General features: G+C 60.3%; 78 protein-coding genes and 6 pseudogenes. 38 read left to right on the top strand and 46 right to left on the bottom strand.

Annotated elements, in window-relative coordinates; translation table 11 throughout:
* Window positions 1-80: 80 nt before the first annotated feature.
* Window positions 81-741 (top strand): annotated as a pseudogene (locus NKI21_RS26715) (IS1380 family transposase); the annotation flags it as partial.
* Between the two features lie 1,375 nt (window positions 742-2,116).
* Here the strand turns inward: NKI21_RS26715 and NKI21_RS26710 are convergent.
* The gene (locus NKI21_RS26710; protein ID WP_502896778.1) at window positions 2,117-2,587 is read right to left on the bottom strand and encodes an IS110 family transposase; all 471 of its coding nucleotides are present in this window, start codon (window positions 2,585-2,587) and stop codon (window positions 2,117-2,119) included.
* Between the two features lie 254 nt (window positions 2,588-2,841).
* Between NKI21_RS26710 and NKI21_RS26705 the strand changes: the two genes are divergently transcribed.
* The gene (locus tag NKI21_RS26705; RefSeq protein ID WP_352868242.1) at window positions 2,842-3,057 is read left to right on the top strand and encodes a hypothetical protein; all 216 of its coding nucleotides are present in this window, start codon (window positions 2,842-2,844) and stop codon (window positions 3,055-3,057) included.
* A gap of 664 nt (window positions 3,058-3,721) precedes the next feature.
* On the opposite strand, the pseudogene NKI21_RS26700 reads toward NKI21_RS26705, so the two are convergent.
* From NKI21_RS26700 to NKI21_RS26570, 27 genes and pseudogenes are all read right to left on the bottom strand, one after another.
* Window positions 3,722-4,028, bottom strand: a pseudogene (locus NKI21_RS26700) (OmpW/AlkL family protein); the annotation flags it as partial.
* A gap of 127 nt (window positions 4,029-4,155) precedes the next feature.
* Entirely contained in the window at window positions 4,156-4,452 is a 297-nt protein-coding gene (locus NKI21_RS26695) for an IS1096 element passenger TnpR family protein (RefSeq protein WP_352868239.1), read from the bottom strand.
* 481 nt (window positions 4,453-4,933) lie between these two features.
* Complete coding sequence (locus NKI21_RS26690) at window positions 4,934-5,242, bottom strand: exopolysaccharide production repressor protein (RefSeq protein ID WP_352868257.1); 309 nt, start codon at window positions 5,240-5,242, stop codon at window positions 4,934-4,936.
* A gap of 41 nt (window positions 5,243-5,283) precedes the next feature.
* Window positions 5,284-5,601 carry a ferredoxin III, nif-specific gene (gene fdxB, locus NKI21_RS26685; RefSeq protein WP_023736356.1) on the bottom strand — a complete coding sequence of 106 codons (318 nt, stop codon included), beginning with the start codon at window positions 5,599-5,601 and terminating at the stop codon, window positions 5,284-5,286.
* Complete coding sequence (locus NKI21_RS26680) at window positions 5,598-5,801, bottom strand: CCE_0567 family metalloprotein (protein WP_023736355.1); 204 nt, start codon at window positions 5,799-5,801, stop codon at window positions 5,598-5,600. Before NKI21_RS26680 ends, fdxB begins: the two co-directional genes overlap by 4 nt.
* A gap of 25 nt (window positions 5,802-5,826) precedes the next feature.
* On the bottom strand, window positions 5,827-6,294 hold the full coding sequence (locus NKI21_RS26675) for a NifX-associated nitrogen fixation protein (RefSeq protein ID WP_352868234.1): 468 nt from the start codon (window positions 6,292-6,294) through the stop codon (window positions 5,827-5,829).
* Between the two features lie 330 nt (window positions 6,295-6,624).
* The gene (locus NKI21_RS26670; RefSeq protein ID WP_352868232.1) at window positions 6,625-7,794 is read right to left on the bottom strand and encodes a TlpA disulfide reductase family protein; all 1,170 of its coding nucleotides are present in this window, start codon (window positions 7,792-7,794) and stop codon (window positions 6,625-6,627) included.
* 1,318 nt (window positions 7,795-9,112) lie between these two features.
* Window positions 9,113-9,994 (bottom strand): universal stress protein, encoded by an 882-nt coding sequence (locus NKI21_RS26665; RefSeq protein WP_352868230.1) that lies wholly within the window; start codon window positions 9,992-9,994, stop codon window positions 9,113-9,115.
* 100 nt (window positions 9,995-10,094) lie between these two features.
* Entirely contained in the window at window positions 10,095-10,880 is a 786-nt protein-coding gene (locus tag NKI21_RS26660; RefSeq protein WP_352868228.1) for a response regulator transcription factor, read from the bottom strand.
* Between the two features lie 27 nt (window positions 10,881-10,907).
* The gene (locus NKI21_RS26655; RefSeq protein ID WP_352868226.1) at window positions 10,908-11,387 is read right to left on the bottom strand and encodes a NifX-associated nitrogen fixation protein; all 480 of its coding nucleotides are present in this window, start codon (window positions 11,385-11,387) and stop codon (window positions 10,908-10,910) included.
* A gap of 17 nt (window positions 11,388-11,404) precedes the next feature.
* Window positions 11,405-11,902 (bottom strand): nitrogen fixation protein NifX, encoded by a 498-nt coding sequence (gene nifX / locus NKI21_RS26650; protein WP_352555892.1) that lies wholly within the window; start codon window positions 11,900-11,902, stop codon window positions 11,405-11,407.
* Complete coding sequence (gene nifN / locus NKI21_RS26645; protein ID WP_352868223.1) at window positions 11,868-13,250, bottom strand: nitrogenase iron-molybdenum cofactor biosynthesis protein NifN; 1,383 nt, start codon at window positions 13,248-13,250, stop codon at window positions 11,868-11,870. The genes nifX and nifN overlap by 35 nt, the downstream gene beginning before the upstream one ends.
* 9 nt (window positions 13,251-13,259) lie before the next feature.
* On the bottom strand, window positions 13,260-14,750 hold the full coding sequence (gene nifE, locus NKI21_RS26640) for a nitrogenase iron-molybdenum cofactor biosynthesis protein NifE (RefSeq protein WP_352868220.1): 1,491 nt from the start codon (window positions 14,748-14,750) through the stop codon (window positions 13,260-13,262).
* A gap of 56 nt (window positions 14,751-14,806) precedes the next feature.
* A complete protein-coding gene (gene nifK, locus NKI21_RS26635; RefSeq protein WP_352868217.1) occupies window positions 14,807-16,348 on the bottom strand; it encodes a nitrogenase molybdenum-iron protein subunit beta in 1,542 nt (513 codons plus the stop codon).
* Window positions 16,349-16,473: 125 nt separating this feature from the next.
* Window positions 16,474-17,976, bottom strand: a complete 1,503-nt coding sequence (gene nifD / locus NKI21_RS26630) for a nitrogenase molybdenum-iron protein alpha chain (protein WP_352868214.1) — start codon at window positions 17,974-17,976, stop codon at window positions 16,474-16,476.
* A 98-nt stretch (window positions 17,977-18,074) separates the two neighbouring features.
* The gene (gene nifH / locus NKI21_RS26625) at window positions 18,075-18,968 is read right to left on the bottom strand and encodes a nitrogenase iron protein (protein WP_023706403.1); all 894 of its coding nucleotides are present in this window, start codon (window positions 18,966-18,968) and stop codon (window positions 18,075-18,077) included.
* A 474-nt stretch (window positions 18,969-19,442) separates the two neighbouring features.
* Window positions 19,443-20,699, bottom strand: coding sequence for a type II toxin-antitoxin system HipA family toxin (locus NKI21_RS26620; protein WP_352868211.1), 1,257 nt, complete (start codon window positions 20,697-20,699; stop codon window positions 19,443-19,445).
* Complete coding sequence (locus NKI21_RS26615; protein ID WP_352868208.1) at window positions 20,674-21,000, bottom strand: helix-turn-helix domain-containing protein; 327 nt, start codon at window positions 20,998-21,000, stop codon at window positions 20,674-20,676. The genes NKI21_RS26620 and NKI21_RS26615 overlap by 26 nt, the downstream gene beginning before the upstream one ends.
* Before the next feature lie 535 nt (window positions 21,001-21,535).
* Window positions 21,536-22,639, bottom strand: a complete 1,104-nt coding sequence (gene fni / locus NKI21_RS26610) for a type 2 isopentenyl-diphosphate Delta-isomerase (protein WP_502896780.1) — start codon at window positions 22,637-22,639, stop codon at window positions 21,536-21,538.
* 28 nt (window positions 22,640-22,667) lie between these two features.
* Window positions 22,668-23,570, bottom strand: a complete 903-nt coding sequence (locus NKI21_RS26605) for a terpene synthase family protein (protein ID WP_352868205.1) — start codon at window positions 23,568-23,570, stop codon at window positions 22,668-22,670.
* Window positions 23,567-25,084, bottom strand: coding sequence for a hypothetical protein (locus NKI21_RS26600; protein WP_502896779.1), 1,518 nt, complete (start codon window positions 25,082-25,084; stop codon window positions 23,567-23,569). Before NKI21_RS26600 ends, NKI21_RS26605 begins: the two co-directional genes overlap by 4 nt.
* 176 nt (window positions 25,085-25,260) lie before the next feature.
* A complete protein-coding gene (locus NKI21_RS26595) occupies window positions 25,261-26,250 on the bottom strand; it encodes a polyprenyl synthetase family protein (protein ID WP_352868201.1) in 990 nt (329 codons plus the stop codon).
* A gap of 147 nt (window positions 26,251-26,397) precedes the next feature.
* Window positions 26,398-27,741, bottom strand: a complete 1,344-nt coding sequence (locus tag NKI21_RS26590) for a cytochrome P450 (protein ID WP_352835075.1) — start codon at window positions 27,739-27,741, stop codon at window positions 26,398-26,400.
* Entirely contained in the window at window positions 27,741-28,583 is an 843-nt protein-coding gene (locus NKI21_RS26585; RefSeq protein ID WP_352868251.1) for an SDR family oxidoreductase, read from the bottom strand. Before NKI21_RS26585 ends, NKI21_RS26590 begins: the two co-directional genes overlap by 1 nt.
* A 168-nt stretch (window positions 28,584-28,751) precedes the next feature.
* Window positions 28,752-28,877 (bottom strand): annotated as a pseudogene (locus NKI21_RS26580) (ferredoxin); the annotation flags it as partial.
* Between the two features lies 1 nt (window position 28,878).
* On the bottom strand, window positions 28,879-30,168 hold the full coding sequence (locus NKI21_RS26575; RefSeq protein ID WP_352868199.1) for a cytochrome P450: 1,290 nt from the start codon (window positions 30,166-30,168) through the stop codon (window positions 28,879-28,881).
* A gap of 91 nt (window positions 30,169-30,259) precedes the next feature.
* On the bottom strand, window positions 30,260-31,462 hold the full coding sequence (locus tag NKI21_RS26570; protein WP_352868196.1) for a cytochrome P450: 1,203 nt from the start codon (window positions 31,460-31,462) through the stop codon (window positions 30,260-30,262).
* Window positions 31,463-33,101: 1,639 nt separating this feature from the next.
* Here NKI21_RS26570 and NKI21_RS26565 point away from each other — a divergent pair.
* The 3 genes from NKI21_RS26565 (at window position 33,102) to NKI21_RS26555 (ending at window position 36,415) form a co-directional block, all read left to right on the top strand.
* A complete protein-coding gene (locus tag NKI21_RS26565; protein ID WP_352868193.1) occupies window positions 33,102-33,635 on the top strand; it encodes a peroxiredoxin in 534 nt (177 codons plus the stop codon).
* Between the two features lie 68 nt (window positions 33,636-33,703).
* A complete protein-coding gene (rpoN, locus tag NKI21_RS26560) occupies window positions 33,704-35,140 on the top strand; it encodes an RNA polymerase factor sigma-54 (RefSeq protein ID WP_352868190.1) in 1,437 nt (478 codons plus the stop codon).
* Window positions 35,141-35,197: 57 nt separating this feature from the next.
* Window positions 35,198-36,415, top strand: a complete 1,218-nt coding sequence (locus NKI21_RS26555; RefSeq protein ID WP_352868187.1) for an MFS transporter — start codon at window positions 35,198-35,200, stop codon at window positions 36,413-36,415.
* 342 nt (window positions 36,416-36,757) lie between these two features.
* Here the strand turns inward: NKI21_RS26555 and NKI21_RS26550 are convergent, their stop codons facing one another.
* The 3 genes from NKI21_RS26550 to NKI21_RS26540 form a co-directional block, all read right to left on the bottom strand.
* On the bottom strand, window positions 36,758-37,792 hold the full coding sequence (locus NKI21_RS26550) for a recombinase family protein (RefSeq protein ID WP_352868184.1): 1,035 nt from the start codon (window positions 37,790-37,792) through the stop codon (window positions 36,758-36,760).
* Window positions 37,793-37,830: 38 nt separating this feature from the next.
* Window positions 37,831-38,076 (bottom strand): hypothetical protein, encoded by a 246-nt coding sequence (locus tag NKI21_RS26545; RefSeq protein WP_352868181.1) that lies wholly within the window; start codon window positions 38,074-38,076, stop codon window positions 37,831-37,833.
* A gap of 73 nt (window positions 38,077-38,149) precedes the next feature.
* Window positions 38,150-38,725, bottom strand: coding sequence for a hypothetical protein (locus NKI21_RS26540; protein WP_352868178.1), 576 nt, complete (start codon window positions 38,723-38,725; stop codon window positions 38,150-38,152).
* A 116-nt stretch (window positions 38,726-38,841) separates the two neighbouring features.
* Between NKI21_RS26540 and NKI21_RS26535 the strand changes: the two genes are divergently transcribed.
* A complete protein-coding gene (locus NKI21_RS26535) occupies window positions 38,842-39,087 on the top strand; it encodes a helix-turn-helix domain-containing protein (protein ID WP_352868175.1) in 246 nt (81 codons plus the stop codon).
* Between the two features lie 224 nt (window positions 39,088-39,311).
* On the opposite strand, the gene NKI21_RS26530 is transcribed toward NKI21_RS26535, so the two are convergent.
* Window positions 39,312-41,183, bottom strand: a complete 1,872-nt coding sequence (locus tag NKI21_RS26530; protein ID WP_352868172.1) for a UvrD-helicase domain-containing protein — start codon at window positions 41,181-41,183, stop codon at window positions 39,312-39,314.
* 483 nt (window positions 41,184-41,666) lie between these two features.
* On the opposite strand from NKI21_RS26530, the gene NKI21_RS26525 reads away from it, so the two are divergent.
* The 3 genes from NKI21_RS26525 to NKI21_RS26515 are packed head-to-tail and all read left to right on the top strand — an operon-like array spanning window position 41,667 to window position 52,557.
* On the top strand, window positions 41,667-45,635 hold the full coding sequence (locus tag NKI21_RS26525) for a protein kinase domain-containing protein (RefSeq protein ID WP_352868169.1): 3,969 nt from the start codon (window positions 41,667-41,669) through the stop codon (window positions 45,633-45,635).
* Window positions 45,635-47,458, top strand: a complete 1,824-nt coding sequence (locus NKI21_RS26520; protein WP_352868166.1) for a methylation-associated defense system protein MAD7 family protein — start codon at window positions 45,635-45,637, stop codon at window positions 47,456-47,458. The genes NKI21_RS26525 and NKI21_RS26520 overlap by 1 nt, the downstream gene beginning before the upstream one ends.
* Window positions 47,455-52,557 carry an ATP-binding protein gene (locus NKI21_RS26515; RefSeq protein ID WP_352868164.1) on the top strand — a complete coding sequence of 1,701 codons (5,103 nt, stop codon included), beginning with the start codon at window positions 47,455-47,457 and terminating at the stop codon, window positions 52,555-52,557. Before NKI21_RS26520 ends, NKI21_RS26515 begins: the two co-directional genes overlap by 4 nt.
* A gap of 312 nt (window positions 52,558-52,869) precedes the next feature.
* Here the strand turns inward: NKI21_RS26515 and NKI21_RS26510 are convergent, their stop codons facing one another.
* Both NKI21_RS26510 and traA read right to left on the bottom strand, forming a co-directional pair.
* Complete coding sequence (locus NKI21_RS26510; protein ID WP_352868161.1) at window positions 52,870-53,085, bottom strand: helix-turn-helix transcriptional regulator; 216 nt, start codon at window positions 53,083-53,085, stop codon at window positions 52,870-52,872.
* A 130-nt stretch (window positions 53,086-53,215) separates the two neighbouring features.
* Window positions 53,216-56,261, bottom strand: a pseudogene (gene traA, locus NKI21_RS26505) (Ti-type conjugative transfer relaxase TraA).
* A gap of 298 nt (window positions 56,262-56,559) precedes the next feature.
* Here traA and NKI21_RS26500 point away from each other — a divergent pair.
* The 5 genes from NKI21_RS26500 (at window position 56,560) to NKI21_RS26480 (ending at window position 61,504) form a co-directional block, all read left to right on the top strand.
* Entirely contained in the window at window positions 56,560-56,976 is a 417-nt protein-coding gene (locus NKI21_RS26500) for a TIR domain-containing protein (protein WP_352868158.1), read from the top strand.
* Window position 56,977: 1 nt separating this feature from the next.
* Window positions 56,978-57,544 (top strand): hypothetical protein, encoded by a 567-nt coding sequence (locus NKI21_RS26495; RefSeq protein WP_352868155.1) that lies wholly within the window; start codon window positions 56,978-56,980, stop codon window positions 57,542-57,544.
* Window positions 57,545-58,056: 512 nt separating this feature from the next.
* A complete protein-coding gene (locus NKI21_RS26490) occupies window positions 58,057-58,704 on the top strand; it encodes a hypothetical protein (RefSeq protein ID WP_352868153.1) in 648 nt (215 codons plus the stop codon).
* Window positions 58,705-58,954: 250 nt separating this feature from the next.
* On the top strand, window positions 58,955-59,890 hold the full coding sequence (locus NKI21_RS26485; RefSeq protein WP_352868150.1) for a lipase family protein: 936 nt from the start codon (window positions 58,955-58,957) through the stop codon (window positions 59,888-59,890).
* A 75-nt stretch (window positions 59,891-59,965) separates the two neighbouring features.
* Window positions 59,966-61,504 (top strand): serine protease, encoded by a 1,539-nt coding sequence (locus NKI21_RS26480; protein WP_352868147.1) that lies wholly within the window; start codon window positions 59,966-59,968, stop codon window positions 61,502-61,504.
* 131 nt (window positions 61,505-61,635) lie between these two features.
* Here the strand turns inward: NKI21_RS26480 and NKI21_RS26475 are convergent, their stop codons facing one another.
* Window positions 61,636-62,880 carry a TRAFs-binding domain-containing protein gene (locus tag NKI21_RS26475; protein WP_352868143.1) on the bottom strand — a complete coding sequence of 415 codons (1,245 nt, stop codon included), beginning with the start codon at window positions 62,878-62,880 and terminating at the stop codon, window positions 61,636-61,638.
* Window positions 62,881-63,020: 140 nt separating this feature from the next.
* On the opposite strand from NKI21_RS26475, the gene NKI21_RS26470 reads away from it, so the two are divergent.
* The 6 genes and pseudogenes from NKI21_RS26470 (at window position 63,021) to NKI21_RS26445 (ending at window position 68,908) form a co-directional block, all read left to right on the top strand.
* Window positions 63,021-64,163: a carbohydrate kinase family protein gene (locus NKI21_RS26470; RefSeq protein WP_352868140.1), complete on the top strand. Its 1,143-nt coding sequence runs from the start codon at window positions 63,021-63,023 to the stop codon at window positions 64,161-64,163.
* A gap of 85 nt (window positions 64,164-64,248) precedes the next feature.
* Complete coding sequence (locus tag NKI21_RS26465; protein ID WP_352868137.1) at window positions 64,249-65,646, top strand: TIR domain-containing protein; 1,398 nt, start codon at window positions 64,249-64,251, stop codon at window positions 65,644-65,646.
* Entirely contained in the window at window positions 65,643-66,332 is a 690-nt protein-coding gene (locus tag NKI21_RS26460) for an 8-oxoguanine DNA glycosylase (protein ID WP_352868134.1), read from the top strand. Before NKI21_RS26465 ends, NKI21_RS26460 begins: the two co-directional genes overlap by 4 nt.
* On the top strand, window positions 66,329-66,922 hold the full coding sequence (locus NKI21_RS26455; RefSeq protein WP_352868132.1) for a 7-cyano-7-deazaguanine synthase: 594 nt from the start codon (window positions 66,329-66,331) through the stop codon (window positions 66,920-66,922). The genes NKI21_RS26460 and NKI21_RS26455 overlap by 4 nt, the downstream gene beginning before the upstream one ends.
* Window positions 66,922-67,389: a TIR domain-containing protein gene (locus tag NKI21_RS26450; RefSeq protein ID WP_352868129.1), complete on the top strand. Its 468-nt coding sequence runs from the start codon at window positions 66,922-66,924 to the stop codon at window positions 67,387-67,389. The genes NKI21_RS26455 and NKI21_RS26450 overlap by 1 nt, the downstream gene beginning before the upstream one ends.
* Window positions 67,390-67,712: 323 nt before the next feature.
* Window positions 67,713-68,908 (top strand): annotated as a pseudogene (locus NKI21_RS26445) (IS256 family transposase).
* A gap of 284 nt (window positions 68,909-69,192) precedes the next feature.
* On the opposite strand, the gene NKI21_RS26440 reads toward NKI21_RS26445, so the two are convergent.
* The 6 genes from NKI21_RS26440 to NKI21_RS26415 all read right to left on the bottom strand — a co-directional run bounded on the left by NKI21_RS26440 (window position 69,193) and on the right by NKI21_RS26415 (window position 74,581).
* Entirely contained in the window at window positions 69,193-69,576 is a 384-nt protein-coding gene (locus NKI21_RS26440; RefSeq protein ID WP_352868126.1) for a hypothetical protein, read from the bottom strand.
* Window positions 69,577-69,642: 66 nt separating this feature from the next.
* Window positions 69,643-70,980 carry a hypothetical protein gene (locus NKI21_RS26435; RefSeq protein WP_352868124.1) on the bottom strand — a complete coding sequence of 446 codons (1,338 nt, stop codon included), beginning with the start codon at window positions 70,978-70,980 and terminating at the stop codon, window positions 69,643-69,645.
* Window positions 70,981-71,033: 53 nt separating this feature from the next.
* Window positions 71,034-72,716 carry a M4 family metallopeptidase gene (locus NKI21_RS26430; protein WP_352868121.1) on the bottom strand — a complete coding sequence of 561 codons (1,683 nt, stop codon included), beginning with the start codon at window positions 72,714-72,716 and terminating at the stop codon, window positions 71,034-71,036.
* A 63-nt stretch (window positions 72,717-72,779) separates the two neighbouring features.
* Window positions 72,780-73,082 (bottom strand): hypothetical protein, encoded by a 303-nt coding sequence (locus NKI21_RS26425; RefSeq protein WP_352868118.1) that lies wholly within the window; start codon window positions 73,080-73,082, stop codon window positions 72,780-72,782.
* 24 nt (window positions 73,083-73,106) lie between these two features.
* Window positions 73,107-73,775, bottom strand: a complete 669-nt coding sequence (locus NKI21_RS26420; protein ID WP_352868114.1) for an acyl-homoserine-lactone synthase — start codon at window positions 73,773-73,775, stop codon at window positions 73,107-73,109.
* An 83-nt stretch (window positions 73,776-73,858) separates the two neighbouring features.
* Window positions 73,859-74,581, bottom strand: a complete 723-nt coding sequence (locus tag NKI21_RS26415) for a LuxR family transcriptional regulator (RefSeq protein ID WP_352868112.1) — start codon at window positions 74,579-74,581, stop codon at window positions 73,859-73,861.
* Window positions 74,582-75,918: 1,337 nt separating this feature from the next.
* Here NKI21_RS26415 and NKI21_RS26410 point away from each other — a divergent pair.
* A complete protein-coding gene (locus tag NKI21_RS26410) occupies window positions 75,919-76,500 on the top strand; it encodes a hypothetical protein (protein ID WP_352868110.1) in 582 nt (193 codons plus the stop codon).
* Here the strand turns inward: NKI21_RS26410 and NKI21_RS26405 are convergent.
* From NKI21_RS26405 to NKI21_RS26390, 4 genes are all read right to left on the bottom strand, one after another.
* Window positions 76,452-77,051 (bottom strand): hypothetical protein, encoded by a 600-nt coding sequence (locus tag NKI21_RS26405; protein WP_352868108.1) that lies wholly within the window; start codon window positions 77,049-77,051, stop codon window positions 76,452-76,454. The genes NKI21_RS26410 and NKI21_RS26405 overlap by 49 nt on opposite strands.
* A gap of 117 nt (window positions 77,052-77,168) precedes the next feature.
* Window positions 77,169-77,789, bottom strand: a complete 621-nt coding sequence (locus NKI21_RS26400; RefSeq protein WP_352868248.1) for a nitrogen fixation protein NifQ — start codon at window positions 77,787-77,789, stop codon at window positions 77,169-77,171.
* A 358-nt stretch (window positions 77,790-78,147) separates the two neighbouring features.
* Complete coding sequence (locus NKI21_RS26395) at window positions 78,148-78,339, bottom strand: ferredoxin (protein ID WP_502896777.1); 192 nt, start codon at window positions 78,337-78,339, stop codon at window positions 78,148-78,150.
* 39 nt (window positions 78,340-78,378) lie between these two features.
* On the bottom strand, window positions 78,379-79,596 hold the full coding sequence (locus NKI21_RS26390; RefSeq protein ID WP_352868105.1) for a cytochrome P450: 1,218 nt from the start codon (window positions 79,594-79,596) through the stop codon (window positions 78,379-78,381).
* A gap of 460 nt (window positions 79,597-80,056) precedes the next feature.
* Here NKI21_RS26390 and NKI21_RS26385 point away from each other — a divergent pair.
* Window positions 80,057-80,397 (top strand): annotated as a pseudogene (locus NKI21_RS26385) (hypothetical protein).
* Window positions 80,398-80,476: 79 nt separating this feature from the next.
* Here NKI21_RS26385 and NKI21_RS26380 read toward each other — a convergent pair.
* Window positions 80,477-81,544: a hemin-degrading factor gene (locus tag NKI21_RS26380; protein WP_352868101.1), complete on the bottom strand. Its 1,068-nt coding sequence runs from the start codon at window positions 81,542-81,544 to the stop codon at window positions 80,477-80,479.
* A 681-nt stretch (window positions 81,545-82,225) separates the two neighbouring features.
* Here NKI21_RS26380 and NKI21_RS26375 point away from each other — a divergent pair.
* From NKI21_RS26375 to NKI21_RS26300, 16 genes are all read left to right on the top strand, one after another.
* The gene (locus NKI21_RS26375) at window positions 82,226-82,546 is read left to right on the top strand and encodes a HesB/IscA family protein (RefSeq protein ID WP_023766895.1); all 321 of its coding nucleotides are present in this window, start codon (window positions 82,226-82,228) and stop codon (window positions 82,544-82,546) included.
* A gap of 434 nt (window positions 82,547-82,980) precedes the next feature.
* Entirely contained in the window at window positions 82,981-84,147 is a 1,167-nt protein-coding gene (gene nifS, locus NKI21_RS26370; RefSeq protein WP_352868098.1) for a cysteine desulfurase NifS, read from the top strand.
* A gap of 25 nt (window positions 84,148-84,172) precedes the next feature.
* The gene (gene nifV, locus NKI21_RS26365) at window positions 84,173-85,381 is read left to right on the top strand and encodes a homocitrate synthase (protein WP_352868095.1); all 1,209 of its coding nucleotides are present in this window, start codon (window positions 84,173-84,175) and stop codon (window positions 85,379-85,381) included.
* Entirely contained in the window at window positions 85,378-85,758 is a 381-nt protein-coding gene (gene nifW / locus NKI21_RS26360; RefSeq protein WP_352752777.1) for a nitrogenase stabilizing/protective protein NifW, read from the top strand. Before nifV ends, nifW begins: the two co-directional genes overlap by 4 nt.
* A gap of 187 nt (window positions 85,759-85,945) precedes the next feature.
* Window positions 85,946-86,797, top strand: a complete 852-nt coding sequence (locus NKI21_RS26355; protein WP_023795975.1) for an electron transfer flavoprotein subunit beta/FixA family protein — start codon at window positions 85,946-85,948, stop codon at window positions 86,795-86,797.
* A gap of 17 nt (window positions 86,798-86,814) precedes the next feature.
* Window positions 86,815-87,924, top strand: coding sequence for an electron transfer flavoprotein subunit alpha/FixB family protein (locus NKI21_RS26350; RefSeq protein WP_023760372.1), 1,110 nt, complete (start codon window positions 86,815-86,817; stop codon window positions 87,922-87,924).
* A gap of 9 nt (window positions 87,925-87,933) precedes the next feature.
* The gene (locus NKI21_RS26345; RefSeq protein ID WP_352798753.1) at window positions 87,934-89,241 is read left to right on the top strand and encodes an FAD-binding protein; all 1,308 of its coding nucleotides are present in this window, start codon (window positions 87,934-87,936) and stop codon (window positions 89,239-89,241) included.
* Window positions 89,242-89,252: 11 nt separating this feature from the next.
* On the top strand, window positions 89,253-89,552 hold the full coding sequence (locus tag NKI21_RS26340; protein WP_023678245.1) for a ferredoxin family protein: 300 nt from the start codon (window positions 89,253-89,255) through the stop codon (window positions 89,550-89,552).
* 179 nt (window positions 89,553-89,731) lie between these two features.
* Entirely contained in the window at window positions 89,732-91,495 is a 1,764-nt protein-coding gene (nifA, locus tag NKI21_RS26335; protein ID WP_502896776.1) for a nif-specific transcriptional activator NifA, read from the top strand.
* A gap of 239 nt (window positions 91,496-91,734) precedes the next feature.
* The gene (nifB, locus tag NKI21_RS26330; protein ID WP_352868092.1) at window positions 91,735-93,210 is read left to right on the top strand and encodes a nitrogenase cofactor biosynthesis protein NifB; all 1,476 of its coding nucleotides are present in this window, start codon (window positions 91,735-91,737) and stop codon (window positions 93,208-93,210) included.
* Between the two features lie 31 nt (window positions 93,211-93,241).
* A complete protein-coding gene (locus tag NKI21_RS26325; RefSeq protein ID WP_023672218.1) occupies window positions 93,242-93,436 on the top strand; it encodes a 4Fe-4S dicluster domain-containing protein in 195 nt (64 codons plus the stop codon).
* Between the two features lie 88 nt (window positions 93,437-93,524).
* Window positions 93,525-93,845 (top strand): nitrogen fixation protein NifZ, encoded by a 321-nt coding sequence (locus tag NKI21_RS26320; RefSeq protein WP_352868090.1) that lies wholly within the window; start codon window positions 93,525-93,527, stop codon window positions 93,843-93,845.
* Window positions 93,842-94,054: a putative nitrogen fixation protein NifT gene (nifT, locus tag NKI21_RS26315; protein ID WP_023678250.1), complete on the top strand. Its 213-nt coding sequence runs from the start codon at window positions 93,842-93,844 to the stop codon at window positions 94,052-94,054. The genes NKI21_RS26320 and nifT overlap by 4 nt, the downstream gene beginning before the upstream one ends.
* Window positions 94,055-94,087: 33 nt before the next feature.
* Window positions 94,088-94,993: an SIR2 family NAD-dependent protein deacylase gene (locus NKI21_RS26310; protein WP_352868088.1), complete on the top strand. Its 906-nt coding sequence runs from the start codon at window positions 94,088-94,090 to the stop codon at window positions 94,991-94,993.
* A 72-nt stretch (window positions 94,994-95,065) separates the two neighbouring features.
* Complete coding sequence (locus NKI21_RS26305; protein WP_352868086.1) at window positions 95,066-96,910, top strand: ABC transporter ATP-binding protein; 1,845 nt, start codon at window positions 95,066-95,068, stop codon at window positions 96,908-96,910.
* Between the two features lie 22 nt (window positions 96,911-96,932).
* Entirely contained in the window at window positions 96,933-98,825 is a 1,893-nt protein-coding gene (locus NKI21_RS26300; protein ID WP_352868084.1) for an ABC transporter ATP-binding protein, read from the top strand.
* Window positions 98,826-99,444: the final 619 nt, after the last annotated feature.

Here is a 99,444-nt window from a genome sequence, read left to right as displayed (position 1 = left end):
AGCTGTTCACCCTCGCAAAGCCCGCCTGAGCCGGCTATCGTGCAACAAGTGCCCGTAGCAATGACCTATCTGGACGGGCTCCTAGGGTCCACATTATCCTGCGCGCTGATTCCGGCTTTGCGCGCGAGGAACTGATGGCCTGGTGCGAGATCAACCGCGTCGACTACGTCTTCGGGCTCGCCCGCAACGAACGGCTGGAAACCAAGATCGCCCCGGCCATCGAGGAAACCTGTCTGGTTTCCAAGAAAAGCGGCAAGGCTGCCCGGGTCTTCCGCGACGACAAAAGACAGCTGGTCACGCCGCTGGCGGGTCGTGGCCAAGGCCGAATGGACGACGCAGGGCGCCAATCCGCGCTTCATCGTGACGTCACTCAAGCCGGAGCGCTGGGCGGCACGGGCGCTTTACGAGGAGCTCTACTGCGCCCGCGGCGACATGGAGAACCGCATCAAGGAATGCCAGCTCGACCTCTACGCCGATCGTACCAGTGCCAACACCATGCGCGCCAATCAGCTGCGGCTGTGGTTCGCCTCGTTTGCGTATGTCCTGATCTGCGCCTTGCGTCGCCTCGGTCTTGCCCATACCCGGCTCGCCAACGCCAGCTGCGGCACGATCAGATTGAAACTGCTGAAGATCGGCGCACAGGTGCGCGTCTCGGTTCGTCGCATCAAGGTGGCGATGGCCTCAGCGTGTCCCTATGCCGAGGAGTTCGCCCTGGCTCACGCCCGAATAGGTGCCGCGGCTCTGCGACGCCGCCGGACCTCAACCCTTCTCACAACAACAGAGGATACATTGCTGAAGAACCCGACCGTCGCAACACCGCGGCGCTGATCGCGCCCGTCTTCGACCTCCACAGCCAGGCCAGTGGCCGCGCCGCGTCACAACGGAGCCTGGCGCTAAATTCGGTGAGAGAAGCGGGCTAGGCCAAAACCCGCACGGGCTCCCGAAACTAATTGAGAGACCCCCCTACGAAACGTGCGGTTAAAAGTGTATTTCGTATGTTGCACTCGTATAACGTTGGCGAAGCGTAATTTTGCGTTTCAATAACTCTTAAAGCAGCAACGATGTGGTAGAACTTTACCGTTGCCGGCCTGCAGAGGATGGCGCGCAGTGCCGCAACCTTACGCCCAGCTGCTTGTGCGCCGGTGACAACGTCCGGTGCGAATGGCTGCGGAGCAGAGACTATGGAACGCTCGCCGACAAATGCTGTCGCTCAACTTCGAGGACTGGCAACCAAAGTATCTGATCGGTATTCTTTGGGGCCCTCGATGAATCTCCCCGAGCGGGTCGGAGAGGCGGTTCCGGTAGAATTCAACCATTTTCTCGACCAGACCGATGGCGTTACTCGATCTGAGCAGTTATTCGTCTATTATCTGCTTTGCCCTAATTTTGATTGTCCCTGGTCGCTTATGGCTCCCCTGAACCAGGAATTTTGAAGCCGGTAAGACGCGATCCAGGATCATCAAGTGGAGTCGAAAGCGCGCAGGCGCCTTTCGATGGAGCGAGGTATACGACGACGCAAGCACGACTGACAACGAACAACGCGTTTTCGATGAGGCTGCGACGTGGCTTTCGTGGCGGGCCGCCCGTTACGAAGATTGTTGACTCTTGACTGTCCGCGGAAGCTGGTCGGTCGCTGCAGCATTCAACTTCTGGTCAACCAGAGAACAACAGCCGGCCGAGCAATCCGACACAGCACTCGACCGCCTTTCATTCCCTGATTGTGGGGTGGCTCTGTGAACGAAACCGGCCGTCCATCAAGGCGATGTCGCCAGTCCTTGAGCCGGAAGTCGCGACCAGGAAAGTTCGGAAATAGGCTGCCCAATAGTAAGCGCCCGGTAACGCCTGAAACACCAACATTTGAGCGTTCCGGCGATTTCGGTTCCGAGCAGTATCGGTCAGCACCTGAGGCCCCACCAAACGACCGGATTTCCGCGTGGTGGGTCTGACTGCGCAACGCCGTTCGGACGCCCGCCTGACGATCGAACCGACTCCCGGCGTCGACATCAGCCGTCTGGCCTTGGCATCAAGGCGCACCAGCGCGCGACCTTTTTCTCGAGAGCCTGGAACTCGCGCAGTAGCACGGTGTGCACAGAAAGCAGCACCGTGGCCACCGTCTTCAGATTCGGATGGCCAGCCCCCAGTTCACGGATGCGGCAAGCAAGTCGCGCGGCGTTGTCTTGCCGACCTTCAGCCCAAAGCCGCGCAAAATGCCACGCAGGCTGTTCTCGACATCCCGCAGCTTCGATTGAACGAGCTTGCGCGCCGTCAGCACCGCTCGCACCTCCTGCGCGGCAATCGACTTGCAATGCACCGGCAGGAACCAGCCAAGCCGCATCAGTTGCGCGATCCCGCGCGCGTCGTTGCGATCCGACTTCACCGGCATCGCCTTAAAGGCATCCCGCACATGCCGCGTCTCCAGAAGCTCGACCGCCAGTCCTGCTTCTCGCATCGCCGCAAAGAGCCACTGTGACAGCGGCCCGGCTTCCAGCTCGATCCGCACCAGGCCAAAGCCAAGCAAACCAAACCAAGCAATCAACGCCTCCGGCTCGCTCGCCACGGAGCGATGGTCTTCGCGGATGGAAAGCACGACCTCGTTGAAACAGCCGATCATCGGCCCGGGAAAGGAGGATCACTCTCCGGCATAGTTTTCGACGGCCATACGCCTCCGCTGACCGCGCCGAGTGCCATGCCTACGAGGCGGAGTAAGCCCGCCACGTCACGATATTGCCCGGTGGAGGATCGCGCGCCTGAACCCGATACTCGCCCAAGCTCCGCCACTCCGATCGGATTAGCCGGACAAGGTCCTCATGCAGGATGGCGGCGTGTGCTCGTCGGCGAAAGATGATCGAGCAGCTTGCTCTGGGCCTCGGAGATCGGCTGGCCGGCGCTTGGGGGTTCGATGATGCGTGGTCATCTCCGATAATGCGGGCACACCGTCATCAGCGTTACCGCATTCTCCTCCTCGACGTTGCTGCCGCGATGGCCTCCGGCGTCGTCGGCAAAGAAGAGTTCGAGCCGATAGTGCTCTACCCAGGTGCTCCCTTCCCGGGCGGCTAAGCCGCTCATGTCCAGCCAGCCAGAGATCCGCGCATGATCTGCGAACGCCGCCTGCCGCACAGGCAAGCCGATGCAGTTTCTGATCTATGAATGGCTCGGCCCGAAACCGACAGAGTCGCACAGCAAAAGCGGCTCATGGCGAATCTGTTCACGAAGCCTGGCTCGGTCGCGCCGGAGCGAAGGTCCCTCCATTTATCGACGAAGACATTCCTCACAAGCGACGGGGTCGAACTCAGGGGCAGCCTTATGTGGCCGCCTCGACCCCATGCCGGCTCGATCTGCCTCAACAGTGAGGCCATGACCGAGGGACGGGCATTTCGCCTGGTTCGTCGACACGCGTTTCCAGCGGAAGAAGTGTGACGGCCATGTCAACCGATGAGGGCGTGAGGTGGGCACGAAGAAGCAGCGACCCCGGTGTCGCCGATCGCCAGGCTCGCTGCCAGCCCCCGCTTCAGCGATCTCAACTCGTTCACACGACCATTGGCGAGGGAGAAGGCCGGCCAAGGCGTCGAATAGTCGGTGCCGGGACCAGCACCTGCAGATCAGGTAGCGGCACATATCGGACGGCTTCGGCTGAGCAATCAGCTTCAACGGGATCAGGTCTGTCCTTGAATCTTTCAAAGGGCGTTTCGTCCGCTTTCGAAATCGGTTAGGTGCACACCCTGACATAGGGTCGGAAGGCCCCGAAGCGGGTAATATGATACTGCAGCGTGATCATGGGCGGCAGCACCCAATACCCTGCCGACGTTCCCCAATGTTCCGATCGCTCCGGTGCCGTTGACGTTGACATGGGTAGTGTCGAGTATGAGTTCGGCGGCGATGTTTTCAGTAAAGAAAAAGGAGATTTCGAATTCCGGGGTCACGGTGTCTGAATAGGAGAGATTGAAACCGGCAATCCCGCCGAAGTAACCTGAATCGTTGGTTTTCACTCCCAGCGCGCGCAGGCGGATCTGCCACGGGCTCGGCGCCTCCACCGTCCTTTGGTCCTGTGCGATGTAAGGTGCACAGGGTCTGCCGCCAAAGCCTGCTGAGTGGCCCCCATAAGGACGACGAGGTAATTACCCCCCCTTGCCCCCTCGATGCGGCACGGTGGGGTCGTCACTCGTCGTCGATGTCCGGGTACTGCGGGGGAGCCTTGCCGATCTTGTTGATGATCCTCGGGTAATTGGCATCGGGCTGCGCCTGCCCAATAACTTCAACGCGGAAGCGCCACTCGTCACCGTAGTCGTACAAGAAGGTTATTGCCGAGTCCACCTTCTGGAAGGCTGGGGCGACGCGCGTGCCCTTCACGCTGCGAGAGCCGCTCCCCTCTATGTCGGCGAAGAGTTCGAACCGCTGGGGCGAGTCCAACAGCTTTCCCGTCAGTTTTGAATAGAAGCCGTAGGCGTGGTCCATGTCAAAGCCAAGCCGCTACGATGGCTTCGGCCAAATCCGCCAGCGTGCTCGAACTCGACACCTCGATTTCCCGATAAAGCCGTGCCCGAAGAGAGGCTCGGAAGATCAAGGTCGCAGGCTTCTGTCATGGCGGATTTCAGGCGCTGACTTTGAAGCCAGCTGCGTTGTCGCACGTTGGGTGACGAGGCTGATCGGGCAGTTCCTGAAAGACAGCGACGCGCTTGCGTAGCTTGCAGCAGGACCCCATCATTATTTCCAGCGCCTCGCGTTGTCATCGAGACGAAGCAACCCGCAGGCCGGCGTGCTGCGACGGCTATTATGTCTGCGCAACCCAAACAGCTGCATCTCGCGCCATTAGACGTCCCGGGATGCGGTCACCTCCGCCCAAGTCAAGCACACCTGTTGTTGAACGATCAGCCCAATGTCCTTGGTTCATCGAAAGTGGCGGGAATCCGAGCTCTGATCTTGTCACGGCCGCGCATCAAGGGAGCAGCAGCGATATGGTTAGCATTTGACTTTGGAGCAAATCTGCAGATTCACTCATCACCTCATCATGGTCTGGCGGCTGGGATCCAACTTCCTTGCAACTGCCGAAATCCTCAGCCCTTTGGCCAGCTCGGCTAACCAAGCCAGACCGCCAGATCAGAAAGAGCACGCTTGCGAAATACGCCAGCTGAAGGAGCAGCGAACACGCCAGCGACGTGAGGACTACTGTGCCGATGGAATGAGAATCGAAGTAGACGGTCAGAGCGGTGCTGCACAGCACCAGCCCCAGGACGCGGCAAAACATTCTAAAGGGCAACGGCGTTCTCCTGGTTTTGTCTCCTCAGATCATGCTCCGACCTGGTCGGCCGCAACATGGGTCTGGCAGTTCTTCGGGCAGACGCGGGCGCAGGCTCCGCAGCCAATGCAGCGGCCGGGATGGTCGACGACCATGATCATGCGATTGAGCTCGCCATCGAAATCGTCGTCTTCGCCGTCGCAGGCGCCGAGGATTTCACCCGCGTCATCGACGCCGTAAAGATGCATGACCTCGCGCGAGCAGACTTTGAAACAGCGGCCGCAGCCGATGCAGGTCGTGCCGTCTATAGCGGTGAGATATTCCGGCATCCATCCGGAGCCGTCGCGGGTGGTGAATGTGCTCCTCATCGTAACTTCTTCATGGCAGCGAGCTCTCTCCTGGCACCATCCAACTCGGCAAAAACGGCCGACGCTCCCTCGGCAACTTCCTCTATCTCGGTCCATTTTCCCGGGAGATCCTCTGCAAGGTCGCGCAATTTCATCTTGGCAATTGCCGCGCGCAGCTGAAGCTTTCGGACTTTCGTTCCCATCTCATCCAGCTTTGACATAGATCCTTCCTCGAAATCGGTGTCTTCACGCCCGTGCCACGTCGCGATAGGCTTCAGTGGCTGCAGTCGCATCGTCGACCAGTTTCGTACCGGCCTCCGCGAGTTGCCGGAACTTATCGAAGCCGAACCGATGGACGTCTGGACAGAACGAGAGCTGCCCGACCGTGAAAAGCAATCGTCCGAAGCCCCCATGGGTTTTCATCTCCATCATTGGCGATGTCATCAGGCCGGAGCGCTCCTCGATCGCAAGCCCGACGGCCGTGTAGAACATATCGAGCCTCCACAGCACGTCCGGATCGGGATCGCCGATGATGGGCATCGCATGGCGCTGTTTTCTGGTGATGATGAAGTCGCCCAGCAGTTCGGCGTCCGATTTGCCTTCCCATGAGCAGAAGGCTTGAGCACGGATCAGCCGCACCAGGCATTTGACGAACGGGGTGGCAAGAGCCGCCTCGTCCTCGTTGACAGCCGGGCTGACCGCGGCATCAGACATTTCGCCTTCTCCTCATTTCAGTCCTCTTCCTCGAAGCACGATGTCTGTTTTCTGGGACGCCTACTTCGGGCACACTTGCGCAGCCGACGCATGGCTCGGCCCCGCTGATTCCACGCAATTGATGTCCCTCGGGCCGACCTTGAACCCGTCCTCGACTGCGAAGTCTTCCACGCGAATTCGCGTCGAACATCGCTTCCGCCGCAATGCGGGAGGCCATGAAGATTCGAGCCTCGATCCTGCTGCAAACGATCGACCAATTGCTGCATGGACCTCCTTGCTGCGGTCACGCCAGGGAAATGGACGAAGTGGCCAGTAAGCCCTTTCGACCAATTACCCTTTTTTATCTTTCTTCCTCGGCCGACCGCGCTTTGGCACCTTCGGGAAACTGTTTTGCGCAGCGGCAAAGAGAGCGCAGCAACAAGCCTTCGCACCCCTGTACTTGGCGAGGGCCTGCAGCAAATCCGGCAGATGCTGCTCTTTCAATTCGGCCGGGATAGGCTCCGGACCGTCCAGCGACGTCAGTGCCAGTTCGACCAACTCGATCGCGCGATCATTGTTGCCGTTCTCGTGATAGTACCGGGCGACCGCGGGATAAGATCGGAACTTGGGACTGTCGCCTTGCGGGGGATTCAGCGCCAGGATGTGTTCGGACAGCTCCTTGCCCATCGCGAAGCGCTCAGCAGGGGGAAGGCGCGAATGGTCATTGGCCGGATGGAAAAGCTGGTCTAGCGCCGAAACCATCCAATCCTCGGAATTTTTGTCGATCGCGTCGCGAACCAATTGGCGCATCACGGGCAAGCCGGTCCACATGTCTTGTATTTTGTGAAGCAACAGATGTGCATGGGCCAGGCGGAAATTGAGGTCGTCCGGCATCAAGGCAATGCCCTCTTCGATAGCCCAGAGCGCCGTCTTCCAATCTTCCAACTTCACCGCCGCCCAGAACCTGTCATCGATCGGCTTCTTCAACGCTTGTCCGCGCGCCAGGGGTTCGCTTGTTGCGATCCGCTCCTGATCGGCCGCTTTCGCTTTGTTGCTGGTACGCCAGCTGCCGTTGAGCACTTTCGGCAAAACCTCATCGAGTTGGCTCGGATGACCGATAAAGGCGATGCAGCCGTCTCGGTCGACCACGAACGAGGTCGGAACCCCGACGCAAAAGCTGGGTTCCCTCCAAAGCTTCTTCATTTCGCCTGTGAAGTCGAACGCAATCCGATGATTCAGATCCGGGCACTTTTCGGCCAACCACGCATCCAACTTGGTCCGGGCCTCGACGGCCGTTCGAGCTTCTTCATCAGCCGCGATCCCGAGGACCTCAAGTCCGCTGTCCCTGTATTTCTCCTGGAGCCGCATCAGATCGAGCATCTCCGCCATGCATAGTTCGCACCAAGTTGCCCAAAATTCGACGATATAGACTTTGCCGGGCTGGAAGTCCGCAAGGGGCTCGCCACGCAGCCAGTCCTCCATTTTGATCGAAGGAGCCGGTGACCCCATCTGCAGTACCATGTTGTCTCCAAAGCTGTTGCCAAAAATTGCGTGACCTTATGCGCAAGCTTGTTCCCCCTTTTAGACGGGCCACGAGGGTTCAAGAATGGAGAGCATCGCTCGTCTTGCGCATCTGCGTGCAGTCAGCCTTCACTCAGTGTTGCTGACTCTCAATTCGCAAAGGCCGTACCAACGCGCTCAGCGCACACTAAATGCTTGATTATACTTAAAAAACTTTCGGGATGCCCAAGATAGCCGGTTGTATTGGACGCGACACGTTTTCTGCCGCTGTCAGGTCTTGGACACGCATCACCCGCTTCGCGTCGGCAGAAAAGCGTGGCGCGGACGACTCAATATGCATTCGGGCCGAGGGACGAGGCCGATGGGTGTCCTCAGGCTCGTCATGATCCTCCGCTTCACGCCACCGGCTTGAGCGTCTTGCCGTTCCGGTCCGGAGGCGGTAGCGATCTCGCCATTTGCGATTGCAGGGGCCGCTCCATCCGAGCATCGGTTCTGCCCTACCTCTTCCGCTTTGCGCTTGAATTCCTGGCTCGCAACGCCAGAGTTTCACGACGAAGCCGGTCATGTCCGGCTGCGTGTCGCGAATAACGCCAGATCGAGGAGGTGATCGGCCCGAAGAGAGCCGGGATCTGCCGGCATGTGCCGGGCCGGTGAACTCTCCCGGATCCTACTTTTGTTGTTCTGTGTCCCTGTGCGCAAGCCCTACAGGGGCCACCTGGTGCGAATGTGAGCGTTGTCGGAATTGGCCGGCCTCAGGGCCGCGTGGTCGCCAGCGGTGGGCCGGGCAGACTGAAAACGTCGAAGATGCGGCCGCCCTCGCCGCTAACCCGGCTACCATCCCAGGCGATGACACGTGATTGATGCCATTTCGCGCCGAGGGCCGGCAAGAGCCCGACCGTCGGACTCGAAGATCGGTGCCTTGGCCGCTGCACGGTCGTTGCCGTGTTCAGTTCCCGGACAGTGGTGAAGGAAATCGCGATGACGCCAATACGATGAGGCTACGGTCCGAACGCGGCCTGCCGCGCTGAAACGACTCCCTTTCTCGACCTGACGCCGGCTCGAGTATCGGTGTTTTGAGCGCATTGAGGGCGCCTGGGCTTCTGCCCGGCCGTTTGTCTGCGCGTTACGGGTTGTCTCGGCGAGCAGACACCGAGCGCGTTAGAGGCGTCCGGGGAATGTTCTTCGCGACGGCGCTTGCAAGTTGCTCATGAGCTTCGCGAAACCTGCTCGTTTGCGGCGACCTTCCTCCGACTTGGTATCAGGGTAGGTGGCCAGCGGAGTAGAGCTTTGAACAGCATCGGTGCTACTTCAGAACCCGTCAGCGGGCCAAAAACAGCGGCAAAGGCGTGCCAACTATCCATCTTATCACGCTACCGGAGAGCCGCTCGCGCAACCAGCGGCTGCCATAAGCGCCCATGACGATCACGTCGGCAGACGTGTCGATTGCGTGCTGCGCTAGCACCTTGGCCACCGGTTTGCCGCGGCTCGCCAGCCGGTCGACCCAAACCCGAGCACCGTGCCGAGTGAGATAGGCAGCGATGTCGGCTCCCGGCTCGGCGCCGTTTCCGGTGCAGGTCGCCTCCGGATCGACGACTGCGACACGAACTTCCTCAGCACCGGCTAGCAGATGCAGCGCTTCTCGAATCGAACGGGACGCCTCGACTCGCGAATCCCAGCCGACCAGCACGCGCCGTGGAGACAGAGTCGCCTCAGCGCCCTCCGGTACGACAAGCACCGGCTTTCCCGTGTCGAACAAGCTGCCGTTGATAACAAGGGGTCCGAGACTAGTCTCATTGAGAAGTGCGGGGCCGACGATTGTCAGGTCGGTGCAGAGCGCCCGCTGTCGCACCGCGTCACCCACGCCAGCCTTGTCGCAGTGTTCGGTGTCGACATCATAGCAGCGCCACGTGGCTCTCAGCACTTTGTGAATTTCCCTGCATGTCTTTTCCAGGTTGGCCATCTCCTGTGAAAATTGTTCCTGTGCGGCAATGTGGTGTGCGCGATGTCTAGACCACTCGGGGATGCCACCGCCCAACGGCGGAGGGGACCCAATAAGCGGAGGCGACATCAGGAGCGGCGGAGGCGATATAATCAGTACGGAAAGATACGCGCCGACCTCGGCGCACAAGCGAGCAGCTATTGCGACGTCCTGATCGGAATGGTCAGCTCCCGTCACACTGAGTATTTTCTTGAAGGCCATCTGACTGCTTCCCCCTGAGATGTCGGGCCCGTAGCGCGTTTCGAACCGCAAGACTTGCCTTCCAACGAAGACGGAGAGTGGCACACCATCCGTTCGCGATTCAGTCGTCCAGCTTCTCGAGCGAGTAGCCGGCAGACCTGACAGTACGAATGACGCTACCTGGCGAGGCAGCCTTCAGCGCCTTTCTGATCCGGCTGATATGGACGTCGACAGTGCGTTCACCGACATGGATATTGTCCGGCCAGGCCGCGTCGATCAGCTCGTCTCGGCTGAAGACCTTGCCGGGAGCCTCAAGAAATTGCCGCAGCAGGTTGAATTCGAGAGGTCCGAGGTGGATGTCGTGGCCATTGCCGCGAACTCGGTGGGCATCGAGCTTCATCTCAAGGCTGCCGCAGCAGAGCCAGCTGCCATTTTCGATCCCGTTTGAACCCGGCTTCGGTAGCGCCAGCTTCGTGCGTAGATAGTCGAGCAGCATCGCCGGCGTGAAGGGCCGCACAAAGCTCTCGTCAATACCTGCCTTCAAGAGATCGAGCTGCTGGTTTTCGGCGCCGGGCGCGATCAGCGCAATAACCAGCAGGCCTCTGTTCCGGAACTCCGCCTTGAGCTGGGCACAGATGGTAGACCCTGTCGAGCTTGCCGGCTGGCAGTCCAGCACCACGGCCTGCGGCTCCCGTTCACTGGCTAATGCCAGCGCTTCCTCCACGCTTCTGGCCAGTTCAATCCTGAAGCCATCCACCCCCAGAATGTGGCTGTAATACAGATACAACTCCGCATCTTGCGAACAGATCAGTACCCCTGGCTTCATCAGCGCTACCCCAAGAACCATATCGGCCTGGGCCACCTCAATTGAGAGGGCTGGCCACCGCATGTCCTCAAGACCTGACATGATCCCCTCGATCGAAAGTCGGTTGCATCACGCCCGCGCCACCTCGGGATGAGCCTCAATGGCTGCGGTGGCATCGCCGGCCAGTTTGGTACCGGCCGCGGCGAGCTTCCAGAACGTCTCGAAACCGAACCGGTGGACGTCGCGCAGGGTCTTTGACAGAACGACCAACCGCCCGGCTGTGAAGAGCACGCGCCCGAAGCCCTCATGGCTCATCTCCATCATCGGCGATGCCATCAGGCCCGTGCGCTCCTCAATCGCAAGCCCGACGGCGGTGTAGAACTTATCGAGCCTCCACAGCACGTCCGGATCGGGATCGCCGATGATTGGAATTGCACGGCGCTGTTCGCTGGTGATGATGAAGTCGCCCAGCAGCTCGGGGTCCGATTTGCCTTCCCATGACCCGTGGGAATCATTGGCACGGATCAACCGCACGAGGCATTTGACGAACGGGGTGGCAAGGGCCGCCTCGTCCTCGGTGGCGGCAGGGCTAACAGCGGCTTCAAACATTTCGGCTACTCCTCAATTCAGCCCTCGTCCTCGAAGGAGGGTTTCTGTTCAGCGACACCTGCCTGCGCCAGCACCTTGCGCAGCCAAGGGGGAGGACACGTCCTGAGCATCATCTGCGTGCGCAACAGCACCTCTTGGATGGTCTGGGGCTGCGGGACTTTGATCGGATGGATCTTTGCGGAAACAAGTTTGGCTGCCGAAGGTCCGCCGATCGCCAGACAAAACAGGAGATGACAGCCCTTCAGCGCCTCCACCTTCGGGGTGATGCGGTCATCGCCCTCAGTTCGGTGCTTCCCGCTCTCGTCGGAAACGTCGTCAAAGGCCACGGCTTCCACGAGATTCCACTCCTCGCGCATCACGTCGTAGACAGCAAAGCGCCTGGCCGAGCCGAAATGGGCGTTGATGTTCTTCATGTCCTGCGTGGCCATTGCCACGCGCAATGCGCCGGCTTGGCGTTCCGGCGTCGGTGCGTGAACCTCGTCAGTGACGAGCGAGAGGCGACGGACGGAGCTCATCTGGCATTTCTCGCTTACGGAGTGGATCAAGCGCTTCAGGCGTTGGCGCGTGCCGGTTGGCTTCAAAAATGCCGGCAACCTCGAAGATCAGGTCGCGGGTCCCCTGGTAGAGGATTGTGAGCTTGTGCTGGCTGCCGAGCCGGTCGAAGATCGGGAAGCCGACCCGCATGAGCGGAATGCCGAGGCGCTGCGCCGCCTGGCGGCCGTGGGAATGAGTAACGAAAAGATCAGCGCCGGCGCCAAGAGCTTCCAAATCGCCGAGATCGCCAATTTGAACTGACTGCGCCGGTACTTCCTCCAGAATTTTCGACATAGCGGCCGTTGTGACCGCCGCCGCGATTTCGGAGCCCATTCCGATGAAGAAGCTCGCGAGTTGGTAGAGTTGGTCTGGTTCAGCAGCGATCGCAATTTTCTTGCCTCCAAAGTGGAAATGTCCGTCGAGTAACGCGTCCTGCAACTGCGCCCGGCGACGGCGCACGCCAGCCGGCGCCGCCGCGCCCGAAACCGCGGATAACAGCGAGACGAACCGGTCGGCGTCCTTCAATCCAGTCAGCGACCGGAACAGCACGTAAGGCACGCCGGTCAACCTCTGCAGCAGCTCGGCCGGGCGGCGCATATGCTCCCCGATCGCGACGCATTGCACAGCCATGCCAAGCTCGCGGATATCCTCGACGCTGGTGCCGCCATAGGTGGTCGTGACCCACCCGTCGGGCACCGTACCGTCGAGCGAGCCGGAGACGTCCGGCAGAATCACCGGCTTCAGTCCAAAGCTTTCAACCATCTCACGCAAATGCTCGATATCAGCCACAGTGAGGTTCCAGCCAGGCAGGATCACGATCTTCTTCGACTGCCGCGCCTGCTCGCCGGGCCGCGTAATCCTTTCGATCATCGCGGTGACAGCCTTGGCCCAGCCCTCTTCGATCGCGCCATCGAAATCCGGTGTGTTGGCTAGCACCACCTCCGTACCCGCGAGTTCTTCCCTGCGCTTCAGCCTGATATTGGCGATATCGCCTGCGCAGTCTTCGCCCCGGGTTTCCACCAGCGCCGTCGTGCAGACCCCGATCAGTGTGGGCTTTGTGCGGGCCTTCAGGTTGAGGATCGCCTCTTCCAGATGGTCTGCCCCGCCGAGGATCGTCGCCACCTCGTCCATCGCCGTTGTCTGCAGGGGGATGGCTTCCTTGAAATGCCGCACGAAGAGCACGAGCGCGAAACTGGTGCAGCCCTGGCTGCCGTGGAACAACGGCATCGCGCCGTCGACGCCAAGAAAGGCCAAGGCGGCACCCAAGGGCTGCGATGACTTCAGCGGATTGACCGCCGCCGCTTTGGTCTGGGGAAGGATGCGGACCATCGGCTCTCCTCAACACTCGCCGAAATCACCGGCCGTCGTGCCGGCGAATTCCTGGACAGCATGCAAGGTCGCGGTCTCGCTTTTCGTGCGCGGCCGTTCCTCCCTCACCGCAGGCTGGCAATCCCATGGTGCCGGCTCGCGCACCTGCCCCCAGATCGGGTTGTGAATGGCGATGTCGATCTGGCGTACGAGTTCCACCATGCCGTCATAGCCGGCGTAAGGGTGTTGGCGCTCCTGGTTGATATCGAGCCAGGGTGTCTTGGCCTTCAGGGCGATGAACTGCGTGCGCCCGCCCGACAGCATGATATCGGCCTTGTGTTCCGAGAGCATGGCGTAAAGCTCGCGGGGAGCCATCTGCTCGAACATGTGGTTGTCATCCTTGAGGATCTGCTTGATGCGCTCCTTGTCTTCGACGGTCGACTTCTTGACAGAGGTGCCGACGATCTCGATGCCGATCTCCATCAGCGCATGGACGACCGACCAGGACTTCACACCGCCGGTGTTGAGCAGCACGCGCTTGCCTTCGAGCCTCGGCCGGTAGGCGGCGAGCTTCTTCCAGGCGATCGCCTCCTCCTCTGCAATCAACGCCTCGGTGCGGCCGAGGATCTCCGGATCGGCACCCTTCTTCACGAGCAACTGAGAGATCTGTCGGAGCGCTTCCGAGGTGTCGGTGATGCCGTAGAAGGAGCCCTCGAAAAACGGGATGTCCCAGCGCTGCTCCATCTTGCGGGCCAGATTGATGAGCGCGGTCGAGCACACCATCATAGCCGCCCGGGCGCGGTGCGCGCAGGCAATGTCGAAGTAACGCGCGTCGCCCGGAATGCAGGCGCGCACCCGGATGCCGAGCCGATCCAGCAGCGGCTTCACCAGCCAGAATTCGCCCGAGAGGTTGAATTCGCCAAGAATGTTGATGTCGTAAGGGCCGGCATCGTCGGGCTCGACCGTGCCGATGACATGATCGAGCAACGCCTCGCCGGCAAGCTTGTTGCCAAGATTCTTGGAGCCGACGAAGCCCGGCGCATTGACCGGTACAACGGCCAAGCCGAACTTTTCCGCCGCGCGCTTGCAGACAGCCTCGATGTCGTCGCCGATCAGCGCCGTCACGCAGGTCGAATAGACGAAGATCGCCGGCGGCCCATACGCTTCCTTGATCTCGCGGATCGCTTTGAAGAGCTTCCGCTCGCCCTGCCCCATCACCACGTCGAGTTCGGTGAGGTCGGTCGTGAAGCTTGTGCGCCACAGCGTTGGCCCGGACGAAGCCGCACCGCGGTTGTCCCAGGTATTGCCCTCGCAGGCGAGCGGCGCATGGATCAAATGCGCAACGTCGGTGATCGGCTGCAGCACGATCTTGGCGCCATCAAAGGCACAGCCGCCGGCCGCCGCCCCGGGGGTCAGTGGCTTCGAACAGCCGTTTTTGCGCGCCGTGGCATTCTTGCCGCGGTTCTTCTCGCAGGCAGGCTCATTGAAGACATCCTGGATTTTGGCTCTGAGCAAGGACATTGCGTCGGTCTCCAAAGTCCCTCGGGAAGACGACCGGCCAAAGCCGACCGTCACGCTTAGCGGGTGAGGTCATACGAATAGTCCGTCACGCCCGTCTCGCTTGTCTCGCGATCGAGCTTGTCGAAGATCTTGTCGAGGATCGTCGTCAGGACGCGCAACCCGCCTTGGTAGCCCATAAGCGCAAACCGATGGTGATGGTGGCGGTCGAAGATCGGAAACGTCAGCCGGATCAGCGGCGTGCCCGTGTCGCGCTCCAGATACTTGCCATAGGAGTTGCCGATCAGCAGGTCCACCGGCTCGGTGAAGAGCAGCGAGCGCATCGCCCAGAGGTCCTTGCCCGCCCAGACTTGAGCACCGTTGCCGAAGGGCGATGATGCAAGCAGTTCCTTCAACTCCGCTTCCCATGCGGAGGTGCCGTTGGTGGCGAGGCAATGGGTGGGCTCGCCGCCCGTTTCCATGATGAAGCGGGCCATGGCATAGACAAAGTCCGGATCGCCGTAGATGGCGTATTTCTTACCGTGCAGCCAGGATTGGCTGTCCGCCATGGCGTCAACAAGTCGGCCGCGCTCGAGGCGGATTGCCTCGGGGATTTGCTTGCCGGAAATCGCGGAGACCTCCATCAGGAAGTCGTCGGTCGCCTGGACTCCGAGCGGGTAATGAAACGAGGCAGTCGCCTGCCCTACCCCCTCGCAATACTCCAGTGTTTTTCGGGTGTTGTAATGCTGTAGCGAAAGTGTCGCCTCGGCGTTGAGTGCTTTCTTCACGTCTTCGATCTTCGTGCCGCCGTCGTACATGCGGTATTCGCCGTCCGACGGCGTGTCGAACTGGTCAGAGGCGTCTTGGATGAAGGTATAGGAGACGCCCAGCAGATCGAGCAGGCGCTTTAGTTCCCGGTTGTTGCCAACACAGAACCCGTCGAAACCCGGAATGATGTTGATGGTCCCCTCGGCTTCCGTTCGCTCCTCGCCTTTCCAGAAATGCTCCAAAATCCCCTTGAGCGTGACGTCGTAGCCATCGACATGACTGCCGACGAAGGCCGGCGTATGGGCGAAGGGGACGTCGAAGTCGCGCGGGACCGAGCCTTCGTCCTTGGCGTTCTCGATGAAGCTGTGCAGATCGTCGCCAATGACCTCCGCCATACAAGTGGTCGAGACGGCGATCATCTTCGGGTCGTAGAGTTGGTACGTGTTGGCGAGCCCGTCGACCAGGTTCTTCAGGCCGCCGAACACTGCCGCGTCCTCGGTCATCGAGGAGGAAACCGCCGAAGCAGGCTCCTTGAAATGGCGCGACAGGTGCGAGCGGTAATAGGCGACGCAGCCCTGGCTGCCGTGGACGAAGGACATGGTTCGCTCGAAGCCTGCGGCCGCGAACACCGCGCCGAGCGGCTGGCAGGCCTTGGCGGGGTTCACGACAAGCGCTTCGCGAGCAAGGTTCTTTTCGCGGTATTCCCACGTCTTGGTGAATTCGCCTTGGTCGGTAACGATCTGGTCCGGGTGAGGACATTCGAAATTCAGCCTCTTCTCGGCGAGCATCTGCCTGTATTCCGGCTCGCGGAACAGGGGCGCGTGGTCGAGAACTTTTTCAGCCGACTGCGGCATGGGTGGTTACCTCTTTCCATCTGGCCCGCCATAGGGCGGCACAGGGACGTCGAAACGTTTTCAGGTCTCCCGCGGACAAAGGCCACAGGCGTTCACGGCCTGCCGGCTTCCGGGAGGCCAGGTTTTCATTCAGCTGCGATCGCCGCCGACGGCTCGGCTTTTTTCTTCCAGGGGGCGTCGTAGAGGTTCCAGACCGGGTTGTTGATGGCCAGATCCATATCGCGGGCGAAGATGGCGAAGCCGTCGTAGCCGTGATACGGGCCGGAATAATCCCAGGAATGCATTTGACGGAACGGTATGCCCATCTTCTGGACCGGGTACTTTTCTTTGATGCCGGAGCCCACGAGATCAGGACGGATCCCTTCGATGAACTTCTCCAGCTCGTAACCAGTCACGTCGTCATAGATCAGGGTGCCCTTCTTCACGTAGTGGCCGGTGCGCTGATAGTCGTCGTTATGGCCAAATTCGTAGCCAGTGCCGACGATCACCATGCCCAGGTCCTCATATGCCGTGACGACGTGACGGGGGCGCAGCCCGCCGACATAGAGCATCACCGTCCTGCCTTCGAGGCGCGGCCGGTACTTGGCGATTACGGCATCGACCAACGGCCGGTATTTGGCGATGACCGCCTCGGCCTTGGCCTCGATTTCCGGCCCGAAGTGCTTGGCTATCTTGCGCAGAGAGGCTTCAGTCTGGGAGGGGCCGAAGAAATTGTACTCCATCCAGGCGATGCCATACTTTTCCTCCATGTGCCGGCAGATGTAGTTCATCGACCTGTAGCAATGGATGAGATTTAGCTTCGCCTTTGGCGCCCGCTCTATTTCGGCCAGCGTAGCGTCGCCCGACCAGTTGCCGACCACGCGCAGGCCCATCTCCTCAAGCAGGATGCGCGAAGCCCAAGCGTCGCCGCCGATATTGTAGTCGCCGACCACATTGACATCGTACGGGCCGGACTCGAACTCCACTTCCTTCTTCTCGAACACCCAGTCGCGGATCGCGTCGTTGGCGATGTGGTGGCCGAGGGATTGCGAGACGCCGCGGAAGCCCTCGCAGCGCACCGGCACGATTGTCTTCTCGTGCTCCTTGGCCTTGTTGCGGGACACAGCTTCGGTGTCGTCGCCAATCAGGCCGATCGGGCATTCGGATTGCACAGTCATGCCCTTGTTCAGCGGAAACAGTTCCTCGATCTCGTCGATGATCCGTTCCAGCTTCTTGTCGCCGCCGAAAACAATGTCCTTCTCCTGGAAATCGGAGGTGAACTGCATGGTGACGAACGTGTCGATGCCGGTCGTGCCGACGTAGTAGTTGCGGCGTTGAGACCAGGAATATTGCCCGCAGCCGACCGGGCCGTGCGAGATATGGACCATATCCTTGACTGGACCCCACACCACGCCTTTCGAGCCGGCATAGGCGCAGCCGCGAATTGTCATCACGCCGGGGATGGACTTGATGTTCGATTTTACCTCGCATTCGGAAAGGACCTCGCTTTCCGCGCCAGCCTCGTCGCCGCTCTTTGCGACGCTGAGGTGCTTTTTGCGGCGCTTCGCCGACTTGTCAGGATATTGCGACAGCACTTCCTCGATAAGCCTCGCATGGAGGCCACCGTCATTCTCGTATTCCAGGCTCATGGGACCCCTTTCAAGGTTCAGGGTGACGCCTCACCGACGAGGCGCCGTTCTTTGAAAGACGCACCAGGTCAGGCGGCGCCTCATGTCGGCAGCGGTCGCTACTGTGCGGCCGCCTTAGCCGCTTCCTTGACCTGAAGCTCGGCAAGCATCTGCTCGTCCGTCTTCATGATGCCGAAGTCGAGCAGCATGTCCTCGAGCTCCTCCATGGTGATCGGGGTCGGGATGGTGCCCTGGCCCGAATTCCCATGGATCTTCTCGGCCAGCGCCCTGTATTCCCCCGCCTGCTTGGAATCCGGCGCATATTGGATCACAGACATCTTCCTGAGCTCGGCGTGCTGGACGATGTTGTCGCGCGGCACGAAGTGGATAAGCTTGGAATTGAGCCTGGAAGCCAGCGCTTCGGCGAGGTCGAGCTCGCGGTCGGTTTGGCGCTCGTTGCAAATCAGGCCGCCGAGCCGCACGCCGCCCGAATGGGCGTATTTCAGGATGCCCTTGGCGATGTTGTTGGCGGCATAGAGCGCCATCATCTCGCCGGACATGACGATATAGATTTCCTGGGCCTTGTTCTCGCGGATCGGCATCGCGAAACCGCCACACACCACATCCCCGAGCACGTCGTAGGAGACATAGTCGACATCGTCGTAGGCGCCGTTCTCCTCGAGGAAGTTGATCGAGGTGATCACGCCGCGGCCGGCGCAGCCGACACCTGGCTCGGGTCCGCCCGACTCCACGCATTTGATGCCTTTGTAGCCGACCTTGAGCACGTCCGCGAGTTCCAGGTCTTCCACCGAACCTTCCTCTGCCGCGAGATGCAGGACCGTATCCTGCGCCTTCGCGTTCAGGATCAGGCGGGTGGAGTCGGCTTTGGGGTCGCAGCCGACGATGAGGATTCTCTGCCCGAGGTCGACCAGGGCTGCGAGCGTATTTTGGGAGGTGGTGGACTTGCCGATGCCGCCCTTGCCGTAAAAGGCGATCTGACGCAAACCTGACATGTAGCTTTCCTTCCTTCGTTCCCATTCATCGCGGCTGCCGCGACTTGAATGCCGGTCGGGCAGCTCTAGCCGCCTCGCACCTAAGGATCTCAAGACTCATGCCAATTTGGCTGATCCAACCGAAGAATAATTTCATACTGGTTTTTCAGGGGTTTAGCTTGAGTTCCAAGAAAGGATCGTCGGAACAGCCCGTGTAGCGGACGCGACATTGGCGACACAAAGCGTCGGATCGCGATCCTCAGTCACCGCATTTGGTTGAACCGCATCGTTGAATTGAGGTGGACGAACAGCATCTCGACCCTCTGCGGGATGCTGCGAACTCTTCTGTGCCCGCGAGCTAACGTGCTTGCTCAACGCGTGTGCAAGTGGACACTCCGCCCACTTTGCGCGCGATCCTAGCATACCACCGATCCACGGCCACTCATCCGGGGCCACGGGCGAATAGTTCCGCTATATCAACCCGAGGGACTCGGTTCACTTCTCGGCGCAGGAGTTCAGTATCGGCGTCATCGCCTTCACATGTCCGTCGATCCGCTCGAGCACTTTCGCTGCGACAAGGTCGCGCTCAGGCAGATGCCACCAGTGTTCGTTGACGAGTTTGACCGTCTCGACCACTGCCCTCAGGACTGCTGGCTCCGGAAGCCGTGCACGGTTCGCAAATGCTTTCCATCGCGGTGCTGCCAGCGCCTTGAACGAGCGCTCTCCTCCAAGCGACAGCGCCATGGCGTCGGCGGGAATATATGGCACGGTGGATAGGAGGTCGTAGATTGGTGCAAGCGCCGGCTTGTCGCCCTTACCTGGATAGATCAAAGACCAGTTCTTCAGGTGCATGTCGCCATTGCCGGTGATGACGGTCAGTGCCAGGCGGCGGACGAACTCGAGAGCCGCCGTAGGCGAGACGGCCACGCCAAGAGCCAAGGCTATGTCGTGATAAGCAGCCCCCTCATATTTGCGCGAAGGGTAGACACCGAAGACCTGAGCGAAATCCTCGATGTGTATCCTCTCGCCACCGGCGCCGCGATCGAAGCGTTTGACGAGAAGGACCTTGCCGTCAGACAGCGTGTTGAATTCTTCGGGAACGCCCTCAAAATCGGACTTCTCGACCAGTTCGCATTCAGGAACGTCCATGCCGATTGCTGCTGCCAGCGCCAGGTTAGCGAATTCGTTCTCGGAAACGCCCGGAAAGGCCGTCGAAGGGAACTTGGCAATGTACCGGCCCTGCTCGTCGTCCATCGGCAAGGTAAGGCCGCCGCCTTTTCCAATGTTCTTCATGACCGACAGCTTCATCTGCACGCCGGCAAGCGAGAACCGTGCCTTGGGCTGATCCTTTGAAGCATCCTGCGAAACCGCTATCGCGCCGTCACTGGGCAACGCCCGTACGGCTCCCGGCAGATCGGCGCCTAGTGCCGCTAAAAGATCGAAGTCATTGCCTGGCCGCACATTGCCTTCGTGGTGCCTTTCCATCGCCTCCCGCAATTTCTCCTCCGGCAGGAGGTTCGCGAAGAAAGCGGGCAAGGCGCTTGCCACAGGCTTCGGATCTTTCCGCAATCCTCCCGTCGCTGCCCGAAACGACAGGCTGAGAACCGGAAAGCCGCCCGTCGCGCGGTAGGCCTCATCGAAGTTGAATGCATTGAAATCGCCCGGCGTCCTGACGATCGTGCCGATCTTCACTGCGTTCAAGAGCACGTCCAGCGACGGGATCGTCTTAGGTGCGCGAAATACTGGGGCCATGATCGTCATCGTCAGGTTGAGAAACAAAGGCGGGTCGATCGTCATCATCATGCGGACGCAATAGAGCCTGGACAGCTGGCACCATGACTTGCGGAACCAGCATCATTTCCAGGCCGAGCGCGCGAGCGATATTCATGAGCGTTGTTGCACGCGCGGCTGCGGCTCCCGTTTCGATGTCGCGATATCGGGGACGGGATATACCCGCCAAATCAGCGACCTGCTCCTGCGTCATCGCAGCGGCCAGCCTCGCCTGCCTGAAATGCCCACCGATTTCGCGCAGAACTTCCGATTGAGAATCCATATGATATGTAAACGATCCATTCCAATGCTAGATGATATGGCAGAGTATCTTATCTAGCGATAGAGTCAACGTGTTAGGATCTGTTCGCGTATCATGCATCGGATAAATGATATGTAAAAAGATCAATCATCCTGCCTTTTGGCGCCCCCGACGGTGGACGCCGTCCGAAGCTGACGCCCGATCAGCGCTCCGAAATCACCGGAATGTTAAATCAAGGGGGTCCGGCGGCTGAAATCGCTCGTCTCTTCTCGTTCATACGGCCGGCCGCGCTGACTGGGGTCAATGTGATCGCCACTCCTTGATCGCAATGGCCTTGTACCATCTGCTCCTGCCGGTCTCCCGCCGCACCTGGTGTTCCGACCCTCAAGCATCGACTTAGCCGTCGAATACCGCTTTACTCTCGGCTGTCCGTTAGGGGCATGGCGGGGTGCCTCCCCGATCACGAAGCAGCCCCCGAACACAGCGCGAAAATCCCCCGCTTCCGAGACTTTCTGAAGACTAGGCTCCCGCCGCCACGGGCGCGCGACGGCGGCAATCAACCGGCGGGCAGATGTGCCGAGGGCAACAAGCGCGCCTGACGCAACGCCGCCAGATCAGCCGAGCCGGTGCAGAAGCAGGCGACGGCCAACTGGCGGATAACGATCTCGAAATGCGCGACAACGGCCTCGCTGGATTGCGTAGCCGCGCGCAGCACGCCGGCTGCCTGCCCGGCGATGTCCGCGCCCAGGCGGATGGCCTTGGCCACGTCGACGCCGTCGCTGATCCCGCCCGACGCGATCAGCTTCACCGCTGGCATCGCCCGACGTACCGCCTGCACGCTGGCCGGGGTCGCAATCCCCCAATCCGCGAATGCCATTGCCACTGCGCGGTCGGCGGCATCGGGGGCGCGCTCGCCCTCCACCGCGGCCCAGCTGGTGCCGCCGGCGCCGGCGACATCGATCACCGCCACGCCCGCCTCGACGAGCGCACGGGCCACCGAGGCGGACAGGCCCGACCCCACTTCCTTGGCCACGATCGGCACGCCGACGCTGCGCGCGGCGCGAGCGATCTGCGCCAGGACGCCGCGCCAGTCACGGTCGCCCTCCGGCTGTACCGCTTCCTGCAGCGGATTGAGATGGACGATGAGTCCATCGGCCTCCAGTGCATCCACCGCCCGGCGCGCGAGGTCCAGGCCGTCGGGCTGGCGCAGTTGCGCGGCGCCGATATTGGCCAGCAAGGGAACGTCTGGGGCCAGGCGGCGCAGCGCGCGCGTCAGCCCCTGGGAGTTGCCCGATTGCAGGCTCACGCGCTGCGAACCGACGCACATGGCGATCCCCAAGGCTTGCGCTGCCTCGCTCAGATGGCGGTTAATGGCCTCGGCGCGTGGCATGCCGCCGGTCATGGAGCTGATCAGCAGAGGCGCGCGCATGGTCTTGCCCAGCAGTGAGGCGCTGAGGTCGATCTGCGTCAGATCCAACTCGGGCAATGCGCAGTGTTCGAAACGGATGTACTCCCAGCCGGCGGCCTTGGCCCGTGCCGTTCGCCGATTCAGCACGATGTCCAGGTGGTCGTCCTTGCGCCGGCTCAACTTGGTGTCGCTGATGCTCGCTCCATCCGCGTCATCGGGCGACGGCGTTGCGTCGGGTCGGACCGACGGCAGCGCGCGCACGCCATCGTTTCCCCCGCGTTCAGGCCGGCGCACGCTGGCCTCCGCCTGCAGCGTCGCTGCGGTAGCGGCTGGTCGAGGTCTCGTAGTACTGCGCGCGGACTGCCGCCATGGCCTCGATCAACGGTCCCCACGGCGCGGGAAAACGTTCTTCCGCCATCACCCGGTGCAGCATGCGTGTGTGGCCGGCCAACTCGTCCTTGAGGAACTCCACGACAGGCATGGCGGGATAGCGCTGCAGCAGCAGGATCGCCGCGTTGTCGGCCTCGCCGGCCGATCTATCCTTTTCGCGTCCATGCAGGTCGTTCTGCAAGCGCCCTATCGCGGAGATGAGCCGCAGAACCTGGCGAAACGCCGGACGCGCGCGCAAGGTCGCCATGTCCAGCCCCCACAGCAAGGACAGGCAACAGAACACGTTCGTGTAGGCGATCGAATCGATGCCGTTGTGCAAGTACTCGGCGTACGACCAGCGCTGCGCCCCTGCCGCCTGCGCGTGTCCGGCGCGCAGCGCCGCGCAGTAGCACCGGGTATCGTGGAGAAGCTGAGCATAGTCGCGACGATCGTAGGCGAGCGCGGCGAGCGAAGCGCGCAGCACAGCACAGCCCTCGAATCCGGGGAGCACACACCGCACGCCTTGCGCCAGCGCCTGCTCCACGGCGGCGAGTTGCTCCGGCGCGATCAGGTCAAGGTCGTTGCAATCGTCGAGCCAGAAGAGCAGCGCCAGTTCGCGATAGAACGCCACGATCAGCGTTTCGTCCAGCGGATCGCGGCCGGTGCGGGCGCTGGTGTCGCGCAGGCTCGGCTGGATGCGCTGCAGGATGTACTGGCCGCCCTTGACCGCTTCTATGGCATGCTCGTCGGCGAACCCGGTCAGGGAACGCCCCCACTCCAGCACCTGCTGCAGCGCGCGATCGGTCTGGATCATGGCCCCGCTCCTGCTCCCTCGGCCGAGACGTGCCGCCCCCAACGAAGCGCCAGCCACAACCCGGCGAGTTCGGCCACGCGCACCACCCGAGTGGGGCAATACAGTTCCTTGCCGATCCACAGCGGTGTCTGGGGCAGTGCGTGCGCTGCGTGGCGGGCGAGCATCCACTTGAGCGCACGCGCCACCGCCTGCGCAATGCTCCGGCGCCCTGCCGGCTCTTCGCTCCCGTCCATCACGTGGAACGCGAACAGCGCATACGCGGTTTCCTCGAATGTGGACGCGCGACCAGCGCCCCAGCCGCCGTCGTCGCGCTGCGTCCGCAGCAGCCCGGCCAGCGCGCGCTCGTCGCGCCAGTGGGGGTTGCCTTGCGCGAGCGCAGCGACCGCATGCGCGGTTGGATACAGCCACGAAACGTGCCATTTTTCGTTGTCCCATACACCGTGGGCGTTGCGATTGGCCTGGACGTAGGCGCTGGTGCCGGCCGCGGGTTTTCCCAAGATTCGCAACGCATGCAGGGCATGGATGTTGGTCGACACCGAGGCATTGCGCTCGCCCGGGAAGGTGACGAACAGCTCGCCGGTGTCGAACTGGCGCAACGCGTCGGCCGCCGGGTCGCGGCCTGCAAGGCGAAGGACGCACAACGCAACGGCGGTGTCGTCCGCATCGGCCGCGAAGTGCAAGGCAGGGCCCAGACCGCGGACTCCGAGGCGGGCGTCGAGTTGCGCGATGATCACTTGCACCGGCTCGGCGAGCGCGGGATGCGCGAACAGACCGGCCAGATGCAGGGTGTACAGCGACCAGCATGGCTCGAACACATTGATCGGCCAGACGTTGGGAACGACACCTTCAATGCCGGTGCGCGTTGCCCGCGATGCAGCCTGCAGATACCCGTCGGTGCGCCCGACGTGCGGCGTTCTTCCCTGTGTCACGGCGTGCGCACGCCACGCGGCGGTGGCCGCTGGACTGATGCCAATGCTGCCGTCGTCGTCCGGGCATGCGGTGGCCGGCGACGTCCCCCAGGCTTCCCAGGAGTGCAGCAATGGATGGCCGCTCGGCAACGTCGCAACTGCCCCCAGCTTGGCCAGGCGTGCTTGCCGCAACGGCAACAGCGCCGGGTGGCGCGGAAACGCCACGCCACCCAGCAAGGATGCGGCCTCGTCGCACAACTGCTGCAGGATCAGCTCCGCGCCGATGGGCGCGTCTTCCGGCACCGCATGCGCGTAGGGATCGGGCTGGCGCTCGAGGAACCGGGTTGCAGCGTGGACTGCGTCGGCAGCGCCAGGAAGAGGATCGGCACGCTGCAATGCCAGCAACGCCGCCCAGGTAGGCGCATGGCGAAACAGCGGGAAGTCCGCACTTCCCCATCCGCCATCGGCCTGTTGCTGCGCGACGAGCCACGCGTATGCGTCCTGCCGACCGGTGACGTTGCCGTGGAACTGCAGAGCTCGCGCCGTATCGTAGACGGACGGACCGACACTGCCGCCGTCGCTCATATCGCTCAGCAGGTGGCGCATTTCGGAAAGGATCTGTTCGGACAAGTTCACGCGGGATGTTCCTTCTGCAGAAGGCTAACGAGAACAGAAACGGGCAGACGCCGCGCACGTCGCCGCCGACACGGACACTGTGCAGCATGCAGCGCCCGCCGGCCGATCGCAGCAGCACAGGGGCGAGTCCTTACGGATGCGCACGCTCATGCGTATGGCGCGGACAGATAGAGGTTGGCCCGCTGCAGCATCTGCGCCAACCCTTCCGCACGCGGCCCCAGAGGGGCGATGGCCTCCCCGGCGTCGTGCAACAAGTACAGGGCGAACTGGCGCGCAGCCTGCAGCCCCATGATCGACGCGCAGGTCGGCTTCTGCGCCGCCGCGTCCTTGCCGGGGGTCTTGCCAAGAGTCGCGGTATCCGCCGTCGCGTCGAGAATGTCGTCGGCCACCTGCAAAGCCAGGCCGAAACAGGCGGTGTAGCGATCGAGCGCATTATACAGCGCAGCGTGCGCGGCATCCTCCGCGATGGAGTATAGCGCGCCCATGCGAACCGACGCGCGCACTAGCGCTCCGGTTTTCATCCCATGCATCGCCAGGATCCTGTCCAGCCCGGCAGGCTTTCCGACCAACGACAGATCGATGGCCTGCCCGCCTGCGGCACCCTCGGCGGACACCGCCTGCGCCAGTTCGCGCACGAGCGCGATACGGTTGTCGCCCGGCGCATCCAGGCTCGCCAGGGTGAGGAAGGCGTGGGCCTGCAGCGCATCGCCGACCAGGATCGCAGTGGCTTCGCCAAACTTTACGTGCACGGTCGGAAGGCCGCGGCGAAGCACGTCGTCGTCCATCGCGGGCAGGTCGTCGTGGACCAGGGTACAGGCGTGCATCATCTCGATGGCGGCGCAGACGTCGTCGAGCATGTGCGCCGGCGTGCCCGCCAGTGCGCCGGCAGCCAGACAGAGCAAGGCGCGGGTGCGCTTCCCGCCATGCAAGGTGGCGTAGCGCATGGCCGCCATCAGCTCTGTCTTACCGTCGTCTTCGGCGCAGAGCAGACGCCCCAGAGCCTGTTCGACCCGCTTTGCGCCGTCCTGCATCCAGATCTCCGGGAGCAGCCCGCCAGAGGCGCCGCGCGCCTGCGCGCCCAATCCGCCGAATGCGGAAACGCCAATTCGGTCGCGTGGAGTGGAACCGGTCTGCATGTTGTTGATGTCCTTGTAGCTGAGACGGCCACGGCGAGCGCAAGTCGTCACGGTGTTGCCGGCGTCACACGAGTGCGTGCGCTGAGTGCAGCAATGCCGCGCCCCGCCGGCGCCGCTGCCTTGCCACACAGGGCATGCGATGCCAGCTCATGAAAAGCCTATTCGAATTTTCATTGACGGATGTGCGGTCGGGTAATAGCGCCGGCCCTTTTCGACGTCGCTCAGCAACTGCGGCCGCACCCCGGCCTTGTGCATGGTCAGCGCCAAGGCGATGCAGAACTGCACCATTTCCAGCCATACCAGGTGGTAGCCGATGCAGACGTGTGGGCCGGTACCGAACTGCAGCATGTCAACCGGCCGGATCGGCTCTGTGCGTAGCAGCCACCGCGCCAGGCGGAACTGATCAGGCGCCTCGTGCAGCAGCGCCGAGGTCGAGAAATGCAGCAGCGGGATGCATAGATGGGTGCCCGCGGGAATGCGCCGTTGGCCGAGTTGCAATTCCTGCAGCGCGCGACGCGGCAGGAGCGTGGTCGCCGGATGCAGGCGCAGTGTCTCGCGAAACAGCGCCTCGGCGACCGGACACTGCGCCAGGTCCGCGTGCAGGGTCGGCACCGCGCCCACGCGTTGCGCCTCCTCGACCAGGGCGTCCCACAGCACAGGCTGCCGCGCCAGCTCGATCACAATCCAGGCCATCGTCGAGGCAGTGGTGTCGTGACCGGCAAGCAGCAGCAAGCGAATATTCGCGATCAGGACGTCATCGGAGAGCGGACCGTCGCTGCGGTCGAAGGCGCTCACCATGTCGTTGATCAGCCCGGTGCGCGCGGCATGCGCGCGCGCATCGCGGACGAACCGGCGCAACTGCGCGTCGATCCAGTCGCGGGCGGCACGGCCGCGCCGCAAGGGCAGTCCGGGCAGGTCGACCGGGGGGGCTACGATCAATTGCAGCAATTGCCGGTACTTGCGATGCCATCCCGGCAGATCCTGCGCGGGGATTCCCATGAGGCTGAAGATGAGCTTCAGCATCAGGTCCCCGGTTTCGCGCAGGATGGTTACCTCGCCGCGGGCGCGCCACGCCTGCACCCGCGCCTGGATGACGGGCGCGAACAGGTCGCCGATCCCGGCCTGGGTCAGTCCCTTGGGCAAGAACGCTGCCTTGATGGCATCGCGCGCCTGCCGGTGCGCGCCGCCGTCCAGGGCAACCAACGTTCCGCCAAGCAATTCGGGCGCGATCTCTTCGATCAGCGCCGAGGACACGTCCTTGTGCTTGAGCAGTGAGAAAGCGTCCGGATCCACACAGGTCATCAGATGTCCGGCAGGGCCGAAATCCAGCCAGAAGTGGCTGCCCAGCGTCCGTTGCGCGCGCTCCAGCAGGCGCGGCAGGTCGCAGACAATGGCGGGAAGATGCCCGACCAGGGGGAAAGCGCCAGGCATTACCGGCATGTCGCATCGCAGCCGGTGCCGACGGTTGAGTGGGTTGAGCAGCATGTCCATCAGCAGCGCGCCGCCGCCGCCGATTCGGTATCGCCGGCAGGGCGCGCGGCGCAGCTGTTGCCACCGTCGGCGTATGTCGGCACATGCGCCAGCATGCCGCCGTCGATGCACACGACCTGGCCGGTGATGAACGCAGCATCGTCGGAGAGCAGGAACGCCACGAGTGCGGCAACGTCCTCGGGACGGCCGACGCGCGGCAGGAGCTGGTGCCGGCGCAGATGCCGTTGCATGCACTCGTCCAGCTTGGCGAGGAGACGCTCGGTCAGGATAAGACCCGGCGCAACCGCGTTGCAGCGGATCTGAGAGTGACCGTACTGGGTGGCGAGCGAGGCCGACAGCATGTTCATCGCCGCCTTCGACGCGGCGTAGGACGTCTGCGCCGTGTCACCGCTGAGCCCCTGGCACGACGACATGTTGACGATCGCGCCACCGCCGCGGGCGATCATCCGTGGGATGGCCTGCCGGCAGCAGAGCAGCGTGCCGCGCAGATTGGTCGCCATGGTCTGATCCCATACCGCCAGGTCCAGGTCGAGAATGGCGCGGTCGCGCGGGGTCAGATGCATGGCGCTCGCATTGTTCACCAGCAGGTCGACCCCCCCGAAGTGCCGCTCCGCCGTCTCGAACAGCGCTGCCACCGCCTGCTCATCAGCGATATCCATGGCTATGGGCAGCGCGTGGCCTGCTTCGGCCGCGATCTGCGCGGTGCAGGCGATGGCCGCCGAGCCATCAATGTCGGCCACCACCACTCTGCCGCCCCCGCGCGCGATGGCGAGAGCGCATGCCTTGCCGATGCCGGCGCCGGCGCCGGTCACCACGGCCACCTTGCCTTCAAACCGTCCCATCGTGTCTCCTGAATTGCACTGGTCTTTCGCAGCATGCCGCTCGGCCTCCACCGGAGAAGGCGCAGGGTCGGCGCTGGCGCGCTCGTCATGGCCAGCGTCGCTCTCGATGACACGAATGGCGGCGACCGGGCACTGGTTGGCCGCAAGCCGCACGGCGGCGTGCAGCGCCTGCGGGACCGTCGCCACGCACACTTCGGCCACGCCGTCCGGTTCGCGCTGGCGAAAGGTGCCCGGCAGCGTCAGCACGCACTGCCCGGTCGTTCCGCACAGATCCTGATCGACTACGACGCGCATCTCAGCCCTCCTGCCCATGCAGCCGTACCGGCAGCGCGCGGAATGTCTTAAGGAACGCGGAGGGCTCCCGGGTCGGCTGCTCGGCCAATGCCAGCGTGGGGAAGCGCGCCTGGATCCGCGGCAGGCTTTCGGCCAACTGCACCCGGGCCAGTTGGGCACCAAGGCAGAAGTGGATGCCGTGGCCGAAGGTCAGCATGATCTTCCCGTCGATCGACATGCCAGGACTGGTGCCGTAGAACCGCACGGGATCGAAGCGATCGGGATCGGCGAAGGCGTCCGGGTCGCGATTGCCGGCCGCGATGAGCACGCGCACGTCCGCGTTCTTCGGGATCACCACGCGGCCCAGTTCGATGTCGCGCTGGGCGATACGCGGAATGGAGCTGAACATGGCGGGCGCGTCGTAGCGCAGGGCTTCTTCGACGAATGCCTTCACCCCCACGGCATCTCCCTTCAGCCAATGCCGCTGTTCGGGATACGCCAGCATCGCCAGGACCGCATGGCCGATGGCCGCGGCAGTGGTGGCGAAGCCGCCCAGCAGCATGCCCCAGAGCATGCTGATCAATTCCGCATCCGACAGCATGTCGGAATCGTCGTCGTGTGCGCCGACCAGCATTGACACGATGTCGTGGCGGGAATCTGTACGCTTGCGCTGTATGAGGTCGCCGAAGTAGGCCTGCACCCTGGCGCTGGCCGAGTCCCCCGCGGCGAGCTGCGGATCGCTGGCGTGCGGGCTCAGGCCTTCCAGAATGGCGCTGATGCCGCCGACGAGCCCCAACATGTCGTCCGGGGGCATGCCGAACAGTTCGCCGAAAACCAGCATGGGCAAGGCCAGCGCGAATTCCCGATGCAGGTCCACCGCCTCCCCGCGTTCCAGCGCGGGCGCCATGCCGTCCAGGCGCGCTGCGACGATGCGAGCAATGGTCGGCCTCAGCTTGTCGATCTGGCTCATGGTGAAATCGCGCGAGATCAGCCGGCGCAGACGCGTATGCGTTGGTGGTTCCTTCATCGCTAAAGTGGACGCCAGCAAACTTAGCGACAGGCTGGTCGCCGCCCGCGGGAAATAGCGCGCCAGTTCGCCTGGCGCCGGCCCCCGAAAAGCATCGCCCGTGGCCTTGAGCGCCCAGTAGATGTCGGCGTGGCGGCTCAACAGAAAGAGGCCCGACGCCGCGCGATGTACCGGATCGTGCTCGCGCAACCACCGCATGAATGGGTACGGGTCCTGAATGCACGCTGGCGACGCCAGTTCGGCGAAGGCGTCCCGGCATGCTACCGTGGTATCTTGCACGTCCATCTTGGTCACCTGTTGGCTGGCTGATCTGATCGGCGCGCGGCAGGCGCGCCGGCAACTCGAGAACGTCGCGATTCCTGGTGGCGTCCCCGCATCACCAGAGCACCGGGAACTCCTCGAACCCGCCAGTGATGATCTCCTTGCGCAACTTCAGTTCTTCGGGCGCCACGGCCAGGCGTAGCGCGGGAAAGCGCTGGAAGATTGAACCGAACACCGCCTTGAGTTCCAGCCTGACCAGCGCCAAGCCGACGCAGTTGTGCGGCCCATAGGAGAACGCCAGGTGCGGGTTTTCGTCACGTCCTATGTCGAAGATTTCCGGGTCGTCGAAATGGCGCGGATCGAACGACGTCGCCGGCAGGCCGACCAGCACCTTGCTCTCCGCGGGAACATGCACGCCCGCGATGGTCACGTCGGTCCTCGGATAGCGCATGATGCCGTCCCAGCCGGCGCCCGGCGGGTACATGCGCAGGATTTCCTCTACCGCCTTGTCCACCGGGGATGGATCGCCGATCAGGCGTTCGCGCTGTTGCGGATGGCGGAACATGGCCAGCAGGCCGAATTCGATCTGCGCGACGGTGCTCTCGTGCCCCGCCACCAGCATGCCCGCCGCCAGGCCGATCGCCTCTTCCTCGGTCGCCTTGCCCTGGTCGACCGCCGCGAGCAGATCCGTCAGCACGTTGTCGCCCGGATCCTGACGCTTGTCCCGCATCTTGCCGCGAATGTAGGCGCGGAGTTCTTCCCAGGCCAAGCGCGACGCGCTTCGCGGGCCGCTTTCATGCTGGTGCGTCATCACTTCGTCGGACAGCCCGGCGAAAAAGGCGTGGTCCTCGTAGAGCACGCCCATCAGCGCGCCAATGACCATGGCGGGAAGCGGAAAGGAGAGGTGGCGCCGCAGATCGGCGGGCTGGGGCTGGGCCGCCAGCGTCTCGAACAACTGCGCGGCGATCGCCTCGACCTGCTCCGCCAGCAGCTTCACCCTGCCGTTGCTGAAGGCCGGCGCCACGATCGTGCGTAACCGCGTATGCTCGCCCCCCTCGTGCGAGACCAGCCATCCTGGCGAACCGAGAATCACCGAATCCGGCGTGAATGCCGCCGGTGGCATTCCCGCAGGCCGGAACGCCGCGTCGGACAACACCGCCTTGGCCTCGTCATAGCCTGTCACCCACCAGCCTTCGTGCCCGGACGGGAAGCGCACGCGGTGGATCGGACCGTTGGCCCGTAGCGCCAACATCTCAGGCGAGGGCTCAATGTGATCGACGCGCCACATCGGTAGCGTCGGCAAAGGTTGTTCGGACATGGGTGGCACTTCACTCTATAGCGATGGAAGGGCGGAAGGTGACCGGCGGGCGCTGCGGTAGAGAAGACCTAAGACGGCATGTAGACGACGTCGTCCGGAGGCAGACCGATTATCAAGATCGGCTAACGCGTAACTGTCTAGGCACATCGCGCGGCGAGATGCAGAACATTATCCTGCACCTTCCAGGTCAGGATAAAGTCGGTGTGGTGGGCCTTTGACTCGCCGCCAGCCAAGATTTCCTGCGGAAGGGTCGACAAGGCCAACGCGCTGTTTGGTAGGGCGGTTTCGCCGAAGGCCCCCTGCTGTTAGACGCTATCCGACGCGGATTTGACATTTTGCTTTTCTTTCTTCGCTCCATTCGTGTCATCCACGAAATGAAAGTCGGTCGGCGGCTCCCGGCCCGCAACGAAGGTGCTTCAAATCTCGTGCCAATTTGGCCGCAGCAGAAAAAAATTGTGGCAGCTTCTCAGCGGCTTAGCCTGAGGCCAGAGAAGAGCTAGGCGAAATAAGCCGGTGTCGCGGGCCAACAAAGGCGACGGAACAGTGTCGGACAGAACGCCTCGGGCGACCTTTAGGTCGGGCCTGCGACATTCTGGTCCAGTTTCGAACATAAGAGGGCGGCAAACAGACACGATTGGGGAATTCGATCCTCACGGCGCCAAGGCGCTTGCCCAAGAGCGCGCGCTCATGTTGCTGCGAGAGGCGCGTGTTCGCGATAGCCGTGCTGCGCACCCATGAACGCTAGCGGCACACGCTCCGACTGGAGTGCCCGCCAGCCTCAGGTGGTGCATCGGCTCGGCTTCCGGTTCTTCTTTGCCCAGCCGGGGCTGAAGCGCCGAATATCCGCACCATACAGCATCGTTGTTGCCTATGTGACGAGGCGGCATAGCGCGCTCCCGGTCTTCTAAGACACCGCCTCCGAGAAGAAGGGGGCGGTCCAACAGCACCTCTATTTGAAATGGCACGCCGCTTGCTGCTCCTGGTTAGAGCACCATCAAATTACGATGAAAGCGACTTGCACCATGCCCGACGCGCGAAGCTCTAGACAGTGGCCTGAGGAGACGGTGCCCGTTCCCGCTGAACATCGGGACATCGTCTCCTCCGGAAGGCCGTTCTCGGTGGCCGCTTTGCGCATGGCTGGTCCGATGCCGGCACGCCAACACGGGCCGCTCGCGCAAATGCCGTTTACCGGTTCTGTTCAGCATGGGAGTGCCCAAGGGCCCCGTCAAAGGGTCACCCAAGCCAAGGCCGGCGGGTCACTGCCACATATCGACAACACGCTGAACCAGTCCAGTGACCCGAGTCTGCGTGAAGTGACATTTCAGGTCGCCACATGCTTGCGATATTGGCTAATTCCGGCCGCTATCCCTTTTCCCCGGGCACGATCGCGGGTGACCGATCCCGCTTCCGGCGCCATAGCCGTGGAAAGCAAGCGGCTCAACGGTCTCCAGCTCGCTCAGATCGATTGCGTTCGCGTGGCCAAGACCAGCCGCCAAGACGTTCCCATACGTCGGGATGGAAAAGGAAGTTGCGAGCCGCCGAGGCCCTCATTCCGTGCCCGAGCATACGAGCCTTTGCTCGGAATTGCGCCAGCCTATGCCAGAATTCAACGGCAGTTTTCTTCTTTAGGAGCAACTTGATGACAGTTCAAAAGAAAGTTCCCTTCGTCACCTTTCTCACGCGCGTTCACGATAAGTCAGTCCAGGGGCCAAATCCATATCGCTGGGAAGAAAAGACATCTGACGACTACTTTGCCGGCAAGCGGGTCATCCTGTTCTCGCTGCCTGGCGCCTTCACACCAACCTGCTCGACCTACCAATTGCCCCAGTTCGAAGAGCTCTATGATGAGTTTGAGAAGGAGCGAATTGACGCGATTTACTGCCTCTCAGTCAACGACGCCTTCGTCATGAATGCGTGGGGGAAGTCCTTGGGCCTGAAGCAGGTCGAGCTCATCCCCGATGGCTCAGGCGAGTTCACACGCAAAATGGGCATGCTGGTCGCCAAGGACAATCTCGGCTTCGGGATGCGCTCTTGGCGCTACGCCGCCCTGATCAACAATGGCGTGGTGGAGCACTGGTTCGAGGAGGAAGGTTTCTCCGACAACTGCGAGGCCGACCCCTATGGCGTCTCATCCCCGCAAAACGTTCTCGAAACGCTGAAAGCCGCCGCTTGACCTAGAAACGTCTCACTGGTGCCAGTGCCGGCCCCAAGAGGCTCCTCGACAGGATTATCGCGCTCACCATGCAATCCTCAGCAAGCCTGCTTCAACGCCAGAAGCAATCCATGGTGGCATCGCCTCAACTCATTGAGTCGATTCGCTTGCTGCAACTGGCGCATACTGAACTGCATCAGTTCGTGGAGCGGGAAATTGAGAAGAACCCGCTCTTGGAATCTGCATCAAGCGATGGCGGTGCTTTTGACGACGTTTCGATTTCGGGAGCGGATCAGCCTGTCGGCCCTGGGGCAAACGCCGTTGAAGGACCGACCGGGGGAGGTTCGCCTGAACGGCTCGGGCAATGGAAATCACTTCGCAACACGACCAACAACCCGCCCGGCAATGGCCCTTCCCTCGACGAGTATGCCACCCTCGCCGAAACATTGCACGACCATGTCGCTCGTCAGATCGCCCTCACTGCGTTCACACCACAGGAGCGGCTGATCGCTGGCCAGCTTGCCGCCGATCTGGAAGACACTGGCTACCTTCGGGCAAACCTTTTGGAGCTGGCCGAGAGCCTGAATGTCCATGAGGCTGTTGTGGAACGGGTTCTCGGAACCTTGCAGCAATTTGATCCACCGGGAGTTTTTGCGCGAAGTCTCAGAGAATGCCTCGAGATTCAGTTGCGCCAGCGAAATCGGCTCGACCCGGCAATGGCAGCTTTGGTTGCCCATCTTGAAAAGCTTGCGCGACGGGATTTTGAGGCACTGAAGAAGCATTGCGGCGTCGATGAAGAAGACCTTCTCGACATGATGCATGAGATTCGGGCGCTCGATCCCAAGCCTGGGAACAGATTCGAATCCGGTGCCTCTGAATCAATCATACCCGACGTCTGGGTCACGCCCTCGCCGCAAGGCGGGTGGCAGATCGAACTTGATCCCGCCACGCTGCCAAAGCTGCTGATCAACCAAACCTATTATGCCGAAGTCACGCGTCAAACTGCCCAGAATTCGAAAGATCAAGCATTTCTCGACGAATGCTTGCAAAACGCGAACTGGCTAATCCGCAGCCTCGATCAGCGCGCCAAGACGATTGTTAAGGTTGCGGCTGAAATCGTGCGTCAGCAGGATGCCTTTTTGGAACATGGCGTCGCCCACCTGCGGCCTCTCAATCTTAGAACCGTCGCTGACGCGATCGGCGTGCACGAGTCGACGGTAAGCCGGGTGACCTCGAACAAGTACATGCTTACCCCGCGCGGAGTCTTTGAACTCAAGTATTTTTTCACCGTCGCGATCGCGTCCTGCCAAGGCGGCGATGCGCACTCCGCCGAAGCTGTCCGGCATCGGATCAAAGCGATCATTTCCGCAGAATCTCCCGGCGACGTGCTTTCCGATGAGGACATCGCTGTCCGGCTGAAGGAAACCGGCATCGATGTTGCGCGCCGCACCGTCACAAAATATCGCGAAGCAATGAACATCCCCTCCTCCGTGCAACGCCGCCGGGAAATGCGCTTGTGTTTTTAGATTTGGGTCAAGGCAGCCAACATCATGTTGCATTGCATCAAAGTGGAGACTTCGTTCATGACCCAATCCGCAGCAGGCGTCATGGACGCTGTTCTGCACGACCCAGAAAAGCCCGTCCCACCGTCTGGTCCCGCATGGGGTGCGGTCATTTCGCTTTCCTTGGGCACCTTCGGGCTGGTCACGGCAGAGTTTCTGCCTGTCAGCCTGCTCACGCCCCTCGCGCATGATCTCGGTATCAGCGAGGGAGCGGCTGGACAGGCGATGACGGCGACAGCTATCGTCGGGGCGATCTCGGCGCCGACTGTGGCCATTATCACAAAGCGCCTGGACCGCAGGACCGTCATGTGGACCATGACGCTGCTGCTGATCCTGTCGGACGTTCTGGCGGCCGGCGCGTGGTCGCTGGCGGCTCTCCTGACTGCACGCGTCGTGCTCGGCATAGCGCTCGGAGGCTTCTGGTCGATGTCGGCAGCACTGGCGATGCGGCTCGTTCCAAGCCACCTCCTGCCGCGCGCCATGTCGATCATCCTCACCGGCGTTTCCGTAGCTACCGTCTGCGCAGCTCCAATCGGCGCTTATGTCGGCGATATTTGGGGATGGCGAAGCGCCTTCATGCTCGCCGCAGCCGGCGGCGCCGCTACACTGCTCGTGCAACTCATAACCATTCCGAGACTGCCTCCGATTGGAGTGGCTAGCTTCCGCAGCCTGCTGGATGTGGCCAAGATTCCGATGGTCAAGGTTGCGCTTTTGGTTGTCCTGCTAGTCGCTTCCGGCCACTTCGCCGGAATCACCTATATCCGCGCCTTCCTTGAGAAGATTCCCGCGCTGGATGTCGAGACGATCTCGCTTGTGTTGCTGGCTTTTGGCATCGGCGGATTCTTCGGCAATTTGGCCGGCGGGCTTCTGGCCGAGTACAGTCTCAAGGCAGTCGCGGCCCTTGCACCGCTGCTCATAGCGATAGCCGCTGTTTCGCTGCTGACGGCGGGAGCATCGGCCTTGGCCTCGGCGATTGCTGTTGCCGCGTGGGGGTTTGCCTTCGGCGCCGTGCCAGTGGGATTGCAGACGTGGATGGTACGGAGGGCCGTTCCCGAGCAGGCCCAAAGCGCCGGTGTGCTGCTGGTCACAGTATTCCAAGTGGCAATCGCAGCCGGCGCGATTTTCGGCGGACTATTGGTGGAGAATGCGGGGATTACAAGCGCCATTGCCTACAGTGCTGTTGCCACGTTCGTCGCTGCCCTCATAGTGTTCCTGGTCGGCCCGAAGCGCGAAACCTAGACCGCCTGACAGAAAAGGCCTCAGCAGCGCAGCGGGACGAGAGATGCGATGCACGGCGCGGCGCGGTTCTCCACACGATTACGCATGGACCAGCGCAGCTGCCTCGCCGGCTTCACCTCCGGGCCATGGCGACCTTCGCCGCCAGACACGCAAACTCGCCGGCACCGGTTTCCATTTGGCGACGGTGAGCGCTGCCGGCGCGATGGAACCCTTGCTGGCGGTCATACCTTTCACGACAAGCCGGCATTCTGGGCAAGCGACAGCTACGCGCCGGCCATGCCGTCAGAACGCCGGTGACGATGCCGCTCGATAGCGCAGACAGGTCGCGAATTGCCAGTCGTGTCAACGGGCGGCCGGATTATCTCGATCGCGCGTACCTTGTTTCGGCCGCAGACTATCGTTCGGCAGCTTGTGATCTTGACCACATAGCCTAGGAGCTATATATGACTTGGGAAGTCGTTTTGGCGATGAGTTCGATGGGGAGTTCGTGAAGGCGAACTCGTTTCCTATCGGGTGGGTTGGCACCGAATTGCGGCCCGTCAGTACGCCCTGAACGCGCTGCCATAGTTCAATCGATATGAGAGGTTCGTGCTTGCCCTGGTGCAATTTGCCGTTCCACTGGAACAGTCCGGTATAGAGGCGGTTGCGCAGGATCATATGCACGGTGCTGACCGGAACCGGGTTGCCGCTCTTGGGATAAATCAGCCCATCGCCATGGGCTGCCTTGGCCAAGGCCTTGAGCGAATACTGGCCCGTTGCGTAACGCTCCAACAGCTGTGTGACGACTGGAGCCAGTTCAGGATGCGGCTCAATAACCTTTCTGCCATCCTTCCCCGTGGTGTTGACATAGCCCAGCGGAGCCTTAGTCGGCCATATGCCCTGCTCCGCCTTCTCCATCTGCCCCTTGCGGGCTTCTTCTGACAGGTTGTCGATATAGTTCTTGGCCATCAAGACCTTGATGCCGTGCATAAACTTTTCCGACGAGCGTGAGTCGCGCGAAAGTATCACGCCCTCCTTCGCAAGGTGGATTTCGACATCCAACTCGTCGAGCGTGACCCAGTCTTTCAGATTTCGATAGAGCCGGTCGGTCTTCTCGACCAGCACGCTTCGAACGCCAGGATGCTTTCGCAGATATTTGACCATTTCGGTGAAGTTGGTCCGGCCGGTGGTCTTGGCCGTCTCGACGTCGACAAACTCCTGCACGATGTCGAACCGCTGTTGTATTGCGTAGTCACGCAGCAGTTTGCATTGCGCCGGGATGGAAAAGCCTTCCTTTTCCTGCTCCCGGGAGGAGACGCGCGCGTAAAGCAGCGCCTTTACAAGGCCTGCCGGCTTGGCAGTCCGGACAAGTCGTTGGTTCATCTGGGTCGCGTTCATGGCACGGTCGCACCGAAGGCCGTCAGGTGAAGCGCCAACTATTTGCGCCGGTCAATCCGTTCCCATTCGGCGAGGATGCGGAAGAATCCGCCGAGATTGTCAACGATTTCCCGGGCGCTTTCCGTTGACAGGGGTCGTCCCATGCGAGCCTCGAACAAGAGGGCCGTTCGTTCCAGGAATGCTTCGTCCACGGTGCGATGGCATGAAAATAGATCGGTCTCGGCGTTTTGCTCGACACGTTTCGTGACGCGCCGCTTCGCTCTCACCATTTCCGTCGCGACCATATCTGCATCGAGATAGGGTCGCCGAAATCGGTTCAGCGCCAAATAGCCGTATTTTACGCCTGAGTTTCTTTTTCTACTCCCCCTTGATGCCAAGGACAGGCCGCCGCTCCAAATCCAGGCTACCGACCCGCTTTTCTACACCGACCAGGTCAGCTGCTATCTCTTGATAACGCCGACAGTCCGCCTGAATCACGGATCGTTGAGGGCGTTCTGAGGGCAGGCTCCCAGCTATTTCCTTCAGGTCATCAAGGACGGAAGCAATATGTGGCCAAGGAAAGTCTGTCGGGTCGTCGATATCGCGATCTGCGCCTGCGATGATTTCGAGCTTGGCGACGATACCAAGAAGCGACCGCGCCCGTATGTGGGGTAGCTTGTCCTGAATCTTCAAGGCCACAGTGGTGGCCTCGACCTCCGCTTGGCAGGCGATCAAATAGGCGACCTGCTTCTCCATCGCTTCCGCGCGTCTAGCGTCGAGATAACGCCTCTCTAAACGCTGCTGAAGACGGCAAAGGATCTGAGAGACATGCTGCGCCCGCAACCAATCTCGCCACAGTAGAACTGGAGGGTCTGAATCTGGCAACCGTTTCGGCGTCGGATTCCTGCCATTCGGGACGAGAGGCATAGTCGTGCTATGGTCGGAATCAGCCATGATCCGAGCTCCGCAAAGCGTGGGCGTGGTTAGACTGTTGGAAGCGGGAACCACTTCCGACGGCCGTTTCCTAAAACAAGCATATTTGCACTTTTGTGCAGCAGGGCATTTGAACAATGAAGGTAAGTGCGGCCCAAGTTCGCGCGGCCCGTGGGCTTCTCGACATTTCTCAACAGGAATTGGCGGATTTATCCAAGGTAAGTTTGAGGACGATCGTGCAGTTCGAACGTAGTTCGAAACCAGCATCTGAATCGATCCTGCAAGTGCTGAAGCTATCTCTCGAAGCAGCCGGAATAGAATTTATTCCAGAGAATGGCGGTGGCCCTGGCGTGCGTTTGTCGCGCGGTACCGCAAACACCTAGCCGAAGGCGGCACTTGCGGGCGGCATTACGGATGAGCTGTTTCCCAATCAATGCGGCAGTGCGCCTCATTTCGGTCGTTGGAATGCCGTCGTCACATCCGGGAAGCGGACATTCGACCACCTGCAGTTTGCAGCCCTTTTGGAAGCGGCGCTACGCCAGCGGTTACAGCCAGTTGAGATCATTATTTCGGAATATCGGGAACCGCCCCGATCGCCAATAAAGCGTCAGTTTCCAAACAGGCGCGCGAAGAAGCCGCGCTTAGCTGGCGCCTTCGGAACCTGCGAAACCTGACTGACAGGGGCTTCGCGAGGCGCCGGTTGCCAATCGACCGGCTTTATAGCAGGGCTCGTCGTGACCCGCAGCGGATCTATGATTACAGGCATCCGTACGACCGGTTGCCGGTCGTGGCGTCCGGTGTTCATGGTAGGGATTTCGACAACTTCCCGGGCGCGCGTCACCGCCACGTAGAACAGCCTCAGCTCGGCCGCGTCATCCTGCTCTTTCCGCGCCTTCTCTTCCGGTGTTCTCGCTTCCCGAGTTTTAAGGAAATCGTCCATCAACCGAACGTTTTTCCACTCGCGTCCTTTGGCCTTGTGCGCTGTCGAGAGAACTAGGTCCGCCTGATCTTCGGCGACGGCTTGGCCAAGCGCCCAGAGAAGCCGCTTTTCGCCTTTGCTCTGCACAAGGTTGACGAACATCGTCAGGTGTTCGCCTTCTGTGGTTTTGGCAAAATCAACCACTGCGTCCCAGCTGCTGAAGCCGAAGAAGTCGGGCACATCGCTCGGCCGGCCTTCCTTCAGATCCCGCACCGCCCATAGCATCTTCTTCAGATCCGTGTTGTCACCGACCAGATTCGGCTTACGGCCAGCGTCGAGGCACTCAATCAACGCCGTCATGACGTTGGCGTTGGTCCGGGCTAGGATTGCATCGGGGACGCAGGTGCCGACCCGGCTTTTGATCCCTGGGTTTCCGGTCAGCGGAACAGGCTCGCCGAGACGCTGGAGGATGCGCGTGGCCTCATTGGCGATGTCGGCGCCGAACCGGAACGACTGGGTGAGTTGGACCGTGGCAGCGGTCTTTATCGCCTGCATCGCGTTGACCGCGCCCCGCCATTCATAGATCTGCTGGTACCGATCGCCTACGTAAACAATCTGCGCCTGCTGACGTTGCAACACGTCTAGCACCACCGGGTTGGTGTCCTGGGCTTCGTCGACGAGGATATAGTCGACCGGGATCTGCGGTCGCGATAGTCCCCAAAGCTTCAGGTAACCATCGTGCCCTAGGGGCATCGCATCATTTGGGTCGCACATTCGCTGCCAGACATGCTTGGCGTTCGCTTGTGCGAAGTCAGCCACCGCGCGTAACGTCTCGTCGCTGGCCGTCAGCAGCGAACCGTGCCGCGGCACATGATCGCTGGAAATGACGTCATCGCCGCTGTGGGCGAAGCGCCTGACCGTTTGTTGAACGAGAAAGGCCTGGGAGACCGGCTGCAAGGTGTGATCGCGGTCGACACGCCATGTTATCTTGAAGCCGAGCAGCTCCGCAAGCTGCTTGGCGCTGACTTTGCCGGTGATTTTCTCTTTCGAGGTCTTGTAAGCGGATGGGAGGGACTTCATTGCCAGACTGTGCGTTGTGGCACAGTTCACGGTCGCGGGAAATTTCTCGCGGGATTCGGCGACGATCGCTTTGTTAAAGGCCAGATACTGGCCACGGCTCTGTGTCGCGTGCGCGAGGAACTGCAGTGTCGACGTTTTGCCGGTCCCCGCGTACGCATTGATGCGGAGCGACGAACCGCCAAGGAAAGCGTCGATAGCCTGCTGTTGCTCAGCCGTTCGTTTGCGGCTCCCCGATTTAAGCGGGACCCTCTGATGAACTGCGGATCGCTTCACATTAGGTGTTGCGGCAAACAGATCGGACTGCGGAGGGGATACGAGTGTCTCTGCACGGGCAAGCAGCTTCTTGGCTCGCATGGTACTGCGGCCGTTTCGCAACTCGTCCGCAACCGTCTTGATCGTTTTGCGATCGTTGGCGGCCAGAGCCTTGTCCAGCATCGCTTCGAGCTGGTCGATGCTCAACTCAAGCAGCGGACGCTTCATTTGCTTTCTTCCCCCGCCAGTTATACCGCAACGTCTGGTCGGCAGAGTCAAGAGATCGTTGCCCCGCCCCTATCCTGTCCAGTTGGAAGTGATCCGCTAACAAGCGCTGCGTGTACCTAGCTTGTCCAGTCGTCCGACGGTTCTCACGTCCATAGAGTAGACATACCGCAATGCGGCTCGATCTGGCCGTTGAGCGCCTCGAGCGGTAATCCCGTAAGCTGCCATCCATCAAATCTCGCGAGGGCAGATTGTCCGAACGACTCCTCGCGCGACTTTGCGGTCGAATCTTTTCCTGGCGGACAGAGTTAATTGAGGCGATAGTCCCTTTCGACGGCGAATCCGCGACAATATTAACCCTTCACTTTTCCGAGCCGCCTTCCCCAGCATTTTTAGGACGCGCGAATGCTCGCCACCTTTCCCGCTGCTCAATGTGGTTGCGTTGGGCCCGTTTGTAGTTAAATGATATTAAACGGGGGGATTCGCTTGCGCGTTATACATATACCTTGCGGTCCGTTTGCAAATGCAAGCGAACTTACGGCTTATAACGCCGTCAACCAAGAGCTTCGTCGTGCCGAAGGGCAAAACACTGCCTTTGTCTTGACTAATCTCACGCATCCAAACCCGCGTGGCCAGGCTGACGAAATCGATATTGTGATCATTGGCCCGGGCGGTGTCGTGGTTGTCGAGGTCAAGCACTGGGACGCTGCCGCGCTGCGACAGGGAGACCTTTCGGATCCCGCGGCTGAACTAATCGTGGCGAAGTCTAAGCGGATCGCCGGAAAGCTTCGTTCCGTCGATCCGCGTCTCGGATTTGTCCCTCCGGCATTCCTGTTCACGCGCGAAACTGGATCGCTTAAGCGCAACGGCCAGTCGCCGAGGCACCCATTCGGCGTTCTCGCCTATGGGTTAAAGGATGTTCCGGACCTTGTCGCCGGTCCGAAGTCGTCAGGGTCGGTCGATGGCAACAAGCTCGCGAATGCTTTGGCGGTTCGGTATAATCTCACCGATGCCGCTCGGCTCAAGCGATTGGGTCGCTTCGATGAGCTCCGGCTCCTGACCGACGAACAGGATCGCTTTCAGCGCATTTTCACTGCGCGCGATCCGTGGTCCGGCGATCGTGTCCTTCTTCATACCTACGATTTGTCGGCGGCGCCGCCAGGCGAGGCTCCAGCACTAACCGCGCGCCGCGCTCGCCGCGAATTCGATGTCATCCAGCGGTTTCAGAAATCGCCGTACCTTCCGAGCCTCGTTGATACCTGGCAGGCGCTACCAAACTACGCCGGCGAGATGTTCTTCTTCAGCGTCAGCGACAGCGCCGCGGTCCCGACATCGGTGTTGAAGCAAAACCGGGATTGGACCTTGCCCCAACGCCGGGACTTCGCCGAACGTTCGCTGATCGCCCTCGCGGAGTTTACGGAGTCAAGCGAGGGACCGCTCCTCCATCGGGCGCTCGAAGCAGAAAGCTTGCGTGTTCGGGCCGATAACAGCCCGTTGTTTGCGGGTTGGCGGTGGGCGCGGCTCACGTCTGCCCAGACGTTGAGCGAAGGTCAAATCGGCGACAATCTCGGTGCGTTCGCAGCGCCTGAAGTTCGATCAAATGGATTAGCGGCGGCGACGCCGTCATCCGACCTATTCAGCCTGTGCTGCGTGTTGGTCGAGCTCTTCTCGGCGGATGAGGCGCCGGATATTCGCGAGATCCTTCTCCTAGGGTGCGATCCCGATCCGTCACGCCGCCCTCGCGCAAGAGACATTGTGGATCTCCTTCAGGAGCGAGATCCTGAACCCGTCGAACTGCCGCCCGTGAAGCCGGAAGCTATTTCGCCTACAAGGTGGGACGAAGGGTATCGCTTCAAGTGGAAGGATTCTCACTACCGAGTGGTTTCCGTGCTCGGCCAGGGCGGTGTCGGCCGGACCTTCAAGCTTGAGCAGCTTGACATTGAAAATGGGGAGCCGATCGGAACGTTCGTTGGCAAGGCCGTCTTCAATCCTGACCTTGGCCCGGCGTCACTGGCGGCCTATCAAAGGCTGCGCCCCCTGTCGTTGCGCAGAGGGCTCTCGAACATCCTTGAATGTTCGAGCAGTTGGAACGCGAACGAACTGATGAGCCTGCTTCGTTGGACGCAGGGGGCCCCACTCAGCACGTGGTCCGGCGACTTGGACTTCATCGCGCAGGTAGACGGGACGGAATCCACTGAAAAGCTCGTCATCAATTGGTTCGAGACGCTGTGCGAGGCGCTTGACGCTTTTCACGCCCAGGGTTGGGTGCACGGCGACGTTAGCCTATCCAACATTCTCGTTGATGAGGCGCAGGTCGTCCTCATCGACTATGATCTCGCGGGACCGATTGACTGTCAGCCGCGCAGCCAGGGTACCGTGCTCTATGCCTCGCCGGAGCGACGCGACGGTGGGAGAAACCTGGCCCGAGACGACGTCTATAGCCTTGCAGCAACGCTGTTTCATGCGATCACCAATCGTCCGCCGGCACCGGCAAAAGCTGGGCTGGGTCTCGATTGGACGAATGAGGAGCGAGCTGCCTTTCCAGCGCTCGTTCCCCTTCTTGATCGGGCTACTGGCCCTGCGGGCAGGCGGTTCGTGAACGCGGGCGCCGCGCTGCAGGAATTGCGCGCAGGCCGGTCTATCGGCCAGCAATCAACACCCACAGCAGGTGCGATTTCGGCTGATCCCGAGCCGCTTGGTCCGAACGAGGTCGCGCGGGTGAAGGACATCCTGAGCACCTATCCGGGCTCTCGCTTCGGCAATACGGAGACCCGCGGCCTCGACTCCGAATTTGCGTTCGACACCTATGTACCGACAGCGCTCGATACAGTGTTGCCGGCGGCTATTGCCGCCGGAGACGTGTCGCTCGTAATTCTCTGCGGCAACGCCGGCGATGGGAAGACCGCCTTCCTGCAGCGCCTTGTGCAAACTCTCGGCGGCGAACCGCCACAATCTAGCGAACGCGTATGGACGGGAGACCTCGCGGGTCGGACAGCGAAGATCAATCTTGACGGCGCCGCTAGCTGGAAGGGCCGATCCGCTGACAGCCTGCTCGACGAACTGTTCGGTCCATTTCTCAACGGACCAACAAATGACCGCCGAGTCCATCTGGTCGCGGTCAATGATGGTCGGCTCATGGAGTGGATTGAGCACGTTGAATTGGAGCAGGGCGAAACTGCCCTGACCTCCGATCTGGCAGCGGCGCTCAGTCATCAGAGCGAGCAAACTTCTCCTCATATCCGACTTGTCGAGCTCAATAATCGCTCGCTCGTGGGGGGGCTGGACTTAGCCCGCGGTATCATAACGACCGAGTTTGTTGACGAGTTGGTCCGCCGTCTCGTCGGCGGAGACCGGGCTGCGACCATCTGGGCCCCTTGCCGAACCTGCACTGCTCAGGCGCGCTGTACGATGAAGAGCTCTGCCGACATGATGGGCGCAAGTAGTGATCCGAGCGTCCTCGCTGAAGGCAACCGGTTGCGGGCGCGGCTGACCGACGCTTTGCAGACAGTCCACCAGCGAAACGAAATCCATATCACCGCACGCGAACTCAAGGCCGCGATCAGCTACATTCTGTTCGGACTAAATGCCTGCGAAGATTTGCACAATAATCCTGACCTGGAGCCCCACGATCCCGCAGACCATGCGTTTAATCCCGAGTCGCCGGCCCGTCAGGGCGATTTGTTGAGAGAACTAGCGCGGCTCGATCCTGCGCTAGAGGGACACGCGCGGGTCGATCGCTATCTCATCGGTCGCGGCGGTCCAGACCCCGCCCATGGTGCACGGCGGTTTCGAAATCTATTCGGCCGGCCCATCCCGTTGCGGAGCGCGCGACGCCGCGCTTACTTCGTCTGGTCGGCGGGTCAAGTGCAGGCAGTCGGCGGCGATGAGGCTGCCCTGACACTGCGCGACGGCCGCCGCGCGGACGAGTTCCGGCGTTTCCCGCTGCTTTCGAGCGAGGAGCAATCCTTGATCAAGCAGCGCTTGTGCAACGGTCTATCTCGGCTCGAGGCGCTACCGGATCTCGCTTACCGCGAATTAGACTGTGTCCCCATCAGGGTTGTGCCCCGGACGCCGACAGAAACCGCGTTCTGGATAAAAAAATCTCTCGGGCGCTTCTCGCTAGTCGCTGAGCATTTTCAGGCGACGGTCGGGATGGAGACGCTCCATCGCTATCTTAGGTTGCGCTACGCGCCCGATCACCTTGGGGCTGATGAACTGCGGATCCCGCTCGAGCTCTACAGCCTCTTGATGGATCTCGCCGATGGTGTTCAAATTCTCGACGCCTTTTCTGATGACGTCTTTGCCAACCTGGGTGTTTTCACAAGCCGACTGGCTCAGGAGGACGAGCGAGCACTCAACGCTTGGAACCCGGCGGACAATGAAAAGGTCCATCGCCTCGACATCGAGAGCCGGGACGGCCGCCAGACGATCCTCTTGAAAAGCGAGAGCGCATAATGGCGAACGAAACCCGTCAGGTCGTTGAATCCGTTTTGGGTAGCCAAATGACCGCACAGATTTGGACGAGCACCTATCCACCAGTCTTTCCGTTCACGCCGCAAGACTTTTCGGTCGGGGCTATCCTGCCGATGATGCTGTATCTTTTCCGTTGGGGGAATCGCCGCGGCAAAGGGAAATTCGCGGAGGCTTATGGTGCGGGCGCTCCCCCGACTATCTCTACGACGGTTGCGAGGCTGGTCGAGGACCCAAGTATCGAAGGATTCGATTCCGCTACTGGTCGAGCAATCCTGGGTGACTTTCTGCTCACGTCGATCCTAGAAAATCGGCGGCATTCGGAGTCCCACGACGAGCAGGTTCAGCGCTGCTTTGCGAACCACTATTTTGCCTCATGGATCGACCTTCCGAGTAGCTCGGCCAATTTGCGTGGCGTTCCCGAAATGGTCACCGCACTGCTCAGCAACCAGCGGGACGGCGAAATAGTTGAGCCGTTTGCGGAGCGCGGTCGATATCGGGTCGGAGCAAGAGTGCAGGACAACGATCTATTGGCGTCGCTCGCGCCGGGTACTGAGACTACCGGCCTCCTCAAGAGCGACCTTAGATCAGACGAACTTGACGAAGCGGCACCACTTCCGCTCGACCAGCTGGTAACGATCCGATTGGCACAGGGATGCGGCGAGGCCCCGGCCAAGGCGGTCGGGCGGAACAATCCCGGGCCAATCCCTAATCAGCGCCCGATTGCAGCGCGTGCGGCCGAGATTTTCAGAGATGATCTCTTGGTCTTTCTCGACTGCTATGCGCGTGGCGCTGCGATGCCGCGTGCCGCGCTTCTTCAGATGTTCGAGTCGGCGATCGCGATCGGGTTGACGACAATCCTGACGGCTACCGTGGAGATCATGAACCGCTGGGGCACAACAGGGGTGCTGCCGGAAGTGGCCGCTGCGCCGAAGTTCCCGCTGTTCGTAGATTGCTCAAGCGGATCCGATCTAGCCCTTCGCGCCACATCCGAGGAATCCGGTTTCCTGATGCGACAGGCGCTTAACCGGCTGCCGGCGGTGCTGATGCACGCGCGGCTCCTCGACCACTTTGTGCGGAGCGAGTCGGAGATTGACCGCAAATCATGGCCACCCACATCGCCAGACGGTACGGACTGGCTCAATCTGCTCGGTTCGGTTCTGAATGGCAGTCATGAGGAGGCCCGGGACGCCCGGCGCCACTTTACGCGAACTGCGCGAAAGCTGCGCGATGCGGCCGAGTCGGCTGAGGATCTCGAGTTGCGCACCTTGCTCGGCGAAGAGTCGGGTGAAGGTGATCCTGGCCGCGCGCTCGCGGAAGCGTTGAGCACTGCCTTTACGGGCTCCTCGAGTAAGGGAACCGAAAGGCTTAACACCTTCCTATCCTCGGCATTAATGATCGACGAGGTGAATGGGCTGGCCAAGCGTCGCAAGGTCACCCTTCATCAGACTCGGAAGAAAGGACAGGGCCGTCGTGGTGACGCTTTGTCCTTCGTTCTAACCAACCCAGTCATCGAATATCTTGTACATCGGCACGTTCGTCGGACCGGCAAGGGCCGCAAGGAGCAACCGCTTTCCTACCCCGATTTTCTGCGTGTTCTGCGAGAGCATTATGGACTCTACATCGATCGTGCGCCACCGAACCTGGCGGTGCCAAGCGATCTGCTCCAGCGCAATAGGCGGATGCTCGAGCGGCGATTGCGAGACCTGGGGTTGTTGATCGGCGTCAATGACGCCGAGCGTATGAAAAAGCTCAAAGCTCGGTATCGCGCCCATCACGACATCGAACAGATGGAAGAACCCGCGTGACAGGACCTCGCCATGCCGCACTTCTGGCTCAGGCCGTTGTTAACCGGCTTGGGGCGCCAAGTTCTGGCGCGGTGGCTTTTCTGCGATGTTTGCCGTCGGAGCAAATTGATGCCCTGGCCGACAGCGACGCTTTCGTAGTGCCGGGCTGGACGGTTAATGCCGTAGTCGACACGGCTGGCAGCAGACGCATTTCCGCTGATCAAGCCGTTGAACAGCGCGAGGACAAGGCCAACGCCGCCTTGCTACTGGTGGATCCGCTCCGCGCGGGGGCTGGCCTCGACGGCATCTACAGCGCCGGCCGTGAAATCGGTGAGGCTGAGCTGTTCGGCGAGGCGTTGAAGCTGGCGCGCAGACCGTTCTTTGGTCGCATGGGCGTGCTGGATGAGGCTGTATGGCGCGCGGAACGGCTCGGCCGGCGCCGCCGGCTGACGCCTTGGTCGAAGTTCGACTTCTACGTTGCTGCCGCGGATGATCCGGGCGGCGCCCTCGCTCGGCTTGGTCTCTGGCCGGTTGCAAGCGACTGCGACCCTTCGACGAGCGAACTCGATATGTCGGCCGAGCTCGCAGATCGCCTGCTCTATGTGAGCGATACGCGCGCGATTGCCGAGCGCGTCCGCGCGCTGCAATTGGAAAATGCGGGCGTACGGGCGCCCGAGTTGGAGCGGGCGCTGCGTTTCGTGTCGGGCATGAGTCCGGAGGAAGCTGCACGGCGCATCGAAGAGCAACCCAACCTCTGGCTGGGCACTCTAAAGCCGGGGTTCGCGAGTGAGGAGTTGCGCCGAATCTTTCTAGCCCCCTGGCGTGATGCTAAGGGTGGAATCTTGAAATGGTCCGGTCTCGCCAAAGCAGAGGGTGAGGACACGACCCCTCGTTTAATTCTTGACCGGACAGCGAGCGCTAAGGATCGGGCGCAACTTACGGTTCGCTGGTCCAGTGACCCCGAAAGTCTGGAGGCCGGAAGTGTCGACTATCGAGTATCAGTGATTGCTGGCGAAGACATGCTTGCTGAACGTGTGGTGCGCCATCGCGACCACAAGACGCAACAGGTGGCGATCACGGTTGATGACTTCGAGGATCTTGAGGGAACTGAGAAGTTCGATGCGGTCGTAGAAGTCGCGGTGATCGGTTTGGAGAACGTGGCGCCCCTGCAAAGCGAGCCGTTCACCCTCGAATTCGGCGCGACAATCATGCAACTGACCAGCGCGTCTGGCCAGGAGGTCCGCACGCTCGTTGAAGGCGCGATCAGCGTAAGTGACCGCTCGGCATTTGAGCAATTGGTTGCCGGGCCCGGCGCAGCGGAGCGCCCTGTCGAGGATCGAAAAGGCTTCGTCACTTGGAAGGGAGAAACAGCAACCAAGGGCGCGCGTGTGCACCGACCCGCACTGTTGAGGGCCATGGAGGTGGATTGGATTGCGCGCAGTGGCGCCATCGGTCATTGGGTCCAGACTGTACGGGCTGACGGTTCTCCGATCGGTAAACTGGAGTTTGTCGAGCTCGAACCGGCTGATCGAAGCGCGACGACGGAGCGTGCACGGGATGCCAGCCGCAAACTCGCCGGAGAGCTTGGGAGCGTAGGGCTGCTTGGTCGCATTATTACCGTCGGCTGGTCGGTTGCGGACAACTACGTCAACGCCTGGGAGAAGGCGCTGGATGGGGGAACGCCGCATCTGGCACTACACGGTACGATAGAGGTTCGAACGCAATCAGGACAGCTAATTGGCCTACTCGTTACGCCGCTCCACCCCGTCCGCTTTGCCTGGCATGCCCACTACGATCAAGTTGTGGCACATGCTCGCTACGAACAGGGACTGTCGCCGAGCCATATCCAGAAGACGGTTGTGCCGATCGACTCGGCATTCTTTCCCTTTGCCTTGCCTGGGACAGGGCAGACGCGCGGTTTCGTGTTTGCCGACGTGATCGGATTCCACACTATTGCGATGACGGTCGACGGCGAGCGCGAACCCAAGGCGGCTACCGCCTTGCTCGCGGCTTGCCTCGGTGCCGGCACAGCGTCTGCGCCATCGATCGGTGAGGCGAGCGCTGCGGCAATCGCGCGCGAGCTAGGCCACTATCTCGATTGCTATGGTGGCGCGAGTGGCGAGCGTCCTGATCTCTTGGCGATTCAGGCGTGGCGGGCCGGCGACGGCATGACAGTCGCTAGGGCGCTGGGGCGAGCGCTCGCGGCGCGTGGATTGAACGAGGACGATGAGGCTGAATCGCCATTGTGCTTCACCCTCGATCTGTTCCATGCACCGGGCTCCTCCAGCGCCGGGCAGTTCCTATCGACAGTCGGCCAACGGCGGCGCGCAGGCGGTCAGGTTCTAGATCCGCGAGATAGATGGCTGGCCGAGACTGCGACGCGACCGGGCGAGGTCTTGGTGCCGCGCCTGCGCTGGGCTAAACGGGAGGAGCCGGCGATCGAAGACCCAGCCTGGGGCAATATGCGAGCCGCGCATGTTAGCCTGGCCTTCGATTTGTTCGAGACGACACTGGATACGGTTGCCACCGCGACGATTTCAGATGCTCGACCGTTTCACGGCTGGGGGCTGCTGCGAACGTTGGAGCGACGCGCCGTGCCCGACGAAGAGTTGGCGTGGATGACGTTCGCCGCGCCCGAACTGAGTGGCGAGCCGAGCCCCGACAATCGGAATGCTGCCGACCGTCTGCGGCGCGTCGATCGCGCGACAGCACGCGCTACCGCGCGTGCGTTGGGCGGATCCAGCGATCATTGGCCCGTTCTCAAGACCCGCTTGTCGGCGGAGGATCGCGTGAGGGTCGAGCGGTTGCACGAACATAGCGATTGGGTGGTAACGCTCGATCGCAACGCCGCGCTCGATTACTTCGATTCCCCGCAGGCAAGTCCTGAGGCCTACGAACGTTTCGTTATTGACACTGTTCCTGAGCGCTCTGACCTGACAGCGATCCAACTCGTCACCTCAACCACAAATCTTGACGCCGTTCGCGACCTTGTGGATGAGGCGCTCGGTGATATGGGGTTGAGCAGCAGCGAGCGGAATAGCAGGTTCCTTGTCAGTCAGTTGAAGGCGCTGAGCGGCAGGCTCGCCATTCGGCTAGCCGACGGCGGTACCAGGACTGGCGAATTGATCGCATTGGCACTCATGTATGCGCATTGTGTGGCGAGCGGCGAACAGCGGGGGCCTTGGCTTAGTGTTGAGCAGGGTGTCTTGATCCCGGTCGACGAGATCGCCGATCACGCACCGATCGTCCAGATGGCGACGGAGGTCGGGGAGAGCGCCCGCCGCGCGGACTTCATCCATGTGAGCGCGCCGAGCCGGGGCCCACTGGAGTTCCGCTTCGTCGAAGTAAAACATCGGCAGCATCTGCGTACAGCGCGCCAACCCGATATGCTTGCCCACATGGTCCTTCAGACCAGTGAGTTGCGCGATCGCTGGATGGATTGGTTCTTCGGCGACTCTTTGGCGCCGCTCGATCGCGTGGTACGGCGCGCTCAGCTGGCCAAATTGATGCGTTTCTACGTTGACCGCGCGAGCCGCCACCGACTGTCGCAAAAGGGCTATGCGCGGCTCAGAAATGAAATCGACCAGTTAGTACTGAAGGAGAACTATCTGCCCGGGACGGTCGCTGATCCGGATGTCGGCTATGTCTTCTGCCCTGAACATCGCACGGGACAGGTTGAGCGCATATATTCAGAGCGCAGCGACACCGCATTGTGGCTGTTTGGACCGACGATGCTGCCGGACGAGACTGGACATTCCGCTGAACGCATGATGCTACCGCCGGCGCCCGGCGTCGGCGATCCGGCGGCGACCGTACACGACGAGGTATCCGTGGAATCCCCCTCGTCCCTGAATGCCTCGGCCACTGACGATGTGGTGACAGGCGTGTCGCAGGATTCGACCTTGCGAAGCGACGCGCCCGATGACTTGGGCATAAACACTGAGGTCTCAGACTCCAATACGCTTCCTGACGCCGAGACGCACGCGGCCCCGGATGTGGCGATAGGCGTTGGAAGCCGATCAGACCTCAAAAGCGCCTCGCGACCGGTGACTGAGTCGTTCGATACGCAGCCGTCGTCATCCTACAGAGATCCCGTCGAGATATTGCTTGGCGAGACGCTGACCCATGTCCCAGTCGACTGGTCAGTTTCGATCCGCACTAATCCTCATCTGATGATGGTGGGGTTGCCTGGCATGGGGAAGACGACCGCCCTCATCAACATCGCTAAGCAATTAGAGTCCGCTGGCATCGCTCCCGTCATATTCTCTTACCATGACGATATCGACGAGAAGCTTATCAATAAGTTCGGACCTCTGCGCACGATCGACTTCGATGGATTGGGATTCAATCCGTTACGCGTCGATACGCCCGGGCCCACTGCTTATATCGACGTGGCTGGGACGCTGCGCGACATTTTCGCGTCAATCTTTCCCGATCTTGGCGAAATCCAGCTCGAAGAACTGCGTGGCGCGATCAAGCAGAGCTATGACGATCTTGGTTGGAACAATCGAGACGGCGATCGTCCTGGCCCACCTCGGTTCAAGACATTCGTCGATATTTTGAAATCGCGGCCGAAGCCGAACCAAAATCTTCTTGCCCGGCTACAAGAGCTGACCGACTATGGATTTTTTGATGGGGACGACGGTGCGGCCGGCATCCTCTTAGATCACAGACCGACGCTGGTTAGAGTGCATTTGAGCACAAACGACATCGTTCAGCGGGCCTTCTCGGCTTTCGTGCTTTACAGCATTTACAAAGATATGTTCCGTCGCGGCGTACAGGATAGCCTCACCCACGCGATCATTTTCGACGAAGCGCATCGTGCTGCGAAGCTTAAACTTATTCCGAGATTTGCGAAAGAGTGCCGTAAATACGGCCTGGCGCTCGCACTCGCATCACAGGGCGTCCGAGATTTTGACGGTGCGCTGTTTGAAGCCGTCGCGAGTTATCTCGTGCTGCGGGTCACCGAAGCAGACGCACGAACCATCGCGCGCAACACCGGCGCCACGGCCGAGCAGCAGCGCACCACGGACCGGCTGAAGGCGCTCGAGCCGTATCACGCGATGTTCTTCACTGCGTCGAGCGCTAAGCCAAGGATCTTGAGATTGACCGAGTCCTGACGCGATTGATTGATCAAACAGGGGCTTGCTCAATGACCGGCATTCGTCGGCAACTGCCTTAGCTAGGGACAAACACTGGCTAGCGTTATCCGCCAGGCGAGCCGCCGGTATACCGCGTTTTGCCCACAACCTGCCCGACCTATACCGTAGAGAGTTTCGTCTGCCGGCATTCGAAACTCTTCACGGGAATGGAATGGCCGCTTTCTGTACCCGCTCACAATAGATGCCAGTCCGCTTCCGGCCCATTCCCAGTCGTTGAACTTGCCTTAGAGGAGTGTTCAACGTTGACAGCAACCTGCGACTTCACCGCCACTAGTCGATGTTTTTTCGTGATGTGCTGGTGTGCCATGAGACTGGATCAGCGGCCCACCGATTGATGTCGGACTCCCTCCATCCCGCACCGTTCAAGCTGATCTTGATTTGGGCCGGGAACGTGCCTTCGGCGATCTTGCGATAGATGGTTGAACGGGACAGGCCAGTCCTGGCAAGGACGGTTTTGAGGCGTATAATTCGATCCGGCTCGGGCATAGTTTGCCTGCACCCCACTGGTGGTTGCTGGTATCTGCTGGGACACACAGGACGGACCGAATGCTGGACGCAATCAGGTTTGTCGCTTCAGCAGTCTGCGGAGTGGAAACGGCGGCAAATCGGATGGGTGCTATAGCCCGATACCGCGTCCCCTGCCGACGCCATGGCTGAATGCGAGTTCCGCGCCCAAGCGGCGACCCGAATCCACGTTGATGCCAAGTTCGCGTTTGCGGTTTGCCAGAAGGGACTCAAGTTGAGGATCGCGTTCGAGGCTCCTGGCCATATCGGACATGGCCGAACGCGTTGACTTGTAGCCGGACATGTCGCCGGCCTGGTATTGGTCCTGGCTTGTCCGGTGGAGCTTTTGCCAACGTTCCACGAAACGGTCGGCGCGGCGGCCGGGATCGAGATCCATCCCGGTGCGAATTTCCGTCTCAAGCTGGAGAGCAAGAACGACGCGGTTGACCCGGGCGGCACCCGCTTCGCGAACCAACTCGGGATTCTTGACGTAGGCCGCTTCGGCGTCGCGCCAGCCATGAGGCCGAACCTTCTCGAACGCGTTGCGCGCATCCCTCAACTCGCGCATCTGGTCGGGACTGCCCTGGCCATCCGCATTGCGTTGTGCGATATCGCGTCGAGCGCGCGCGCGTGACGAACAAGCGCCTTCGTGCGAGCGCTGCGCAACGCCGCTTCCGCGTCCACCGGCACATTCGTGTCGCGCGGCACTCCGGTGGCAAGATTTCCTCTGCCGGGCGTCCGGCCTGCATCTCCGATCTGCACCCCAACACTCTCCCTTACCGGCCCAGGTCCGCGTTCCTGCATGGGCTCGCCGTCTGCGGGCGAGTGCAACCCGTCGAACAACCCGCCGATCCTGTCGCGCAGCTTCTCTGGAACGATCCGGCGCACGATCTCGACCAGGCGCTCGCGGAACGTGATACCGCGCCGCTCGGCATAGCTCTGCGCCGGGTCGACCCGCTCGTATCCGACGCCATGTCCTTGGCGCGGTCCCGTGACAGCGTACGGTCCAGCCGATCCCGCGTGCTGAAGTCGTCGCCGCCATAGTGCAGGTCCATCCTGTCTCGATGCCGCGACAGGGCGACGTAGCTGCCATGTGCATCCATGCCCGGCGTTGCCAACACATGGGTGCAGTCGACAGTCATGCCCTGCGCCTTGTGAATGGTCGCGGCATAGCCGTGGTCGATGTGCGCGTAGTCTTTCAGGTCAAAGTGAACTGACCTCCCATCGTCGACGCGAACCGTCATGGTCTGTGTGCTCAGATCCTCCACGATGCCAAGCGTGCCGTTCTTGACGCCGAGCCCGCGCTCGTTGCGCAGGAACATGACGCGATCACCGCTTGCAAAGTCTCTCGCACCGCGTTCAACGTTCACGTGAACATCATCTCCGAGATCGCCGGCAGCGCGCATGCGTTCGCGCGCTGCCTGGTTCAGAGCAAGTACCTCGTCGTTTGTGTGGGTGAGGATGATCCGGCTTGCCTCTGGATGCGCCTGCCTGTCGCGATCCCAGCGGTCGACGAGTTCACCTCGCGCCTCATTGCGCGTTGCAGCCTGATGCACCATGCCTTGCGCGTCATAGGCGCTGATCGCGGCACCGATCCTGCCGGTTGCCAGATCGCGCGTGGCATCGCGCTGCCAGTCCTCGCGCTGCCGGCGCACCTCGCCGATTTCAACGCCGCCATGTCGCTCGTGAATCGAACGGAATGCGGCACCGGCTTCGATCGCCTGTAGCTGCTGCGGATCGCCGACGAGGACGATCTTTGCCCCAACGTACGCCGCATGGGAGAGCACGCGCTCCAACTGGCGCGTGCCGACCATGCCGGCCTCGTCGATCACCAGGACATCGCGCGGGGTGAGCAGATCGCGGCCCTGTCCCCAGCTATGCTCCATACTGGCGATGGTGCGTGACGCGATGCCTGAACCGCCTTCCAGATTCTCGGCGGCAATACCGGAGAGTGCGGCACCTCGGACCTCATAGCCCGCCGCTGCCCATGCCTGGCGCGCAACGCCAAGCATGGCGCTCTTGCCCGTTCCGGCAAAGCCGACGGCGACACCAAGACCGCGACCGTCGGTGATGTGCGCCAGCGCATCGCTCTGCTCGCCCGACAGGATAAGCCCGCGTTGCGCAGCCCGCGCCAGAGCAGCCTCGCGATGTGCCTCACTCACCGCGTGGCGCTCGTCCAAATCGATACGCTCCGCCGCGCGATGCAGGCGCTGCTCGGTCTCGATCATCTGCCTTGTGGTGAAACGGTCTTCGCCGCGCCGGTCCTTGCCGAGTTCAACCAGATCGGGTGCGTTGCCGATGGCTGCCACGACCGCGTTGAACTGCTCCATCCCGTCGCTGTGGCGATGCGAGAACTTCGCAATGTCCTTTCGGGTGAAGGTTGATTGCTGATGCGTGATGGCGTCCAGCGCCATTGATGGATCGGCAATGATGCGCGCGCCGTTGTTGCGCGCGATCTCGCGATGCAGTTCGGCGCGATCTGCTTCAATGTCGCCAGCAGCAAGGCCACTGCCCTCAATGCGCTGCGCCGGCGCACCAATCTGGGTTTGCGGCTCCAGTGAAATGCCCTGCGCCTCCAGGCTGCGATGATCGATGCGGGCGTCGATGTCGAGTTCGGCCAGGCGTTCATTGGCAAGCTCCGCCCATCGCTCGCGCCAGCGCTCGACCAATTCGGTGCGATTCCAGTCTCGCACCTTTGACCCAAAACCATTATCGTCCACGGACCGCATGGTCAGCATCACATGAGCATGCGGCTTGGGACTGCCATCCTCTGCCCTGTCCCAGTGCACATTGAGATCGGCCACCATGCCCTTGCTGACAAACTCAGCCTGAACAAAGTCGCGCGCCAGTTCGATGCCTTGCGCCCGGCTGAGTTCGCGCGGGAGCGCAAACTCCACTTCACGGGCAAGCTGCGCATCCTTGCGGACCTCGAACGCCTCGACATCGTTCCACAGCCGTTCGCGGTCGCGCCAGACCTCCGGTGCATCGTGCGGCAGCATCACCTCGGAATGGACAACACCGCGTTTGGCGGAGAAGTCATGGCTGCGTTCGATCCTCTCATCGCGCAGCCGCGAGGCCGAGCGGTAGGCAGCAGACGCGACAGCACTGGAGCCGGCCTTGCGGCCAATGACCTTGACGTGAAGATGATAGATCGCCATCGCGACAGGATCATTTGCACGTCAAAGCGCACGTCCGCACGACGTATAAGCGCGCCCTCCCTCGAAAAAAATCTCGGGATGGACCAGCCCGTACCGGGCTGTCTCGGCAAAGCGCCGAAATACGCCCTCGGCCGACGTTCCGGGGCGCCTATCCAGAACCGAATAAACTTGATCAATTCGTGCCGTTCGCTCAACCTGCAGGTAGGGCCGAGTCGACTTTCACTGAACACTGTTTCAAAAGGCAGCGGGCAGATGCGATGGGGTTCGGTTCACATATCTCAGGATTGCGGTTTAATCGATGGCGAAGCCTAAAGTATTCGTGAGCTACGATCATTCGGAGGACGCGCACTACAAGCGCCTGCTTCAAGCTTGGGACGCGAACCCGGATTTCGATTTCGAATTTGATAGCCGCGGCCCAGATGTCGCGATCAACAGCACCGATGCCGCCGTTGTCAAGGCTCGCTTAACCACGCTCATGAAGGCCGCAACGCACTTGCTGGTTCTTGTGGGAGAGAAGAGCCACACCAGCAAATGGATGAAATGGGAGGTCGACCGTGCCAAGGAGAGCGACGTCAACTTGAAGCTAGCGGCTGTGAAACTCAACAAGTTCAATTTAACGCCAGCAGGTCTATTGAACGTCGGAACGAGCTGGGCCACGAGTTTCGAGCGGGACCGCATCGTCGACGCGCTCAAGCAGGCCAAGGTCGGCCATTGATGTGAGTGCAGAGGGCCATCGACAAGCGAGAACCACGGTCGCGGCTCTTGCCGGCCGCCGCATCGATCCGCCAAATGGAAACACCGCACGGTTTCCACTTGCTCGTACGGCAGCGGTACAGAAAGAACTTCGACAGTTGATGCTAAGTGAGAAGGTGGGTCTGCTTGTCTCGTCGGCTGCCTGCGGATCCGATCTGCTGGCACTTGATGCCGCGTCGGAGATTGGCGTGCGCTGCCGCATCGTGTTACCGTTCGACCACACGGTGTTTCGCCAGACTTCAGTGATAGATCGGCCCGGCGCTTGGGGTCCCCTCTACGACAGGATCGTCTCAAAGGCTGCGCGGGCGGGCGATCTCATGGTCCTCTCATGCTCGCTGGGAGAAACTCGCGCATTCAGTGAAGTGAACAAGATGATCGTGAAATACACCGCGGTCGCGGCTGCGCCAGCGAGCGCTCTGGCAATCCTTGTTTGGGAGGGTCAGCCGCGGGGTGACTACGATGCCACCTCCGAATTCCAGCGATTGGCCCGTGAGGCCGGTATGGTCGAGCGAACGGTGCTAACGTGCTAAGATTAGGTCGAGGCATGTCGGGCTATGAGTCCTCCGCAGTTTATCACTCTCACTCCCCAGCACGTGGCGGCGCAGTATACCCTGCGTCCCGGTGTGCTGGCAGCTCAGACGAGTGTTCATACGCGAATGATGGAGTTGAGGCCGCGGACGATCTGGAGATGGGTGTGTCGGGTCGCGCGGAGATACACTGGAGTAGGTTGACGTGAGGAGGCCCCGGGTATTGCTAATCGGAAGCTACGGATGGCGACGCCCACTTGGGAAAAAGGATAAAACCGCAGCAGACGGGTTGGCAGTCGAGATCGGACGGGCTTTCATCGGAAATGATATTGAGTTGATTTTTGGGGGAGCTTTCGAGCTCGGAGCTAGAATAACAGCCGCAGCTGAAGCTAGTTGTTCGCGTCTTGGCAAGCCTCTGCGAGATTATCTAACAACCTATTACGCACCCGATTATCCCGCAGGGGCTGGAGCACAGAAGGGGCAATTACGACGAGACGTACTGGACCCGAGTTCTGATGGATGCAGATGCCGTCGTGGCCATCTCTGGCCGAGACAATACAAAGACCGTCCTGGAATTAGCAAGAGCGCTTCGAAAACCGTCATTTCCTATAGGGCTGTTCGAAGGGGCAGCCCAAGACATGTGGGAAGTAGTAGCTGCGCCGCAGGAGAGATGGTTAGGAGATTTGACTCTGTCGTCGCCAAGCTATGCGGATCAGCTAGCGGCCAACATTCGGCAGCTTCATGCTCCGGGATGGACGGTGGGGCTTGTCTTCATGGTGATGCACTTCACTGGAGAGCTTGAGATATACAATGCAGTGGCCGACGAATGCGCGAAACTTATCCCCCCTCTCACCGTCAGAAGGGCGGATTCTCGTCCAGGGTCACTGGTGATCATTGATGAAATCAAAAGGTACATCGAACAATCTGAATTCATCATCGTTGATCTTTCAAATGAGCGTCCGAACGTCTATTACGAACTCGGATACGCCCACGGGGTGGGCAACCAGCCGTCAGATATTCTGCTAATCGCTCACGCAGACGCAAATGTCCATTTCAACATTAGCGGCTTGCAGGTGCATCGTTACCAGGACATCGTTTCCCTGCGCGGAATTATTCAGCGAGAGTTTGCGTTGATGGTAGAGAATAGACGTCGAATGGAATGACACGCCACAACCGCCAACCTGGAGCAGGCAGCGAAGGTGGGTGTGCGGTAATCTTCGGCTGCACGAGCTGAGCGCGGGAGCTTGCAATCTTGACGATATCTTTCAATGGGCGCGAGTAATGATCTGAAAATTCCTCACTTGAACTCAGAGCCGTTCGCACGGTCCTGACTGAGGCACTGGTTTCGTCCCCAGAGATGACAAGTCCGACACTGCTTATTAGCATGCCACAAACGCAGAGGCACGGGGCAACATGCACGTCACCTTCATTCATGGGCTCAGCAACAAACCGGCCGCAGATGCGCTCCTAAATATCTGGCGCCGAGCCTTGGCGAGCGGAATGGATGGCCTGGACCTTGGCGCCGAAGGTGTTACATCGACCTTGGTATACTGGGCAGACATCCTCTACGAAGCCCCTGACCCGGATGTGTCCGCTTACGAAAACGCTCGCGAACTAATTCCGAGTGACGTGGACGCGGCGGTAAATACCCTCGCACCTCTTTCGGGCTCGCCTGCGGAGGCTGCCTTCATTACCGGCCTTGCCGTAAAGACTGGAGGCTTGCTTGCCGCTGCCGAAGCCGTTGAGGCTATTCCGGAAGATCGCAATCTGACTGGCGTCGCCCTTGAACGGATACCGCTCCCGTGGTCGCTTAAAGCGAAGTTCATGGAAACCTATCTTCGCGACGCGCACCACTACCTCTTCAACAAGGTACACACCCCGCGACCCGGAGTCTCCTACAAAGTCCAAGATGCGGTGCGCGCACGGCTCATCGATGGCTTGAGAGCGTCAACTAATGCTGAGACGCACATAGTCGTCGCCCATAGCTTGGGCAGCGTCATCGCTTACGATTGCTTGATGCGAGTGGCGGAGTGTCCCCAGATCTCGGGACTGATCACGGTTGGGGGACCATTGGGCTTAGATGAGATACAAGATCGGATGGCGCCTGAGTGGTCAAGGGTGGACGGGTTTCCGAGCAAGATCACTGGGCGGTGGGTCAACGTGTTTGACCGGCTTGATCCGGTGTCAGGGTTCGATCCGTTCATCGCAAACGACTTTTACCGAAATGGCCGTCGCGCGGTCGAGGATATTGCGGTCCGAAATGACGGCGCGTGGCGTCATTCCATCACGAAGTATCTGAGGCAGTCAGAGCTTCGGACAGCATTGTCGAGCATGCTACAGCTTTCGTGAAGCTAGGATAGTGAGTCGACCTTGATTTCGGGATATGACAAGCAGCTAACTGCCGTCGACCTCGCTGAGACCCTCTTGAACAAGGCCGCAGCCGGTGAAGCGGTGACACCAGAGGAGGCAGAAGAAGTCGCCCGGAGACTTCGAGACACCAGGAGGTTTCGGCAACTCACCGAGTTTGCAGAGGCGTTACGGAAGGCGGGCGTTGACACACCACGGATGCGGACCTTCCACGCGCAGGGACAGCTTGATCTCGGCGAAATCGACGCGGCGCTCGGGATGCTCTCGACCGCCCAGATGTCCATTAGCGATGATGACGGGCTGAGCGCCGAGTTCTGCGGACTGCTGGGGCGGGGGTACAAGGAACAGTTCCTGCGAGTGTCCGACAAGAGCAGCGACTATGCTCGCCGCGTGCTTTGCAAGGCGGCCGACCACTACCGGCTGGCTTCCTCGTTCGATCCAAACTGGGCCGTGCCCAACCTGATGGCGCTCAACCGTGTCGCCGAGCGGTATCTAGGCTCGCGCGTGCTCGGGGCGGAACCCGAAGATCGCGGGCGAGAACTGCTCACCAGATTGGATGCCACCCCGCAATCGAACCGGGATCGCTGGTTCCACGCCACGCGAGCCGAACTCCGGCTCGGCTTGGGAGACATCGTGGGAGCAGCTGAGGAGATCGCTCATTACGTCCAAGACCCGCAAACCACAAGCTTCCAGATAGCCGGGACACTACGTCAATACGTGCAACTCTGGAATCTGCCTGCGACGGGTGCGGTGGGTGCTGGCGTAGTCGAGGCGCTGCAGGCATCTCAGTTCCTGAAGGACTACGCAAGCCTCCGTCTCGATGAGTCCGTCTCCCGGGTGTCAGGTAAGGCTGACGCTCTGGATCCACGGGTGCTTGAAGCTCTGCTCGGTCGGGACGGCATCAAGACTATCGAATGGTTGCGGAACGGCGTGGAGGTCTCGCGCTCGATTGGTGCAATCCGCCAAATCGGCGGCGGCAAAGTCGGCACGGGATTCATTGTTCGAGGCGGAGACTTCCTTCCGACCCTGGGGAATGAGCCGCTATTGCTCACCAACTCACACGTCGTGAGCGATGGCACAATTGCCCATTCGCTTCCCTTTGACGAATGCGAGGTGGTTTTCGAGGAGATCGACGCAAGGCGCTTCCCCATCATTGCGGTTCTCTGGCACTCACCCCTCGACATGTTGGACGCCTGCCTGGTACGCTTGGCCGACGATGGGGCCTCGCGATCAGCTCCTGTCCGACTAGCGCCGCGGCTGCCGGTGCTGACCCCACCCCAGCGCGTTTACGTGATCGGCTACCCAGGAGGGGACGATCTCAGCATCTCGCTGGATGGCAATCTCCTACTCGACCACGAAGGTCCACCAGACGGCATGCCTCCGGATCCCAAGCTTAGGCGCCGGCTGCAGTACGAAGCTCCAACCGAGCCGGGCAGTTCCGGCAGCCCGGTCTTCAACGCCTCGAACTGGCGTGTAATCGGGGTGCATCATGCAGGTGGAAGCGAAATGCCGAGACTGAACGGTTTTTCTGGTAGCATCGCCGCTAACGAGGGCCTATGGATTCAGGCCGTCGTCGAGTGCGCAAGAGGAGCCTAGCTAAAACCTCCAGCGCTTTGCGAACCATGGTAGTCGAAGGATCATCAAAATGCACATGGCCGAATCCATGCGGCTGTTTCGCCTACTCAGAATTGAAGCTCCCCAACCGCAACAGCATGCTCACACCAACCTCATGGGGATATGTACAATGATCTAACGCCCTCAAAAGTCGAAATCTCCCAATCGGCAGGGTTCAAAGTGCGAAATTGCTCCTCGTAGATCGAACCCTCTGTCCGCCGCTCAAGAGCATACATTGTATTAGCCAGGGTGGCATAAACCCATTTCCGATCAGATCTATCCTGAAACGACGGTTCGGCGACCATTGATGAAAGAATTTCGACGAGAGATATCCTCGTTTTCTTGGCACTCATACGATCGAAAAGGACTTCCTCTGGATCGCTTTGCTCTGCCGCCCTGATATCAAAACATGTGGCCAAATTCTCGCCATTGTAATAATCACGCCTAACCTCGAACCCTCGGCCATAGAGACGTAATGCTTTGTCCAGGTGGGCTCGATCTTTTCTGAGTAACCAGAGGCGCTTGTAGATCGCTCCTGTAATCCCCAACGTCTCAGGATCGTTAGAATCTTCAGGGCGGAGCTGGTCAATAATGCTCAGGGCGTTAAAAAGTGCCTCTTCTTCGGAAGGTTGCTTTGTTTTATAGGTTGCGAGTGCATATTGCTGTCGAAATGAGGATTCCTGAGGCTTAAGCTCGCAGGCTCTAGCGAAAGCTGCTGCAGCAGCAGCCATATCGCTTCGCTCGAAAGCCTCCCGACCTTCCCGCAAGACGCTGCTCAACGCCTCATGATGTTCTTCTGCTTCGTCAAGCAGTTCGGCATATTCTTCATCGGACAGCCGCGGGCGCCGTAGTTTCGGCAAGAAGGTATATACAGGGCTGTCTGGAGTTGTCGACGCCATTGCCTTCACAATGAGGTCTGCCAGCTCGCTACTGGCGCGAATAGCCTCTCGGTTGCCGATGTCCTCGCCTAGGTGCTTATAGTGAAACGTGTTGATGTGATTGAGGTCGAAATGCAGTTTGCCTTGATCCTCCTTCATTATCACCGTCGTGTTGGGCCTAAGCGCATGCCGCACGCCGAGCTCATAGACCGCGTTCACGTTGCCGGTCGAAATGTCCGCTATAACCACATCTGCGCGCAGAAGCAGGTCATACATGGAGACGTCAATGACACCACTTCCATTGATATCGGTTGCACGGATTGCTCGCAGACCCGCCCTCTCGGCCGCCGGCTTGATTATGGCTTCAAATGTCGCGTCAAGGTCAAGCGTTCGGCCACTTTCATAATCGGTCTTTTTGCCAAATCCCATTACGACAAAGCATACTGGGCGTACATCAACATTGTGTTCAACGGTCTGCATTTGGAACCCAGTCCTATTTGGATCATCTTACGCAACAAAATGCGCCACGGCATCTTATCGGGGCGCTACTCCACTGGCTTATTTGCACATCATCTAAGTGGTTTTCCCCCTTGTTGGACCCTGCGTTGGAGAAATTTCGCATGGAAATCGTAGGCGGTCTCTATCGGGAGCTTTGCCTTCACCCTTCGTGGAATGTTGTTTTGGGTTCGGGCGGGCGGGCGGCCCGCGCTCTGCTACGTCTGTCCCCGGAAAGCCAGCTGCATTGTTATTTCGAAAGCGAGAGCAGCCTCGATCGAGTCCGGCAGGATCTGGCGATCCGGGCAACCTTTGTCGGTCGAAGTACCCCAATCGTATTTGCCTATTTCCACCCCCTATCTCGTCCCCTTCTTCAGCCCCCGCTAGCAGAAATTAAGAGAATGCCGGCTATCAAGGTTGACGGTGACGCCGTGCTGCGTTTTGGTTTTGTCGAGGGGGACGCGGTCATTTCGGCCGATAGAGCGGTTTATGATCCTCAGGGCACTGACAACGTCATTCCGTTTCATGAGAATGGTTCACGTGCCAACGAATTGGCCTTGGTACTCAATGAACAAGAACTCCTTGCCGCAGCTCGAACCAGTAGCCTGATGGATGCCGCAGCTGCGATGCTGGTGGATCAACGCACTGCTTGCGTCATTGTAAAGAGAGGCGTCAAAGGTGCTGTCGTGTTCTCCCACGGCTCGGCGCCATTTGTCGTACCTGCATTTCTCAGCAAACGCGTATTCAAAATTGGAACGGGCGACATATTTACCGCGGCGTTCGCACACTATTGGACCGAGGCTAAACATAACCCGCACGATGCCGCCGTCTTGGCCTCCATGCACGTCGCCTTCTATTGCGACAATCCTTTTGCGCCGCTCAATCCGATCGCTCCGGACGAAGCGGTCGAAAAACGTCCCATAAGTGACACGGGAACCGTGCTTCTATTAGGGACCATAGACACTTTAGGACGGCGCTACACAGTTGAAGAGGCTCGATTTGGCCTGATGGGACTCGGTTTGAATGTAATTTGCCCAGCCCTGGAGGCCGTCGATTTTGAGGAGGTGCAGCCTTCGACCGTTCTGGTGTTGGTAGACGGCATTGACCAGGATGGGATTCGACTGGCCAAGCGGCTCAACAGCGACGGTGTACGGTGCGTCGCACTAGTGGAGGCTAAATCCTTAGAGACTCATTTTTCTGATTTTTCGAACTGCGAAACAACCGACGACTTTTCAACAGCCCTGTACTTGGCCGGCTGGAGTGCGTAACTCCACGATTTCTGCAAACGAGCGTTGCGCGGCTAACTGCATAGATCTACAGCTGCGACTGTTCACGTTGCGATTCGGAGGGGACGTGGCTGATATCTATTTGATTTACGCAAAAGAAGATCGAAATCGGGTCGCAAAGTTATTCGAATTCTTTTCGCAGACCTGGAGCGTGTGGTGGGACCAAATGATCCGCCATCGCTTTGCGATCGAGATTGAAGAGGAAATCAAGAAGGCTGGGTGTGTGCTTGTCTTCTGGTCTGAGGCATCTCGGCGGAAGGATACGGTATGTGATGAGGTGCGCCTCGCCGAGAAGAACGAGGTGCCGGTCGTCTCCGTCACGTTGGACGGAAGCGATGCGGCGTATGGCTTCGGCGGCTATTCAAACAGCGATTTGTCTGCTTGGGACGAGCGGCAGGATCATCGCGATTTAAAGACGCTGATCAATCGGATTAACGCGGTTGTGCCAACCCGCAACCGGCCGAAGCGGCCTGCTTCTCTTACCGGGTTAGATATGCCGTGTCTTTTCCTGTCCACTTCTTCATTCGAAACGCAGCTAAAACCGAGCGAGGCAGTCAAGGCGCTAAATGTTTCACGGTACCCGACGCTCCTTGTGTCAGCATGGGACCTAGTTCCGCGGCGCAGGCCAGAGCAATTGAGATCAGCCTTGGAGGAATACCGGAAGAACGGCGGATTTGTTCTTGTGGATTCCGGGAATTACGAAGCGTCACGGCTTACCAACAAGCGGTGGAAACCCTCCGATCTGGCCGCAGCTTTGAGCAATACCTCATACGACTGGATCTTTTGCTTCGACGACATGCGGCCAAGCAAAAAGCCCGACGTCGCCGCGCGATCGATCATAAACGCCGTTGAGCGCGACCGGTCAGCGACAAGCCTGAAGACTTTACCGGTTGTCCATGCACCAAAAAAAGCATCGGGCGGGCACGATATTGAGATCCTCATTGATACGGTTGTCGGGGTCGCGCAAGGGCTGCAGCCAGAGTTGATAGGCATTCCGGAACGAGAGCTTGGAGCTGGCCTCCTCCAGCGCTGTCGGACAATGATGGCGATTAGAGCGAGGCTTGGTCAGCTTCCGTTCTATCAGCCGGTTCACCTCCTCGGCACCGGCAACCCGTGGAGCATCGCGATTTTGACTGCAGCGGGCGCGGACACCTTCGATGGCCTCGAATGGTGTAGGGTTGTCGTTGACATGGAGCACGACCGCCTTCACCACTTCCAGCACTACGACTTTTTCAACTTTCAGACGGGAATAGCTGACTCTCCGGTTACGCGAGCAGCCTTCCTCGACGACAAGATCGACTTCGCGGGGAAGGTCGCCTTCCACAACATCGACTATTACAGTGCCTTTATGCGCGAACTGCGGAGCGCCATTTCGAACAATCGGCTGGAAGCGTTCGTCGCCGAAAGGATTGGGAAAGCGGCCGCGCAACAATTGAACCGAGAGGTAGAGGGTTTGTTCCGATGAAAGCTTTCTCTGCCGCACAGCTGTCCATCGCCGTTTGCGCCATCTGTCCGGACATCGAGAGCCGGATCGCAATGAGTGCAGAAGCAATGGGCGAGCGGCGGTTGTGGTGGGAACTTTCAGCATGCGTTCTAAGCAGTCAAGTTCCGTACGTGCTCGCCGCCGACGCTGCCTCTGCGATCGACGCCCGGGGGATTCTGCATGAGAGGGATTTTGACGATGAGCTTACCGACCATCTAACCAGCATACTTAGGAACCCAGGAGGTGGGCGGAGTTATCGGTTCCCTGTTGCCCGTGCTCAGCAGCTAGCGGTCACGAAGCGACGCGTGGCCGACCAGTTCGGAACGCTCGGATCCCTTTTGACAGTGTCTGAAAGCCCCAATGCGGTTCGGCGTTGGTTGGTTGAAAGCGCCCCTGGACTTGGTCCGAAGCAGGCGAGCATGTTTTTGAGAAATGTAGGAGCCAGCTACCAGCTCGCTATCCTAGATCGGCACGTAATAGACTACATGCGGCTGATCGGCCTCCGAACTGCGCAGTCAAAGCCGCCTACCACCATGAAGCAATACCAGCGCGACGAAGAAAGCATGCGTGACCATGCTCGCGACCTTGGATTTCCCGTGGGAATCTTGGACTGGGCAATCTGGATTGTCATGAGAGTAGCAAAGAGGCAGGAAGGGGCCAGGATATGAGCATCGTAACATTGGTATCAGGCGGCCTCGACTCCACGCTTGTCGCAACATTGGCTAGAGAGGAGGGAGTCTCTCAGTATCCCCTTTTCATTGACTATGGGCAACGGTCCAGAGATCGGGAACTTGCCGCGTGCAAAGGGGCGATGGCGAGGCTCGGTCTTTCCGAGCCAAAGATCGCAGACCTATCCGGTTTTGGATTGCTCGTTCGGTCCGGCTTGACGGACCCATCGCTGAATATCGTCAGCGATGCGTTCACCCCTGGTCGCAACCTACTTTTCCTTCTTGTCGCTGCGGCCTTCGCCTTTCAGAAGAATGCCGATGCCGTGTCAATTGGCCTGCTCCATGAGGAGACCAGTCTTTTCCCGGATCAAACATCGGCCTTTCTCTCGGATGCGGAGAGCATGATCGAACGCAGCATGGGCCGAACTATAAGAGTGTTGGCACCCCTCTCGCAATTCCACAAAATCGACGTTGTGGAGCTTGCCCGACTCAAAGGGATAGTAGGCACCTATTCCTGCCACGAAGGCGGCGAACAAGCGTGCGGTGAGTGCATTGCGTGCAACGAATTTAAATTCGGAAGGGCTGAATAATGGGCGGAGGAGGAGGAGGAAATTGGAACCGCCTAGGAGACGTTCGATCTCTAGAGGAGAAAGCGAAAGCCGCTCTCGCTGGCGGAAAACGAAACGTCTTCATCAGCTTTGCGACCGAAGACATGGCCGAGGTAAATCTGCTGCGCGGTCAAGCCAAGAACGAAAACAGCGATATTGAGTTCAACGATCATTCAGTTCGCGAGCCCTATGACAGCGAACGGGCGGACTACATCAAGAACAAGATTACCGAACGAATAACACGGTGTTCGACCACTGTGGTGTACGTTTCTGAGAGCACGGCTCAAAGCCGCTGGGTCCGCTGGGAGGTCGAAAAGAGTTTGGCGCTCGGAAAGACTGTGATCGCGACGCATGCAGGTTCGGCTTTATCCGCGTCGATCCCAACCTGGCTTGCTCATCCGGCGATAAAGGTGGTGCCTTGGAGCAAGCTCGCGACCGAACTGAAGTGACCCCGAAAATATCGCCATCGGAGGGAGGCTTCGCCTGCTGCGCCAACAGTGCAAAGTTGTTGACGCGTTCCAAGTAGCTTCACAACCGAACCTGACCCGCATTCGACACGCTATGACCGTTGCTCAAGCCTCCTCGATTCCAACTCAGGCTGACGGGTGGTGTGGTCGTGTCCCATCAGGTGGTGTAGCTCGGCGGTAGCGAAGCCGCTCACGAGCGCGCCGTTAGTAGTAGCGCTGTAGCGAGCGAGCGGCGTGTGGGTGGTCATCGGCGCTTTCCGGTAGGGTTTGGTTGTTGACGCCAACCTATTTCGGAAGGACCACCGATGACCGACGACATGATGAACCTGCGCACGCTCGTGGAGAAGACCCCGGATGCCGATCTGCTGCGGGAGATGATCGGCTTTGCCGCCGAGCGACTGATGGAAATGGAGGTGGGCGCGGCCACCGGCGCCAGCTATGGCGAGAAGAACCCGCTGCGGCTCGCCCAGCGCAATGGCTACCGCGACCGGGACTGGGAGACGCGGGCCGGCACGGTCGAGCTGCGCATCCCGAAGCTCAGGAAGGGAAGCTACTTCCCAGGTTTCCTCGAACCGCGCCGCATGGCCGAGAAGGCGCTAACCGCCGTCATCCAGGAAGCTTATGTGCAAGGCATCTCGACCCGGTCGGTTGACGACCTGGTCAAGGCCATGGGTATGAGCGGCATATCCAAGAGCCAGGTCTCGCGGCTGTGCGAGGAGATCGACGGGAAGGTGAAGGCCTTCCTCGAGCGGCCGATCGAGGGCGATTGGCCATACCTGTGGATCGACGCCACTTACCTGAAGGTCCGCCGCGGTGGGCGGATCGTCTCGGTCGCCGTTATCATCGCCGTCGGCGTCAACGCGGACGGCCGGCGCGAGGTACTGGGCATGGAGATTGGCACCTCGGAGGCCGAGCCGATCTGGACAGAGTTCCTGCGCAAGCTGACATCGCGGCCTGCGCGGCGTCAAGCTCGTCGTCTCCGATGCTCACGAAGGCCTCAAGGCGGCCGTCACCAAGGTGCTGTGCGCGACATGGCAGAGGTGCCGCGTCCACTTCATGAGGAACGTGCTGGCCCATGCCGGCAAGAGCGGCCGCAGGGTCGTCTCAGCCTTCATCGCCACCGCTTTCGCCCAGGAAACGCCCGAGGCCGCGTCCGTACAATGGCGCCGTCGCCGACCAGATCCGGCCGAAGGTGCCGAAGCTGGCGACAATCATGGACGACGCCGAGCCCGACGTGCTGGCCTACATGACCTTCCCCAAGGAACATCGCACCAAGCTCCACTCGACGAATCCGATCGAACGTCTCAACGGCGAGATCACGCGGCGCACCGAGGTCGTCGGAATCTTCCCGAACGACGATGCGATCGTGCGCCTCGTCGGCGCAATCCTGCTCGAACAGAACGATGAATGGGCAGTGCAGCGGGCCAGATATATGACTCTGGAAACGATCAACCAGATGAGCGATGATCCCCTGATCAGCCTGCCAGCCGTGGCGCCCTGATCAGCCCGGCCCATGCCGGAGAGCACGGCGACTAATGCCGCCAGCTACACCACGCCGCGGGACACGATCTAGACATCCCCGTTCGCCTCTGAAGGTACCAATATTAGAGAACAACGGTCCTGCAACTTGTATCTAGGGCGCGTATCCGGTGAACTCTCCCCTGACGGTAAGTGGCGACGCTTCGCTAATACCACAGCAAAATTGGGGCCTACGGCTGTTTCTCCATACATTCCGACGCATCCGTGCCATGACAAAACCTCCCATGCGTTGGCCTGTGACCTAGGCTAGCTCAGCTTATCCTCAGACCGCTCGGGAGCCTTTGCCGCCAACCACTCGTGAACATCGCGCAGAATTTGTGCGCCGGTGACGAGCGAACCGTCGTTCAGTTTGATTGAGTAACCGGGTTGCGTCACCTTTCGCGCAAAAGCCGGCATCTGGGGCTTGTCACAAAACCCATCGGCAGTCTCAAGGATCGTTAGAAAAGCTGATGCCTCGAAGTCCGCCTTGTTGATAATCGGAATCTGAGCATCCTCGCAATCAACTCCCGGAACATTGCCCGAGGTGAATATTTGGTAGCTCTTGTTCCAGAACCTGCCATGCGGAGCATTTCCCGCCGTAGGACCAATTTTGTCGAGGTACTCCTGCAATCTGGCAAACGAGATCGGCACGTTATTTCCCTTCTTTATAGCTACTTTACCACGCCACCCTTTTACCCTCGTTCATCGCGCTCACAGCTACCAGATACATCTGACAGGCGGCGATGATGTTTCGACCTGAGCTCGCTGCGGAATTGAATACAAGAAGTCCGTCGGCAGGTACGTTAGTTTATCTGACTTGTCGTAATACCATTCCGGCAGCGGCGCCCCACGTGTTGATACTATCTCGTCTTTACCGGGGACGAAGTATCTATCGCCAATCAGTTTGCGACAATCATCATAGCCAATGGTTTCCGGGGACAATAAACATATCGCCTTCTGCTGCCCCTCAGGCATCCCCCCTCCCTTCGCTGATATAGTGGCCGTCGCATGGCACGTTATACACGACGATGTCACAAACCCCTTTTCCACGACCGCGTCCGATAGTTGTGACGGGACACCCACAGAGCTCTCGAATTCGATTTGCGTTCCGCCGAGGACGTAGTTCTGCCAGACCGTGCCATCTAGTATCTTCGGCCGACCGAACGCGTCTTCGTGCTCAGCGCCCTTTATTATTGGGTCTTTTGCCGAACCAATTGACAGCTGGTCCTTGTGGTGGAAACTCGCCCAGAACCAATCTGGAATATCTTTGGTCAATATGTGCAACGTCTCAAGTCCAAACTTTCTCCCATTATACTCGGCAACGTAATAGGTATCCCATTTGTCCTGCGGAATTTTCTGCGTTTCAAAATCTATCCAAGCTGCTTTCACCTCCATTGAGTCTGTTGGGAATTGGATCGCGGGCTTCTTCCCTTCTAAGAAAGCTTCGGCGTAGCGCCGAAGTCCGTTGGCGCTCCAGAGACAGTTCTTTTTTATGAATTCATATGTGGCGCGATTCATTCGAGTTTCGCCGAATGCACCCTTTCCCTTGAACACACCATCTCCTGGCGAGAATTGGGGATTAATCCTGTCGATGAGAGCTAGGTCGTGGAACGAAGCATCAGCAGAACTCGAGGCAAAAGCCTCGATATTCCCGAGTACACTCATTGCGTCCACCGCCGCAGGGGGCACCGAGCCAGGTTTTTCATCTTTTATCGTATTGTCATTCCAATCAGGTGGCTCAGTGCCACCTTCCAAAAACACTTCTCCTGGAACATCGATTTTACCTGCGTTGCGCCAGCTTTCCCAAACCGCTGTGCTTCCTGTCTGGCCTATGGGCTTGGTGCAGTCCGGCTGCCCTCGAGCAATTCTACGATCGAGGGCCGGATGGTTGAGCATGAGGAACAGGTCCCACGCATGCTTGCTCGGATAATCCACAGCGTCGGAGCGCAACGGAGCCGACTGACAATAATTGTGATCCGTTGCGGCCACTGCTACGCCCTGAAACAGCGCTGATGACAGCAAAAGAGGCGCTATTAGATGAAAAGCCTTTACCATGCCGTTCTCCCACGATGATATCGGCGACAGTTTTGCTCGCCAGCCTCGGCCGGTCACTGGATCCCAACAGCGTCGAAAGCGGCCTCGATCGCCGTTACCCGGCGCGCCAATTGGTCGGCGGGTAAATTTCTGAACAATGTCCGTGCGGCGCTCAGCACGCTCCTTCGGCTGTCGGTGAACTGCGACGTGCGCGAGAGCTGCTGCGTTACGGCGATATAGAAAATACCGGCGACCTGCTCCGCCTCGAAAATGAAACCGGCGGCGTCTGACGCGGTCATTATCAGGTGTGCAGCCTTGTTGTGTATGCCGCTGTTTGTATGCACACCGCCCCAATCACCCCTTTGCGTATTGGGCAATACTCGAAAGTCATTCATGTGCGCCGGCTGACCGAGAGAAGCCGGATCTGACATGTCACGGAATGCTCCTCCTCCGTTGGCAAAACCCTGGCCAAGTTTCCAGTCCCAAAGGCGCCGATTCGGCTCGCCTCGATTGGCAATGAGAATGCCAAAAATGTCGGAGTATGACTCGTTCAGCGCTCCCGACTGCCCGGCGTATTCGAGACGCGAAGTGTTATCCGTTACGCCATGAAACATCTCATGGCCCACAATGTCTAAGGCAGCGGCTAAGGTGAGGAGCTGGCCGTCAGTCAAAACCTGGCCGTAGACCATTTGCTGGCCGTTCCAATAAGCGTTGAACCATTGCCTTCCGTCACGGCTCTCGCTCGCAACCACGCAATTCACGCTTGCGTTCATAGGGCCGCCTTGATTGTCGATGTTGTTTCGCATCAGGACCGTACGAAGAAAGTCGGCTACTGCCTCGGCGTTTGCATGAGCACTCACCGCACCAGGAGGCCAAACCGGCGACACCTCCTGACCGGGCAGAGCTGCTTCATGCAAGGTTGGATCGTCAAACCGGAAATCAAAGGTCTCGATGTTATTCGCCGTATCTTTGAGTACGCTTCGACTGCCGATTGTTTCGACCCGGATGCTGCGCTGAACTTGTCGGGCATCGATCGCATTCTGGACCTCCGACGCCATACTGGGCGTGCGCGGAAGCTCAGCAAGTACCCGCCCTGTTTTCGCATCGACCACGTAGTCGAAATAGCGCGGGGCGATCGTTTCGGTGCTCTTAGGAGCTCGTTTCGAATGGATGACGGGCACGTCCTCAAAGATGAATGCGAGATGCCACTTGGCTCGCGAGGCGACATAGTAGTAATTTAGTCGCGGAGCGATGCCCGTAAGGTCTTTCTTGTAGGGCGGCTTATTCATCACCGCCTTTGCTGCCTCCGCGGCTGAGATCTTTGCTAATGGCCGCACCCCTGTTGGCTCGCCCAACGCGGAGTTAATGCTGACCAATCTGTTGTTTTCATCGAGTTCGACGGTCACCAGCGACCCGTATACCGGAATATCGTGAAAGGCTTGTCGGAACTTAACTGTTCTCGTGCCGGTCAGGGGCACAGTATCCGTTCCGATAGTTTTGAATTGGCTCTCCGTGCCCTCCGCGGCAGGGGCAACAAATTCGGGCGTGAGTTTGCTTTCGAGCGCTTGGTCCATATAGCGCCTCGCTGCTGTTTCAGGGTCAACAGCTTCTGTAGCTGCAGCCGGGAAGGCAAACATTGGATGGGCTGCTTGCTCGTTTGCAAGCGCGGTGAATGTAGCGTGGGATTGCTCGTCCTGCGCGTGGATGGAGAATGACTTCAGACCGTTACCACTACGGTCGTCATTTGCGGGCGCCATGGATAACTCTTTCGATCCACCAACTCTGTTTTTCTGGTGCTAATAGCCCGTTCGTTCGTACCCCTATTGGCTATCGCATTTCTTCTCGGGGTCGGGCTTCCATTCCGCAGCCTTGAGCAAGGTGCCCTGCTGGCATTTATCTGGGTCACCGCTCACGGTGCCCGTCACGGTGCCGTACGTGCCAGGAGTTGGTTTCGGGCTGGCATACGTAATGTTGTAAAGCTTGTCCTTATCTTTCAGCATGACACAGCCGCTTTCAACGCCCTTCTCCGCGCATCCTGAGACATTCACCTGCTGGGCTTGAGAACTGAATGTAAGGGCCGCCAACGCTGTGGTTGTGAAGATAGCTAAAGCAAGCTTTTTCATCTCATTCTCCTAAGGTCAGTTTTTCTAGGCACATGCACGCCGTTTGCCTTCAAGTGCCGGCATTCCTTCGATAAACGGCAGCTGCGTTCCGCGCCGGACCAGCAGCGAATGATCGATACCAAGGATCTTGCGGACGCTGGCCAGCGCGGCCTCGTTCACCTCGATGTAGGCGACGATGTACCATTCGCCGTTTTCTTCCCTGGCCATGCCCAGGGGCTCGGCTCGCCACTTCAGCGCGCCGTGGTGAGGCATGAAGTAGGTTTCCTGTACGCCACCGACGGCGCTGAGGCCCTCGTCGAGCGCGTACTCCATCACGGCGCAGCACAGCTGGGTCAGCGTGCCTCTCAGTCCAGTCGAGCGCTTCTCAGGGACAACGAAGGTGCGCGTCCACTCGGCCCAGTCGGGACGTCGGGGAACACCCGACCTTTCACACATGTGAGGAAAGACCTCCGAGACCATGTGCGGCTCGCTCGTTGGGATTAATCGAGCCGAGGTCACCACACGACCATCTTCGAGACCCAGCAGGTACGTCGCCGCCTCCGTATCGAACTGGTCCAGCTCGCGACCGTCTGGGCTTGGAGGGCGCCAGCGCTTCTGATGCACGAAGAAGTCGTGCCGGCGGCGCAAAAACTCATCAAACTCGTTTTCGTAGAGGTGCTTATTCAGCGCATTGACGACATGAACACCTATCATTTGCGCGATCCCCTATCCTTCCCCAAAGGATAGTTGCAGCCGCGCTAAAATACGTCACCTGTCCGATCGGACAGTTGACAGGGCTATGGGTGGATCAGACGCCTGCGCACCGCCTCAACGACCGCTTGCGTGGTTGTGCCGACGCCAAAGGCGTCACGTGCTTGCATTGCATGCCATTTAACAGTGCGCTCGGTCATGCCGAGGATTTGGGACGTCTCCGACAAGGTTTTGCCAGCCGCTGCCCAGAGGAGCACTTCTTTCTCCCGCTCTGTCAGTACGCTATCAAACTCGCCATCGACATGCGCCAAGGCCTGGATTGACATGCCGGCGTAGACCGCCATCGTTACCAGTTGCACCTGTTGGCGTGGCGACAGACTGCACGCCTTTTGCGAAGAGGCGAAGGACAGCACTGATTGCCAATGATGGACGCTAAGCATCGGCACAGCGAAGCCGCTCCAGATGCCGAACTCCGTCGCCTCGCCTGCAACGCGCCGGGAAGCCTCTGTGTCAGACCATTTTGCCGGCACTTCGGTCCAGAGGAATGGCTTCAAAGTTTTTGCCGAATAGATGCAGACGCCGTCGACAGCGGCATGCTCGGCCTCGACATAGCGTTCGAACCAGCCTGCGGGCCAGCCATTCAATTCGACCATTGGGGCCAGCTTTTGGCCGCCGAGCGGAACTCCGCTCAGGATCAGGTGCTCGAACCCCAGGTCTCTCACCGTATCGAGAAGATCGCTCAATAGCGGCCCGGTTGCGGTGTGCTTCCGGCAGCGTTCGACAAAGTCGAATACGTCTGAATCGATCATCGGATAGACGTCCCAACTCGTACGCCCGATGCAATTATGCGCCAAATTTGGCCGCTTGAAGTATTCTATTAGAAAGGTCGTCTTTTCGCCAGTGGTTACCGGCGTTCGAAATCGTTTTTCTGATTTCGCGATTTCACCAATAAAAAGACGTGATGAAGCATCCTTGCAGTTTTCCTGAACCCTTGGCTACGATCTCCGTGGCGCTGCATGGGTCAAAATTGCGACGGGCACGAAGGGGGAGAATCTGAACTTCGTCGGCCAAAAAGGCTCCTGCCAAACCCAAGCCTAGGACTTAAGGCAGGCTGTCGAAGCGTCCAGCCGCGGGTGCTTCGTCAGGCCCGGGTAGCCAATGGAGACCACCTTCGTGGACGCACCACTTTATTCCGGGCGATCTTCGGCAACGTCTACGCGTCGACGATAGCAGAAGAGTGCTTCGCCGACCGGCGGCGTTCCGACGAGGCCCTCGGTCGGCATCGATCATGACGACCCCAGGCTCGGCGTCCGACGTAATCCGTTTTGCCGCTTCGTCCAAAGCTCCGCGTATGAAGTCCCTATTGATTTTCGTCGGCCGATCACTCTGCCAGGCGTTGAAGACGGTGATATTGCGACGTGCCATTTCGCTCTCCGATAAGACGGTCAGCGCAAACGCACGCCGTCGATGAAGATGTTCCTGGTGATCCGACTCCAGCCGGGGTTCATGCGCACGCCGCTGCGTAGTCGTGACTGCAGGAAGTCAGCAACGTCATCTAGGCTTGCTAGCTGGGTTGGGGTCACGTTCGAGCCAAAGTCGTGGCAAGGGAAGAGGCCATCGGAACCACGTTCCACACGTCCTGTCCCGATGCCTCCAACAACGCGCTCAATTCTAGCTACGGGCATCGCCTCCGCCTCCCTTGGCTTTGCCAGACGAGCTTCCGGTCATCTTTCGCAAGGCGGTCCGGTCTAAGCGCATTGAATTGCTATGTCGCTCGAAGTGCAGCAGTTCAATGCCAGCACCGAGAGGGCCTGGACGATAGGTGCGGGGGGCGCCTCCGGTAGCACCATGATCTTCCGACACACTTGACCGCTGAGATGCTCGTAGAGCTGAAGCTGTCCGAGGGCTCGCTGAATGTCGGAAGCCGAGGCGTCGACCTTGATCTCGAACAGAAGCGAATCCTTCGGGGTCTGCGCGAAGAGATCAGGACCATAGCGACCAAACCGGCTGTTCGCGTATTCTATGCCGAGACCATCAAGCTCCTTTGCGAGCGCGTCCCAGATGTCCGCGTGCCTCCTCTCCGCCTTCCTAGCCGGCAGAGGAGGCAGAGGAGGCAGGGAATAAGCACCCTGACGCTCCGGACTCGATGACGCTTCAGCTGCGTTGTCCGTTCGAACATCCGCCGCGCAGCATCACCAAGCTGATAGTGGACCCGAACGCGGGTGCAAAGGTCGACGAATCGCGCAAGATCAATCTGCACCTGCTCGCACGATTGGTCGAGGTCGGTGACCGGGTGACAGGCTGCAACCCCACCGTCGGCGTAACGGACCTTCACCCGCCGTTCGGTAGCGACGCTGTCGAACATGTCCTCGGTTATACGAATGCCACGCGGATGGAGGCGTCCTTGGTGAAGCAGCCACCGGTGGCCGCGGTCGTCCCTGGCCAGAACGCCCTGTCGGTTCAGGTTCTTTCCGCTGCCGGGAGGATTGATCTCGACGAGCATGTTCTGGCGAAGGCGCACGGGCTGCTGCCCGAAGACGTTCCAGTACTTGTCGGGTGGCGTCTGCCGTCCGCTTTCCGAAATATGACCCCAGATCCCCAGCCGCTCCTGCCAAATCGCGCCAGTCCCCAGCCCAGGGATTGTGCGGCCTCGAGCGGCGAACTTGCGCTCGAAAAGGTTCATACTGGCGTGGATCGCGGCGGCCGCTTCGATCCGTCTGCCGTCTGAATTCCAGCCAGCCGATTGTTGCGAAAATAGTAGTCCTCCTTTGGGTTCTTTTTCCACGCGCCGGCGATTTCTTCCGCCGTGCGGTATGTTCCTTCCGGCATAATTTCCGCCTTGGTTGCCGTCAGCAAAACAACGTCTAGCGACAGTGGCAAATGGTTTCTGTATTTCGGCCAAGGGATGTTGAGACGCCGGCCGTTTTCAATCACCGGCCTATCACCAGCGGCAGTGCGGTCAGCAGCAGAAAATGCAAACACGCCGTAGCCTCTTTGCTCTCGCGTGATCTCAGCCCAGTCTTCAAGCAGCTTGGTCCGAGCCGCTGCGTCCTTATCGTAGAGGAAATCGGGCGACGTCAGAATTGCGACACAGCCCCAACTGGCGGAGATCATGCCATTGCCTTTCGGTTGCTCTGCTTTCCAGAGCTCCCTGGCCTCCGGCGCCGCAACCGCCAGGCAGGCGAGCAGCAACGGCCCGGAGAACACCAGTTGCTCGGCGGCGATGGTGCGGGTCGCGTCCTGCACCGCCATCATGACGGCGCCCGCCGAAGCGAGCATGGCGAGTAATCGGACAGCAGGCACAGCATTCAATCCCCCAAGGCGTCAGTCGACATTCGGCAAGAGACATATGGCGCGGCGCGAGCGCTGCGGCTGTACGACAGACGAAAGCGGTTCTCAATCCGAGGCGATGCCGTTCTTAATCCGTGTGAGGCGGCTTTCGCCTTCCTCCGGGCCGAAGCAGCTTTCGAAATCATTGCAGTCCCGGCAACTGGGGGAGCTGCACAGCGAAAAGCCTTCGGCCTCGCAGAGCTTGCGATAAAAGTATTTTTTCCATTTCATGTTTTGGGTGTTGCCGGCCGCCAGCGTCGGAAAATGCCAGGCGAGCAGGCGGCCGAGGTCGGTTCGATCAAAAAGGCCAAGGTCCTGCCAGAGGTGGTCATTGCGCATGGCACGCCGGGCGATGATCCTGGCGAAGCGGGCGCTCGCCTTGTCGCCCGGCCGGGCATGCGCCAGCAGCAGTCCGTGCAGAAGTTCTTCCTCCGGATCCGGCTCGGGCTCGCTCACCTCTTTCAAGGCAAACGCGTTGATAGGAAAAGCAGGGAAACAGCGGACCAGGACATAGCGCAACTCGGCGCGCGAAAGTCCGGTTGCCTCCGTCGCCGTCGCCTCGCCGGCTTGGATCTCCTCGAGCGCACGTGAAAGCACACAGGCAAGCACATGCTGGTCGAACCTCCTCTCCAGCTCAATGTGCGGCCATTGGCCGGTGCTGAGTCGGGCATAATGTTGGGCAAATATGGTGCGTTCTCCTGCTTTCGTCCTATCAAATCATGCAGAGACCCGGCCTGCCGCAACATGGGTCGGGCAGTTCTTCGGTATGGCACTCCGGGTCGCCTCGCGTCGAGTAGTTCGGCAATTCTCGTCTGGTCCATCGGCTCTGACGCAAATTCTGTGATTGGAAGAGGTGTTCGCGAACCCCTGCCCTGCCCATTTGCGCCTCACGGGGAACACTGGCGCCGGAAATGCCCCCGCAGAGTTGGACGTGGGACCGTGCAGGCCAAACGCCGCGTGCTGAGTGCGGCCACATGGTCGGCCCCATTCAAGCCCGCCAGACTCACGGTTGAATGACATCAGATTCAGAGCGTCAGAGAGAGCGTCAGAGAGTGAGTTCCAGCGCACGTTCAGGACAGGATCGCACGCCTCGTGACGCAGGCAGTTCCTCCCCTTCCGCAACTTCAATGTCACCAGGCAGGATGTAACCGTCATCATCGAGTTTGAAGATGTCAGGCGCTTGCGCCGCGCATCGCGCGTGGCCCTGGCATTTGGGCTTTTGGACGATGATGCGCATGGCACTGCCTCCATTGTTTGTGCCCGGCTCGGGGCGGGCCTAAGACCAGTCCAGGATCAAATTTTCGATCCCGAACACATGGCCGCCAGAAGTTATCGGCGCCGTACCCTGCTTGATCCTGAAAGCCGGGACGCGCGCCAGCCACTCCTCCAGGCCAATGACAATCTCCCGCCGGGCAAGGTGTGAGCCAAGGCAACGGTGGGGACCATAGCCAAACGCTGCGTGGCGGTTGTCCTCCCGCTCTAAATCAATCGTGTTGGGGCATTCGAATTCCGCCGGGTCACGATTGGCAATCATCGTGGCGCAGGAAACATAGTCCCCCTTCCGGATCGGCGCGCCTTCGAAGTCGATATCTTTCGTGGCCACGCGGATCAACTGAATGGGCGGATAGGCCCGCAGCAATTCTTCGGTTGCGAGCGGGATGCGGTCCGGTTCGCTCCGCAGCAATTGCTGATCTTTGAGGTTGCGTGCGAGGTACGCCAAGTCAAAGCCTATAGCTGCTGCGACCGTGTCGAGCCCAGCGACGAAGACAAGCACGCCGATGCCGCGGACTTGGGTGTCCGTCAGCCGGCGGCCCTCGACCTGTGCCTGCACGATAAAGGTCATGAAATCGTCAACCGCCTCGTCGCGGCGCATCGCTGCAAGTTCGTCGATGAATGCCACGATCGTCCGGGCAGCCGCAGGTCGTTCCTTATCGTCGCCGTGGAGCAGATCTTTCCCCCAGCCGACGAATGTATCGAGTCGGTCATCAGGCAACCCCAGAAAGCGAAGGAAGGTGCTCACCGCGAAAGGAAAGGCAAAATCCTTCATCACGTCGCAGCTTGTGCCCGACGCGGCGATCCTTTCGATCAGCTCGACCGCCCGTTCGCGGACAGCCGGTTCCAAAGCCAACACCCGCTTTGGCGAAAGCAGCGGATTGAGCAGTGAGCGAAAGACGCCATGGGCCGGTGGATCGAGCTCAAGCGGGATCGTCGGCCAATTTTCACCCAGTATGGAGGAGAAGATGCTGCGATGGCTGGAAAAAGTCTCTGCGTCCTGCAGCACCCTACGCTGGTCCGCGGCACGGGTGATGACCCAGGTACCACGGCCATCTTGAGTGTTGTAGCGGGAGTAAAAGATCGGAGGCCCGTCATGTACGCAAGCGACAGCTGCGTGTGGATCCCCGTTTGGTGTTGGTGGCATCCCTGGCGATGTAAACAGGCTGAAGTCCCTCACCATTTCGGGCGGGACATGATCTGGAACGGGGTTGGTCGCCATTTTGTTTTCTCTACATTGGCGTTCATGGCTCGATTGAGATTGCACCGCTGTTCATAAAGTCGATTTCCAGCATGAGCACGTCTCTTGTGGGGCGCGTTCGAGATCTGTCGCCCGATCAGCCCACTGCCAGCGCGATGAGATCGGTTGCGAAGTCAATCCGAAGGGCATCTCCGCCGCGCTGCGGTCAGAAGCAAAGCCGCCGCTTATCCCGTTATGGTTGAGAGGCGATCAATCACCGCTGAGCTCCGTGACGCACTGCTGACACCCCGCTGGCCAAATTGTCAAAGCAAGTCGCGTGCCGGATAGGCGTACCCCTGGCCTGCACCAAGCGACGCCAGCCTGAACTGGGCCGCCGCCGCTAAGTTGATGATCACCTGTCCATCATTCTTAGGACAACGTCCGACAACCGACATCCGTGGTCGGTTTTGTCGAGTCCGCGACATCGGCCTGTTCGGCCTGGCTGCTGCTGCACTGCCTTCCGGTGACGAGCGAGAAGATCGCTCGCACGGCCTGGATTGAGCAACGACGCAATCCAGCGCAAGGATCGGGTGCGATCCGACAAGACCCGACGGCGTTTGATCGGAAATATCAACAAGGTCGAGCCGCGCTTCGGTTCGGCGCTGATGGCGTATTTTATCGCTCGCAGGCGCTGCAACGATTTTCGGTCAGACGGCGATGCACTCGTGCGCAGCAGTCCGGCCCGCGACGAGCTTGACTGTATCGATGCGGTCAATTTCCGGCGTGCACACCCAACCGTCCGTATGCGCTTATGAAGGCAAGCCTTTCGGCACATGGACCTAAATTTCCTCGCGAGCCGCTGTCGGAACGTGGTGCCGAGTCCTATAGCGGCCGGTTCAATCCGAGGGCCTGTCGGCACACCCTATACATCCCTGTCGCTCGGACCGGGAATGCGTGGCAGACTCTCGGCCAGAAACCGCCAGTCGCTGCGCTCACGTTCGCCTTCCTTGCGCGTGCCGAAGAACTGGATGATCATCTTGCCGTCGGCGCCATAGGCTTCAATGGACGTGACGTGACCGTCCCTCGTCGGCTTGCGCACGGCCCAGACCTCGCGGATGTGATGGGTCCTCAGATGCAGATGGAAGGTCTCGTCGAGCACATTGATCCGCGGCCCGATCTGCTTGACCGACTTGATCGGGCCGGAATGGATCTGGATGCAACCACGATTGCCGACAAAGCACATGATAGGCATCTCGTCTTCGGCCGCCTGTTGGAACAGGGCGCCAACGGCATCATTGTCGAGCAGCCAAGCGTAATCTTCGTCGGCCATACGCATTGCCTGGCAGCGGCTGAGCTTCAGTGTCTTCAACATATGGTAGAACTGATGCACGTCGCTCAGCCGGCTCCAGTGCTCGCGTAGGTCGTCGGCCGTGGCGGCTTGGTCTGGACTCACTGCGTTATCGCGCGCACCGCCCGCTTCGACCGATATGATCGGCTCCTGGTCGTAGGATACGAGCACTGCCGTCAGATGCTGATAGGCGTGCAGGTTCGAGGCGGGCCTGAGATGTACTTTGTGCATCGCCTCGCCGGCGGCATCAAAGAATTGCAGGCTGCGGCGGATCTCGGCTCCCTCGCGCTTCTCGACGGCGAAGCCATACGCCCACGCTTTCGGGAAGATGCGCAGGTCGATCTCGTCGCCGAGCACCATGGCATGCTGGTTGCCGGTGACCACTTTGTCGTAGACGCCGATCTTTTGGTGCACGGCACTTTCGTTGCGGGTGAGCGCCATCACCTCGCCGACCGCTTCGAGGCCGGTCAGCAGATCATCAACGCGCGGCTCGATGCGCACCGCGCCATGACCACAATGCGCCGCGACCAATTCGGCTTCCGAAATGCCCAATCGAGCTGCGAGATCATGCTCCCGGATTTTCGGATTGTCTTTGCACGCCCGCCGGATTTCGTCCGGCGACGGTTTCTCGCGTTGGTCCATGCTTACCCCTGTTTCTACCGACGTGTGAGGATCATCTGCCCTGCCCGGGAATCTTCAGCCGATAAGGCGCGCCGAAATGCTCGATCCTGATCTGCTGCTGGCCCATGAACAAGGTGTCTGGACAGCGTGCGCACGGCGTCGCACCCGTGCGAAAACCGGCGAGCAGGCACATGCCGATGGCATCTCATCGAGCCGGTCGGCGGCTACTGGGCGGTGGTGAGCGAGTGTGGGTGTTGTCGCAATCGGCCAAGCGGGCATTCGGATGCAACGGGCGGCGCTGCTTTGCCAAGCGAGGCGTATCTGACCCGGTCCTGACATGTTGCTCCCTTGCTTCGCCCCATCCATCGCGAGGGCACCCACGGCATGATTGTGGATCGGCATGCTCTTGCCGCCCCGCCAAACGGAGCCTCAAAAACCGTGCCAATTGCGCCGAAGCAAGCTCAGAAGAAGTTCTGTATTTGGTGATGTGAGTTCAACCAAGAACTCAGGCCCAACATCCCTCGTGGCAGACCCGACAAACCCGACAGTACGTGTCGGTTGGCCGACAGCTTCGCAGCAATGCACTCACAAGAAGCACGGCAGTGTCAGAGATGCCGCGCTGTGTTGAAACGTTTTTTTCGCTTTGGCACGGTGCATGCGACGTGATGCGCAAGCAGATCCCGGACTGAGGAGAATGGAGCCATGATTACGCTCACCGACAACGCTGTTGCCGCCTTCAAGACTGCTCTTTCCCGCGCCAGCGAGCCGGCGGAAGGTTTTCGCATCATGGTCGAGGCCGGCGGCTGCGCCGGCTTCAAATACTTAATGGGCCTGGAGAGCGTGTCGCGCGAGGGCGACGCGATCACTGGCACAAATGGGATCAAGCTGTTCGTGGACGCGGGTTCCCAACCCCATGTCGCCGGCATGACCGTTGACTTCCTCACCGGGCTCGAATCTTCCGGCTTTGTCTTCGATAACCCCAATGCGCGCGAGAAGTGCGGCTGCGGCAAGTCCTTCAGTTAAACGCCCGAAGCGCCTATGCGGCCGTCGGACTCATTTTGCGGCAGAGGAGACTTATATGGACGGCACGACAGATGTCCCCGTCCTAAAGACCAAGGAAAACGGATCTCGGGACCGCCATTCGCTTCCGGTAAGGTGCAAAGAACGCCGCCTCCCGAAACAGCTCGGGTCCTGGTGGCACCCGAGCTGTTGCGGACAATCGCGCCGCTGCGCCAAATTCGGCTCATCGATAACGTCATCGCGTTCGGGCGTCCTTACCTGCGGGCTGACGGCGGCCACTGCGAACATGTCCATCTCGACGGAGATCCGGTCTGCGTCAAACACTCCGGGCGTCTGCGGGGGCTGCCAGTTCAGGCCCATTATCATCAACGGCATGCGCCAGAGGCTCAACGAGTCGGTCCGCGCCGCGTCATTCTGGTCAACTGAGGATCGCACCTATGAAGCCTGTCTACCTCGACAACAACGCAACCACACGGGTCGATCCTGCGGTCGTGCAAGCGATGTTGCCGTTCTTTAGGGATCAATTCGCCAACCCTTCGTCGGCGCACGCTCTTGGCGCCTCAGTCAGTGCGGCGGTGAGAAAGGCGCGGAGGCAATTGCAAGCGCTGATCGGCGCGGAGTTCGAGGATGAGATCACCTTCACCTCGGGTGGGACAGAAAGCGACAATGCAGCGCTTCTTTCAGCGCTCGAGGCGGCGCCCAACCGAACCGAGATCGTGACGTCCGCGGTCGAGCACCCCGCCGTGCTGACGCTCTGCGCGCATCTTGAGAAGACCCGCCGCGTCAAGGTGCACAGGATCCCGGTGGATTGCCGTGGTCGGCTCGACCTCGACGCCTATATGGCCGCCCTCACCCCACAGGTGGCAATCGTATCAATAATGTGGGCGAACAACGAGACTGGTGTGATCTTCCCCGTGGCCAGGCTTTCCGAGTTGGCCAAGGAAGTGGGCGCCCTATTCCATACCGATGCTGTGCAGGCGGTCGGCAAGCTTCCGATGGACCTGAAGTCGACCGCAATCGACATGCTGTCGCTCTCCGGCCACAAGCTGCACGGGCCGAAAGGGATCGGTGCCCTTTTCGTAAAACGCGGCGTCAGTTTCCATTCGCTGATCAAGGGGGGCCACCAAGAACACAACCGGCGTGCTGGCACCGAGAATACGCCCGGCATAGCCGGGCTCGGCACGGCGGCCGAACTCGCCTTGAAATTCATGGACGACGAGACCACACGGGTAAAGTCGCTCCGCGATCGCCTGGAGGGCGGGATCCTCCAGCGCATCCCAGGCACCTGTGTCACTGGTGATCCCCTGCAACGGTTGCCCAACACCGCAAACATCTCCTTCGAACATGTCGACAGTGATGGAATTCCACTTCTCCTCAGCCGCATTGGCATCGCGTGTTCCTCTGGCTCGGCCTGCACCTCCGGCTCTCTGGAACCAAGCCATGTCCTAAGCGCGATGAAAACGCCGCACGCGGCAGTCCGCTTCTCCTTGGCGCGGGACAACAGCGAAGAGGATATCGACCGGGTGCTCGAGGTCATGCCGGCAATCGTGGGGAAGCTGCGCAGCTTTTTCGGTTCTGGGCCGGGTAATCCGGTCTATGCGTGAGCGGCAGAAGAACAGGCTACCGGTCATGACCCGTCATGTCTCTCTCAACGATACGACGTTGCGCGATGGCGAGCAGGCGCCGGGCGTCGCCTTTACCACGACGGAAAAGCTGGAGATCGCTGAGTCTCTTGCGGCGGCCGGCGTGACAGAGATCGAGATCGGCACGCCGGTCATGGGCGTCGACGAGATCGAAACAATTCGCGCCGTGGTCGCGCGGCGTCTTCCGGTTCGGCTCATGGCCTGGTGCCGGATGACGTCGTTGGATCTCGATGCAGCGATCGAGAGCGGGGTCCAAGCGGTCAATTTGTCGCTGCCTGCGTCGGACATCCAACTTGCCGCCAAGCTCGGCCTCGACAAGGCGGGAGCGCTCCAGGTCATCGATGATATGGTCAGGCGCGCCGCCGCCGCCGGCTTCTTCGTCGCGGTGGGGTGCGAGGATGCCTCGCGGGCCAATCGGGATCATCTCGCCCGCGTCATCGAGACGGCCGCACGCGCCGGCGCAAGCCGCGTGAGGCTGGCCGACACAGTCGGTGTTCTCGACCCGTTTTCAACCTTCGAACTTGTCGCCCAGCTGGTGGTGCAGTCTCCAATCGACCTAGAATTTCATGCGCACAACGATCTCGGACTTGCTGGCGCCAACACGCTAGCCGCGATCCGCGCAGGCGCGCGCCATGCCTCCGTCACCGTCCTGGGGCTCGGCGAGCGTGCGGGCAATGCCGCGCTGGAAGAGGTGGCCGCCGCGATGGCGGTCTTCGGCGGCGCAGATACCGGCATCGAGCTGACCGCATTGCCCGGCCTCGCCGCCGAGGTGGCCTGGGCCGCCCGCCGGCAGACCGCGGCCACTAAGCCGGTCGTCGGCGCCGATGTTTTCACCCACGAATCCGGCATTCACGTCGCAGGGCTGCTGAAGGACTCGCGTACTTATCAGGGGCTTGATCCGGCTCTCGTGGGCCGCTGCCGGCGGATCGTCATCGGCAAGCATTCCGGCGCCACTGCGATTGCCCATGTGCTGAGCGAAAGCGGTCGCGATCTCGACCCGGATCTGGCAGCCGCGATGGTAGCCCGCGTTCGGCGCGAGGCGGCCGAGACCAAATCGACGCTCACTGCAACTCAACTGGTCGAGCTCTACGATAAAATGTGCAGCGAGGCGTCCCTCTTCGAGCTGTGCGGGTCCAGGTCAGCCGCGCGCGCGCGCGCAAAGGCCACAGTTTTGCGACCAGGGAGAATGCAATGAGTTGTTCCGCTGACAGCCGCCCCATCGATGTCACAGACATCCTCGCACGACTGAAGCGCCTGTCGGCCGCGGAGGAGTTCTTCTCAGTCCTTGGCGTCTCCTATGACCCCAAGGTGCTGAATGTCTCGCGGCTCCATATAATGAAGCGCGTGGGCCAATACCTTGCCGAAGAAGATTTCTCCGGTCTGCCCGACCAGGTGATTGCCGCGAGGGTGCGCGCGACGCTCGAACGCGCTTACGAGGACTTTGCGATTTCCTCGCCGCTCACGCATCGGGTCTTCAAGGTGCTCAAAGACCACGATCCGAACAGACCTGCCGCGCCGGGTCACACCTTTGTCCCGTTCGACTCGGTACTGAAGCGGTTCGGACGGGAATGAGCGGCGACAAGGGTTGCGACGCGACAATGTCGAGCAGCCGACAAATCCGGTCATCACCACAGCGCCGTCAGAAGCAACCAGCCGAAGTTGTAGGAAGGGGGCAGCGCAAGAGACTTGGCACGAATTATGCGGATCAAGGAGATAACCGCAATGCCCGCACCCGGACAGGAGCCTAGAGAAACCGCCAATGCACATCGTAATCTGCATCAAGCAGGTGCCGGACTCGGCACAGATAAGGGTCCATCCGGTGACGAACACAATCATGCGCCAGGGTGTTCCGACCATCATCAACCCTTACGACCTGTTCGCCCTCGAAGAAGCGCTCAGACTGCGCGATGCCTATGGCGGCGAAGTCACTGTGCTCACCATGGGTCCGCCCATGGCAGAGGACGCGCTGCGCAAGGCGCTCGGCTACGGCGCCGACCGAGCGGTGCTCTTGACCGACCGCTATTTTGCCGGCTCCGACACGCTGGCGACCTCGTTCGCCCTTTCCCAGGCAATCGCGAAGGTCGGCGAGACGTTCGGCACGCCAGACCTCGTCTTCACCGGCAAGCAGACGATCGATGGCGACACCGCCCAGGTCGGGCCCGGCATCGCCAAGCGCCTCGGACTCCTGCAACTGACCTATGTCGCGAAGATCCCCTCTATTGACCTTGCTGCAGGCGAGATCAAGGTCGAGCGCCGCTCCGAAGGCGGCACACAGATGCTGAAGAGCAGGCTGCCTTGTCTCATCACCATGCTAGAAGGCACAAACGAGATCCGCCGGGGCTCGATCCACGACGCCTTGTGCGCCGCGCGCAGCCAGGTCTTGAAATGGAGCGCGGCCGACGCCGGCATTGAGGATCTCACCAAATGCGGCCTGCGCGGCTCACCGACCGTCGTCAAGCGTGTTTTCGCCCCTCCTGCTCGAGCTGAAAAGGCGGCACTAATCGACACCGCCGAGAAGGCCTTGCGCGATGTCGCTGACGAACTCATCACCGCAATCTTCACCCGCCAGCCGGCGCTGGAACATGAGCTCGCCTTTAACGGCGGCGCGTGACGGCAAGGAGCAAAACGATGTCGACCGCGAACCGAGAAACCCCTCGCCCTGCCGCCGGCCGCGCCGGCATAAAGAAGGAGCTGCCCGCCCATTTCAAGGACTACCGGCACGTCTGGGTCTTCATCGAGCTCGAACGCGGCCAGGTCCATCCCGTATCATTCGAACTGCTCGGCGAAGGCCGCAAATTAGCAGACAAGCTTGAGGTCCAGCTTGCAGGCGTCGTGCTCGGACCGCCGGGAGAGGCCGTCGGGAACGCCGTTGCCGAAGCATTCGCTTATGGTGCTGACCTTGTCTACATCGCCGAGGCGCCCCTGCTCGCCGACTATCGGAACGAGCCTTTCACCAAGGCGATGACGGATCTGGTCGATACCCACAAACCCGAAATCCTTCTTCTCGGTGCCACCACACTCGGCAGGGATCTTGCCGGCTCCGTGGCGACGACCTTGCAGACGGGGCTCACGGCCGACTGCACCGAACTCGATGTGGATACCGACAGTTCGCTCGCCGCCACGCGCCCGACTTTCGGCGGTTCCTTGTTGTGCACGATCTATACGCTCAATTTCCGCCCGCAGATGGCGACAGTGCGACCGAGGGTCATGCCCATGCCGCAGCGGACGGATAAACCGGTCGGGCGTGTCATCCGGCACAAGCTCTCGCTTGCCGAGGACGAGATCGCTACCAAAGTCCTCGGCTTCCTGCCGGACAATCAGTCGGCAAAGGCAAACCTTGCCTATGCCGACGTCGTGGTTGCGGGAGGCCTTGGTCTTGGCGCGGCGGAGAACCTGCAGCTTGTGAAGAACCTCGCGCGAGCAATCGGCGCCGAGCATGGCTGTTCGCGCCCGTTGGTCCAGAAGAGCTGGATGCCAGCTGATCGGCAGATCGGCCAGACTGGCAAGACCATCCGGCCGAAGCTTTACATAGCGGCCGGGATTTCCGGCGCCGTCCAGCATCGGGTTGGCGTCGAGGGGGCGGATCTCATCGTGGCCATCAACACCGACCCGAACGCGCCGATTTTCGATTTCGCTCACCTCGGAATCGTCACCGACGCGATCCGCTTCCTGCCCGCACTGACGGAAGCCTTCACCCGGCGGCTGTCGCCCCACAGTCGCGATAAGCTTGCGAGCTAAGGGACGGACATGATCGAGGAAAACTTCGACGCCATTGTTGTTGGGGCAGGCATGTCCGGAAACGCAGCTGCTTACACCATGGCCAGCCATGGCCTAAAGGTGCTGCAGTTGGAGCGCGGTGAATATCCGGGCTCCAAGAATGTCCAAGGTGCCATCATGTACGCGAACATGCTGGAGAAGATCATCCCGGATTTCAGGGACGATGCGCCTCTCGAGCGGCATTTGGTTGAACAGCGGCTTTGGGTGATGGACGACACATCCCATACCGGGATTCACTATCGGTCGGACGACTTCAATGAGGCCAAGCCCAACCGATACACAATCATCCGTGCCCAGTTCGACAAATGGTTTTCGCGTAAGGTGCGTGAGGCCGGCGCGACGGTTCTGTGCGAGACGACCGTGACGGAGCTCATCCGTGACGCCAAGGACAGGGTGGTCGGCGTCCGCACAGATCGGGCCGGCGGAGCCATCTACGCGGACGTGGTCGTTCTCGCAGAAGGTGTCTGCGGACTGCTTGGCACGCGAGCCGGCCTGCGCCAGATGCCGAAGCCACAAGCCGTGGCGCTCGCCGTTAAGGAAATGCATTTCCTGCCCGAAGAGGTCATTGAGCAGCGGTTCGGCGTCAAGGGCGATGAAGGCTGCGTGATCGAGGCGGTGGGCACGACCTCCCGCAGCATGGCCGGGCTCGGCTTCCTCTACACCAACAAGGAGTCGATCTCATTGGGCATTGGCTGTCTCGTCTCCGATTTTGCCGCGATGGTCGAGAGCCCCTACGTTCTCCTTGATGCCTTAAAGAGCCATCCTTCGATCCGGCCGCTGATCGCCGGCTCGGAAGTGAAAGAATATTCCGCACACCTCATTCCCGAAGGCGGCTACAAGGCTATTCCGCAGCTGTTTGGCGATGGTTGGGTCGTGGTCGGCGATGCCGCGCAACTGAACAACGCCATTCACCGCGAGGGTTCGAACCTCGCCATGACCTCCGGCCGCATCGCGGCTGAGGCAATCATCGAGGTCAACAGCCGCAACGCTCCTATGACCAAACGAAATCTCGCTCTTTACAAAGCCATGCTGGACAAGTCCTTCGTGGTCAAGGACCTAAAGAAATACAAAGATATGCCGGCCTTGCTCCACACCAATTCCTGCAATTACTTCACAACTTATCCGCGGTTGATGTCGCAAGCCGCGCAGAACTTCATGCGTGTCGATGGCACGCCGAAGATCGAGAAGGAAAAGGCGACCACGGCGGCCTTCATCAAGGCGCGCTCGCGTTGGGGGCTGGTCAGCGACGCGGTCCGCCTTGCATTGGCGTGGCGCTGAAGGGAGACGAAATGACGATCGCAGTGACAAAGTCACGTGTCGAGGACAAGCTTTACCAGAACCGCTACTTGGTGGATTCCGGCCGTCCGCATATCAAAGTGCGACCGCACGAGAGGCCAAGCGCGAACTTGCTCGCGCTTACCCACGTCTGCCCGGCGAAATGTTATGAGTTGAACGACAAAGGTCAAGTGGAGATCACTGCTGACGGCTGCATGGAGTGCGGCACCTGCCGGATTTTGTGTGAGACCAGTGGCGAGATCGAGTGGAACTATCCACGCGGCGGTTTCGGAGTCCTCTTCAAATTCGGATGACCGACGCACGCACGTATTAAGAGGGTTGATCTTGATACAGTTTAGGTCTCGCCCAACGCCAAGTCTATTTTCTTTGCTTCGATCGTCGCTTTGACGAAGAGAAGCTCGTGAATACTGTGCTTTCAGAATTCAGATAAAAAAGGAGGAGCACTCTGGACGACAACCCCTGAGGTGTTTCCATGACCCACGGACCGCAAGATCGGGTCGACGAGGTTGGACCTCGGGAGACCCGCCCTGAACCGCCCATCAAAAGCATGCCCCAATCAGATATCGCGCTCAGAGGACTCTACGAGATATCGAAGGTGCTGACCGCCCCCAGCGAGCTGGAGATTACGCTCGCCAATGTCGTGAACGTCCTGCCTTCATTTCTGCAGATGCGTCACGGAGCAATCGTCGTCCTGGACGCTGAAGGAGAGCTGGAGATTGCCGCGACTGCCGGCAATACCCACGTACGTCAATCAGGCACTCGCCGCGTCATACCACAGGCCGTAACAGATCAAATCGTCGCTACGGGGACGCCGCTCTTCATACCGGACGTGCGCAAGTCCCAACTATTTCAGGCTGACCTTCAAACGTCTTCGAGCATCGGAACCATCCCAATTGCCTTTATCGGTATCCCGCTAAAGGCTGATCATGATATCCTTGGGACATTGTCGATCGACCGCGCCGGAGACGGCGCCACCGACTTTCGCGACGACGAGGACATTTATTTCCTGACGATGGTCGCCAACCTTGTCGGCCGGACCATCCGCCTCCATCGCGCCCTGAGTACAGATCGTCAGCGGTGTGGCCATGAGCAATCGGGACCGGAGAAATCGCCCAACGAGGGGAGGACCTACGACCCTGCCCGGCATGCGGATGCCAAAATCGACGGGATCATCGGGGAAAGCCCCGCACTCAAGCAGGTGCTCGAAACCGTCTCGGTCGTAGCAGGGACCAATTCCACCGTGCTTCTGCGGGGTGAAAGCGGCACCGGCAAGGAATTCTTTGCGCAGGCCATCCATAAGCTCTCACGTCGGAGGAAGAAGTCTTTCGTCAAATTGAACTGCGCCGCACTGTCTGAAAGCGTTCTGGAGTCAGAACTGTTTGGGCATGAACAGGGCGCTTTCACGGGTGCTATCTCCCAGCGCGCCGGTCGTTTTGAATTGGCAAATGAGGGAACGCTGCTACTTGATGAAATCGGCGAGATTTCGCCGGCCTTTCAAGCCAAGCTGTTGCGTGTCTTGCAGGAAGGCGAGTTGGAGCGAGTCGGCGGCACCAAAACGCTACAGGTCGACGTGCGCCTCATATGCGCCACCAACAAGGACCTGGAGACGGCCGTCATAAAAGGGGAGTTCAGGGCCGACCTTTATTACCGCATCAATGTCGTGCCAATTATCCTGCCTCCGCTCAGAGAGCGAACCGGCGATATTCCACGCCTTGCGAACGCCTTCCTCAACCGGTTCAACAAGGAGAACGATCGCGCACTAGCCTTCGCGGCGGCGGCGCTTGACCTGATCTCGCAATGTTACTTCCCTGGTAACGTCCGCGAGCTGGAGAACTGCGTCAAAAGGACGGCCACACTTGCGCGCTCAAGGATGATCACTCCATCCGATTTCGCCTGTAAGAAGGGCCAGTGCCTTTCCTGGCTCCTCTGGAAGCGAGCCGACCGCTCGAATGGCGGCAATGCCATCGACGATCTCGCACGGGTCAACGCAGCGCCGGTCGGATTGCGGCTGCCGGCCAGTTGCATCGGTGCCTCCGCAGGCAAGATATCTCCCTTTACGGCAGGCGATCCGAACGATCCCACTTGTCCCCCGCGTCTGGCGGAACGCGACCGGGTGATCGACGCGATGGACAAGGCCGGTTGGGTTCAGGCCAGGGCGGCTCGTATCCTCGGGCTCACGCCGCGGCAAGTCGGCTACGCCCTGCGCCGGCATGGTATCGTGGTGAAGAAATTCTAGACGTCGTGATGACGTCAACCGTAAGCAGCCCGGAGTGGTCTCGTTCACACTTTGCGCGCCCAAGGCTGGTAGCCTCGCGACCCTATTTGCGTGTCCACTGTCGTAAGCCCGACAAAGGTGTGTCGGAGCAATCCGAAGGAATCTGACACGACAAGCCTATTCGTGAACCGAAACAGCTCTTTGAGCTGGCATAGCTCTTGCGCTTTGAACTGCGACATCACGCAGCAACGGAGCCGTTCATGTCTGCACCGGCAATTTCGCTTGAGAGCCTCAGCACGACATTCGGTGACCAGTTGCTTGGCACCATGAAACCCGGTGGCTGCGCGTCATCCTGCGGCTCGTCGACAAAGCCCGACGACACGGATCCGGCTGTCTGGGAGAAGATCAAGGATCACCCCTGCTTTTCAGAAGAGGCGCATCACTATTTCGCGCGCATGCACGTCGCGGTCGCGCCGGGCTGCAACATCCAGTGCAACTACTGCAATCGCAAATATGACTGCGCCAACGAAAGCCGGCCTGGGGTGGCCTCTGAAAAGCTGACACCCGACCAGGCGCTACGCAAGGTGATCGCGGTCGCCAGCGAGGTGCCGCAGCTTTCCGTGCTCGGCATCGCCGGACCGGGCGATGCCTGTTACGACTGGAAGAAGACGAAGGCGACCTTCGCCAGGGTCGCCAGGGAAATCCCAGACATCAAGTTTTGCATCTCCACGAATGGGCTCGCGCTACCGGACCATGTCGATGAGCTTGCCGACATGAATGTCGATCACGTGACGATCACCGTCAACATGGTCGACCCTGAGGTCGGTACAAAGATCTATCCTTGGATCTTTTACGACCATCGCCGCTACGTCGGCCTCGAAGCCGCCCGGATGCTGCACGAGCGGCAGATGTTGGGCCTGGAGATGCTGACCGCGCGCGGCATCCTCACCAAAATCAATTCGGTGATGATTCCTGGCGTGAACGATGAGCATCTGATCGAGGTGAATAGATGGGTCAAGGAGCGAGGCGCGTTCCTGCACAACCTCATGCCGCTGATTTCGGACCCGGCGCACGGCACGCACTACGGACTGAGCGGGCAGCGCGGCCCAAACGCAATGGAGCTGAAGGCTCTTCAGGATCGTCTCGAAGGCGGCGCCCAGTTGATGCGCCACTGCCGGCAGTGCCGGGCAGATGCCGTCGGCATGCTCGGCGAGGATCGTGGCCAGGAATTCACGGCCGACCGGATTCCCGGCGAGGTCACCTACGATGCCAGCAAGCGTAACGCCTATCGGGAGCTGGTCGCGCAGGAGCGCCGTGATCACGTGGCGGCCAGAAGTGAAGCGATCGGATTGGTCAAGGCAGCGAGGCCCGGCAAATCCGTCCTCTTCGCGGTGGCGACCAAGGGCGGCGGCCGCGTCAACGAACATTTCGGCCATGCGAAGGAATTCCAGGTTTACGAAGCCTCGCCGAGAGGGATCAGCTTTGTCGGGCATCGCAAGGTGGAGAAGTATTGCCTCGGCGGCTTGGGCAAGGAAGCCGCCCTCGATGGCATCATCGCAGCCCTTCAAGGCATAGATATCGTGCTGTGCGCCAAGATTGGAACTTGCCCGCAGGATCAGCTCGCGGACGCTGGAATCAGAGCCACCGACGCTTGCGCCCATGACTATATCGAGACGGCAATCAGCGCGATTTACACCGCCGCTTCAGGGGCCCCCTCACTCGCGGCGACGGCCTGAGCTGTCTCATCCATTCGGACCAGGAGTTAAAATGGCTTTCAAGATCATCGCATCCCAATGCACCCAATGCGGCGCCTGCGAATTCGAATGTCCTTCCGGCGCGATCAAGTTCAAAGGCGAGAGCTACGTGATCGAGTCACAGAAGTGCACCGAATGCGAGGGGGTCTTCGATGCGCAGCAATGTGCCTCGGTATGTCCGGTGCCGAAGACCTGCGTTCCTGCGTGACCACATGGCTGCCGACATGGTTGGGGCTGCCTACGCAGGACGCCTGGAACGCACAACCTGCAGCCGCAAGAGAAATCAGGGAACGGATATGTCGCTCGGACGCGAAGAGGAGATCGAAATCCGCACGCCGCCACGCTTCATGCCGGGAGAGCGGGTACGTGCTACTCGCCACATAAAGAATGACGGCACCTATCCTGGCAGGGAGATCGGCGAAAATCTCGTGCGGAAGGGCGACGAGGGATATGTGCGCGACATCGGCACCTTTCTCCAGCAGTTCTTCATCTATGCGGTCGAGTGGATCGACCGTGGCACCGTCGTCGGCATGCGAGCGCGTGAACTGATGAGCCTCGACAAAGCCGAGGCGTCCTACAGTGCTGAAAGCAATTCCAATGAAGGGACGGCCAGATGAAAGTCATGATCCGCAGGACCGATGCTGGCTTGTCGGCGTATGTCCCCAAAAAAGACCTCGAAGAGCCGATCATCAAGCTCGAGAAGGAAGAGTTGTGGGGCGGAACGGTCACGCTCAGGAACGGGTGGCGGCTCCTCCTACCCGATCTTCCACGGGATACGCGTCTGCCGATCACTGTCGAGGCAAGGAAGGTTTCCGAAGAGGACTGATGCTGCTCCTAGGTGCGTCGCGAGGAAACGAGCATGAACACGATCCTGACATCGGACCACCTCGTCATAGTGCGGGACAGTTTTGCCGATAAGCTGCTTGACCTGGCGAAGGAAGCGCTCGCCGCCGATGAGGTGATCCCTTATCTCGGTCCGGGTCTTCTTGGGTTCAACTGTGCGGAACCGCCTGTGCCGCATACTCCGGAGGTCGTTGCCGCGGCACTCAATGCACGGGCGCCCGCCCCTTCCAGGATCCGCACCAATATGTGGTCGGTTGCGCAGTTCATCGAACAGCGCCGGCATCGCCGGACGCTTCAAGCTTGGATGACGGAGATATTCGCAGCGCCGGTGAGGCCAACCCTCCTCCACGCCTGGCTCGCAAGGCTGCCGCTCTCCCTCATCATCGACAGCTGGTATGACAGCGCGATGCGCACGGCTCTCGTGGAGACCGGCCGAACGGACGTCGTTGAGATACAAGGCGTCACGCGCGCGAACGAGATCGGCAACATTTGGACAAAAACCTACGATTTGTCCGGGAGGGAGCTCGACGCTCAATCGGGGGCAAAGACGGTCCTCTATGCACCTCACGGGAGTAGTAGGCCCTCGCAAAACTTTCTCGTCGCAGATTCCGACTATGTCGAAGTCCTGACCGAAATTGATATCCAGACACCTATCCCTGACGTGGTGAAGGAACGGCGCATCACCCGTGGATTTTTCTTCGTTGGCTGCCGCTTCAACGATCAAATGCTGCGCACCTACGCCAGACAGATCATGAAGCGCTCCCGCGGTCCCTATTGCACCGTAATGGACGCGGAAACCCTGACCAGAAACGAAGCGCGTTTCCTTGCGGCAAGCGGAATCACGGTGATCGACATGCCACTTAGTCAAGCGGCGGCTCGGCTTCTGGGAACGGGCAAGGCTGCAGGTTGTGGACAGGATTAAAATGGCGGTCGCCTTTGATGATGCGTCCTTCGGCTTTCCTCGAAGGCGCAAAATGCAGTCGGGAATACACCCGTGAACAGTGATGCTGTCGGCAGCGCAACGGACGCTCTCAATTCGTTGACCCATGTTGAAGCGGCGCGCTGGGGCCGGGATTTGAGTACGCTGTTGCGCATAACGCGTATGAATTTTCGGCATCCCTGGCAGGTCGCCTTCGCTATGGGCTCGACGATCATGGCGGCAATCCTCCAGTTGCTCATTCCCCAGCTTCTCGGCCGGGCTGTCGACCAGGCCCAGACAGCCATCGGGGGCGGTGTCGCCGGGAGCGCGGCAGGACAAGCGCTCTGGACCCCGGCTCTCCTGCTGCTCGCCGTCAGCGCGCTACGCGGCCTTTTCACGATGGCGCAGAACTATTTTGCCGAAGCCGTCGGGCATCATGTCGCGTACGAACTGCGGCTCGCCTACTACGACAAGATCCAGCGTCTCAGCTTTTCCTTTCACGATCGGGTCCATTCAGGCGATCTGATCACCATAGGAATGCTCGATCTCCAAGGCGTGCGGATGTATTTTTCCACCGCGCTCGTTCGCGTGGTCCTGCTCACCATGCTGATCGGGATCGGCGCTTACATGATGATCTCGATCGATCTCATGCTCGGCCTGGTCGCGCTGAGCTTCGTGCCTTTTGTCGCCTGGCGCTCATCGACCACACAGCTTAGGCTGCGCGCCACCTGGCTCGACCTCTATGAGCGCCTTTCGGTACTAAGCCGCGTGATGAAGGAAAATCTCGCAGGCATCCGCGTGGTCCGCGCTTTTGCGGCTCAATCCTATGAGATGCTGAAGTTCGACCGCGCTTCCAAGACCGCGCTCGGCCTCGCCAACGATCTCGTTGACATCTACGTACCCAGCACGTCGGCGATGACCTTGTCCTTCTTTTTCGCAATGGGATTGGTGCTTTGGATCGGTGGCAACAAGCTCATCGCTGGCGAGATCAGCGTCGGAACGATGGCGACCTTCCTGACCTTCATGACCATCCTGCAAATGCCAGTCCGCCAGATTGGCCTCATGGTCAATGCCTTTGCCCGCGCTTCCAGCTGCGGTTCGCGGCTTTTCGGTCTCCTCGATCAGGAGATCACGATCAGGGATGCTCTTGAGGCCAGACCGCTTGAGATAAGCGACGGCACTCTGCGCTTCCACAATGTCTCATTTGCGTACCCCAATGTCGAAAACCGCGCCATTCTGAAGAACCTCAGCTTTGAGGCCCGGAGAGGCGAGACGATCGCGATCGTCGGTCCGCAGGGTTCCGGCAAATCGACGATGGCTCATCTGATCCCCCGCTTTTACGACGTGACCGGTGGCGCCATCACGTTGGACGGCCAGGACATACGCAATGTCACCCTCGAGAGCCTTCGCAAGGCGGTTGCCGTTGTACAGCAGGATGCGTTCCTGTTCACCACCACGATTGAGAACAACATCGCTTATGGCGACCCCTGGGCGAAGAGACAGCGAATTGAACGCGCTGGCGAATTCGCCCAGCTCCACGACTACATCCTCGGGCTCCCAGCAGGGTATGAGACGGTCGTGGGCGAACGCGGCGTCTCTCTCTCTGGCGGCCAGCGCCAGCGTCTCACGATTGCTCGCACCATGATGCTGCGCCCCTCTGTCGTCGTTTTCGACGACTCGATGGCCGCGATCGATGCCGGCACCGAGCAGCGCATTCGCGCGGCGACGCGGCGCTTCGCCAAGGATCGGGTGACGATCATCATCGCGCACCGGCTGAGTGCGCTTCTGCATGCCGATCAGATCCTTTTTGTCGATAACGGCGAAATCGTAGAACGCGGCACGCATGAAGAGCTTCTGGCGAAGCGGGGACGCTACAGGGCCCTTTACGATCTCCAGACGCGCCCAGGTGATAGCATATGACCCAGTATGGGGGCGCCCGCTGATGGACCAGGGCCCCGGCGAACTCGAAGCCGAACGTGACGACGGCAGACGCCCTCCGCGCGCGGTCGTCGGCTCGCACCGGATCGAGGAGGAGATGTTCGGCCGGGCTTTCGACAAGAGCATCCTCCGCCGGATCTGGGGCTTCGTCCATCCCTATCGGGCAAAGGTAGTTGTCACGATTGTCGCGATGTTGATCTTCACCGGGACGCAGCTTCTCATCCCCTTGATCATCCGCTACGCGATCGACCAGGGCATGAACCCGGTAGCGAGCGATCGCTCAGCCCAGCTTGCGGCCGTCGGCGCGTTCCTTTCGGCGATTTTGGTCAATTTCGCCGCCGGTTACATGCAGGAAACCTTGGATGGGAAAATTGCCGAAACTGTCCTGTTCGACATCCGCCGCGCCATGTTTGGCCATCTGCAAAAGGTTTCGCTCTCGTTCATGGACAAGACTGAGGTCGGACGTCTGATGTCGCGCCTGCAAGGCGACGTTAACTCCATACAGGAGTTCCTGGAAACCTCGGTATATTCCCTAGGCGATGTTGCGCTTCTCTTCGGCATCGTTTTCGTAATGCTGTGGCTCGACTTTCGCCTCGGCCTCCTGACGCTGTCGGTTCTGCCGATCCTGGTGATCGTCCGCATTGTCTGGCTGCCGCGTGCCCGCGACGCCTTCATGGCTGCACACGAAACCAATTCAGTCGTCAATGGCGCGCTGGCCGAAGCCATTCACGGCGTGCGGACCATACAGTCGATGGATCGCCAGCAGGTGAATTTCATTCTTTTCGACGACCGGGCCCGTGCCAACCTCAGGACCCAACTGATCGCTGCCAGATATGCACTGGTCATGGTGCCTATCGTCGATGGCCTCACGGGCCTCGCCTTGGCCGCCGTTATTGTGGTCGGCGGCTCGATGGTCGTGAATAGCCGTATAGATGTGGGCGTGTTGGTAGCCTACCTGTTTTACATCCAGCGCTTCTTTGACCCGATCCGCTCACTCACCTTGCAATATTCGATCATGCAGCGCGCCATGGCCTCAGGCAAGCGCCTGACCGATGTGCTCGATGTCAAGATCGATGTTCAGGACAAACCCAATGCCGAGGTACTTTCGCCCGAAATGGACGGCTCGGTCGAGTTTAGGGACGTCACATTCGGCTACGATCCGAACCGTTCGGTTCTGAAAAATGTCTCCTTCAGGGTCAACCCCGGCGAGACGGTCGCACTGGTCGGACCGAGCGGTTCTGGCAAATCGAGTGCGATGGCCCTGGTCCACCGCTTCTATGATGTTCAGCAGGGTCAGGTGCTGGTCGGCGGGCATGATGTGCGCGACCTCACCCAAGAATCGCTCGGCCGCCAGGTCGCCATGGTGCTGCAGGAGCCATTCCTGTTCACCGGGACGGTCTTCGAGAACATTCGATACCAGAAGACGGAAGCCACGCGCGACAAGGTGATCGAGGCGGCGAAGGCGGTCGGCGCACATGACTTCGTCATGAGCCTCGCCGACGGGTATGAGACCCAACTTGGCGAACGCGGCGACAACTTATCTCTCGGCCAGCGCCAGCTTATCAGTTTCGCCCGCGCCCTCGTCGCTGACGCCAAGATCCTCGTGCTCGACGAAGCTACCGCCAACATCGACAGCTACACGGAATTGCAGATTCAGAAGGCTCTGATCAAGCTGCTTGAAGGGCGGACTGGCCTCGTCATCGCCCACCGTCTCGCCACGATCCGGGGGGCCGACCGCATCATCGTGCTTCAGAATGGCCAAGTTGTTGCGACTGGCAACCACGATGAGCTAATAGCCATGGGCGGCCTGTATTCCAAACTCTACTATCTCAACTATGCCTCCTTCGACGACATCCCCGAACACGAGACCACCGTGCAAGCTGGCTCCCAGACCTGACTTTTTGGCGGCCTTGTGGTAGTGGCGTTGACTTTCGGGCGTGTCGGCGGATCACTCAGGCACCGCAGACGGCCAGAAGGCAGCATTCAAGGACAAGCACTCCTCGCAGTTCGTGAAGACCGGCTGCGAACGATTTACTCCAGCATCGTATCCCGACCGCGGTGCACCCCATCATCGGGCGAGCTCGCTCCCGGTGGTGGCTGGGCGTAGCAAAGCCGCTCGCGAGCGCGCCCTCAACAGCGCCGAAGCGAGTGGCGGCTTTGCTACCGCCGGGCCGCTGATGAAGCTGGAGGCGCCGCACCGACGCCGCCCCGGGCGAGAAGAACCTCTGCGGCGGGCTATGGGCAACGGCTAGCGCGAGCGCGACGAGCAGACGCGTGCCTGCATCGTGACGCGCTCGGCCATCATCTCCTTAGGATCATGCAGGTTCACAAGATGGCCCAGACGCCAGCCAACGCACAAACCTGGTATTCTGTGCCGCCGGCTCGTCGTCAGTTTGGCCTCCCTCCCGATTGCCCGTCCCCACCACGTGCACGCTAGAGCGATTCCTATTTTGAGAGAATCGTAGGATTCCCAAAGCCGGATGTTTGTGATTCAAGATGCTGGCTGGATTGGAGGC

It is taken from the genome of Mesorhizobium sp. M0715, from assembly GCF_040320355.1.
GTDB lineage: Bacteria > Pseudomonadota > Alphaproteobacteria > Rhizobiales > Rhizobiaceae > Mesorhizobium.
This window is presented reverse-complemented; position numbering and strand designations above follow the sequence as displayed.

Excerpts from the sequence above, each read along its gene's own strand:
- NKI21_RS26705 (WP_352868242.1), top strand. The coding sequence starts at position 2,842 with ATGATCGAGCAGCTTGCTCTGGGCCTCGGAGATCGGCTGGCCGGCGCT.
- NKI21_RS26695 (WP_352868239.1), bottom strand. The coding sequence starts at position 4,452 with ATGGACCACGCCTACGGCTTCTATTCAAAACTGACGGGAAAGCTGTTG.
- NKI21_RS26690 (WP_352868257.1), bottom strand. The coding sequence starts at position 5,242 with ATGTTTTGCCGCGTCCTGGGGCTGGTGCTGTGCAGCACCGCTCTGACC.
- fdxB (WP_023736356.1), bottom strand. The coding sequence starts at position 5,601 with ATGAGGAGCACATTCACCACCCGCGACGGCTCCGGATGGATGCCGGAA.
- NKI21_RS26680 (WP_023736355.1), bottom strand. The coding sequence starts at position 5,801 with ATGTCAAAGCTGGATGAGATGGGAACGAAAGTCCGAAAGCTTCAGCTG.
- NKI21_RS26675 (WP_352868234.1), bottom strand. The coding sequence starts at position 6,294 with ATGTCTGATGCCGCGGTCAGCCCGGCTGTCAACGAGGACGAGGCGGCT.
- NKI21_RS26670 (WP_352868232.1), bottom strand. The coding sequence starts at position 7,794 with ATGGTACTGCAGATGGGGTCACCGGCTCCTTCGATCAAAATGGAGGAC.
- NKI21_RS26665 (WP_352868230.1), bottom strand. The coding sequence starts at position 9,994 with ATGGCCTTCAAGAAAATACTCAGTGTGACGGGAGCTGACCATTCCGAT.
- NKI21_RS26660 (WP_352868228.1), bottom strand. The coding sequence starts at position 10,880 with ATGTCAGGTCTTGAGGACATGCGGTGGCCAGCCCTCTCAATTGAGGTG.
- NKI21_RS26655 (WP_352868226.1), bottom strand. The coding sequence starts at position 11,387 with ATGTTTGAAGCCGCTGTTAGCCCTGCCGCCACCGAGGACGAGGCGGCC.
- nifX (WP_352555892.1), bottom strand. The coding sequence starts at position 11,902 with ATGAGCTCCGTCCGTCGCCTCTCGCTCGTCACTGACGAGGTTCACGCA.
- nifN (WP_352868223.1), bottom strand. The coding sequence starts at position 13,250 with ATGGTCCGCATCCTTCCCCAGACCAAAGCGGCGGCGGTCAATCCGCTG.
- nifE (WP_352868220.1), bottom strand. The coding sequence starts at position 14,750 with ATGTCCTTGCTCAGAGCCAAAATCCAGGATGTCTTCAATGAGCCTGCC.
- nifK (WP_352868217.1), bottom strand. The coding sequence starts at position 16,348 with ATGCCGCAGTCGGCTGAAAAAGTTCTCGACCACGCGCCCCTGTTCCGC.
- nifD (WP_352868214.1), bottom strand. The coding sequence starts at position 17,976 with ATGAGCCTGGAATACGAGAATGACGGTGGCCTCCATGCGAGGCTTATC.
- nifH (WP_023706403.1), bottom strand. The coding sequence starts at position 18,968 with ATGTCAGGTTTGCGTCAGATCGCCTTTTACGGCAAGGGCGGCATCGGC.
- NKI21_RS26620 (WP_352868211.1), bottom strand. The coding sequence starts at position 20,699 with ATGGCCCCAGTATTTCGCGCACCTAAGACGATCCCGTCGCTGGACGTG.
- NKI21_RS26615 (WP_352868208.1), bottom strand. The coding sequence starts at position 21,000 with ATGGATTCTCAATCGGAAGTTCTGCGCGAAATCGGTGGGCATTTCAGG.
- NKI21_RS26605 (WP_352868205.1), bottom strand. The coding sequence starts at position 23,570 with ATGATCCAGACCGATCGCGCGCTGCAGCAGGTGCTGGAGTGGGGGCGT.
- NKI21_RS26600 (WP_502896779.1), bottom strand. The coding sequence starts at position 25,084 with ATGCGCCACCTGCTGAGCGATATGAGCGACGGCGGCAGTGTCGGTCCG.
- NKI21_RS26595 (WP_352868201.1), bottom strand. The coding sequence starts at position 26,250 with ATGCAGACCGGTTCCACTCCACGCGACCGAATTGGCGTTTCCGCATTC.
- NKI21_RS26590 (WP_352835075.1), bottom strand. The coding sequence starts at position 27,741 with ATGGACATGCTGCTCAACCCACTCAACCGTCGGCACCGGCTGCGATGC.
- NKI21_RS26585 (WP_352868251.1), bottom strand. The coding sequence starts at position 28,583 with ATGGGACGGTTTGAAGGCAAGGTGGCCGTGGTGACCGGCGCCGGCGCC.
- NKI21_RS26575 (WP_352868199.1), bottom strand. The coding sequence starts at position 30,168 with ATGGACGTGCAAGATACCACGGTAGCATGCCGGGACGCCTTCGCCGAA.
- NKI21_RS26570 (WP_352868196.1), bottom strand. The coding sequence starts at position 31,462 with ATGTCCGAACAACCTTTGCCGACGCTACCGATGTGGCGCGTCGATCAC.
- NKI21_RS26565 (WP_352868193.1), top strand. The coding sequence starts at position 33,102 with ATGACAGTTCAAAAGAAAGTTCCCTTCGTCACCTTTCTCACGCGCGTT.
- rpoN (WP_352868190.1), top strand. The coding sequence starts at position 33,704 with ATGCAATCCTCAGCAAGCCTGCTTCAACGCCAGAAGCAATCCATGGTG.
- NKI21_RS26555 (WP_352868187.1), top strand. The coding sequence starts at position 35,198 with ATGACCCAATCCGCAGCAGGCGTCATGGACGCTGTTCTGCACGACCCA.
- NKI21_RS26550 (WP_352868184.1), bottom strand. The coding sequence starts at position 37,792 with ATGAACGCGACCCAGATGAACCAACGACTTGTCCGGACTGCCAAGCCG.
- NKI21_RS26545 (WP_352868181.1), bottom strand. The coding sequence starts at position 38,076 with ATGGTCGCGACGGAAATGGTGAGAGCGAAGCGGCGCGTCACGAAACGT.
- NKI21_RS26540 (WP_352868178.1), bottom strand. The coding sequence starts at position 38,725 with ATGGCTGATTCCGACCATAGCACGACTATGCCTCTCGTCCCGAATGGC.
- NKI21_RS26535 (WP_352868175.1), top strand. The coding sequence starts at position 38,842 with ATGAAGGTAAGTGCGGCCCAAGTTCGCGCGGCCCGTGGGCTTCTCGAC.
- NKI21_RS26530 (WP_352868172.1), bottom strand. The coding sequence starts at position 41,183 with ATGAAGCGTCCGCTGCTTGAGTTGAGCATCGACCAGCTCGAAGCGATG.
- NKI21_RS26520 (WP_352868166.1), top strand. The coding sequence starts at position 45,635 with ATGGCGAACGAAACCCGTCAGGTCGTTGAATCCGTTTTGGGTAGCCAA.
- NKI21_RS26510 (WP_352868161.1), bottom strand. The coding sequence starts at position 53,085 with ATGCCCGAGCCGGATCGAATTATACGCCTCAAAACCGTCCTTGCCAGG.
- NKI21_RS26500 (WP_352868158.1), top strand. The coding sequence starts at position 56,560 with ATGGCGAAGCCTAAAGTATTCGTGAGCTACGATCATTCGGAGGACGCG.
- NKI21_RS26490 (WP_352868153.1), top strand. The coding sequence starts at position 58,057 with ATGGATGCAGATGCCGTCGTGGCCATCTCTGGCCGAGACAATACAAAG.
- NKI21_RS26485 (WP_352868150.1), top strand. The coding sequence starts at position 58,955 with ATGCACGTCACCTTCATTCATGGGCTCAGCAACAAACCGGCCGCAGAT.
- NKI21_RS26475 (WP_352868143.1), bottom strand. The coding sequence starts at position 62,880 with ATGCAGACCGTTGAACACAATGTTGATGTACGCCCAGTATGCTTTGTC.
- NKI21_RS26470 (WP_352868140.1), top strand. The coding sequence starts at position 63,021 with ATGGAAATCGTAGGCGGTCTCTATCGGGAGCTTTGCCTTCACCCTTCG.
- NKI21_RS26460 (WP_352868134.1), top strand. The coding sequence starts at position 65,643 with ATGAAAGCTTTCTCTGCCGCACAGCTGTCCATCGCCGTTTGCGCCATC.
- NKI21_RS26455 (WP_352868132.1), top strand. The coding sequence starts at position 66,329 with ATGAGCATCGTAACATTGGTATCAGGCGGCCTCGACTCCACGCTTGTC.
- NKI21_RS26450 (WP_352868129.1), top strand. The coding sequence starts at position 66,922 with ATGGGCGGAGGAGGAGGAGGAAATTGGAACCGCCTAGGAGACGTTCGA.
- NKI21_RS26435 (WP_352868124.1), bottom strand. The coding sequence starts at position 70,980 with ATGGTAAAGGCTTTTCATCTAATAGCGCCTCTTTTGCTGTCATCAGCG.
- NKI21_RS26430 (WP_352868121.1), bottom strand. The coding sequence starts at position 72,716 with ATGGCGCCCGCAAATGACGACCGTAGTGGTAACGGTCTGAAGTCATTC.
- NKI21_RS26425 (WP_352868118.1), bottom strand. The coding sequence starts at position 73,082 with ATGAAAAAGCTTGCTTTAGCTATCTTCACAACCACAGCGTTGGCGGCC.
- NKI21_RS26420 (WP_352868114.1), bottom strand. The coding sequence starts at position 73,775 with ATGATAGGTGTTCATGTCGTCAATGCGCTGAATAAGCACCTCTACGAA.
- NKI21_RS26415 (WP_352868112.1), bottom strand. The coding sequence starts at position 74,581 with ATGATCGATTCAGACGTATTCGACTTTGTCGAACGCTGCCGGAAGCAC.
- NKI21_RS26410 (WP_352868110.1), top strand. The coding sequence starts at position 75,919 with ATGACGCTTCAGCTGCGTTGTCCGTTCGAACATCCGCCGCGCAGCATC.
- NKI21_RS26405 (WP_352868108.1), bottom strand. The coding sequence starts at position 77,051 with ATGCTCGCTTCGGCGGGCGCCGTCATGATGGCGGTGCAGGACGCGACC.
- NKI21_RS26395 (WP_502896777.1), bottom strand. The coding sequence starts at position 78,339 with ATGCGCATCATCGTCCAAAAGCCCAAATGCCAGGGCCACGCGCGATGC.
- NKI21_RS26390 (WP_352868105.1), bottom strand. The coding sequence starts at position 79,596 with ATGGCGACCAACCCCGTTCCAGATCATGTCCCGCCCGAAATGGTGAGG.
- NKI21_RS26380 (WP_352868101.1), bottom strand. The coding sequence starts at position 81,544 with ATGGACCAACGCGAGAAACCGTCGCCGGACGAAATCCGGCGGGCGTGC.
- NKI21_RS26375 (WP_023766895.1), top strand. The coding sequence starts at position 82,226 with ATGATTACGCTCACCGACAACGCTGTTGCCGCCTTCAAGACTGCTCTT.
- nifS (WP_352868098.1), top strand. The coding sequence starts at position 82,981 with ATGAAGCCTGTCTACCTCGACAACAACGCAACCACACGGGTCGATCCT.
- nifV (WP_352868095.1), top strand. The coding sequence starts at position 84,173 with ATGACCCGTCATGTCTCTCTCAACGATACGACGTTGCGCGATGGCGAG.
- nifW (WP_352752777.1), top strand. The coding sequence starts at position 85,378 with ATGAGTTGTTCCGCTGACAGCCGCCCCATCGATGTCACAGACATCCTC.
- NKI21_RS26355 (WP_023795975.1), top strand. The coding sequence starts at position 85,946 with ATGCACATCGTAATCTGCATCAAGCAGGTGCCGGACTCGGCACAGATA.
- NKI21_RS26350 (WP_023760372.1), top strand. The coding sequence starts at position 86,815 with ATGTCGACCGCGAACCGAGAAACCCCTCGCCCTGCCGCCGGCCGCGCC.
- NKI21_RS26345 (WP_352798753.1), top strand. The coding sequence starts at position 87,934 with ATGATCGAGGAAAACTTCGACGCCATTGTTGTTGGGGCAGGCATGTCC.
- NKI21_RS26340 (WP_023678245.1), top strand. The coding sequence starts at position 89,253 with ATGACGATCGCAGTGACAAAGTCACGTGTCGAGGACAAGCTTTACCAG.
- nifA (WP_502896776.1), top strand. The coding sequence starts at position 89,732 with ATGACCCACGGACCGCAAGATCGGGTCGACGAGGTTGGACCTCGGGAG.
- nifB (WP_352868092.1), top strand. The coding sequence starts at position 91,735 with ATGTCTGCACCGGCAATTTCGCTTGAGAGCCTCAGCACGACATTCGGT.
- NKI21_RS26325 (WP_023672218.1), top strand. The coding sequence starts at position 93,242 with ATGGCTTTCAAGATCATCGCATCCCAATGCACCCAATGCGGCGCCTGC.
- NKI21_RS26320 (WP_352868090.1), top strand. The coding sequence starts at position 93,525 with ATGTCGCTCGGACGCGAAGAGGAGATCGAAATCCGCACGCCGCCACGC.
- nifT (WP_023678250.1), top strand. The coding sequence starts at position 93,842 with ATGAAAGTCATGATCCGCAGGACCGATGCTGGCTTGTCGGCGTATGTC.
- NKI21_RS26310 (WP_352868088.1), top strand. The coding sequence starts at position 94,088 with ATGAACACGATCCTGACATCGGACCACCTCGTCATAGTGCGGGACAGT.
- NKI21_RS26300 (WP_352868084.1), top strand. The coding sequence starts at position 96,933 with ATGGACCAGGGCCCCGGCGAACTCGAAGCCGAACGTGACGACGGCAGA.